At 45.3% G+C, this 115343-nt stretch carries 96 protein-coding genes, 7 tRNA genes and 2 rRNA genes; 19 read left to right on the top strand and 86 right to left on the bottom strand.

The features are described 5' to 3' along the window. Positions 1-19: 19 nt before the first annotated feature. Positions 20-262, top strand: coding sequence for a hypothetical protein (locus tag BQ9856_RS22180; RefSeq protein ID WP_235839284.1), 243 nt, complete (start codon positions 20-22; stop codon positions 260-262). 35 nt (positions 263-297) lie between these two features. On the opposite strand, the gene BQ9856_RS22175 is transcribed toward BQ9856_RS22180, so the two are convergent. From BQ9856_RS22175 to BQ9856_RS22140, 7 genes are all read right to left on the bottom strand, one after another. Further along, the gene (locus BQ9856_RS22175; RefSeq protein ID WP_077612947.1) at positions 298-705 is read right to left on the bottom strand and encodes a HEPN domain-containing protein; all 408 of its coding nucleotides are present in this window, start codon (positions 703-705) and stop codon (positions 298-300) included. After that, entirely contained in the window at positions 695-1033 is a 339-nt protein-coding gene (locus BQ9856_RS22170) for a nucleotidyltransferase domain-containing protein (RefSeq protein WP_077612946.1), read from the bottom strand. Before BQ9856_RS22170 ends, BQ9856_RS22175 begins: the two co-directional genes overlap by 11 nt. A gap of 353 nt (positions 1034-1386) precedes the next feature. Next, positions 1387-1623, bottom strand: coding sequence for a toxin-antitoxin system HicB family antitoxin (locus BQ9856_RS22165; protein WP_442855603.1), 237 nt, complete (start codon positions 1621-1623; stop codon positions 1387-1389). Positions 1624-1954: 331 nt separating this feature from the next. Then, positions 1955-3385 (bottom strand): MFS transporter, encoded by a 1431-nt coding sequence (locus tag BQ9856_RS22155; protein ID WP_235839283.1) that lies wholly within the window; start codon positions 3383-3385, stop codon positions 1955-1957. A 19-nt stretch (positions 3386-3404) separates the two neighbouring features. Then, positions 3405-4205 (bottom strand): alpha/beta hydrolase, encoded by an 801-nt coding sequence (locus BQ9856_RS22150; protein ID WP_077612945.1) that lies wholly within the window; start codon positions 4203-4205, stop codon positions 3405-3407. A gap of 86 nt (positions 4206-4291) precedes the next feature. Then, positions 4292-5296 (bottom strand): alpha/beta hydrolase, encoded by a 1005-nt coding sequence (locus tag BQ9856_RS22145; protein ID WP_077612944.1) that lies wholly within the window; start codon positions 5294-5296, stop codon positions 4292-4294. A gap of 12 nt (positions 5297-5308) precedes the next feature. Continuing rightward, on the bottom strand, positions 5309-7810 hold the full coding sequence (locus tag BQ9856_RS22140) for a glycoside hydrolase family 31 protein (protein WP_077612943.1): 2502 nt from the start codon (positions 7808-7810) through the stop codon (positions 5309-5311). Between the two features lie 263 nt (positions 7811-8073). Here BQ9856_RS22140 and BQ9856_RS22135 point away from each other — a divergent pair, with 263 nt between their 5' ends. From BQ9856_RS22135 to BQ9856_RS22120, 4 genes are all read left to right on the top strand, one after another. Continuing rightward, positions 8074-8886 carry a helix-turn-helix transcriptional regulator gene (locus tag BQ9856_RS22135; RefSeq protein ID WP_159442065.1) on the top strand — a complete coding sequence of 271 codons (813 nt, stop codon included), beginning with the start codon at positions 8074-8076 and terminating at the stop codon, positions 8884-8886. 21 nt (positions 8887-8907) lie between these two features. Continuing rightward, on the top strand, positions 8908-9597 hold the full coding sequence (locus tag BQ9856_RS22130; RefSeq protein WP_077612941.1) for a Crp/Fnr family transcriptional regulator: 690 nt from the start codon (positions 8908-8910) through the stop codon (positions 9595-9597). Positions 9598-9719: 122 nt separating this feature from the next. Next, entirely contained in the window at positions 9720-10418 is a 699-nt protein-coding gene (locus BQ9856_RS22125; RefSeq protein ID WP_077612940.1) for a DUF542 domain-containing protein, read from the top strand. A gap of 2 nt (positions 10419-10420) precedes the next feature. Continuing rightward, complete coding sequence (locus tag BQ9856_RS22120; RefSeq protein WP_077612939.1) at positions 10421-11608, top strand: MBL fold metallo-hydrolase; 1188 nt, start codon at positions 10421-10423, stop codon at positions 11606-11608. A 131-nt stretch (positions 11609-11739) separates the two neighbouring features. Here the strand turns inward: BQ9856_RS22120 and BQ9856_RS22115 are convergent, their stop codons facing one another. The 16 genes from BQ9856_RS22115 to BQ9856_RS22040 all read right to left on the bottom strand — a co-directional run bounded on the left by BQ9856_RS22115 (position 11740) and on the right by BQ9856_RS22040 (position 36719). Next, positions 11740-12546, bottom strand: coding sequence for a class I SAM-dependent methyltransferase (locus tag BQ9856_RS22115; protein WP_200801340.1), 807 nt, complete (start codon positions 12544-12546; stop codon positions 11740-11742). A 175-nt stretch (positions 12547-12721) separates the two neighbouring features. Further along, on the bottom strand, positions 12722-14395 hold the full coding sequence (locus tag BQ9856_RS22110) for an amino acid ABC transporter ATP-binding/permease protein (protein WP_077612938.1): 1674 nt from the start codon (positions 14393-14395) through the stop codon (positions 12722-12724). Then, positions 14388-16220 (bottom strand): ABC transporter ATP-binding protein/permease, encoded by a 1833-nt coding sequence (locus BQ9856_RS22105; protein WP_077612937.1) that lies wholly within the window; start codon positions 16218-16220, stop codon positions 14388-14390. The genes BQ9856_RS22110 and BQ9856_RS22105 overlap by 8 nt, the downstream gene beginning before the upstream one ends. Beyond that, entirely contained in the window at positions 16217-16627 is a 411-nt protein-coding gene (locus tag BQ9856_RS22100) for a YbaN family protein (RefSeq protein WP_200801339.1), read from the bottom strand. The genes BQ9856_RS22105 and BQ9856_RS22100 overlap by 4 nt, the downstream gene beginning before the upstream one ends. A gap of 56 nt (positions 16628-16683) precedes the next feature. Continuing rightward, positions 16684-24213: an NEAT domain-containing protein gene (locus BQ9856_RS22095; protein ID WP_077612935.1), complete on the bottom strand. Its 7530-nt coding sequence runs from the start codon at positions 24211-24213 to the stop codon at positions 16684-16686. A gap of 93 nt (positions 24214-24306) precedes the next feature. Beyond that, positions 24307-24723 carry a hypothetical protein gene (locus BQ9856_RS22090; RefSeq protein WP_077612934.1) on the bottom strand — a complete coding sequence of 139 codons (417 nt, stop codon included), beginning with the start codon at positions 24721-24723 and terminating at the stop codon, positions 24307-24309. 149 nt (positions 24724-24872) lie between these two features. After that, on the bottom strand, positions 24873-25763 hold the full coding sequence (locus tag BQ9856_RS22085; RefSeq protein ID WP_328587260.1) for an ABC transporter ATP-binding protein: 891 nt from the start codon (positions 25761-25763) through the stop codon (positions 24873-24875). Further along, complete coding sequence (locus BQ9856_RS22080) at positions 25753-26811, bottom strand: iron ABC transporter permease (RefSeq protein ID WP_077612933.1); 1059 nt, start codon at positions 26809-26811, stop codon at positions 25753-25755. The genes BQ9856_RS22085 and BQ9856_RS22080 overlap by 11 nt, the downstream gene beginning before the upstream one ends. Next, positions 26808-27716 (bottom strand): heme ABC transporter substrate-binding protein IsdE, encoded by a 909-nt coding sequence (gene isdE / locus BQ9856_RS22075; RefSeq protein WP_077612932.1) that lies wholly within the window; start codon positions 27714-27716, stop codon positions 26808-26810. Before isdE ends, BQ9856_RS22080 begins: the two co-directional genes overlap by 4 nt. Then, positions 27713-28855: a heme-binding Shp domain-containing protein gene (locus BQ9856_RS22070; RefSeq protein ID WP_077612931.1), complete on the bottom strand. Its 1143-nt coding sequence runs from the start codon at positions 28853-28855 to the stop codon at positions 27713-27715. Before BQ9856_RS22070 ends, isdE begins: the two co-directional genes overlap by 4 nt. Before the next feature lie 14 nt (positions 28856-28869). Further along, a complete protein-coding gene (gene srtB / locus BQ9856_RS22065) occupies positions 28870-29676 on the bottom strand; it encodes a class B sortase (RefSeq protein ID WP_235839282.1) in 807 nt (268 codons plus the stop codon). Positions 29677-30037: 361 nt separating this feature from the next. After that, positions 30038-30889 carry a hypothetical protein gene (locus BQ9856_RS22060; protein ID WP_077612930.1) on the bottom strand — a complete coding sequence of 284 codons (852 nt, stop codon included), beginning with the start codon at positions 30887-30889 and terminating at the stop codon, positions 30038-30040. Between the two features lie 128 nt (positions 30890-31017). After that, positions 31018-32895, bottom strand: coding sequence for a hypothetical protein (locus BQ9856_RS22055; protein ID WP_077612929.1), 1878 nt, complete (start codon positions 32893-32895; stop codon positions 31018-31020). Continuing rightward, positions 32896-35163, bottom strand: coding sequence for a glycosyltransferase family 2 protein (locus tag BQ9856_RS22050; RefSeq protein ID WP_077612928.1), 2268 nt, complete (start codon positions 35161-35163; stop codon positions 32896-32898). 12 nt (positions 35164-35175) lie between these two features. Next, complete coding sequence (locus BQ9856_RS22045) at positions 35176-36252, bottom strand: bifunctional glycosyltransferase family 2/GtrA family protein (protein ID WP_159442064.1); 1077 nt, start codon at positions 36250-36252, stop codon at positions 35176-35178. 248 nt (positions 36253-36500) lie between these two features. After that, on the bottom strand, positions 36501-36719 hold the full coding sequence (locus BQ9856_RS22040; RefSeq protein WP_077612926.1) for a helix-turn-helix domain-containing protein: 219 nt from the start codon (positions 36717-36719) through the stop codon (positions 36501-36503). Between the two features lie 278 nt (positions 36720-36997). Between BQ9856_RS22040 and BQ9856_RS22035 the strand changes: the two genes are divergently transcribed. The 3 genes from BQ9856_RS22035 to BQ9856_RS22025 all read left to right on the top strand — a co-directional run bounded on the left by BQ9856_RS22035 (position 36998) and on the right by BQ9856_RS22025 (position 41275). Continuing rightward, on the top strand, positions 36998-38680 hold the full coding sequence (locus BQ9856_RS22035; protein WP_077612925.1) for a methyl-accepting chemotaxis protein: 1683 nt from the start codon (positions 36998-37000) through the stop codon (positions 38678-38680). A gap of 109 nt (positions 38681-38789) precedes the next feature. Continuing rightward, positions 38790-39560 carry a response regulator transcription factor gene (locus BQ9856_RS22030; RefSeq protein WP_159442063.1) on the top strand — a complete coding sequence of 257 codons (771 nt, stop codon included), beginning with the start codon at positions 38790-38792 and terminating at the stop codon, positions 39558-39560. Between the two features lie 203 nt (positions 39561-39763). Continuing rightward, positions 39764-41275 (top strand): CoA-acylating methylmalonate-semialdehyde dehydrogenase, encoded by a 1512-nt coding sequence (locus BQ9856_RS22025; protein WP_077612923.1) that lies wholly within the window; start codon positions 39764-39766, stop codon positions 41273-41275. A 178-nt stretch (positions 41276-41453) separates the two neighbouring features. Here the strand turns inward: BQ9856_RS22025 and BQ9856_RS22020 are convergent, their stop codons facing one another. The 8 genes from BQ9856_RS22020 to BQ9856_RS21985 all read right to left on the bottom strand — a co-directional run bounded on the left by BQ9856_RS22020 (position 41454) and on the right by BQ9856_RS21985 (position 49234). Next, positions 41454-41981, bottom strand: coding sequence for a shikimate kinase (locus BQ9856_RS22020; protein ID WP_077612922.1), 528 nt, complete (start codon positions 41979-41981; stop codon positions 41454-41456). Continuing rightward, positions 41978-42616, bottom strand: coding sequence for a flavin reductase family protein (locus BQ9856_RS22015; protein ID WP_077612921.1), 639 nt, complete (start codon positions 42614-42616; stop codon positions 41978-41980). Before BQ9856_RS22015 ends, BQ9856_RS22020 begins: the two co-directional genes overlap by 4 nt. Before the next feature lie 15 nt (positions 42617-42631). After that, positions 42632-44302 (bottom strand): putative manganese-dependent inorganic diphosphatase, encoded by a 1671-nt coding sequence (locus BQ9856_RS22010; RefSeq protein ID WP_077612920.1) that lies wholly within the window; start codon positions 44300-44302, stop codon positions 42632-42634. A gap of 312 nt (positions 44303-44614) precedes the next feature. Further along, a complete protein-coding gene (locus BQ9856_RS25385; RefSeq protein WP_077612919.1) occupies positions 44615-46438 on the bottom strand; it encodes a methyl-accepting chemotaxis protein in 1824 nt (607 codons plus the stop codon). 95 nt (positions 46439-46533) lie between these two features. Further along, complete coding sequence (locus BQ9856_RS22000; RefSeq protein WP_077612918.1) at positions 46534-46917, bottom strand: prenylated flavin chaperone LpdD; 384 nt, start codon at positions 46915-46917, stop codon at positions 46534-46536. Between the two features lie 32 nt (positions 46918-46949). After that, positions 46950-47513, bottom strand: coding sequence for a UbiX family flavin prenyltransferase (locus BQ9856_RS21995; protein ID WP_077612917.1), 564 nt, complete (start codon positions 47511-47513; stop codon positions 46950-46952). Between the two features lie 47 nt (positions 47514-47560). Further along, the gene (locus tag BQ9856_RS21990; RefSeq protein ID WP_077612916.1) at positions 47561-47767 is read right to left on the bottom strand and encodes a non-oxidative hydroxyarylic acid decarboxylases subunit D; all 207 of its coding nucleotides are present in this window, start codon (positions 47765-47767) and stop codon (positions 47561-47563) included. Between the two features lie 27 nt (positions 47768-47794). Next, positions 47795-49234, bottom strand: coding sequence for a non-oxidative hydroxyarylic acid decarboxylases subunit C (locus tag BQ9856_RS21985; protein ID WP_077612915.1), 1440 nt, complete (start codon positions 49232-49234; stop codon positions 47795-47797). A gap of 492 nt (positions 49235-49726) precedes the next feature. On the opposite strand from BQ9856_RS21985, the gene BQ9856_RS21980 reads away from it, so the two are divergent. Beyond that, a complete protein-coding gene (locus BQ9856_RS21980; protein ID WP_159442062.1) occupies positions 49727-50623 on the top strand; it encodes a LysR family transcriptional regulator in 897 nt (298 codons plus the stop codon). A 103-nt stretch (positions 50624-50726) separates the two neighbouring features. Here the strand turns inward: BQ9856_RS21980 and BQ9856_RS21975 are convergent, their stop codons facing one another. From BQ9856_RS21975 to BQ9856_RS21950, 6 genes are all read right to left on the bottom strand, one after another. Further along, entirely contained in the window at positions 50727-51671 is a 945-nt protein-coding gene (locus tag BQ9856_RS21975; protein WP_077612913.1) for an ROK family glucokinase, read from the bottom strand. Between the two features lie 48 nt (positions 51672-51719). Further along, positions 51720-53699 (bottom strand): transketolase, encoded by a 1980-nt coding sequence (gene tkt, locus BQ9856_RS21970; protein ID WP_077612912.1) that lies wholly within the window; start codon positions 53697-53699, stop codon positions 51720-51722. Next, positions 53696-54970 carry a DUF5711 family protein gene (locus BQ9856_RS21965; RefSeq protein ID WP_077612911.1) on the bottom strand — a complete coding sequence of 425 codons (1275 nt, stop codon included), beginning with the start codon at positions 54968-54970 and terminating at the stop codon, positions 53696-53698. Before BQ9856_RS21965 ends, tkt begins: the two co-directional genes overlap by 4 nt. A gap of 73 nt (positions 54971-55043) precedes the next feature. After that, the gene (locus tag BQ9856_RS21960) at positions 55044-56294 is read right to left on the bottom strand and encodes a LysM peptidoglycan-binding domain-containing protein (RefSeq protein WP_077612910.1); all 1251 of its coding nucleotides are present in this window, start codon (positions 56292-56294) and stop codon (positions 55044-55046) included. 62 nt (positions 56295-56356) lie between these two features. Then, positions 56357-56956, bottom strand: coding sequence for a spore protease YyaC (gene yyaC / locus BQ9856_RS21955; RefSeq protein ID WP_077612909.1), 600 nt, complete (start codon positions 56954-56956; stop codon positions 56357-56359). 144 nt (positions 56957-57100) lie between these two features. Continuing rightward, a complete protein-coding gene (locus BQ9856_RS21950) occupies positions 57101-58192 on the bottom strand; it encodes a hypothetical protein (RefSeq protein WP_077612908.1) in 1092 nt (363 codons plus the stop codon). Between the two features lie 170 nt (positions 58193-58362). On the opposite strand from BQ9856_RS21950, the gene BQ9856_RS21945 reads away from it, so the two are divergent. Next, positions 58363-58629 carry a hypothetical protein gene (locus BQ9856_RS21945; RefSeq protein WP_077612907.1) on the top strand — a complete coding sequence of 89 codons (267 nt, stop codon included), beginning with the start codon at positions 58363-58365 and terminating at the stop codon, positions 58627-58629. Between the two features lie 107 nt (positions 58630-58736). On the opposite strand, the gene BQ9856_RS21940 is transcribed toward BQ9856_RS21945, so the two are convergent. The 3 genes from BQ9856_RS21940 to BQ9856_RS21930 all read right to left on the bottom strand — a co-directional run bounded on the left by BQ9856_RS21940 (position 58737) and on the right by BQ9856_RS21930 (position 61962). Then, positions 58737-60083 (bottom strand): glucose-6-phosphate isomerase, encoded by a 1347-nt coding sequence (locus BQ9856_RS21940; protein WP_077612906.1) that lies wholly within the window; start codon positions 60081-60083, stop codon positions 58737-58739. Positions 60084-60194: 111 nt separating this feature from the next. After that, a complete protein-coding gene (locus tag BQ9856_RS21935; protein ID WP_077612905.1) occupies positions 60195-61136 on the bottom strand; it encodes a hypothetical protein in 942 nt (313 codons plus the stop codon). Between the two features lie 127 nt (positions 61137-61263). Continuing rightward, positions 61264-61962 (bottom strand): 5'-methylthioadenosine/adenosylhomocysteine nucleosidase, encoded by a 699-nt coding sequence (locus BQ9856_RS21930; protein WP_077612904.1) that lies wholly within the window; start codon positions 61960-61962, stop codon positions 61264-61266. 145 nt (positions 61963-62107) lie between these two features. Between BQ9856_RS21930 and BQ9856_RS21925 the strand changes: the two genes are divergently transcribed. Beyond that, positions 62108-62356: a TIGR03905 family TSCPD domain-containing protein gene (locus tag BQ9856_RS21925; RefSeq protein WP_077612903.1), complete on the top strand. Its 249-nt coding sequence runs from the start codon at positions 62108-62110 to the stop codon at positions 62354-62356. A gap of 59 nt (positions 62357-62415) precedes the next feature. Here the strand turns inward: BQ9856_RS21925 and fsa are convergent, their stop codons facing one another. The 8 genes from fsa to BQ9856_RS21885 form a co-directional block, all read right to left on the bottom strand. Further along, the gene (fsa, locus tag BQ9856_RS21920; RefSeq protein WP_077612902.1) at positions 62416-63072 is read right to left on the bottom strand and encodes a fructose-6-phosphate aldolase; all 657 of its coding nucleotides are present in this window, start codon (positions 63070-63072) and stop codon (positions 62416-62418) included. A 17-nt stretch (positions 63073-63089) separates the two neighbouring features. Beyond that, a complete protein-coding gene (locus BQ9856_RS21915; RefSeq protein ID WP_077612901.1) occupies positions 63090-63485 on the bottom strand; it encodes a cupin in 396 nt (131 codons plus the stop codon). 19 nt (positions 63486-63504) lie between these two features. Continuing rightward, a complete protein-coding gene (locus BQ9856_RS21910) occupies positions 63505-64431 on the bottom strand; it encodes a transketolase family protein (RefSeq protein WP_077612900.1) in 927 nt (308 codons plus the stop codon). Next, the gene (locus tag BQ9856_RS21905) at positions 64432-65232 is read right to left on the bottom strand and encodes a transketolase (RefSeq protein ID WP_077612899.1); all 801 of its coding nucleotides are present in this window, start codon (positions 65230-65232) and stop codon (positions 64432-64434) included. Positions 65233-65257: 25 nt separating this feature from the next. Further along, positions 65258-66094, bottom strand: a complete 837-nt coding sequence (locus BQ9856_RS21900; protein ID WP_077612898.1) for a carbohydrate ABC transporter permease — start codon at positions 66092-66094, stop codon at positions 65258-65260. A 2-nt stretch (positions 66095-66096) separates the two neighbouring features. Beyond that, complete coding sequence (locus tag BQ9856_RS21895; protein WP_077612897.1) at positions 66097-66969, bottom strand: carbohydrate ABC transporter permease; 873 nt, start codon at positions 66967-66969, stop codon at positions 66097-66099. Between the two features lie 63 nt (positions 66970-67032). Next, positions 67033-68391, bottom strand: a complete 1359-nt coding sequence (locus BQ9856_RS21890; RefSeq protein WP_077612896.1) for an ABC transporter substrate-binding protein — start codon at positions 68389-68391, stop codon at positions 67033-67035. After that, positions 68388-69095 (bottom strand): FadR/GntR family transcriptional regulator, encoded by a 708-nt coding sequence (locus tag BQ9856_RS21885; RefSeq protein WP_077612895.1) that lies wholly within the window; start codon positions 69093-69095, stop codon positions 68388-68390. The genes BQ9856_RS21890 and BQ9856_RS21885 overlap by 4 nt, the downstream gene beginning before the upstream one ends. Before the next feature lie 566 nt (positions 69096-69661). Between BQ9856_RS21885 and BQ9856_RS21880 the strand changes: the two genes are divergently transcribed. Next, the gene (locus BQ9856_RS21880) at positions 69662-70681 is read left to right on the top strand and encodes a right-handed parallel beta-helix repeat-containing protein (RefSeq protein ID WP_139348747.1); all 1020 of its coding nucleotides are present in this window, start codon (positions 69662-69664) and stop codon (positions 70679-70681) included. Between the two features lie 90 nt (positions 70682-70771). Here the strand turns inward: BQ9856_RS21880 and BQ9856_RS21875 are convergent, their stop codons facing one another. From BQ9856_RS21875 to holB, 27 genes are all read right to left on the bottom strand, one after another. After that, the gene (locus BQ9856_RS21875; protein ID WP_077612893.1) at positions 70772-71389 is read right to left on the bottom strand and encodes a nucleoside recognition domain-containing protein; all 618 of its coding nucleotides are present in this window, start codon (positions 71387-71389) and stop codon (positions 70772-70774) included. A 354-nt stretch (positions 71390-71743) separates the two neighbouring features. Continuing rightward, positions 71744-72142 (bottom strand): HipA N-terminal domain-containing protein, encoded by a 399-nt coding sequence (locus BQ9856_RS21870; protein ID WP_077612892.1) that lies wholly within the window; start codon positions 72140-72142, stop codon positions 71744-71746. After that, the gene (locus tag BQ9856_RS21865; RefSeq protein WP_077612891.1) at positions 72132-72701 is read right to left on the bottom strand and encodes a HipA domain-containing protein; all 570 of its coding nucleotides are present in this window, start codon (positions 72699-72701) and stop codon (positions 72132-72134) included. Before BQ9856_RS21865 ends, BQ9856_RS21870 begins: the two co-directional genes overlap by 11 nt. Positions 72702-73156: 455 nt before the next feature. Further along, positions 73157-74278: an NAD(P)H-dependent flavin oxidoreductase gene (locus tag BQ9856_RS21860; RefSeq protein WP_077612890.1), complete on the bottom strand. Its 1122-nt coding sequence runs from the start codon at positions 74276-74278 to the stop codon at positions 73157-73159. Beyond that, on the bottom strand, positions 74278-76002 hold the full coding sequence (locus BQ9856_RS21855; RefSeq protein ID WP_077612889.1) for an acetyl-CoA carboxylase carboxyltransferase subunit alpha: 1725 nt from the start codon (positions 76000-76002) through the stop codon (positions 74278-74280). Before BQ9856_RS21855 ends, BQ9856_RS21860 begins: the two co-directional genes overlap by 1 nt. A 21-nt stretch (positions 76003-76023) precedes the next feature. Continuing rightward, on the bottom strand, positions 76024-77376 hold the full coding sequence (locus BQ9856_RS21850) for an acetyl-CoA carboxylase biotin carboxylase subunit (RefSeq protein ID WP_077612888.1): 1353 nt from the start codon (positions 77374-77376) through the stop codon (positions 76024-76026). Between the two features lie 10 nt (positions 77377-77386). After that, on the bottom strand, positions 77387-77809 hold the full coding sequence (gene fabZ, locus BQ9856_RS21845; RefSeq protein ID WP_077612887.1) for a 3-hydroxyacyl-ACP dehydratase FabZ: 423 nt from the start codon (positions 77807-77809) through the stop codon (positions 77387-77389). Between the two features lie 67 nt (positions 77810-77876). Then, positions 77877-78353: an acetyl-CoA carboxylase biotin carboxyl carrier protein gene (accB, locus tag BQ9856_RS21840; RefSeq protein WP_077612886.1), complete on the bottom strand. Its 477-nt coding sequence runs from the start codon at positions 78351-78353 to the stop codon at positions 77877-77879. A gap of 10 nt (positions 78354-78363) precedes the next feature. Then, positions 78364-79602, bottom strand: coding sequence for a beta-ketoacyl-ACP synthase II (gene fabF / locus BQ9856_RS21835; RefSeq protein ID WP_077612885.1), 1239 nt, complete (start codon positions 79600-79602; stop codon positions 78364-78366). Between the two features lie 11 nt (positions 79603-79613). Further along, a complete protein-coding gene (fabG, locus tag BQ9856_RS21830; protein ID WP_077612884.1) occupies positions 79614-80354 on the bottom strand; it encodes a 3-oxoacyl-[acyl-carrier-protein] reductase in 741 nt (246 codons plus the stop codon). Between the two features lie 97 nt (positions 80355-80451). Then, positions 80452-81366, bottom strand: a complete 915-nt coding sequence (fabD, locus tag BQ9856_RS21825) for an ACP S-malonyltransferase (protein WP_077612883.1) — start codon at positions 81364-81366, stop codon at positions 80452-80454. Positions 81367-81382: 16 nt separating this feature from the next. Further along, positions 81383-82306, bottom strand: coding sequence for an enoyl-[acyl-carrier-protein] reductase FabK (fabK, locus tag BQ9856_RS21820; RefSeq protein ID WP_077612882.1), 924 nt, complete (start codon positions 82304-82306; stop codon positions 81383-81385). Next, complete coding sequence (acpP, locus tag BQ9856_RS21815; RefSeq protein WP_077612881.1) at positions 82306-82539, bottom strand: acyl carrier protein; 234 nt, start codon at positions 82537-82539, stop codon at positions 82306-82308. The genes fabK and acpP overlap by 1 nt, the downstream gene beginning before the upstream one ends. Positions 82540-82618: 79 nt before the next feature. Beyond that, complete coding sequence (locus BQ9856_RS21810; protein WP_077613491.1) at positions 82619-83584, bottom strand: beta-ketoacyl-ACP synthase III; 966 nt, start codon at positions 83582-83584, stop codon at positions 82619-82621. Between the two features lie 185 nt (positions 83585-83769). Next, positions 83770-84786 (bottom strand): LacI family DNA-binding transcriptional regulator, encoded by a 1017-nt coding sequence (locus tag BQ9856_RS21805; protein WP_159442061.1) that lies wholly within the window; start codon positions 84784-84786, stop codon positions 83770-83772. A gap of 84 nt (positions 84787-84870) precedes the next feature. Then, positions 84871-86481, bottom strand: a complete 1611-nt coding sequence (locus BQ9856_RS21800) for an ABC transporter substrate-binding protein (protein ID WP_077612879.1) — start codon at positions 86479-86481, stop codon at positions 84871-84873. A gap of 170 nt (positions 86482-86651) precedes the next feature. Next, positions 86652-87950: a group II intron reverse transcriptase/maturase gene (gene ltrA / locus BQ9856_RS21795; protein ID WP_077609315.1), complete on the bottom strand. Its 1299-nt coding sequence runs from the start codon at positions 87948-87950 to the stop codon at positions 86652-86654. 267 nt (positions 87951-88217) lie between these two features. Then, entirely contained in the window at positions 88218-89516 is a 1299-nt protein-coding gene (gene ltrA, locus BQ9856_RS21790) for a group II intron reverse transcriptase/maturase (RefSeq protein ID WP_077609315.1), read from the bottom strand. Between the two features lie 499 nt (positions 89517-90015). Beyond that, complete coding sequence (locus tag BQ9856_RS21785) at positions 90016-90795, bottom strand: carbohydrate ABC transporter permease (RefSeq protein ID WP_328587259.1); 780 nt, start codon at positions 90793-90795, stop codon at positions 90016-90018. Positions 90796-90920: 125 nt separating this feature from the next. Continuing rightward, the gene (locus tag BQ9856_RS21780; RefSeq protein ID WP_077612877.1) at positions 90921-91832 is read right to left on the bottom strand and encodes an ABC transporter permease; all 912 of its coding nucleotides are present in this window, start codon (positions 91830-91832) and stop codon (positions 90921-90923) included. 39 nt (positions 91833-91871) lie between these two features. Beyond that, entirely contained in the window at positions 91872-93191 is a 1320-nt protein-coding gene (locus tag BQ9856_RS21775; RefSeq protein WP_077612876.1) for a glycoside hydrolase family 53 protein, read from the bottom strand. Between the two features lie 380 nt (positions 93192-93571). Further along, positions 93572-95305 (bottom strand): glycosyl hydrolase 53 family protein, encoded by a 1734-nt coding sequence (locus tag BQ9856_RS21770; RefSeq protein ID WP_077612875.1) that lies wholly within the window; start codon positions 95303-95305, stop codon positions 93572-93574. An 82-nt stretch (positions 95306-95387) separates the two neighbouring features. Continuing rightward, complete coding sequence (locus BQ9856_RS21765) at positions 95388-96389, bottom strand: Fic family protein (protein ID WP_077612874.1); 1002 nt, start codon at positions 96387-96389, stop codon at positions 95388-95390. Positions 96390-96592: 203 nt separating this feature from the next. After that, entirely contained in the window at positions 96593-97456 is an 864-nt protein-coding gene (gene rsmI, locus BQ9856_RS21760; protein WP_077612873.1) for a 16S rRNA (cytidine(1402)-2'-O)-methyltransferase, read from the bottom strand. An 81-nt stretch (positions 97457-97537) separates the two neighbouring features. Further along, positions 97538-98275: a tRNA1(Val) (adenine(37)-N6)-methyltransferase gene (locus BQ9856_RS21755; RefSeq protein ID WP_077612872.1), complete on the bottom strand. Its 738-nt coding sequence runs from the start codon at positions 98273-98275 to the stop codon at positions 97538-97540. Further along, positions 98265-99173: a PSP1 domain-containing protein gene (locus BQ9856_RS21750; protein ID WP_077612871.1), complete on the bottom strand. Its 909-nt coding sequence runs from the start codon at positions 99171-99173 to the stop codon at positions 98265-98267. Before BQ9856_RS21750 ends, BQ9856_RS21755 begins: the two co-directional genes overlap by 11 nt. Positions 99174-99176: 3 nt before the next feature. Next, the gene (gene holB / locus BQ9856_RS21745; RefSeq protein ID WP_077612870.1) at positions 99177-100166 is read right to left on the bottom strand and encodes a DNA polymerase III subunit delta'; all 990 of its coding nucleotides are present in this window, start codon (positions 100164-100166) and stop codon (positions 99177-99179) included. A gap of 240 nt (positions 100167-100406) precedes the next feature. On the opposite strand from holB, the gene BQ9856_RS21740 reads away from it, so the two are divergent. The 6 genes from BQ9856_RS21740 to BQ9856_RS21715 all read left to right on the top strand — a co-directional run bounded on the left by BQ9856_RS21740 (position 100407) and on the right by BQ9856_RS21715 (position 108267). After that, positions 100407-102056, top strand: coding sequence for a response regulator transcription factor (locus BQ9856_RS21740; RefSeq protein ID WP_077612869.1), 1650 nt, complete (start codon positions 100407-100409; stop codon positions 102054-102056). A gap of 17 nt (positions 102057-102073) precedes the next feature. Continuing rightward, positions 102074-103108, top strand: coding sequence for a sensor histidine kinase (locus tag BQ9856_RS21735; RefSeq protein WP_077612868.1), 1035 nt, complete (start codon positions 102074-102076; stop codon positions 103106-103108). Further along, complete coding sequence (locus BQ9856_RS21730) at positions 103105-104535, top strand: hypothetical protein (protein ID WP_077612867.1); 1431 nt, start codon at positions 103105-103107, stop codon at positions 104533-104535. Before BQ9856_RS21735 ends, BQ9856_RS21730 begins: the two co-directional genes overlap by 4 nt. Before the next feature lie 216 nt (positions 104536-104751). Next, complete coding sequence (locus BQ9856_RS21725; RefSeq protein WP_077612866.1) at positions 104752-105726, top strand: sugar ABC transporter substrate-binding protein; 975 nt, start codon at positions 104752-104754, stop codon at positions 105724-105726. 37 nt (positions 105727-105763) lie between these two features. Beyond that, on the top strand, positions 105764-107269 hold the full coding sequence (locus BQ9856_RS21720) for a sugar ABC transporter ATP-binding protein (protein WP_077612865.1): 1506 nt from the start codon (positions 105764-105766) through the stop codon (positions 107267-107269). Next, a complete protein-coding gene (locus BQ9856_RS21715) occupies positions 107266-108267 on the top strand; it encodes an ABC transporter permease (RefSeq protein ID WP_077612864.1) in 1002 nt (333 codons plus the stop codon). Before BQ9856_RS21720 ends, BQ9856_RS21715 begins: the two co-directional genes overlap by 4 nt. A gap of 82 nt (positions 108268-108349) precedes the next feature. On the opposite strand, the gene BQ9856_RS21710 is transcribed toward BQ9856_RS21715, so the two are convergent. Beyond that, positions 108350-108937, bottom strand: coding sequence for a guanylate kinase (locus BQ9856_RS21710; protein WP_077612863.1), 588 nt, complete (start codon positions 108935-108937; stop codon positions 108350-108352). Between the two features lie 37 nt (positions 108938-108974). Then, on the bottom strand, positions 108975-110432 hold the full coding sequence (locus BQ9856_RS21705) for an aminotransferase class I/II-fold pyridoxal phosphate-dependent enzyme (RefSeq protein WP_077612862.1): 1458 nt from the start codon (positions 110430-110432) through the stop codon (positions 108975-108977). Positions 110433-110616: 184 nt separating this feature from the next. Between BQ9856_RS21705 and BQ9856_RS21700 the strand changes: the two genes are divergently transcribed. After that, positions 110617-110847 carry a hypothetical protein gene (locus tag BQ9856_RS21700; RefSeq protein ID WP_077612861.1) on the top strand — a complete coding sequence of 77 codons (231 nt, stop codon included), beginning with the start codon at positions 110617-110619 and terminating at the stop codon, positions 110845-110847. Between the two features lie 67 nt (positions 110848-110914). On the opposite strand, the gene BQ9856_RS21695 is transcribed toward BQ9856_RS21700, so the two are convergent. The 9 genes from BQ9856_RS21695 to rrf all read right to left on the bottom strand — a co-directional run bounded on the left by BQ9856_RS21695 (position 110915) and on the right by rrf (position 115143). Beyond that, positions 110915-110987, bottom strand: a tRNA-Lys gene (locus tag BQ9856_RS21695). A 3-nt stretch (positions 110988-110990) separates the two neighbouring features. Further along, positions 110991-111063 (bottom strand) — tRNA-Phe (locus tag BQ9856_RS21690). Positions 111064-111108: 45 nt separating this feature from the next. Next, a tRNA-Met gene (locus BQ9856_RS21685) sits at positions 111109-111182 on the bottom strand. A 46-nt stretch (positions 111183-111228) separates the two neighbouring features. Next, a tRNA-Tyr gene (locus BQ9856_RS21680) sits at positions 111229-111310 on the bottom strand. A 22-nt stretch (positions 111311-111332) separates the two neighbouring features. Then, positions 111333-111405: transfer RNA gene (locus BQ9856_RS21675), tRNA-Thr, on the bottom strand. Between the two features lie 36 nt (positions 111406-111441). After that, positions 111442-111514 (bottom strand) — tRNA-Val (locus BQ9856_RS21670). A 22-nt stretch (positions 111515-111536) separates the two neighbouring features. Continuing rightward, positions 111537-111610, bottom strand: a tRNA-Asp gene (locus BQ9856_RS21665). Between the two features lie 88 nt (positions 111611-111698). Further along, a 23S ribosomal RNA gene (locus tag BQ9856_RS21660) occupies positions 111699-114585 on the bottom strand. A 440-nt stretch (positions 114586-115025) separates the two neighbouring features. Then, positions 115026-115143 (bottom strand): 5S ribosomal RNA (gene rrf, locus BQ9856_RS21655). Between the last annotated feature and the right edge of the window lie 200 nt (positions 115144-115343).

Here is a 115343-nt window from a genome sequence, read left to right as displayed (position 1 = left end):
TTATAAGGAGGTCACGAGCATGACCAAATACAGAGAAATCATTCGCCTTACTGGCTTAGGATTCTCACAACGCAATATCATGGCAAGCTGTGGTATCGCACAAAAAACTGTCATCAAGGTTCAGAAACGTGCAAGAGAATTAAAACTCTCATGGCCACCTGATGAATCCCATGACAGATGCCGAGCTTCAAAAGCTCATATGGTCATGTTCTTTGTCTGTTTTATAACCTCCTCCTTTGACGTAAAAATAGAGAGCACATAAGTTGTGCTCCCTGTTTAACATTATAACAATTTTATTTAACTTTTTATATATTGATTTACTGCATTCCATAGTGCTTCCGCCGTATCTATCTGCTCCTGCGCTTCTTCATTCGACGCAATATAAAACTCATCATAATCACTGGCATGACGGATTTCTTGCGCCCTGCTAATTTGTCGGCCAAGTATCCGGGGAAATTTCTCCGTTTTAATATATTCTTTATTAAAATATGTGATTGTATCTTTATGCCTTTTGAATGCGGCCTGTTCCAGCGCCAGCACAGCCGTAATTGTATGATATATCGCATAATATGCTCTGTTATTTGCAGCTCTGAAATGATCTCCGGAAAAGTCATCCTTTGCCGTTTCCAAATCTTCTCTTGCAACTTTAAGCCGATGTATGGCAAGACCCATCGGACTTCCAACGTTTCTTTCATTATGCAACATATAATTCAACTCCCTCATTCTTTACATTTCTATAAAAGGGATCTGCCTGCAGCCAATACTGAAAGTGGTTGATATCTTTCACAATCGGCATGATCATCATATCGTAATCCAGGTTAAAATCAAACGTTAAATCAGAAAGAATACGTCCTTTCTCCTTAATGGTCTCTTCTGTGGCATCTACCAGAATCATAATATCCACATCAGAGGAGGCGTTATAATCACCACGGGCATAGGAACCATATAAAATAACTGCTTTTAACTCATTGCCATATATTTCATGTACCTGATTCACATACTGTAAAAGTAAATTCCGTACCTGACCCAGCATAATACCACGTCCTCTCTAAGAATAATGAAAAACGACCGAATTGCATATATCCTTCCCATACCTGTTCTTATTATATTCTATCTCCAAACCTCTTACAACATTTTTACAGATTAAATTCTAAGAAACATCACTCCCCGGTGTTTATGGCGCATCATCCGACAGAGTTGACTGAATATGCCCACAATCTCCAATGATGATATGGTCAATGAATGGGATCAAATTAAGCCCTGAAAGAGATAAATCACAGTAAACTCATATAAATATTACGGGGGATACTATAGACTATTAAACCAGGAGTTTGTAATACCTCCCGGCTTCACGTCAGGTCATTTATAGCATGAACTATTATATATTCAATTTCGTGAACTATCATTCCGGGCAAGAAGATACAAACAATATTGGTTCATGCTAATCCCTTCCTGCTTAGAATGTTCTGCTAACCGGCGGTGTAACGATTTGGGTATTCTTAATTTAAACTGTCCGGAATATTTATCCAAATCATCTGGTTCTGGTATTTCACAACCTTCTTCCGTTGCGGCTTCCAACCACGCCCTTTTGGCATCCTTTACATTAGCAATGGCTTTTTCAATCGTATCTGCACAGGTTATGCAACCTCTTAAGTCCGGGAATGATACAACATACCCCCCTCGTCAGGGTCCTCTACAATTTCCATTCTATAGGGTAGATCCATGTATTCATCAACTGTTCTCATTTTCCTGCACCTCACTTTCCACAATCTCTCTTACCATTTGCACGTACACCTTTTTAATAGGCTCATGTTTTGGTATAGTAATTGGCATACAGCCTGACTTACGAAATGTATAATGACTGCTGCATAAAAGAAATATACCTGCCGAAAACTTAGCAGGTACATAACTTAAAATTTAAATATTTTATTGTCCTCTTGGCGGGGAATTCGTCTTACTTATGATCCTCTTTTTTCAACCTTAATGCCTCAACATTTTCCTGTACCTTCTTCTTAGATAACGGATACAGGAAAAGCAATGAAAGAGCCATCAGCGCAAAACCGATTGCAGGTACAATAGCTGTTACATCGTAAATGCCATTTACCACCTCTGTATCAAAAGCCGTTGACTCCGTATAACCAATTATGGTAAGAAGAAGACCTATCAGTCCTGAAGAACCTGCCTGTCCAAGCTTACGGGCAAAGGAATATACAGAGTAAACCGTGCCATCGGAGCGAACATTATTCTTCACCTGAATATCATCAATAACATCGACAATCATAGCCCAGCACATCAGGTTAAAAAATGCCAGCCCCATATATGCGATCGTATAGAGGATAATCCACACAACGACATTATCGGTATGAATAATATATGCAACAAACAAAGCCGCTGCACCGATGCATGCACCCACGCCTGAAAGTTCCTTTTTACCGATACGATCTGAAAGCTTCGTAACAAATGTTGAAAGAAGCAGAACGACCGCACACCCAAGGAATGAGCTGAGTGAAAGCATCGTTGTATTATTAAAATAATTTGGATATATATAATTTCCCATGCCGGTCAGAGTCAGCTGGACAAGAAGCAGAAGGAGCGCAGAAACTATGATACCGATGAACGCGCGGCTGGTAAACAGAATTTTAAACAATTGTCCAACATTCTTCTGATTCTTCTTGTCATTGACAAATTGCACGCGTTCCGTAGAAAGGCTGTAGCAGATCATATAAACAACGACAGCTAGAAGCGAGCATATTCCAGAAGCTATCATCAGCCGGTTACCGCCTAATACCCGGTGCCCTTCTGCATCAGTCACATATACGACCAGTGGCAGGATGACAGCAATTACGATCTGAGCTACCGTGGCTCCAATATTTCTCCATGTTGAAAGCATTTGCCTTTCTTCCGGCACATCGGACATTGCAGACACCATGGAACCATATGGGATATTTACACCTGTATAGCATACAGATCCCCATAGGAGATATGTAAAAAACATCCAGAATACTTTAAAGCCCATTGGCTTATCAGCAAAGTATGGTGCAAAAATCAAAAAGCTTGCAACGGCGACCGGACCAGCAAAACGGCGAATCCACGGAGCAAATTTCCCCTTCGCCCTATAGGGACTGCGGTCAACAATCTGTCCCATAGCAACATCCGTAAAGGCATCAACGACTTTCGCTACCATCATCAGAAGTCCCACCAGAGCAGCACTAACGCCCATGACATCCGTGTAAAATTTCATCATAAACAACGAAGCAATAACGAATGTCAGATCATTGGCAAAGTCACCGGCCGCATAACCGATCTTATCTCTCATCCCGAAAGGACGTTGTGCATTCTTCTCAAATTCAGCCATAATATTTATATTTTCTTTAGTATTACCCATAATTGTAACCCTCCAATTATTAGTTTAGCATCCAATCCAAGATGTGCTGTATATAAGTATCCCAAAATATCCAGTCGTGTCCGCCTTCTCCTTCTTCAAAGACCAAATCGGCCTCTCGTCTCTCCATTTGTTCTTTTACATGAATGTTAGACTTGTACAGGAAATCACTATACCCCACAGCCTGGTATAGCTTTGGAACCTGGCCTGCGGCTATATCTCTGTCATAAAGAGAAAACAGATCATACTCACTTCCCTCCAGCAGCTTAGGATCACCGAACGAATCTTCCCAGTTGAATGGATTATTATCAATTACACCGCCCTCAGCTGTACGATACAAGCTTGCAATGTCCAGTGCACCAGACAGACTGGCAGCCCTACTGTAGAGATCCGGTCTGGAAAGGCCGAGAAACCAGGCTCCGTATCCCCCCATAGAAAACCCGGCAATAAAGGTCTTTTCTCTATCCTTCGTTACCGGAAAAACGTTCTGGATAAAAGCCGGGAGTTCCTCTGTAAAAAATGTCTTGTATCTATTACCGCTCTTTAAATCCTGATAAAAGGAATTACCTGCTGACGCCATTACGACAGCAACTCCACGCTCCTGCGCATATCGGTCTATATTACTATATCGTATCCAGCTGAATGCGTCACCATAAGCACCATGCAGCAGATAGACGACCGGCAGCCCCGATTCATAGTCGTATTTCTCGCTGTGGTTTATCTCCACAATCTGCTCACTGCTGCCAGGCGTCGGAATAAATACGTTCAATGTGATATTGCTCCGCATTGAAAAGCTGTAATAATGAGTTTCCATCAAAGCCATTGCTTTTTTCTCCTCTTCTAATTATGACATTTTTACAAAGCTCAATTCATTGCGAATTTCACTCAATATATCATCTTCTTCAAATCTTACTCTCTGCCTGCACACTGTTTCCAAAAGGATACAGCTTCTTCAAGCCACCCTTCCACCTCCAGCCCAATGCCAAGTCCAAAGCTATGTCCTCCGGTACTTCCAATTCGTGATTTATATGGAATACCCAGTTTCTCACAGGTTTTGACCATAGTATGGCTGTTTTCCACAGGGACCGTCCCGTCATCCTCATTTGCAGTAATATATACTGGCGGATAGGAATCATCCATATAGTGCGTAAGATTGTATGGTTCAAGGTCTGCCGGCGTAAAATCCGGGCCGCCAACACGCCGCAGAAAAGGCGCAATGCCTTCGCGCAGAGGATGACCTTTGGCATAATCTGTATATATTCTATAAAACACATCCATTTGTATGGCAGTATATCCCAGAAAAATCATTTCCGGCTTCGGCACACCGGCGTTCTTCCACCCCAAATTACTGGAACCGATTTCTCCCGCAATTGTTGCTCCTGCGGAAAAGCCACCAATAAAATAATGCCCTGCCTGAACGCCGAATTCTTCCGCATGTTCCTCGATGTACCGGATACAGCCATACATATCCTCAAGCGGTTTTGGCATCAGTGGTTCCTGCTTGGTACGATAAAACAGCACAAAGGCTGTATATCCCAATTCGTTAAGTTTGGCCGCAATCGCAAGTCCTTCTATTAAACCCCACTGTCTGTTAAAACCACCGCCGGGAATTACAACTGCATACGGCCTATTGCTGAACGGACCTGGAAAATGTAAGAACTTTGCATATGCCTTGTCCCACTCACTCAATTTTGTTTCCTCAGAATAGATATCGTAAACATAACATCTCTCTGTTTTTTCCAGTTCTTCCATTCTATGAAGCGCCGGCAAAAATCCAACCTTTTCAAAACCATATTCCTTCAGTTTTAAATTCCAGTGATCCGGCGTCATATATGTGAATATATAGTCTGAAAACTGACCATATACGCCACTCTTCACCAAATCACCAATTGTCATATCTTCATTAACATCCATATCTCTGACCTCCTACATTCCAATCAGATCAAACTGCTCAAATGAGATTAATACTTCATGATTTTTCTTCGGATTCGGATATTTGATCTGTACAGATTTCAGCCGCTGGCTGTAATACCAGCCGCATTCTGCCTCCTCAAATTTTTTCCTGTGCAGAAAATGATGGATTTCCTTCTTATCAGCCAGAACATAGAACGGCGCCTTTTCGCGATGGATCACATCGAGAAAAATCGATTCTACATCTGTCTTATAACTCCCTTGATTCGTAAATTTAATCAATGTCTGTGTACCAGCCTCCACAGTAATCTGTGTCTTTAAATACAAACCCTGAAGATAATCATTTGAGATCCCATCATCTTCATATAATGTAAATTCACTGTTCACATCCGGAGCTAACAGAATATTCAGGCTGGTCGTCTTTTCAGTCATCAAATTCATCAGACGATTTCCTGACATCGGAATAATCGCGCCGCTCCGAACAAACATCGGAATACTGGAGATATCCACCGGAACCTCTATTTCCTGTCCGCCTTTATATGACTGACGCGTTTCGAAATCATAGAAAAATGCGCCTTCCGGCAAATAGACCTTGCGTACTGCGGCTCCCTTTTCAACAACATTCGCAACGAGTATGGAATCACCGAACATGAAGTCTACACCTTCATTATAGGTTTTTGAATCATTCTGGAAAGCTGATAATACAGGCTCCAAAATTGGCAGCCCGCTCTCATGAGCCCGTTCCATAAGAGAATACAGATAAGGAATCAGACTATAGCGCAGCCATATCGCATCCCTGATGTACTTCTTCATATTACTGTACATCCATGGCTCGGTGACCGTGTTATCCGTATTTGTAGAGTGTATTGAGAACCTTGGCATAAAAATGCCATTCTGTACCCACCGTACAAGCAATTCCGGTTCCGGAGCGATACCATAAAATCCTCCGACATCACAGCCCTGATTCGCTACGCCGGACAGGCTCATACCAAGCATCGTTGCAATATTGTACTTCAAAGCCTCCCAGCATGTAAGGTTGTCGCCTGCCCAGACCTGTGCATAACGCTGGATACCGGCATGTCCGGACCGGCAGACTGAAAAAGGCCGCACATGGCTGTCATATTCCACAATAGCCTCATTGGAAAGCTGGCACATCAGATTTGACATTACCGGTTTGAGGTTGCCAATTGTATCTCCCTTTCCTTCGAAATATACGCGCACGTCCTTATCCACTATACTGTCATATTCGCAGTTATCGTTCCAAATAGACTCACAGCCGTACTGCAGCAGATTCTCAGTAATATAGCTCTTCCAGTTCTGTCTTACGGATTCCTTAGTAAAATCGACAAATATGCCTTTGCCACCCCACCAGGTGCCAACTCCCGGTTCATCTGAATCAGATGCTTTGACAAACATGTCCTTTTCCTTCATCTCTTTCAGCATCGGGTGTACAAGCAGCATTCCAGGCTTTATATTCGGTGAAACAACAATGCCTCGCCTTTTCATTTCTGCAAACCACTGTTTAGGATTTTTAAAACGCTTTTTGTTCCATGTAAAAGTACATCGTTTTATTCCTTCTTCAGTCTCAACTGCACAGTATCCGGAAGAAAGCTGGAATCCGTCAATGGGGATTTCCTCTTCCTTCGTTGTATCGATGAACTCAAGTATGGAATCATCAGAGTCTGCAGGAAGTTCCGGATAATACATAGACGAACCAAGATATCCCAGCGCTGTTTTTGGCAGCATAACCGATTTTCCGGTAAGATCCGTATAACGTTCGATAATTTCCCTGATAGACGGACCTGCAATCAAGAACAGATCGATATCACCTGCATCCGTACAGTATGTTGAATGGCGATGCCAGTAATTCCTTTTTTCCCGGCCCATATTAAAAGAACATTCGGCCGTATTATGGTAAAAATATCCGACTGCTTCTCTGGATGTCCCTGAAAGCTTAATATAGAACGGAATATGCTTGTATAGTGAATCCGTCTCCTTCGGGTTATATCCCATAGCATCACCCGGAGCCATGTTCATGAATTTTTCCGCCTTATTGATTTCACCTGACTTCTCACCAAATCCATAAAAAAAGTCATCTGCCTCTATCCGGCTGGTATGCAGCCTTCTATGATTGGAATCCTCCCGATAGGCTAAATCAGGTATATCTTCATGCAATAAAGATCCATTTTTATCATAAACACGAATAAGGAATGGATCCTTCTGCACCTCAATGCGCAGCCTTCTTCCTTGAATCACCACCCTGTCACCGCTATCTCTCAGTTCCGCCGATGATGGTTCAATTTGCCTTCGACAATTCTTCATCAGCTCGTCCGTTCTGGATTTCCATGCTGTCATAACCAGACTGTAACTTGCTTCATCCCAGTCACCATCAAACCCGGCCCTGATCCGTATGATATCATCTGCCAGGAACATAATTCTGATTTCAATGCAGTTAGTCTGTACAGAGAAATAACCGTGACAACCAGTAACCATCTCGGCTTTGTGACACACCTTCATCTTGTTACCTCCATTTCTTTCCTCATTTCATATTTTATCTATTGAAGATATTAAGTTCTAGACGAATATTGCTGTAAATAACTTGAAATTTTACAAATCTTGATCTATTCTTATTAGGGCTTGAATGAAATCAGTGCAGTTAAAGTGGAAATGGTAAAGCCCAGTTACAACCATCTGACTGATATATAAATTTAAAGTAACACTATAATTTAAAAGTGAAATAATTACATCTCAATCAACAATTTATGGAGGTTAATACAAAAATGATTGATACCGCACAAGTTCAAATGGGGCAAGCAGCCGAAATCGCAGTGGAACAGATTACCGGTGTCAACGATAATATGTCAAAGTCACATTATCATGAATATTTTGAACTATATTTTCTCGAAAACGGTGAACGGTATCACATTATTGACGATAGCATTTATAAGACATTATCGGGGGACTTCATGCTTTTTACACCCCTGACACTACATAGATCTTACGGCGATACGGATGTATCTTTCTCCCGTACAGTTATCTATTTTACACCAGAGAAAGTCCTGTATCCTGATCTTAGTAATGTGCTTTTTAACAGCACTGGCATGTACCGGCCTGACAAACGTACACTTCATATAATGAGACGATACATCTTTGAAATGCTAGAGGAGCAGTCAGTTCCTGGCCAGCTACATGATAACTATATCCAGACTCTGCTTAACATGATGCTGTTTGAAATCACACGCATGAGCCAGGTAAAGCAGATTAACGATACATCTGACCGTATAAGCCGTATCATACGCTATATAAATGTTGCATATGCATCAGAAATAACTCTAAGGGATCTTGCATCACGATTCTATATAAACGAATACTATCTGTGCCATGAGTTCAAAAAGTATACGAACCGCTCAATCGGTACTTATATTAGTAATACACGCATCATCAATGCTCAGCGTCTATTCATGGAAACAAAACTTAACGTTACCCAAGTTGCCCAGCGTACCGGATTTACTAATCTGACAAACTTCAACCGGGTCTTCAAAAAAATTACTGGAATGACCCCCTCTGAATATCGAAAAAAAGTAAGACAATGAAACGTCCGAAAGGAGAACGGTATGGAACATCAATGCAATTGCTGCAGCAAATTATGTACTTCCAAAATCCCCCTTTTTCAGTCTCTCTCTTTAGAAGAACAAAAGGAACTGATATCAAAAACGCAGCATCTGGATTACAAAAAAGGAGAAACAGTTTTTCATGAGTATGACCCGGCGGATAAAATACTGGTTATCCGCTATGGAAAAATAAAGATTAACCACTATTCCTTTGAAGGAAAAGAGTATGTTCTCGATATACTGGGAGAAGGCGAAATCTATGGAGAGCAGAATATATTCGGAGGAAAAGCGTTTGAAGCAAATGCCATTGCCTTGGAGGAAAGCGGGGTATGTCTGATTTCTTTGGCAGACATCCAGAATCTGATTTTAAAAAGGCCTGAAATAGGAATTAAAATATTAAACGTAGTAGGGCAGAAACTGTCATTAGCCAATGAGCTGGTGCAATTATTATCCGTAAACGATGCCAAAGCAAGGGTCGCCGGTTTTCTTTTATTTAGAAGCAATAGAATTAAAAGTAAAACCATTGAATTGACCAGAGATGATATATCTGCATATATAAACGTCAGAAGGGAGACCATCAGCAGAAAGCTGGGGGAGCTTCGCATGGAGGGGGCCATTGGACTGGAGGGGAACCGAAAGGTCCTCATCCGGAACAAAGATATTTTAAGAGATGTTTTTGAAAACGGAAATTAATAAAAAACATTCAAATAATGATTTAAATCACATTTTTCTTTCTCTTTCCTGGTTATACTAGCCTTACAAAAAGAACATCTGGTTTCGAAAAAACGAAGAGCTCAGAGAAAGGGAGGTCAAATATGATTACAAATAAAATGAAGATAACCGATGTGATTAAGGCATATCCAAGAGCAGTTGATATTTTTAATGATTTTCACATTGATTATTGCTGCGGCGGAAAAGATATTTTAGAAGACGCGGTACGAGAACTTGGTATTGACTCAAAAAGCTTTATCGAACTGTTAAATAAAAAGCTTGTGAAAGCAGTTCACGAACCAGACAGCGGACAGGTACTGGCCATAGAACGGTTAACAGAGATGGCGGTTCCTGACCTTATTGATTATATCATTGCTACTCATCATGCAAAAGAGAGAATACTTCTTACGGAAATCGATGAATTGATCAATAAAGTCCTGCTTGCTCATTATGAGCACCATCATAAGCAGCTGGTTCCCCTCCATGGACTTTTTTCGGATCTGAGAAAAGAACTTCAGGAGCATTTTGCCAAGGAAGAAAAACTGATTTTCCCCTATATGAAAAAAAGTTTCTCCGGGAAAAGTGACGGCGGATATGTGAAAGAGCTGGAAGATGAACATGAAGCGGCCGGAAATCTGATAAAAGAAATCGCGTTCCGCACCAATGATTTTACAGTGCCGGAGGACGGCTGTGCCTCTTACCATCTGGTCTTTCAAAAGCTTCAGGAATTGATCAAGGACATTTATATTCACATATTTACAGAAAACTCATTGCTATTTCAAAAATATGAAGGAGGAATATAATTATGAAGAAACTTGTGAAAAATAATGTTTACTGGGTTGGAATTATGGATTGGGAACTGGAATCCTTCCATGGGGCAGACTATTCCATTAATCACGGTTCGAGCCAGAACGCTTATTTAATTAAAGAAGAAAAGACTGTCCTGATCGATACCGTCTGGAAGCCGCATTCCACAGAGTTTATAGACAATCTGGAAAAAGAAATCGACTTAAAAGAGATTGATTTTATTGTTGCAAATCATGGGGAGATCGACCATAGCGGTTCTCTTCCGGAACTGATGGAAAAAATACCCGATGCTCCTATCTATTGTACGGCAAACGGAGTAAAATCACTTACCGGACAATATCATCACCCGGAGTGGAATTATAAAGTTGTGAAAACAGGGGATTCCATTGATATCGGAAATGGCAAGAAGCTTATCTTTGTTGAGATGAAAATGCTTCACTGGCCGGACAGCATGGCTACTTATATGACGGGAGATAACATACTCTTTTCCAATGATGCTTTTGGACAGCATTTTGCTGTGGAAGAATTATTCAATGATAAAGCCGACCAGTGCCGGCTCTGGGAAGAGGCTTTGAAGTATTATGCCAATATATTAACTCCGTTTTCAACTCTTGTTAAAAAGAAAATTGAGGAAATAAAAGGACTGAACCTGCCCATTGACATCATCGCTACCAGCCACGGCTCAATCTGGAGAGATAATCCCCTGCAGATTGTGGAAAAATATTATGAATGGTCACAGAACTATCAGGAAGATCAGATCACCATTGTTTATGATACCATGTGGGAGGGGACAAAACAACTTGCTCACAAGATCAGTGCCGAAATCGCACAGATTTCACCAGATACAAGAGTGATGATCTATAATATTTCTAAAACAAATAAGAATGACATCATGACGGAGGTGTTTAAATCCAAGGCGATTGCTTTAGGCTCTCCGACCGTTGGAGGAAGCGTGCTTTCTTCCGTAGGGGGATGGCTTGATTTCTTAAAGGAACTGAGATTTAAGGGCAAGAGGGCTGCCGTATTCGGTTGCTATGGATGGAGCGGAGAGGGTACAAAGGTTCTTCGGGAAAGGCTGACCGATGCAGGATTTGCAGTGATTGAGGAGGAAGCTAAGTGCTTGTGGAATCCGGAAGAGGAAGATTTTAATAAGGCTGCAGAGATAGCAAAGGCGCTTTGTGAATAGTAAACAGGCCTATGAAACTCATGTTCCATAGGCCTGTTTTCCTGTTTATAACGGATCCCCAGCCCGGTACTGACCAGCCCCTTTTTGCAGTTAAGCCACAAAGCTGACCGTCAGATCTTTGTGTCTGCAGTTTAAAGAGGCTGCCGGCTGTTTCCCCATTCAAAGACTGCCAGACGGTCATTGCAGTCTTTTACGCCCGGAATTAAGGAAAATAACCGTCCCCGGAAAGTAAATGTTTTCATAACAACATTAAAGCTGTCTTCTTTAACCAATTTAAGACCCGGACACAGTTTCTCCAGCTCATGCCCGGTTTTGGTTCCCCACTTAAACGTAGCCTTTGTATTTTTCACCGTATCGTGATGCTTACTGCCTTTTGCCGCAAACGGATGCATTAACTCGGCGATTATCACAAAGTCCAGGAAATGTTCCGTTATAATGGAAAGCAGCTTTTTTACATCTTCCTGTTTAAAATACATCAGCAAACCTTCCGCAATAATAATCGCTTTTCTCCCCTTTTCCACCTGACCGGCCCAGCCAGGCTCCAAAACAGAACCGGCGATCATTGTCACCCTCTTATTATCTTCAAAAAAACGGCTGCGGACCTGAATGGAGTCCGGAAGATCGAGGTCATACCACAAAAGTTTTCCATTATCGACCCTGGAAAAACGATCATCCAGGCCGCATCCCAGATTAATGCATACGGCATACGGATACTGGTCCAGATATGACTTAACCTCCTTATCAAACATTATCGTTCTTGCCACAACGCCTTCGTGACTCATAAATTTATCATACTTTGAAGTATCAATGCCCAGAGACTTAATAATATGCAATGCTTTATCATCGTGGATCCTGGCATTGGGACGAAGCGTTTCATTCGCTTTGACAGCCAGCGGAATCAGCATGGTTTCCTGAACATCTCCCAGATTCATCATCATAACTTACCGCTCCCTTCTAACCTCACTTTTTGGTTAGTTTGTGCTAACTTTTTGCTGTTTTTATACTACTACTGCAATCCTCACAAGTCAATTGGGCCAAGAAAATATATAAGCTAATGAAAAATTTTATCACAAAGCGGCACATATCTGTCCGGGATTTTACTCCGGTCATCCCTCAGGATCCCCGGTCCCCAGTCATTTTCCAGACCTTTTCTGCGATACTCATTGTGGACCTCCTGTGGGATACCAAAACCACTGTCCGGTCTTTCCTTTCTTCCTTTAAGGATTTTAAAATAATTCCCTCATTGAGACTGTCCAGATTGCTGGTAGGCTCATCTAACAAAAGCAGGGGGGAATCGTGAAGGAACGCTCTTGCAAGCCCGATCCTCTGGCGTTCCCCTCCGGATAAGCGGTCTCCCAGCTCTCCCACTTCGGTATCATACCCGCCGGGCAAAGCCTCTATGAAATCATGGATGGAGGCTTTCTTTGCCGCTTCCATGATTTCCTCCCTGGAAGCCCCGGGTTTTCCAACTGCGATATTATTTGCAATGGTATCGTGAAACAATACCGTATCCTGGGTCACAAAGCTTTCCATTTTTCTTAAATCAACGGTGTTGATGTTCCGCACATCCCGTCCGGAGACGAGAACAGCTCCTTTCTGTACATCCCAGAATCTCATCAAAAGCTTTAACAGCGTGGATTTCCCGGAACCGCTTTTTCCGTGGATTCCGATGATCTGGTTCTCAGGGAGCTCCATGGAAATCCCCTTTAAAACCGTTTCAGCCCCGTAAGCAAAGGTCACATCTACAAAGGCTGCCCCGGAAAATGTGCTTTCCGCCTTCCCGTATACCTCCTTTACCTGAGGCTCCTCCTCCAAAACGGATAAGACCCGCTCCCCGCAGGCCAAAGTCTGGTTTAAATTGTTGGATAAGCTGGATAGAGCTGTTACCGGTCCGAAGGATCCCATCATGGCAACGGTCACCAGCACCGCGCCGTCAAACTCCAGGACATTGTTCTCATACAGCCACAGGGTCAAAAACAGCATAAAAAAGGAAAACAGGGTAATGCAGGCTCCTGTAACTGCCCCGGAGCTGCCTTCCAGTTCCTTTAACCGCTTTTGACGCTCAGACAGATGGTACGATCCCTCTTTAAGCTGAGACAGGCGTCTGCTTCCCTGGCCGTACTGTATGGTTTCCCCCAGTCCCCGGAGGCTGTCCAGAATAAAGCTGTTCATCCTTCCGAACTGATCCCGATACTCCATACCGGTCTTTGCCCCTTTCCGGGAATTCCAGACAGGAAGGATCACCCCAACCGTTACATAGCCCGCCAATGCCGCCAGGCCGCAGACAGGATGGAAGCTGCCCATAAAAATCACCATAATAAGGCTGGTAACAAATGCAATGCAGACCGGGGAAATGGTATGGGCGTAGAACACCTCTAAAAGCTCTATATCACTGGTAATAATGGAAATCAAATTTCCCCTGTCCCGCCCTTCCAGCTTTGCAGGGCAAAGTCTGCGCAGAGCCTCAAAGACCCGGTGGCGAAGGACCGCCAGCAGTTTGAATGCAATATAATGGTTGCACTCCTGCTCCCCATAGTGGAACGCGCCCCTGAGTACTGCCAGAACTGCCATCATCATAAAGATCTGCTTTAAGGAACCCGGAAATACGGGAGGCGGAGAAAATCCAAGAACTGTAAGGATTCCGGCAACGGCCGATATGGTCAGGAAGATGGCACATAAATATCCCAGGACTCCCAGGGTGACCGCCAGCCCAACGATCAGCAGAAGCGGCTTTACCAGCCTCATTAACTGCGCCATAATCCGGATCCCTGATCTTCGGCTATGCATACCGCACTCCCCCTTTTTCCGCAGGTTTCCGTGTTATTTTCCGTTCCCTGCCCTTTCGTCCGTCGGTCAAGCAATCCGGCTTCTCCTGCTCCAGATCAGTTCCCGAAGCATACTCCTCCAGCGCTTTCTGCCCCAGATAGAGTCCTGCATATACACCGTTTCTCTTAAGCAGCTCCTCATGATTCCCCTCTTCCGCAATCCTGCCTTCCTCTAAAACATATATCCTGCCGGAATCAACCACATTTGCAAGGCGGTGGGAAATCAGCAGAACATTCCGCCGGCCGGCCAGCTTTTTGATTACCGCCATGATCTGGTTTTCGCTTTCTGCGTCTATGTTTGAGGTGGCTTCATCAAATATGTATACCGGCGTATCGTGAAGCAGCGCCCTGGCCAGGGCAAGTCTCTGGCTCTGGCCTCCTGATAAGTTGGAGCCCCGTTCCCCAAGCTCTGTCTTAAGGCCCTTCTGCTCCATCAGAAAATCATAAAGCTTCACTTCCTTTAAAACCTCCTCCATCTCTTCTTTTCCCGCCTCCGGTGCCGCCATCCTTAAATTGTCCTCCACAGTTCCCTTAAAAATATAGCTGTTATGGCTGACCAGCGTCACATGGGACATGAGGCTTTCTTCTGAGATATCTGACAGCTCCAGGCCATTTAACCGGATCTCTCCCCGGTAATTCCTGTTCTTGCCTGTCAGCAGAGAAGCGACGGTGCTTTTTCCGCAGCCGGAAAGCCCCGCCAGAGATACCATGCCCTGCTCCGGAAGCTTCAGGGACACCTTATCTAAAACCTTTCGTTCCGGTACATAGGAAAATTCTACAGAACGCATGGTGATTTCCACCGGCCCGTTTTCCAGCTCCTTTTCCCCTCTTTTTTCAACCGGTATGTCCAATATCCCAAAGAGCTTGTCCGATGCAGCTATGCCGTTCATGGCAATATGGAAAAATGACCCCAGAAGGCGCATCGGGATAAAAAATTCGGAAGACAGCAGAATAATGGTCATAGCACCTCCCAGCCCCAGACTTCCTGCCAGATATTCCCGGACCGTGACTATCATGCCGATGGCCGCCCCGCCGTAGGCCACCACATCCATGACAATAATGGAATTAAGCTGCATCATCAGGACCTTCATGGTGATTTTCCGGAAATGCTCCGCCTCTTCATCCATCTTCGCTGCCTTATCCCCGTCTGCCTGATAAATCTTAAGCGTGGTAAGCCCCTGTAGATTCTCCAGAAAACTGTCTCCCAGTTCTGTGTAAATTCCCCAGTATTTGTTCAGCAGCTTCTTTGCAGCCTTTTGCACTGCTATGATCGTCAGAGGGATTAACGGAACACAGAGGAGCAGAACCAAACTGGCTTTAAAGCTAATAAAAGACAGGACAAAAAACAACGTGAGAGGGGCCAGTAGACTGTAAAAAAGCTGGGGAAGATACCTGCCAAAATAGACTTCCAGCTGCTCCACTCCCTCCACTGCCACCTGTACGGCCTCGGCCGTAGGGACCTTTTCGTGATAAGCAGCTCCCAAAACCATCAGTTTTTCATACAGCCGCTTTCTTAATTCCCGTTTTATGTCACTTCCCGCCAGATCAGAAGCCAGGGCCGCCCTCCGGCTGCAGACCATGCGCCCGAGGACCGCCAGCAGGATCACCCCTGCGGATACCGCCACGCTTCCTTCTGTCAGCTGTCCCCCGTAACCCTTCTCAAAAAGCCGTCCCGCTGCCGTCATGACGGCAATCGAGGCCCAAAGGGCCAGCCACTGCCACAGGACATTATGGACAATATACTTTTTGGAATCCGACATAAGGCAGATCAGGTTTTTTTTAATCATGACACTCCCCTTTTTCCTTCTCCCGGAATCATCTTTTTCTCCTCTGTGGTTTTTATGCCAAAGATGAAATATACGTAATGAAACGCTGCTACAATAACAATGATGACCTTTGCAAAAACCGGGGAAAACCAAAATCCGGCAGCAAGGAGCAAGGTCACAATAACAAGGACTCTGATTTTCATCCCTTTTGTCATGGACTTTGTTACAACAAAATCTTCCAGATACTTTTTATACAGTTTTGTAGACAGAAACCATCTGTGGAACCGGACAGAACCTTTGGCAAACAGTACCAGCGCCAGAAGCAGAAACGGAGTGGTCGGAAGAATGGGAAGCACGATCCCTATGCAGCCGACTCCTATGCACACAAATCCCATTGCCACACAAGCAGTATTCATTAGTTTTTTCAAGATAAGAATCCCCTTTCCTGGGGACGGCGGGAGAACCTCCCTGCCGCCCGTTTATATTATTTCCTTTTTTCCGGATCCTTTCCGGTAAATGCCATCCCAAAGCCCAGAAGCAAAGCCAGGGTTCCCACACCCATCAGTTCTTTAACAGGAGTCCTGTCTCCGGTGTAGGGGATCACACGTCCGGCTGCCATCTGTTCCGAAGATTTACCGGTGCCTCCCTGCACAGTTTCCGTATCTCTTCCGGTCTTTGGACCTGCCCCGGAGCCTGTTTTGCCTGTAGATCCTGCCTTTGATAAGGTTATTGTTTTTTTGTTTTCCAAGCTATCGGCGGTCTTTGCCAAAGCGTGGGCCTGATTGCTTTCCGCCAGTGCGTACAGGCTGAAATGGTTTACGTTTGCTTCAAAATAGCTTCCGTTCAGCCTGCCGCTTATTTCCTCTCTTTCTCCGTCATCATTGATCCGGTACAGGACCAGCCTGCCGGTATCATATCCGGCAGGAACCGGAATGCGGAGGGTCACGGATTCCCTGGGCTGTACATACTCCGTGCCTGATTTCAGCTTGATGTCGTAAAGAACGAACCGGCCGGCAGTACTGCTTAACGCATTGATGGCCTTGTCATAGTCTGCGCCGCTGTCTTTTTTGCTCACTTCCACAGTGACCCCTGGACCGCCTGCGTTTCCCTTGACCCGGATTCCGGTCTCAGAGCTGATAAGCTCTGCCGAACCGCTGCCGGAGCTGATAGTTGTGGTATCATCATCATCGTCGTCAACGTCCCCGGTCAGCTCATCCCAGTCATCCTCATCCACTTCCTTTAAGGAGCTCCAGTCCACCTTGAGCCTTGCCTTTACCGGGTCGTCTCCCATAACATCTACCTGCGGGTCCACCTTGCACTTATAATACTGGGAGCTGTCATTCGGCAGATTAAATTCAAAAATCCATTTGCTGTTTTCCGTAGATACCAGGTCTGCCGTTTCATAATCCCCGCCGTCGTAAATCCAGAAATCATGGAGATGTGCGGTGATACCGCTGACCGTCATCTTTTTGGTTACAAGGCGCATGGTCACATCGCCGTCTTCAATCTGGACATATGCCTTTTTTTCCACAGCACTGTCTCCCATGGATGCTTTGTTCATGGTTGCGTGCCAGAGACGTACATTTACCTTATAGCAGCCGTCATCCTCATCGCTCTTGCCGGAACCTCCGCTGCTGCCGCTGTCGGAATCCGTGACCAGATTATTGACGGCTGTCTGCAGGATTCCGGCCGCTGCCAATCTTTCGGCTGCAGATGCCGTGCTGCTTGCATAGACTTCTCTTGCGCTGGAAAGTGCCACGGCCAGTGTCTGATAAGAGGATGCCGTATAACCGTTGGAGCCGTAGCTGCCGGCCATCTGGATCCACGAAAGCAGAGTCTGGTTCGCCGTCTCCAGTCCTCCGGTCTGGCCGCCGCCATCCGCTGCCGAAAGCCCGTTGATGGCACGCTTGATTGCATTAGACGCTTCCCTGACTGTTGATGCAGTTGCTGTCTGGTCCTTATATACAAAGGTACCTGCCGCAACCGCGTTTACCAGTTCATCATAAGAAGCTTCCGTATAATCCGACTTGTTGTATTTTTTTGTTTTTTCCAAAAGTTCATACAATTCTGTTTTATCCACGATCCCTTCCAGCCTGCTGACCGCAGCTTTTATGGCAGAGGTCTGGTCATCCACTTCCTTCTGGGTGGCCTTTTCCTTTCCTGCGACCATCATGGCATCATATAAAACCTCCACTAACGCCGCCTTGCTGGCTGCGGTATACTCATCGGACTTTATATACTCTTTCGCCGTGGTGATCCACTGCTCCAGTTCTGATCTTTTCACATCATCCGATGTATCCTTGACCAGCTGTCTGATGGCCATATTTACCATTTTCATATCTCTGTTTACCATTCCGGGAGTTACGTCCGTACTGCTGACCGTTTTTTCGGCTGTAATAATGGCAGCGGTCAATACCTTATAGGATGCTTCCGTATAATCACTTATTTTATACTCTGCCTCAGCTTTTTCGATCAATGTCTTTAGTTCTGCCTTCTCCCCGCTGGCAGCCGCCGGGATCAGCGCATTCATGCCTGCCCGGATCGCAGCCGCCCGATTATCTGCCATTTCCTGAGAAACTCCGGGCTGATCCAGCAGTGTCTCTCCTGCTGCCACGCTCTTAAGAACCGCATAATAGGACTTGCTTATGAATTTGGATGAGTCTTTTGTCATAGTCTCAAACTCGGTGACCGCCTTTTTCAAATCTTCGGTATCAATCTCCTTCCCGCCCGGTTCCTCTGTCTGGCTATTCTCATAATCCGTCGAGGAATTTACATATGTAAGACTATCCCAATAGAGGCGCAGACGGGCAACCTGAGTCCTTCCCACCTCTCCCATAACAGGTACATCCACCTCTACAGGCGTGTATTCCTGGTACAGGGTCACAGGGAAGCCAGCCACAGACGGATAGCTTCCAGCCGGGCCATAATCATCCGATTCCTGTGAATATTTGATGTAAGACGGAGCCTGCGTGGTGTAATCCAGGCCGTCAGAGGTTTCTTTTATGTTTTTCATAAGATAAATGCTTTTAAGATGCCCATAAAGACCGCTGTAGTTCATTCCCTGCATCTTCATATAGATGGAGGCCTTCCCATCATCGATAATGAGCGTCCCTGGTTTAATAAAGGAAGGATTTCCCATAGAGGCTGCATTTAAATCATATTTCCACAAGGCATAATTAATGGAGTAAGTTCCATCCCGGGGAAGGGTGCTGACTGCTTTGCTTGCTGCCAAAGCAGCGCTTGCCTGCTTTTTCTTATCCTGCTTTGCACTGCTTGGTGTGGATGCAGATTCACCCAAACGGAACATGGACAACGTAGAACGGGATATGGAAAGCTGGGGAGTTCCATCTTTTTCTTTCTCCTCTTCCATATCGGACTCCGTCTCCTTCTCTGTTACCGGTTCCGTACTTTCCTCTGTTTCCGCTTCCGCGCTTTCCTCTGTTTCGGCCTCCGTGCTTTCCTTTGTTTCTGCTTCCGACTCTTCCTCTGTTTCCGCTATCGGCTCTTTCCCTGTTTCCGCTTCCGGCTCTTCCTCTATGTTCCCAACAGCCTTTGTTTCGGCTTTCTGTTCCTCCTGTAATTCCTCGTTTACCGCTTTTTCTTCGATCAATTCCTCTTCCGGTAATTCAGCGTCAAATAATTCATCAAAAAACATCACATTATAAGATTCCTCAAGCTCATTATTCCGGACCAAAGCATGGCTCTCTGCGTTCATCCAGTCAATCTGTGCCTGAATCTGATCTTTCGTAAGAGCATAAGAATTGCTGCTGTCCGCCATATTTACAGATGCCATATAAGCTGCATAGCTGGTGGGCTCCATCTCATCTGCCGAATCCTGCACTTCCCCGGTCATTTTGTCCGCCAGCTCCTGCAGTGTCAACAAAATTCCGGACAGATCCTCTGTTTCATCTTTCTCCTCAAGCGCCTGGATTGCCATGGTCAGGCGGGCGATTGCATCCTGACACTCCTCTTCCGACGTACTTTCTTCTTCCTCCAGATTCCGGGCTGTCTTGAGGGCCGCTTCCAGGGCTGCCCAGCTCTCTTCCGTATAATCTTCCTGTAAATAATTCTCACAGGAAAGTATCAATTCCTTTAATTCTTCCTTTAATTCAGGAATCCTGCTTTCTTCCAGCGCGCCGTATGCATCTTCTAGAAGCTCTTTCTGCCGGTCTACCTGCTCCTGATTCATATTATGGCTGTCTGCTTCCAGTTTTTCCTTAACACGGTCAAGAACCTCCTTAAGTGCCTGCACAGATTCGGCCGTATACTTCCCCTGGTCTTCTCCTGTTGCCAGCTCTGCTTTGGAGATAATTTCATTTACATAAGTAAGATCCCCCCTGGATTCCAGAGCATCGTAAGCTTCCTGAAGGGATTTGACACAATCATCAACTTCTGTCTGGGTGGCATTCTGATCCGAATTTACCACATTGGCACCGGAACGTGCCTCCTCAAGCTTCTCATAACTGTCTGTTGTATAAGGATCCTTTGAAATGCTTTCTGTTTCAGACAGGAGTGATTCCAGCTTTGATTTATCAGCCACCGGTACTTCTGGTTCCTGTTTTTTTACCGCTCCGGCAAAATCCAGTACCAGATCAGACTTTGTATCATAATAAGGCTTTGCTGTGCTTCTCGCATACAGCGTGATCCTCTCCTCCGTATAGGGCAGAGATAAACGGAAGGCTGTGATATTTCCTGCTTCATCCTTTTCCATATCCGTAACCTCGGTCTTAGTCTCCCCTCCGTCTGTGCTGTATTTCAGAACCGTTATCCAGCTTTCCCCGTTGGCCTGCATGTTCAGCTTCACGCCCATCTGGCTTCCCGCTTCACTGACTGTCAATTCTGCCGACCGGTAATACGGACTGTCCATATGGACATTTTCCGTTCCTGTATTGTATAAGCCCATGGGAATCTCATAGGTTCCATCCTTCAGACCCGATTCCCCCGGTTCTTCTCCTGCCGGAACGAGATCCTGAATCGCTTCCTGCAGCCTGCTGGTCCGGACGCTCACCTCTTCGCCGGACGCATCTGCCTTTACCAGGATATTTCTGGCATTTGCCAGCTCCAATGCAAGGGCCTGATAGCTTTCTTCCGTATAACCACTGCTCTTATATTCGGAAGCTTCTTTGATTTTGGCTTTTAAATCCACCAGAGAAACCAGATCATGAAAGGCCCCGGCCAGTGCAGTTGTCTGTCCGGATATGATATCATAGGAAGGTTCCTCCACCGTCAGGTAGGTTTCAGCCTTCTCAATTGCCCCCTTCAATGCCTCATAGGAATTCCGGGTATAGTCCTCTTCAAGTAATTTCCGGGCCTCCAGGACCTTATTGCTCAATGCATTTATTTCTTCCTCTGTTGCTTTCTTTCTGGCTGCTCCGGAAATATCCATGGTCAGGTAACAGACATAATCAAAAGCATTTTGGGTAACGGATCTCAGTTTGATCTCAATGGGGTCTTCCGTGTACGCTCTCGTAAATGCATAGGAGACCGGAAGCCCATCCTCTCCGTTTATGATCACTCCGTCCTCTGCTTCGGCTCCCCCATTGTCATATTGAAAAGAGGTCACATAATCCTCTCCCTGTTTTACGCCCTTAAGTGTCAGGGTCATCCGGCCATCCTGGATTTTAAGCTCCATTTTTGAAGTATCGAAATACTTCTGAAAATCCGACTGCCCCGATTGCGATGAATTTTGGATCTCAAATGGCAGTTCATAGGTTCCGTCGGACAGCTTAACTCCTTCTGAATCACCGCCGACAGCCTTTAAAGCCGCCTGCAGCTTTTCCGTTTCGCTGACAATGGTTTCTTCATCCGGACTGTTATTGCTTTCCCGGGCTGCATCAATGGCTTCCTTTAAGGTGTTATAGGCTTCGCTGCCCGATTCCAGGGTCTCCAGATAACGTCCGGCCCGGTCGATCACTGCCTGTAAAACCGATTTTTCATATCCTGCCAGCCGGTTTTCCCCTGTTTTTTGGGGATTCCGGACACGAAGGGCGGCATACTGGATCCCGCTTCCGTCTCCAAGCTCTGCATCCATGGCAGGAACAGCAAATTGAAGCAAATATGTGCCGTCTTCCTGCGGGGATTCCAGCGGGAAGGTCAGACGTTTTAAGTATTGGAAATGGAATTCTTCGGCCCAGGCATCATAGTCCAGATTTCCGTCTTCCTTTGCATAGTATTCCAGGACCGTAACAGGCGTGATGTCAGTTCTGCTGCTTCCCTTACAGTAGGCCTCTCCTGTCATGTAGCCTATAATAGGGCCGACATAAACAGGCTCCATCCCGTAGTAAAGCTGATAGGTTTTCTTCCCGTCTTCTCCGGCCCTGACCTCCAATACGCCCTTGTTATCCATAATAGAACTGTTGGCCATAGACGGACGGAACCGGTAAGTGGCATGGGCAATGGTTAAGTCTACTTCATATACGCCCTCCTCCAGCTGCTCCATTTCCAAGGGGTCCAAAACATTTCCCCGGTCAAAAAATACGTAGGTCGCATTGATCTCAGAACTCTGAGTCGTGGTATACCGAAAGGTTCGGGTTTCCTTATCTATGTACTGGTTCATCTGGTTTAGTAAGCTTCTGCCGTCACTGGTAAATGCTGCGACTGCAGTTGTATCCATATGAAACCCCTCGGGAAGAGCCACCTCCAGGGTCACATTGCCGTTCAATTTCTCTACACGGGTCCCCCCGCTTTCCAGAGAACCGTCATACACCAGACAGGAGTCCTCATCCTTAGAGAACCGCCTTAAGCCATCAACGGTATATTTGATCACATTCTCCGGGGTTTCCTCTGGGGAAAGCTGTCTGAAGATAAATTCACTGTCAGCCGGAACGGCATCGCTCCTGGCTTTCAGCCTGGCTGCCCCGCTTGTTAGGATTAAATCCTCCGTCTCCTCGCCCGGGGCAGACTCCAGCTTTAAGCAGGCATACCAGCCCTTTTGGTTTGTTTCTGTTTTATCCGCATTATATGCTTCTAATTCATTTGTCATAATGCGAAGATAATAACCGTCAAGTATATCGTTGAAGTCTAATTCAATGGTCTCCCCACCCGTATCACTGTTCCAAACCGTTTCATATTCAGCCGCAACAAATTCCTGTTGAAGTGAAGTTTTCTGAGTTGATGTCAATGTATTGAAATCCACGTTTTTCTTTGTGGCAATTTCTATCGTATGTATGTCACCGGAATCTTTTATTTTAAATTCCGCCTTGATCTTTCCATCCCCTTCAACGGAAACCGGAACAGTCTTTTCAAATAAATCACTTAATTTCTCATACATGGCAACGCTCTGTTCCGTATATTTCCGGGAATAGTCTGTGCTCTTTACTTCCCCATAATTATACCAGCCATATCCCAAACGATAGCTTCCTTCGTTATAAGTCAGGGGGATTTCCTTTTTTTCCTCCACAAATCTTACACATTGGGTCCCGATCGAGTTCGCCTTCCCAGGCGTATAACAATTTTTCACATAGACCCCGTCTGATAAACGGTCCATTGTAAAAACCATTTTTCCAATATCCATGTTTTTATCAACTAAAGCAAATGTTATATCTTTTCTATAATACGGATCCATTTCCGGATCTATTTTCCCTGTATTTTTCAGTGTTTCAACATATTCCGGATTCCGGTATTCCTCCGGTGCATTAAAAGTTCCCATGGGAACACGGTCAGGACTCTTATATAATTCCTTCAGTTCTGGCAGTCTGGAATTATCCATGATCTGAAGCATATCTTCAAAACTGGATCCATGGTAAAAAACGGTAACCTCATATTTCCCGTCTTCTGTCTTTTTTACAAGCGCATTATCCTGCATCTGGACCCGCATATTGGAAGCCACTCCCTTTAATACAGTTGAATCCCACTCATTGGATTGGTAGAATTCTATGGGAACGATATAGGTTACGCCTGTCTCATAATCCGCCCAGGCCCTGATGACCCATGTGTTAAAGAGCGCCAAAGACAGACAAAAAAACAGAAATATGACCGATTTTATTTTCCCCTTCATCAGGCACTTGCTTTTCATTTTCTCCTCCTCTGCTATAATAAGATACAGCCATCCTCAGCACACATATATCGGAAGGCTGTATCTTAAAATCACCTGACTTTTGTCACAGCATTACTGTTCTACATCCAGATAGATATCTGAAAGATCCACCGGATGACCGTCATTGGTTATTGTAACTGATGCATTTATTAAGCCTTTGGCGTTGATCAAATCGTTATCTACACCATAAAATGCAATCGAACTGCCATCGGAATACACGGTTTGTCCATCAATCGTAATGGACTGGATCTCTCCGACCACTCCGCTGTGCTCAATTTCCTGCACATAAATGACGATATCTGTAGTTCCTGCTTCGTCGCCATCCGCTGTTTCTATTCCCGTTACCGTAGTCTGTGCATGGGCCGGGGCCTTCTGTGTCTGTCCGGCATCAAAATAGAAATAAGTTCCCGAATAATTTGACGCAAATGCGGACATCGCCATCATTGCGGACATTGCCATAGCAGCAGCCATTGTTGCAATTTTTTTCATAAAAGATTCTCCTTTCAAAATGAGGTATTTTGTTGTTTCAGGACTTTTAAATCCCATCTACCTTAATCCGCATATTGTGTGCGATACAACAGAATTAAGAGTCTTGCTTTTTTGCAGCATGCCCCTTTCCCCTCAAGAAAGGGGCATGACTAAACGGTCAGCACGTACCTTCTCCCCTCTGTCTCCGCCACTGGAAGCCGGATGCCGTAAAGCTTATAAAGCACCTCCGCATCCACCACCTCTTTCGGATCGCCTTCCGTTACAATTTCGCCATCCTTCATACCGATGAACACATCTCCGTATTCCATGGCCTGGTTGATATCATGGAGTACCATGACAATGGTGATCCCGTATTCCCGGTTCAAACGCCTCACCAGCTTCAGTATCTCGATCTGATACCGGATATCCAGATAGGTGGTCGGCTCATCCAAAAACAGCACATCCGTCATCTGTGCAAGGCTCATGGCGATCCATACCCTCTGCCGCTGTCCCCCGGACAGCTCCGACACGTATTTATTCCGGATCGGATCAACGTGAGTCACTTCCATGGCCCATTCCACCGCTTTCTTATCTTCCATATCCCCTGCCGTCTGAAAGGGTGCCAGATAGGGGGTCCTGCCATAGCCGATCAGTGTTTCTACCGTGAGGTCCGGCGGAGCAGTATTGTTCTGATGGACGATCGCCACATTCCGGGCAAATTCCTTCCGATTCATATCATCGGCATTCCTGCCCCTTAAGAGGACGGTTCCTTCATCCGGATACAGGTTCCTTGTCATCAGATTGAACAGGGTGCTTTTTCCGCAGCCGTTTGCTCCCATGAGCACCGTTATCTTTCCCTTTTGTATTCCCAGATTGAAATTTTCCAGCACATTGGCGGTTCCGTCATAAGAAAAGGTAAGTCCTTCCGTCTTCATGACCGCCTCCGGCATTCTGTTTCCATTCCCGGCATCCTCATGCCTTTCTTGCCTCACTGTCCGTACCAGCTCAAGGCCCCTTACATTCTTCATGCGGGGAGTACGGCGGTTATTCTCATACGCCATAAGTCTTTTCACTCCTTCGAAGCAGGATGATCAGCATCGGTCCGCCTACAATGGACAGCAGGATGGAAGCTGAAATTTCATAAGGGGCCGCTATGGTCCGCCCCAGGGTATCCGCTAAGAGCATCAAAAAAGCTCCTCCGATCATGGAAAATGGGATCAGCGCCTTATGGCCGGAACCGATCAGTATCCGGGCAATATGAGGTACGATCAGGCCGATAAAGGATACTACCCCCACCTCTGCAGTTGATATGGAGGCAAGGACCACTGCAATTAGGGATACCCCGATCCTGACCGCAGTCACATTTACTCCCAGTCCCCTTGCGGTCCGGTCACTTAGGGAGAGCAGATCGCATTGATAAAATACCAGCCAGGCCAGCACAAGCCCCAGCACCGCATAGCCGGTAATGATAAACACATCATCCCAGGTCTTCTGTGCGATATTGGCATTGGCAATGGAAGCCACTCCGCTTAAATTCCCTCCGGTCATGGAGTTGAACGCCTGGGTAAGTCCCGTAAACACCGCGTTTACCGCCACCCCCACCAGAACCACCCTCAAAGGATTCAGCCCGTTCTGAAAGGCCAGCAGGTATACCATGACACACGCCAGGATTCCGCCTGCAAACGCCAGAAAGGGGGTAAGAAAATACAGCTCCGGAAACATTCCCGCGATCAGTACCGATACAAAACCGGCTCCGGAACTGACACCGATGATCCCGGGGTCTGCGATCGGATTCTTCATACAGGCCTGGAACAGCACTCCGGATACGGATAATGCCGCTCCGCCCAGAGAGGCAATCAAAATGCGGGGAAATCTCAAATCCCACACGGTGGCCACCTGCGCGTCATATTCCACAAACAAGCCCCGCAGCAGCTGGCTTACGGATAGTTCAATGCTTCCAGTGTTGACGGATATGTAAAACGTGATCAGAAAAAGCAGGATCACCGCAAGAAATGACATCCCGGCATGTTTTTTCCAGATCTCCCTGCTTCCGTTTCCTTCTTTTCCTGCCGGCTCTGCCGGATTTGCCTGCACATTCATCTCTGTCATTCCTCATCCTCCCCGTAAAGCATCGGCTGCAGTGTATCAAGGGCAGAAGGAAAATTGAACCTGGCACTCATGCCGAATTGATCATAGGGCAGGTCATATACCCTCTCATTCTCCACCGCTCTGAAATGCTTCCATATATCGTTGGTTTCAAACTCCTCACGGAACATGGAAACCACATCCTCCGGCAATGCATGGGCAGCCCTTAAGATAATATCCGGATCCCTGTCCTGCATATCCTCCGTATTGGCAGTGATAAAGTCTTTCTCCTCATCCTCGTACACATTGACCCCGCCTGCCAGCCTCACCAGGCTTCCTACATAGCTCTGTCCGGTTGCCACCACGTAGGAACCGGGCAGTCCCATAAGAACCAGTACAGTGGGCCCTTCCCTGTCTTCCGTTCCCTTGCTGTATTCATAATAAAATGCCGCGAACTCATCGGTCAGCGCATCTGCTTCCTTTTGCTTTCCAAACAGCTCTCCCAGCTGTTCCACGCTTTTATACAGCCCTTCCACGCTTTCCAGATTTAAAAATATCCCGGAAAGTCCGGCCGCTTCCAGCTTTGGTTCCATATCCGTCTGGAGGGAAGCCGGGCCTATGACATAATCGGGATTTAAGGTTTTGATGATCTCCATATCAGGTCCCATGGCTGTCCCCACTCTGACTGCATCTTCATATCTGGCCGGGATCACGGACAGCGTGGATGTTGGCACTCCCACCAGATCCATATCCAGTCTCGCCATGATATCCACCACTGCAGGAGAGGTTGCTACGACCCGAACCGGTCCGCCATCCGCCGCCTTCATACCAGTTATGCCCGCTTTACTCCGGACCCCGCATCCGGTAACTGCCAGGATGAGAAAAGCGGACAATATTCCCCATGTGACTCGTTTCAAATGTTTTCTCATGCTCTGCCTCCGCGCTCACTTTTTCCCACATTTTCCGGATACCGCCCCAGAGAAGCCTTTTTTCCTCCATCTCTTCTAAGAGCAGAGACTGCATACTGCAGAAGCAGGAGAAACGCTGCAGCAAGCAATGCGATCATAACCGTCCTGTTTCCATTGCTTCCTTCATCCTTTGTTCCCATAGAAGATGCGGATGTCCCGATATCACGCTTATAGGTACTTCCTGTAATACCGGTTGCTTTCTCAAGCATGGGGTCAACCAGTTTCCTGGCCTCCTTTACCGGAACCGCCGATAAGTCATATCTGGTATCCAGGCTGAAATCCTCCCCCTGACCGTCCGGCTCCTGTTCTGCCGGCAAGGATGATACGCCGGACGAAGTTTGGCCGGACGGTTTCTCGGGGATACCTGTTACCGGGTCATCTCTACGTCCGCTTCCGTTGCCGCCGGAAGCCTCTGCCTCCCGGCTTTCCCCTCCTTCTTCAGCTGCCGCCTCTGCATACGAAGCTTCATCCGGTTCTGCCGTTCCTCCCTGTGTCTCTGCCCCTTGTGTTTCAGGAGCCGCAGGATCCCATGTCCGGGATGCGCTTACTTTAAAATCCCCACTCCCCTGTACAGGATCGGAAAAGGTAAAGAAATAAACCACATCACGTCCCATTGCGTCAATGTACGCCTTTCCCCGGAATACGGAGTCCATGCTGTTTATGGGAATACGGTAATCTGTATAGCCGTATTTTTCCTCTAAATCCGATGCTCCTTCCACTGCTGCCCTGGTCTGCATTTCTTCATGGGGCAGAGCTGTAAACGAGCCCTGCATATCTTCCTCAAAGCTGACGTTTTTAATAAACTGGGACAGGTAATAACGGACCGTTAAGTGCATCCGCCCGGAATCATCCACCTCCAGCAGACCGGTGGAACCGCACATCCGCTCCGTCATCCCCTGGCCAATGGCCTCATTGTTTCCAGGATCATCTATGGCTCCGGTTGCCGGATTTCTATAACTGGGCTTTACTGTAACCAGATAAGTTCCTGTCTCCAATGCCATGGCAGTCATGGCCTGTCCGGCTGCCATCACAATCCCCAGCGCAACTGCCATAACTGCCGCAGGCAGCCTGTTTCCCGCCTTCCCGGCTTTTTTCTTCAAACCAAACAATCTCCTCACCTTTCCTGAACCCTCCGCGCCATCACTACCATTCTCCCGTTTTCTTCGCTATAATCACAGGTGGAAAGAGTCAGGAAGTCATCGCCATATTCCATATCCACCTCTGTTTCATAAAGCGCATTGGCCTTCATCCGTTCTATCGCCTTATATGCCTCTGTTTCGGAAGGCCGGGTAAATTCGTAAGGAAGCTGTTCAAAATCATTGGTCCTTACCACTGCCGCTACTTCATAAATGCGGGTCTCATAAAGCGTATCAAGCTGAATTGTCCTGTGCTTTTCCCAATAAGATTCCTTTTGATATTTAAGAAGATCGGCAAACATGGAACCGTTTTTCATGTTATGTCCATAAATGATTAAGTTCCCTCCGCTTTCATTGATGTTAGAAGCTCCGTCAAGGAAAAGCAGCCCATTCCTGCTTTCTTCTTTGTCAAACCCTCTCTGGCTGTAATATTCCGGATTCTCAGGAGTCCACATCACCGGATAATCTATCTTTGTGCCGTCAATGGTCAGCCAGCCGACCAGATCCGGATTCTGAAGAAACAGATCCTTATAGCCGCCAAGGACCTTCCTGTCTGACATGATAATGGCTTCGCTGTCATCCCCCGCCATATTCATTGCACTGATTTTCATATCCCTCAGACGGCTTATGTCTTCCTCCGCCTTTTTGCCCTGCATGTAATAGGAACCAAGCAATACGGTGCATACAGCGGCCACTCCGATGCAGATCCGTTTAACGGTACGCTTGTATTTCCCCCTGTTCCAATCTTTTATAAGTTTTCGAAGCTTTTGCTGATCCAGCATCATATCCTTTCCATTTCCCTCCTTTAAAGCTCCAGATATAATGGTTAGTTATAACTAACCCATTTCTTTATATATAACCACCGGATCAACTTTCATGGTGGTCTTTTATCGTTAAAATCTATTAACATTCTATGTAAATTGGTTAGACTTAACTTATCTGCATTATAATCATACTTAAAATCAATTGTCAAGCGCTCTGTTTTTTTAACATTGTGTGCATACTATCGTACGATTTCCGATTAATTGATCAATAACTCTCATTTGTTTTTCCATATTTTGGGCAAATGCCTTTTAATTCCAACATTTTCCTTCCCAAAAGCATTGTGTGCATACTGTCATACGACTTTGTCATTATCGGGAAATCTTATCGGTTTGAGCCCCCGGCAATCTGGTTAAACTGAACCCGAAGAAGAGCCGTACGCTTTGGCATATGGCAGATTCCGGCGGTACAGGTTACTAAGACCTGCAGCTGTCCCCACAAATCCAGTTCATTGTCTGAGCAATACCACTGAATATGGCGGCTGGGAATCCGAACTGTCTCGCCGTCGATCTGTGCCTTTTCCTTCTCCCCATTCACCACATAATCCATGGATTTCAGCTTTCCGCTTACCAGATCGGTTCCTTTATAGGATAGGCGGACGACCCTGATCCGCTTTAGCTCCACATAGCTGTCTTCCTCTGAAATAATCAGACGGGCCGGCTTCTCAAAGGCTTCATCCGCCATGGAATGCTCCCTGCCCGGAGTATCCGCTCCATCCTTAAAAAAGCTTACTCCCACCTCATATACGCCGGTTGGAATGTGCTCAGACAAATCAATATTCTTTAGTATCCTTTCCCTGGCTTCAGAAGCCGCCTTTTTGCAGATGCTGCAGATCAGGCAATTCTTTAGCAGCATATCGATAACCGGATCTTCTGTATCTGCAAGCCATGCATGAGCCGTAGACTTTGCCATGGAGGGCTCGATCTCATGCAGGCAGAGCCAGTTGACCAGTGACTGATGCCGAGGTACATACCAGGCCATATAACGCCTTCCCTCTTCTGTCAGCTTATATTCCTCTGTTAAGTATCCCCTGCCAACCAAAACGTTCATGGTCCTCTGGACCGTAGACTTGGCAACACCGTGCATCAGGGCAAGATGATAAAAAGACCGTTTCTTCCCTTCCTCCTGTATCCATGACATCAGATACTGCATCTGTACTTTTGTTAATCGTTCCATTCCAGCCGCACCTCCCGTAGTAATTTAAAAAAGGCATACTGTTTTGTTTCTGCCATATAATGGATATGGTCTTTGATTTCCATGTACTCATACAGGCAGTATAACATAGAAATTTACTTTTTGCGACCTTAACCCACGGGTGCATCCGGCTCAACGGCCAGCTCCCCGCCGGAATGAATGATTTTATAAATCCCTTCCTGCCCGGAAACGCCAAAATACTTTTTCATCAGATATTTTGCCTCTGCATCGCTTTCAACTATAACAAGGTAATCATAACTGATTAACAGATGAATCAGGTTATCCTCATAAAAAGCACAAATGCCGTCTACGTTCGGCGCATAAAGCATATATTTTCCAATGTACTGCAGATAATAATCCGTTACCTGGCCGTCAGCATCCGATGCGTAAAATAAGTACCTTGCTTCATCCACCCTGCCTCCGGAATACCACCGGTCCCCTGTAACCTTGAATACCTTGTAAGGCAGGGTCGTTTTATAGGAACGCTGAATGGTTTTCATACCGTTGTATTCTGACATCAGCAGAGTTACGGCCAGAGCAGTAAAAAGAATGATACCTTTTTGATATCTGCCTTTACTCTCTGCGGTCTTAAAAGCCCGATAAGAAGGAACCTCACCGGTCTTATAATAAAACGAGTTTTCAATATCCACCGTTGCACACAGGATGAGCCCTCCGGCAAACAAGACGACAATGCTGGACGCATAACGTTCAAATCCCGCTAACCGTGTAGCCTCATCAAGCGGCATGGAGAAAATATAAAGCCCAAGTATCCCAACATAGTAACCGATCAGGACGGTGTCCAAAGCGGCCAGAGCTTTCCATAAATTCCAGTTTTTCTTAAGCAGGACGGCCGCAAGAATGCCGGCTGTTATTGCAGCAATATGAAAGCCTGCCACTCCCATGGCAGGACGGCTGGTGATATCGAATACCGTTTTGACAAACAACGAGATGATCTGTCCTATCTCTTCCGGGCTTTTCCCGCCGTAAATGTTCCGGATGCTATCCGCTGAAATTTCAAACTTATTTTCTACTCCCTTAAATTCGGCCGCCACATGCAGCCCCCATAACAGGCAGGGAATAAAAGCAGCACCGATCGAGAGGAGGATTCCCAGTCCGTTTTTCCATAAGGGCTTATCTCTGTTCCTTAACCAGACATAAACCAGATAAATCAGCCCGATTCCCGCAAATATTGTTCCGGTATTTTTTATTATCATTAAAAATCCCGCTACCGGTATGATACTGATACAGGCCTTTTTTATCTCCCTTTGATATTTGTATATCATCACAAATAATACAAGGGTATATATGGGGAGCAGAAAGTCAACCAGCAGGTTGCTGATCCTTATGGTAATGTTAAATATGGACAGAACGGAACAGCCCGCAGCCAAAAAAGCATACAGCAGAAACCGTTTCTTTTCCGTAATTACGCCGAACATGGCATAAAAACAGGCAAAGATAAGAAATCCCTGGGCTGCCAGCATGACTGCCTGGGAATTTCCGGCAAAACGGCAGATAAAATAGATAAACGAGGAAGAACCCAGGGGATAATTTTTAAAATCAATCAGAGCAGAAGCCGCATCCGGAAACGCATTGGTACTGAGCATGTACTTGACAACAATGGCCCAATGGGAAAAATTATCATAATGTATCAGCCTGCTGACCAGGAGCTGGTGAAAAAAGAACAGGCTTCCGGTCCCGAATGCTGCTAAAAACAGGGAAATACGGAAATTTAAATACGCTCTCCGCCTGATCAAAGCAGCCAGATATAACACGAACAGTACGATACCCGCAGCAAACACGGCCACTGCCCCCGGTAACAGATACCCCGCCAGTCCGCAAAAGTACATTGCGCATCCAATGGAGGAACAGACAAAAACAGGAATGAATTCTGTCTGAAGCTTTAGCCTTGCCTTTGTAAACATCATATAGCCGGATATGGAGCACAGAAGCAGCACCGCCGTGATAACCTGGATTATAACGCTCATCATTTAACCCTCATCTTCATTTGCATTTGTTATATCAACCAAAATCTGATTGATTTGATTCCTTTTAATAAGGTCATTTAAATTCACAATTGACAGAAGCTCTTCCGATGAATGCCGTATGTACGTTCCCGTGCGTTTCAGGATTAACGGAATGCCGCTTTCCGTCGTATAAATGAACTTGTCATCCTGGCTTCCGTTTGTATCAAAATCAGAAACGGAAAAAAAACGGTAATTAAAATCAATCAGCCTGCAGGCAGCTCCGTTTGCAAATACAACCTGTTTGCCCAGCCGGATTCTCGGCATTTTTCTCCTGTCTGGAAATGGCCGCCTTAAGCGTTTTACTATATTTCTGAGCATATCGTCATAAGCGGTGATCCAGAGATCCATCTTCTTCGGCAGGGAATGCGTCCTGTCGTATATGACCTGCATATACTGGCGTCTGTTTTCATCATCTGCCGCCTGAACGGCTGCGGAATAACGCCAGCCCCCGCTCTGCTCTTTCACATAGACGATCCTGCCGAAAAGACTGGCTTTATAACAGGGTGTAGTGATCTCAAACTGTATGTTATTGCTGTCCGGAAGATAGACCGGTTTCCCGGACCAAAAGGCTAATCCATTCTCGGAAACATCTAAGGTCTTTGCTTCATAACTTAATTTCTTATACCGGATCCTGATGTCTTCCTCCGCCCTGATCCGCTCGTTGCTTCTGTATGTACGCCTTCCCAGCATGAAGAATATGGCATAGAACAATGCAACCATATTATAAGTGATCCAGAATATGATAATGCTGCTGTAAAACAATGCCCATCCGTATTTCCCGTTCACAAAACGTACCATAGCCGCAATGGACAGTGCCAGTAACACGGCATGAGGGATGGCAAAACCGAAACCAATACCGCCCGTTTCTTTCTTTTTATCCGTGACCTTAAATGTTCTCTGGTGTATATGAAAAGTCTCAAGGAGCACCGGGATGATCAAATATGGCATAAATATGGTGTCGATGATCTGACTCCATCTCTGGTTCCGGATATTGCCGGATAAAAAACGCATGGATATGCTGTAAAAAAAGTATGCCGGAAGCCAGAACACCACCACATCCCAGAAATGGCTGTTAACGATCTGAAAATCAAACAGCGCAAACAGGATCGGAGAAAGAATGAAGATCAGCCTGTTAAAAAAGGACCACCAGTACAAAAAACTGTTTAAGTATGTAATCCTTGCAAGCAGAGGAAGCTTTGGAGTATAAACCGCATGGGTATTCTGAAGACTCTGTATTACGCCCCGTGCCCAGCGCACTCTCTGTTTAAGCATGCTCTTTATGGTAGTTGTGGCAAGCCCGGCCGCCTGTATCTCATCCGTTGCATAGGTGATGTATCCGGCTTTTTGTATCCGGATGCTTGTCTCAAAATCCTCTGTAATGGTTTTTAACGGAAAACCACCTATTTTCTCCATGGCTTCCCTTGCAATAACCGTATTGCTGCCGGTATATGCAACTGCATTGGAGGCATTTCTCATGGTATTGACTTCTTTGGAAAAGAAATCCTGTTCATTCGGGATGTTTCCCTCTGCATACAGATTGAACTGGAACAGATCCGGATTATAAAAGCTTTGAGGCGTCTGAATCAATCCGATCTTTAACTTCTTATCAAGCTCTTCTTCCTTTCTTAACCTCCATTCCCCGTTTTCTTTCACGAACCTTGGAAGCAGAAAATAAGGAACCGTTTTCATGAGAAACGTATGCTGGGGGATCATGTCCGCATCAAAGGTCGCAATGAGCGGTGAAGATGTCCTGCTTAAAGCATTATTTAAATTACCTGATTTTGCATTCTTATTGTCTGCAAGCCCAAGATACCCGACTCCGAACTGCCTGGCCAATCCTGCGATCTCTTCCCGGTTGCCGTCATCGCAGATATAGATATGTACCTTTCTTTTGTCCGGATAGGTCATGAACGTACATGCATTTACTGTTTTATACAGGATGTCTGCCGGTTCGTTATGGGTCGCTATGAAAACATCCACATCAGGATAGCATTCATCCGGTATTTCCGGGCATTCAAGATGAAATTTATTCATCCGCATCTTTTGATAGAAAAGCTCAAAGGTAGTAAATACCGTAACTGTTTCGGCAACGATCAGCAATATGCCAAATACAAGATTCAGTACACCTTGATGAAAAGGCAGGGTAAATACCACACGCCAGCCCAGATACATTGTCATCAGTGCCATGGCAATGATAAAAACCACATTTCGTTTTTTCTCTTCGTTATTCATGAAACCAGCCCTCTACGCACGGAATACCCAGCGCTGTTGTATTTGATAACTAAAAATAAACAAACCTGTATCGCAGATCATTTTTGCCATTTTTTCGTTTGATCCCAATGCAGTATGCAAAATATACACGCCGGCCGCAGAAAGGAGTATATTGATCACGCACAGGATTAAATAACGAATAAGGCCACGGCCTTTGGCCTGCTTGTCCTGAAATACAAAATTCTTATTCAACAGATAATTTGCAGCAATCGAAACCCATCGTGCGGCCACAGTGGCAAAAATAATTCTAAGGAAGTCCTTTCCCTGCAATACGGACTTCAGTAAATCGAGCAGCGCCCAGGCTATACCCAGATCAATTGCAGAGCAAATGATGGAAGATGAAAAAAACTTGATAAAATCAGACGTGATAATACGTATAATCTTCAAGCTGTCTCCGACGGCATTAAAATGGGTGCTTCTATTTTCATTTTCATAAATTGTCTGAATCGGAATTGTAAGGATGGGGATCTTAGACCGGATACAGGTAATCAAAACCTGAGTTTCATACTCAAACCGGCTGCCCTTTATGGCAAGCATCTGATCCATGAGCATCGGACCAAAAGCCCTGAGTCCCGTCTGGGTATCAGAAAGGTATCTCCCATACAGCGCAGCAAATGCTGCCGATGTAATACGGTTACCAATAAGAGATTTAGCAGGAACTCCGGCCTCTTTAAAATCTCTTACCCCTAACAAAAGGGCATCCGGCCGGCATACGGCTTCTTTTATCAGCTTATATACATCCTTCGCGGCATGCTGACCGTCTGAATCCACCGTTACAATGCACGAATAACCGTTTAAGTTTTCCTTAATAAATTGAAAGCCGGTTTTAAGTGCAGTACCTTTGCCAAGATTCTCCCTATGCCGAAGCACGGTGCATCCGCCGTTTTCCAATGCATTAAAAATATTTTGGTAATTTCCTCCGGAACCGTCATCCACGATCACGATACGGGATAGTCCATATTTATTTAGCTCTTTTATGTAAACCGGAAGCTTTGCATCAGGCTCAAGAGAGGGGATAAGGATAATGCTGTGTTTTTCCGCTTGCTTCATTTCAATTCTCATTCCGCCATATTCATTTTAACTTATAAAACTAAAGATTCATTTTATAATATACACACAGCGCGAATTATGTCAACACTTGCCGCTTAAGTGAACCGCGGTTGGAAGCAATATACTAATTCTGGTAAAGTATTACATTTAACATTTTCATTGATTTAAGCATACAAATACCGGATTTCATCAAAAAAAGCCGGCCCCTGCCCGAAAAACGCAGGAAACAGCTCTTTATTCCCTTCCTCTTACAGCCTGGAATCCTCTTCCGACGGAACATATCTTGCTATATCCTCTAACCTGCAGTTTAAGATGCGGCACAGATCATTGAGCGTCGTAGTATTCATAGGCCTGTTTTTGCGAAGCTTATCAATCGTCGCGCTGGATATATGGTATTTATAGATCAGTGTATAGGTCGATTCTCTGGATTTCTCCAGTGTTTTCCAAAATGGGCTGTAATTAATCAAAATGCCGGACCTCCTATAGTTCTATAAATAGAATAGAGTATAGTCTTATTCTTGACTATAGTCAGAAAAATAACTATAATGTACCAATAATACCATATTTTGGAACAACACAAGAGGCTGCCATATTATATAATAATATGTAATTAATACCAGTTTTGAAGCCTGTCCAAAAGCATGATAGAAACAGCAACCTATCAAAAGGAGGAATTTTAAAGAACAGCTATTTGCTAAGAATGGATATAACAAATACCAAATAAAAGACCAGAGAGGAAAACTATATGCTGAAAAAGTTAAGCGTCGGAAAGAGATTGATTTTAACATTCCTTATCGTTGTATTATTTTCAGGTTTGGCAGGGATGATAGGCATTATGCTGATTCGCACCGTTAATCATGAATATAAAACCGAGTTACAGGATTACGGATTTGCCCAGGGAGACATCGGAAGCCTGGGACAGGCCTTTCAGGCCCACAGGGCCACAGTTTTATACATAATTTTTTCCGACAGCAAGGAAGAAACCGAGAAACAGAAAGAAAATTTAAATAATCAGATCGATACGATAAATCAAAAAATGCAGCAGGTACAGACCCGGATGAAAACAGCCTCCGAGAAGGAGCTTTACAACCAGCTGACAGAGAAGATGAAAGCATACGATGAAATACGCGATCAGTCAATCGAACTGGCGGATACGAAATCTCCAGAGGAATCAATGGCTTTTTTCCGCAGCAAGGCAGCCCCGCTGGCAGCTGAAATAGCTGATACCATCAATACCCTGCTTGCTGATAAATCAAATACCGGCAATATAAAATCAGCAGAATTATCCACCCAGACTTCTATATTCGTGGCTGTAATGGGGGCGATCATACTTGTTTCCATCGCAGTTTCCGTTATCATTGCGGCGTTCATAACAAGAGGGATCACCCGCCCGATCGACGAACTAAAAGAAGTTGCCGACCGAATGGCACAGGGTGATTTAAAATGCCGGCTGGATTTCCGCGCAGAGGATGAGCTGGGACATCTTGCCGACAGCATGAGAACTATGATGACACGGATCTCCTATTATATGGATTACATCTCCGCCACCACAAGCAGGATGGCTCACGGGGATTTTGATATCCCCCATGATTCCCAGGAATTTAAAGGGGAATTCCGCTCCGTACAGATTTCCATCCAGGACCTGACCCAATCCTTAAATGATGTCATGACCAGAATCACCCAGTCATCGGATCAGGTAGCCTCCGGTGCAGAGCAGGTAGCAAGCAGTGCGCAGGCCTTAAGCCAGGGTGCAACCGAACAGGCCTCCTCCATAGAAGAACTGGCTGCCACCATCAATGATATTTCCAACAATATAAACCAGAATGCAGAAAATGCCAAAGAGACAAACAATCAGGTGAACGATACCTCCGCGGAGCTTGAATTCGGGAAAACACGGATGCAGAATCTGACGGAGGCTATGGATACCATCAGCGATGCATCCGCTGAAATAGGAAAAGTAATAAAGACCATTGAAGACATCGCTTTTCAGACCAACATTCTGGCCCTGAATGCAGCTGTTGAGGCCGCAAGGGCAGGAGAAGCAGGCAAGGGCTTTGCCGTTGTTGCGGATGAAGTCAGAAATCTTGCCAATAAGAGTCAGGAAGCCTCCAAGAACACCGCAGTATTAATCGAACGGGCTTTGGATTCCATTGAAGCTGGAAACCACATTGCCAAAGAAACGGCGGAAACCATGGACCGCATCGTCCAGTCCTCCCGGATGGTCGCCGGTCTGGTACATCAAATATCAGCGGCATCAGAGGACCAGGCTTATGCCGTGGCCCAGGTAACACAGGGAATAGACCAGATCTCAAGCGTTGTTCAGACCAATTCCGCCACTTCAGAGGAAAGTGCTGCCGCAAGCCAGGAAATGGCCGGACAGGCTCAGATGCTGAAACACCTGATGGATCAATTCAAATTAAAAATATAAAAATAAAAGAATTCCAGTTCTATGGAATGTTGTGCATATCATTGACATTATGTTTACTTCCAGTTATAATAATATAAATATTAAACAATTTTTCAAGGGAGTTGATACTATGAGTATGTCTTTGTCTGTAGCCGATTGGTTAACTATAGTACAACTCATATACCGCATAAACTGTGTCGAAGATTATGATGACTTTCCAAAGCAGGTATTGGGATTTCTGAATTTGGTATTGGATTATTCCATTGGCATACTCTGCATTACCTATCCAAACGAAAGTGCGCTCACGGTTAAAGAAATACACACTGAAAACGTACCGGACGAAGACATTCAAATCCTAAAAGAACAGTTGGAAACCTGTCCATTCATAACAGGGCTTTGTCTGGATTTATCCGGTCCGGTTTCCCGGGGTCCGGTGCTGTCTCATTTCAAAAATCAGGAGCAAATGCGCAATATAGTAATTGATGATTTACAGCGGGCTCTTAGCATCGTGTTATACCATAAAGAATATTTATTGGGATACATTATATTGTGGCGTAAATCTGACATTGAGAATTTTAACACCAGAGATATGTGCGTCCTGGGGACCCTCAGAAACCATATATCATTGCAGCTGTACAAGCTGCTGCAAAAAAGCTCAAAAACCTTGGACGGAAAGTTTGAGTTGGAGAGGGCTTTGTTAAAGTATGAATTATCCAAACGAGAGCTTGAGGTACTGTACTATATCTGTGAGGGATACAGTGATACACAAATTTGCGAAACACTTTTTGTTTCAACCTCCACTTTTAAAAAGCATCTCAATCATATATACGAAAAAATGAAGGTAAACAACAGAATCAGGCTGATTAAGCTGGTAGAACACGAAAAAAAATCAGATAAATAAAGAACCTGCAGCAGTATATTGATACGATGCAGGTTCTTATCATTATATGGTAATTCCGGTAATTCCCAGGAACATATACAGGTATGTTCTACAGCTTTCAACAAAAAGTGGAACATAAATAGACCCTAAGTACAATTTACTTATTATTCCCCCATGCTGTATTCTATATTTACATGATAGTCTATAGATAGGAGGAATTCACAATGTCTGAAGTAAAGAAACTAAAGTTCTTTTCTGGCGGTTCCTTTATAGAATCGAAAACCCAGAATTATTTGGATGCATATGATCCCAGCACGGGCGCGGTCATCGCCAAGGTACCGTGCTGCACCGAGGCCGAGGTAGAGAGTACCATTGCAGCGGCAAAGTCCGCTTACCCGTTATGGTCTGCAACTCCAGTTGTAAAAAGAGTTCAAGTTCTATACAAACTGCGCGATCTTCTGCACGAACACCTCGACGAGCTCACCTACCTGGTGGCCCAGGAAAACGGAAAAGCATGGTCTGAGGCCCAGGGTGACGTGCTGAAAGCCATTGAAGGAACCGAAAACGCCATAACAGCCCCTGCAATTATGATGGGTGAGAGCCTTAAGGATACCTCCAAAGGCTTTGATACCGTGCTGTACCGGGAGTCATTAGGGGTATTTGCCGGCATCATTCCATTTAACTTCCCTGCAATGATCCCGATGGGCTGGATGGCTCCTATGTGCATTGCCACCGGAAATACAATCGTCATGAAGGCTGCAACGTTCACGCCCCAGAGCGCGCTGCGTATCGCCGAGCTCTACAAAGAGGCCGGCCTCCCTGACGGCGTACTGAACATTGTCACCTGCTCCCGCAAGGAGGCCGAGATATTCCTTAACCATCCGGATATCAAAGGCGTCAGCTTTGTTGGCTCCACAAAGGTGGGACTGCACATCTACTCAACAGCAGCCAAGAACGGCAAGCGGGTCCAGGCACTGTGCGAGGCTAAGAATCATGCATTGGTTCTGGAGGACGCGCCCATTAAGCGTACTGCAGCAGGCATTATCAATGCTGCCTTTGGCTGTGCCGGTGAACGCTGCATGGCACTGCCCGTGGTTGTTGTTCAGGAATCCATAGCTGACAATCTTGTGGCCGAGATTGTATCCCAGGCAAAGAACCTGCAGGTAGGCCCCGCTTATGACAAGTCCACAGCCCTGGGACCTGTCATAAATGCTGACCATCAAAAGTGGGTGGAGGATTGCATCCAAAAAGGAATCGATGAAGGTGCGAAGCTGGTACTTGATGGCCGCGGCTGCAAAGTCCCCGGCTATGAAAATGGCTTCTATGTAGGCCCTACCATATTTGATCATGTAACGCCGGACATGTCCATTGGAGATTTTGAAATATTCGGGCCGGTGCTGTGCATCAAGCGTGTCAAGAATTTCGAAGAAGGCATTACCTTGATGAATAAAAACAAATTTGCTAACGGATCTGTTATCTTTACAGGATCCGGCTATTATGCCAGAGAGTTCGCCCGGCGGACCGACGGCGGTATGGTGGGAGTCAATGTGGGGATTCCGGTACCTATCGGCTTTTTCCCATTTGCGGGACACAAAAACTCCTTCTTTGGCGATCTTCATTGCCTGGGCAAGGATGGCATGCGGTTCTACACCGAATCCAAGGTCGTTACCACACGGTGGTTTGATGAGGAGGAATCCCAAAAAGAGAAGGTTTCCACTTGGGATGGTACGATTTAAGTAAATAAAAGAAAGGGTAAACGGTACCCCTTGCCAAGAACGATAAAAATGAAAGAGCCGATCCGGGTTTTGCCTGAATCGGCTTTTTCAATATGGTTTATTCAATTACTTCACAGCAGCAATGGGTATAATACACGTTACCCGGACTTTTGAGTAAATATGCAGATATTTCCGTATCTTATGTAGTTAAACCGAACTTCTCCTCCATAAACGCTCTGAGCTGATCTACGGTCTCCCCTGCATCAAGCCCGGTTTCATCCATGGTTATGTCCGCATATTTCTTATAATAAGGGATCCGTTCGTCATACAAGTCCTTTAATGTCATACCATCTTTTAATACCACACCGCGGTCCACCAGGTTTCCCAGCCGCTCCTTCACATCTTCATAACTGAGCTTTAAATAAACCACAATGCTGATTTCTTTTAAATGCTCCATGGCCTCTTTTCCATATATCACACTTCCACCGGGAGCAATGACGCTGTGATGGACATCCAGACCGGCATTGATCCGGTTCTCCACCTTAAGAAATCCCTCCTGGCCCTCCTCTGCTATGATTTCCTTTAAAAGGCGCCCTTCCTGTTCCTGGATAATGATGTCCACGTCTACAAAAGAGTATCCCAGGCGTTTTGCTAACAGGACCCCCACCGTACTCTTACCGGAAGCCGGCATTCCGATCAGTGTAATGTTGTCAAGTTTATTCATCATTTGTTTTTCCTCCTGCCCGCCGGCTTCTTCTCTGTTTTTCTTACAGAATAGCCAAAGCTGCCAAGCTTTTTCCCCAGTTCAAAATATTCTCCATGGGAATAGGCTACCAGGCCTGCCTGATTTAAATGGAATTTTTCTTTCTCATCCATATACCGGCTGTCCACAGTCACCCCGATCACCTCAGCTAAAAACAGATCATGGCTTCCCAAGTGCTTTATTTCCAACACTCTGCAGGCTAAATTCACAGGACTTTCTTCTATACCAGGCGCTTTGATATGCTTCAATGCACAAGGTGTCAGATTCATTTCCGTAAATTTATCCACGTCCCTGCCAGACTTCACCCCGCAATAATCTGCAGCGCGCACCAGATCCTTTGTAACCAGATTCACCGCGAATTCTTCTGTTTCTTTTATGATATCGTAGGAATACCGTTCCGGGCGAATGGATATGGAAAGCATGGCCGGGGATGAGCATATGGTCCCGGCCCATGCAACGGTTATAATATTGGGTGTTTCCCCTTCTCTCCGGCAGCTCACCATTACTGCCGGAACCGGATAGAGCATATTTCCCGGCTTCCATGTGACCTTGCGTGCTGCCGCAGGCTTTTTATTCTCGTTGGACTCCTGCTTCTTCATCTTATCCGGCCTCCCCTATTCCTGAACCGCCAGCATGATACCAGGGATCAGCTGCTTCTTTCTAGACACCACGCCGGGCAGGCTTACGATATGATCTTTCGCATTGGGATCATCTTCCTCCGCGCGAAAGGCTCCTGCGATCATCTGTTTCGCTCCCTGGCCCTCACACAGCAGCTCTGTGGATTCCGTAAGAATGTTGGTAAGCATAAAGAACATCATGTCCACGCCATGCTCTTCCCTGGCTTTTTTCATGTAAGGAAGCATCCGGTCTTTTAATTCATCCAGCTCATCGGAATTAAGGGAACTGATCTGTCCGACACCAAAGGCTGCCTTTCCAACGGTAAACTTTTTGAAATCCTGATAAAAAATCTCTCCATCCGTCTTTCCCTTTAAGTTACTTCCTGCCGCAAACATGGAGGAGGCATATTTTTCCACCTGGATTCCCGCGATGTCGGCAAGGGTAAGGGCCGCCTGTTTATCCGACGCCGTACAGGTAGGCGAACGGAATAAAAGGGTATCGGAAATAATGGCGCTGCATAACAATCCGGCAATTTGCGGCTCTATCTTAATATTATTTTCCTGATACATCTGGTATACGATGGTTGCCGTACAGCCCACCGGCTGGTTTCGGAAAAACACCGGCGCAATGGTCTCCACGGTCCCAAGCCGGTGATGGTCAATGATTTCCAGTATCTCCGCACTTTCCATTCCTTCCACCGCCTGGGATCTTTCGTTGTGGTCCACCAGGATCAGGCGCTTTCCCTTTGCGCCTAATAAGTTCCGGCGGGAAATCATTCCTTTGTATTTTCCATTCTTATCAAGAACCGGGAAATCCCGGTGGCGCTTGCTCGCCATGACTTCTTTTATGTCATCGATGTAATCTTCCACTTCAAAGGTGATCAGTCCCTCGGTCTTCATGAAATAACTGATGGGCATGCTCTGGTTTACAAGACGGGCTGCCGTATAAGTATCGTAAGGGGTCGTCATAACCGTACAGCCCCGCTCCTGTGCCAGCTTTTTGATCGTCATGGATACCGCTGCTCCCTCGCAGACAATGATGCAGGCCGCTTCCATCTCAATGGCACAAAGCTGGGATTCATAACGGTTTCCCAATATCACCAGATCACCCTTTGAAATGTAATATTCCATCATATCCGGATTGGCCGCAGCTATGAGAACCTTACCGTTATTAAAATATTCGTTCTTGTCACCGACCACCATGCCCCCTTCCAGGGTCTCCGCGATATTGGCATACTGGGTATTTGCCTTTGATAAAATGCTGCTGTCATATACATTCATATAGGACTTTGCGATGTCACCTACCGTGATCAGCCCTTCCAGCATCCCATCCTCGGTAACAGCCGGTATGGTTACAACATTTGCTTCCTGCATAAGGTTCCAGGCCTTTTTCAAGGACAGGTTTTTCTTAACGCCCTTTGTCTCACGGATCTCAATATCACGAACCTGGGTTTTTACGTTCTCCACAAACTCCGGTGCTTCTATTCCGAAATAGTTGAGAACAAATTGTGTTTCCTCATTGACGTGGCCCGCCCGGCCCGGCTGATAATCGTCTCCTGTCAGTATCCTCTTTAAGTTCGCATAACAGACCGCTGAGCAGATGGAATCCGTATCCGGATTTTTGTGGCCTATTACTATGGTTTTTCTATTTATACTGTTCTGTCCCATGCCTTCCTCCCTTTTTTCATAATATGTTTACAGGTCGTTCATATTCTGTTCATATGTGTTTTTTATACTAAATGTATATAAAATCAATGAGTCAAATTGATTAAATCGTCAAATTGCACATAGATTTTTCATAATTGCCCCGGTTGCCCGTCAGCTGGGGTCTCCTCATTTAATAAGTTTTTTCCTTAGAGAAGTATCCCCATTATATCATAATTTAGTAAATTGTAAATAAGTGAAAATCGGAGGAACGGCCAGGAACCGTTCAGTTAAACCAAAAATCCGGTATGGGCATTCTGGAAAATTTTCTCTAATTTAGTATTTCCCAGGCACATCTCCTGCGTTCGGCGCAGACTTTTTTACCGGTTCCTGCTCCTGATCACTCCGGGAAGCAGCATTTATATAAGAAACCGCGTTTTTATCTGAAAGCTTAAACCTTGAAACCTCTTCCCGCAATGTCTGTGCCTGCGCCGCTAACTCCTCACTGGAAGCAGAGCTTTCTTCCGCTGTGGCTGCATTCGTCTGTACGACTGCAGATACCTGCGACAACCCCAGATTGATCTCCATGATTGCATCGGTCTGTTCTAGGGAAGCCGACTCTATTTCTTTGATTGCCTGGCCAACCATTGACGCCTTTTCCGCAACATCCTCTAAAAGCCGCAGGGTTTCATTCGCAAACTTTTCCCCTTCGGTCACAGTTGCGGTTGATTTTTCAATTAAGTCCGCTGTTTGTTTTGCAGCCTCAGCAGATTTGGCCGCCAGATTTCTTACTTCATCAGCAACCACAGCAAACCCCTTCCCTGCTTCTCCGGCACGGGCGGCCTCCACGGCAGCGTTTAATGCAAGGATATTTGTCTGGAAGGCGATGTCTTCCACAAGCTTCGTAACCTTGGAGATTTCTTCTGAGGACTGGCTGATTTCCTTCATTGCATGATTGAGACTCCTCATTCGCCCGTTACTCTCATTTACACCGGCTCCAGCCTTTTCCACATACTCTGTCGCCTGGCGTACGGCGGCAGTATTCCTTTCCGCCTTCTGAGTCACGCTCTGGACTGAAGAGGTTAATTCCTCTATGGTAGCAGCCTGCTCCGTCGCACCGGATGCAAGAGCCTGTGAAGCGTCGGAAACCTGTCCCGCACCGGAATTGACCTGCTCGGAGGCGGTGTGGATAACCAGCATTGTATTATTGAGTGCAGCTGCAGTATTGATTAATGCCTGCTTTATGGCAGCAAAATCCCCTGCATAATCTAAATCGACCATAATGCGCATATCTCCATGTGACAGCGAAGTGAGCTTGGCGCTTATATCTTCAATATAAGAAATAAGCCCTGCATTTGTAGTCCGGATGCTCTCTGCCATACTGCCCAGTTCATCCTGGCTCTCATAGAGGACGCGTGTATGTAAGTTCCCCTTTGCCATCTCTTTGTATACCGCTTCAATTTCTCTAACCGGAATAAGAATAGCTCTTGTGAGTACAAAAACGACACCAACGGTAAACAATACAGAGAAAGCCAGGGCTAAAAGCAATATGATCCATGCCTGTGAAATAATACTTCTGGCTGTTTCCTTTTGTTCCACCTCTTTCTGTCCGCCAAAGGCATTCATATCCTCCATAAGCGTTGCGATCTGGCTAAATGGCGGCAAAAACTCATTTTGAAATACATCAAAAGCAGCTTTTGTATCTTTATTCGATGGATCTTTAATCAGCTCAAGAATTTTATTGCGTGCATTTTCCGCTTCTGTCACATACTGCCTGACCTGTGCAATATTATTGTCATTTGCCTGACTGCGCTGGTGGGCGGCGAACTCCTCTAAATTCGTCATGAAATTCTCAGCACTCTTCCCCGATAAATCGAGAGAAGATTGATAGTCCTCCCCGGATTCTTTTTCAAGAATCACCATCAGCAAATAGCGCTGTACAGAAACCATTTCCCGCTGTGCCGTTAAATTGTAAGTGGTAAGAGGATAGGTATATTTAGAATACAATTCTACCTGGTTCTCAATGCTGGATATGCTCCAGGCTGATGTTCCCATGGATATCAGCAGCAGTATCAGCACAACTCCAAAACCGGCCGTCAGCTTCCATTGAACCGGCAGTCCTTTAAGTAAAACCCTTAAACCTTTTTTTCTTTCCATCATATGTATCTCCCATTTATGTTTTTATAATAAAACCATAGCATTATGTCACAGCAAAGAAAAATCCGGGGTTTTCGCCTTGGATACCCAATTTTGCTCTATTCATTCTTTTTCAAATATTCCTCTAAAAACATGTCTGACGCCGCTTCAACGTTATCACATAACATATTTATGTCATCTGCCGTTGCATTGTCCATATGAATACCAAGACTCACCGCTACCGGCTCCCCTGTGGCCTTACAAAGCTTTTTTGCAATCTTTTGGGCTAATTCCACATCTTTGTGGCCGGGCACTGTCATTGTCCACAAATCACAGCCCGACAATACCCGTCCATGCAGCTTCACGCCGGGTGATGCCAATGCCACGCCTCCGACATGGGGCCTGTCGCCTCCCTTTATAAATACGGCGAGCCCGGCACCATTTGTATCGTGCACACTGACATTAACAATGTGTCTTCCTGTTCCACAGGTCTTGCATATCATAATTAAATATCCTTTCTTAAACCTCCGGTCTGTCAATTAACACCGTTCCACGGAACAAAACTTTTATGATCAAGACCAAACTGCATCAGTATTTTCCCCACAACATGATTGATTTGGTCATCGAGAGATCGAGGCCCATTGTAAAACGTTAACATAGGCGGTATAATCGTACAGCCCAGATCAGCGGCTGCCAGCATATTGTGAAGGTGTACTTTGCTAAACGGCATTTCCCTGGCAGAAAGAACAACCTTTCGGTTTTCTTTGATGCAGACATCTGCGGCACGTACCAGCAGGTTATCCGTATATCCGCTCACAATCCCAGCCAGAGTCTTCATGCTGCACGGTAAGATTATCATACCGTCAGTCTTATAGGAACCGCTGGAAATTGCCGCTGCAAGGTTATGTACATCATAATATCTGTCTGCCTGGTCAAGCAGCAGCTGGTAAGGAAGATCCGTTTCCAGCTCCCAGTTCCTTTTCCCGCAGTCTGTCACCACCAGATGTGTTTCACAATCCTCAATATCCTTTAACGCTTTAAGCAAATAGTAGCTCATGATTACACCGGTAGCACCGGAAACTCCAACAATTATTCGCATCGTCAGCACCTCACCTATGATATAGTGACTACTTTTCCGGACAAAAATTATTTATCCAGCGGAGGAACAGGCGGAATCACCGGAAGATTGTCAATCTGCTCTTTTGTCAATTTAAATTTCTCATGAATATTAGGTGTTTCAGTGGAACGCCAGGAATAAAAACAATCCATGCATTCATAAACTTCCCAGACATTGCCTACCGGTGAAGTAGCAATAACTTCAATTTTATTACTGTCACAGCGAGGACATTTCATAATTTAAAACTCCTTTCGCAATAAATTTTACATTTCGGCCATCAGCTTACGAATCAGCGCCTCATATTTCTCATAGCCTGCAGGCGGCTCAAGCAGTTCGGCTTCACGGGGATTCGGCTCCGGATCCTTCGGGGTAGTTGCATCGATTATAAGCTTCGAATGGATTCCGGCAGGATAGGAAGACGGATCAAGGGGCATTCCGGGGCAATTGGGAATGACCACAACATCCTTGTCAGGACGCACACGGGTTGTCAGAGCCCACATCACCTGAGGCAGATTGAACGGATCAACAAATTCATCGACAATAATAATAATTTTACTGTAGGAACCGCCATGAGGGGTAGAAAGCAAACGGAACGCAACTTCCTTGCCGAAACCGCCAAAACGCACCTTTGTCGATATAATACAACCGATCCCATGTGTATACATGGCATTGACTGCCTGAACTTCCGGCAGATCGCGCTTAATCTGCTGATAAAGGGGAACAGAAGTATTCAGTGCTATTAAAAAATCGATTTCCGTCCATGGAATACCGAGGTACAGATTTTCAAAAATTGGATTGGTACGGTGTGTAATATGTGTAATTGTTATGACACACTGACGCCGGGACCCGGAATAGGAACCCGGAAACTCACCGAACGGCCCTTCCACTTCACGGACACGAGGCTCAATGTATCCTTCAAGAACAACTTCGGAACCTGCAGGAACATATAGATTATCAAACAGATCGGACTTTACAATCCGGGTTGGAACTCCATCCTGCAAAGCGCCGACAAACTCATATTCGTTCTGTGTGTACATGACCGGCGTAGATGCCATGTAAGTAACCAGCGGACTATTGCCGACGGTGATACAGATCGGAACTTTTTCATTTTTCCGTTCAGCAGCTTCAAGCTGAACCGCTATATCATGAAACGCGAGCGCCTGAATGCCGACACGGTTTCTGCCTTTGACCTGAATACGGTAAGTACCTACATTCAGCTTGTCAAAATTCTCCGGTTCGGTTGGATCAGCCGTAATAATGGAAGCCTTTGAGAGAAAGAAGCCGCCATCCTGCTCATTGATCCGGTAAAGAGGAAGAATGTCGAAAAGGTTGATCTCATCCGGATTATCGATGGTGTTTTCCTTACAGGGAGCCTGTTCTCTTGATAAAATTTCAGGCTTAACAGGATATTTATCCCAACGGCGGTTAATTTCATGAAATTGTTCTTTGGTAGATGCTGTTTTGGGCATGCCAAGCATCAGGGCATGATTCGCCCATGACCCATGTACGTTTGTTACGACGCTGTAAGGATATCCCTTGATGTTTTCAAATAATACCGCAGGTCCATTCTCCAGGTTTGCCGCTGCTCTTCCTGCCGCCGCAATATCGGGTTCAGGATCAACCTCATCCTTAATTCGAACTAACTGACCGTTTTCTTCCAGGGTGGTAAGGAAACTGCGCAAATCCTGATAAACTTTTGCCATAAATTTTCCTCCTGATCTTAATATTTTACTTGCGGTTGGTTCTTATTTTCTTTCCAACCTGCCTAGATTTTAAACATTTTAGATTATAAACAATTACAAAATTCGTGGCAATTCTAAATAGAACGGAATGCATATTCCAAAACAGAATTTCAAAAAAGTGCCTAATTAAGTTATTTTCCTATAATTATTTCAAAATTTTAATCAAAATCATTAATAAATGGATATTTTCAATATATTATAATGTAAGTATTTGTCATATTTTGTCGAATCTGATATTTTATATGTATTCTAAAACGTCAATGGTAAATAGTTAAAAATATATTCTACTTCAAATCATTCTGTATTATAATGGCTTTAATTATAAAAACTCCATTTCAAATGAAATATTTCGTATACCATCAATGATTTATTACAAAATAATTAAGAAAAAAAGATCAGAGGAACTTTTTTCATAATATAAATACACATAAGCAAAAAAGGGGGACAATGATCATGACCAAATGGATTGATGATTTTCTGGCTTTAGCAGAGTATAAGAATTTCTCTACTGCAGCCGACAGCATCTATATATCACAATCTGCTTTATCAAAACATATAAAGGCTATTGAATGCGAGCTTGGTGTGCCATTGTTTATCAGAACCAATACAAAAGCAGAACTCACTGATGCAGGAAATGTATACCTTGAATATGCACTGAACATTCGCAAATTCACCCACGAATTACGCTATAAATTGGACAAAGTCGGCATATCATCCTACATACTCCATTTATCTATAGGTACTATTCCATGTCTGGCAGAAAGCGGAATTATGAAATCTTTAATCCATTTTCAGGAAAAATGCAGTAATTATTCCATAGAAATCCTTGAATCTGATCAAAGTCAGCTGCTTAAACAGCTTTCCCAAAAAGAAATTGATGTTGCCATCTGCCGCCTGGATTTACTTTCCGATGCAGAGTATGAAACAGTCTCACTTGTAACAGATGAGATGGTTCTTATATGCAACAAGGATATGTTCCCCTTTGAACAAGGCAGTGAAATCGACTTGTCTGCCTTCCAATTGAAAGATATTTACACAATCGCAAAAGAATCCGATATTTTCAGGTTAACGAAAAAGCAATTAAATGACATTGGTTTTAAAGGTGATCTGGCAGGAACTTTCCCAAGACATATGATGATATACTCACTTTTAACGCAAAAAGGCGGCTGTGCCATCCTGCCCAAGCAGCTCGCAAATCTTCAGATGTTTCCTCAACTGACTTACTATCGCATAAGAAATGCCGTAAAAACACAAATTGGCCTTGTTAAACTTTCTCCAGGTAATGAAAATCCTCAATTATACGAAAAGGCCAATGTATTGTTTGACTTTTTAAGAAATCAGAGCACCTAATAAATGATAAATAAGTATTTACGGCATAAAAAATGAGCCTTGATTGGTCTTAAAGGCCATTTCAAAGCTCATTTTTATGCCGTAAATACTATTCTGCTCACAGCTAATCCAGGATCAACCTCGCAGCTCCGTAAATTCCCGCATCATTGCCTAAAGTTGCTAAGACAATTTTACTCTTATTCTTGGAAATCGGAGTAAATTTGTCGTAATGTTTATAAATTATATCAATAAGGAACTCACCGGCTTTTGAGACGCCGCCGCCGATGATGAAAACCTCCGGATCGGTTACCATGGAAATGTGGGCAAGTGCCAGGCCCAGATAATGGCCCACGGTCTCCATTACCATGCCGGCCAGTTCATCCCCTTCCTTGGCCGCATCCAGCACATCCTTTGCGGTCACGTTATCCCCAAATGTTCTGAGAACCGATGGCGTATCCATGGCAGCCATCTTTCTTCTGGCTTCTCTTGCGATGCCGGTGGCACTGGAGATCTGCTCCACACAGCCAACGCCGCCGCAATTACAGGTCTCAGTTTCGTCATCCCGGATATGGATGTGTCCGATCTCCCCAGCCAGTCCATGCTTTCCGGCAACGATCTTCTGGTCAATGATCACGCCTCCGCCTACGCCTGTGCCCAGGGTGACCATGACAATGTCGTCATAGCCTTTCCCGCCTCCCTGCCACATTTCGCCAAGAGCCGCTACGTTGGCATCATTGCCGCTTGTCACCGGCAGCCCGTGAAGCTTTTCACTCAGCTCCCTTTCCGGATACACGTCACGCCAGCCTAAATTCACACAGACCTCCACATACCCATTAGGCATAACCGGCCCTGGAACTCCCATGCCGACTCCCTGTATCTCCCCCAGCGGAATGTCAAGCTCCGCCATAGTTTTTATTATGGAAGCGGAAACATCGTCTATGATGTACTTCCCACCCTCTTCCTTTCTGGTGGGCACCTCCCATTTATGAAGGAGTTCCCCCGTCACTTCAAACAGGCCGATCTTTACGGATGTTCCGCCGACGTCAACGCCAACACATTTCATTCCCATTTCTGAATACGCTCCTTTTTACTTTTGTATCATGATGTCAGGCACAGATTATAAGGATCTCGCAACTTCTGCCACATGTTCCGCCGTAAATCCAAAATGCTTGAATAACTGATCAGCAGGACCGCTGGCACCAAAACCGGTCATGGTGACATAAGCCCCGTCAAGGCCTACATATTTACCCCAGCCAAAATCACTCAACGCTTCCACAGCCACACGCTTGCGGACTTCCTTTGGAAGTACTGTTTCCTTATATTCCTCTGTCTGCTCTTCAAACAAGTCCATACAGGGCATGGATACGATCCGTACCTTCCTGTCAGAAAGGAGCTTTTTCGCCTCTGCTGCCAGCTCAACCTCCGAACCGCTTGCAATGAGGATCAGATCCGGTGTGCCTTCACAGTCATCGATCACATAGCCGCCCTTTAATGCCTCCTTGCTGCTGCCCGGCATAGGAGTTAAATTCTGTCTTGTAAGAACAAGGGCAGTAGGAGTCTTCCTGGAAGTCAGTGCAGAATACCAGGCTGCTTCTGTCTCTGTCTCATCACAGGGACGGAACACATGGAAATTCGGCATTGCTCTTAACATGGCAAGCTGTTCAATGGGCTCATGAGTCGGCCCGTCTTCTCCAACACCGATGCTGTCATGCGTGAACACAAAGGTCAACGGAACTCCCATCAGAGCGGACAGACGTGCCATTGGCTTTGTATAATCACTGAATACGAAGAAGGTGGCTATATAGGTGCGAAGGCCGCCGTGAAGCATCATTCCGTTGCCGATCGCGGTCATTCCAAGCTCCCGGACGCCGAAGTGCATGTTGCGGCCCTTCCTGTTGTCCTTTGAAAAGTCACCCATATCGGACATATTGGTCTTATTGGAAGGAGCCAGGTCCGCAGAACCGCCGATCAGATTCGGCATATGATTTTTTATGCGGTTTAACACCTGTCCGGATAAATTTCTGGTCGCATCTGCCTTTTCGGGCTTTTTCCAGAAATCAGCGCATTTTTCAATGGCTTTTTCTCCTGCATCCGGATCATGGTATGCATTCCACAGCTCTTCCATCTCCGGATACTCCTGGCAGTATGCGGCAAACATCACATTCCATGCGGCCTCAGTCTCTGCCTTCTCCTCTGCGATCTTTCTGTAATGGCTGTATACCTCTTCCGGTACATAGAACGGCTCCATAGACGGCCAGCCAAGGTTTTCCTTTAATGCCGTGATATTGTCGGCTCCCAGAGGCTCCCCATGGGCACTGGCTTTTCCCTGCTTGGCAGGACAGCCGTAACCGATCTGGGTCCTGATGGTAATAAAGGATGGATGCACGGTATCGGCTTTTGCTTCCTCAATGGCATTGCCAATGGCTTCCAGATCGTTTCCGTCCTCAACGGTAATAATCTGGAAACCAAACGCTTCCATACGCTTCCGGACATTCTCTGTAAATGCGATATCCGTACTTCCTTCAATGGAAATCTGGTTGGAATCATATAAAACGATTAATTTGCCAAGACCAAGAGTCCCTGCCAGGGAAAATACCTCAGAAGAAATCCCCTCCATCATGCAGCCATCTCCGCCCAGTACATAGGTGTAATGGTCGACCACCGGATAGTTTTCCTTGTTGAATACGGAAGCCAGATGGCTCTCGGCAACGGCCATACCCACTGCCATACCCATACCCGCTCCCAGAGGGCCTGTGGTTGCCTCTATGCCGACGGTATGTCCATATTCCGGATGTCCCGGAGTTTTAGAACCAAACTGGCGGAAATTCATCAGATCCTCTTTTGATAAATCCCCATATCCAAATAAATGGAGCAGGGAATACAAAAGCATGGAGCCATGGCCTCCGGATAGGATAAAACGGTCCCGGTTTGCCCAGTTTGGATCTGCCGGATTGTGGTTCATATGGTTCGCCCATAATTCATAAGCGGCTGACGCACAGCCTAACGGAAGTCCCGGATGTCCGGAATTTGCCTTCTGGATGGCATCTGCAGAAAGGATGCGGATCGCGTTAATTGACATGGTATCGACATTGCTCATTGGTATTGTCCTCCTATTTGTAATCTTATTTCTTTCATGTTCTGGGGGCCGGTAACGATCAGAGTATTGGGAAATCTTCCGTTCCGGATCTTGGATATCGGGAAATCAAATGTCCCGGAAAACTTAAGTCTGCCGGACATATTATAGACTCTGCAGGAATCTTCATTATACAAAATAACGCGGTCTCCGTCAATATCGGCATGGGTATACTGGTATTGGAAACCCCTGGAAAATGCAAGCCTGCCGTCCGGCTTGTAGACATCAAGACGGTACGGATTTTCCCCTTCCGGATTGTCCACAATTAACCCGACATATTTATCGGAATGAAACACACTCTTTATTTCTTCCTCCACGGCAACCTGCTTGACCAGCTCCGGAGAAAGCGCATTCTTCGTGGAATAGAACGAAACACTGTTATCCGCAAAGGCACAGGAATAGGTATCGTCAAGAAACGCAACCTGCGCAACGAGAGAAGACTCATAAGGCTCATCAAACCCTCCTACCAGCCTGTCCGGAATGCTCTTACCGATTTCCGCAAAATTGTGGAACGCTACTCTGCCATTTAAAGCCCCGTTTTTCAAATACGCGTAAGCCCCGATTAACTGGGTCCCATCCGGGGATAAGCTGATATCCACAGGATAGCCGGAATCGCCGCCTAAAAGTGCTTTGATCTTCACATCCAGAGCGCTGCCATCCCGTTTAAAGAAGTAAACATAATTCGACGTGGAGTCCTCTAAAATCGCGGCAACCACACCGTGGGCGGATACCGTTGCCTTTACGATCGGAAGCACCGTAGTTGCAACACCTGTATTCCCCGACTTGTCAAAGATATAGATGGAATTCCCCTGCTGGTCCGCAATGGCTGCATAATCTCCGTTGACACTTGCTACAGGAGAGTTCATCTCATAGCTTTGTATCCATACCTCTTCGCCCTTGGAATCCAGATAGGAGGCGCCGTCTTTGCTGTATTTTAACACATTGGAACCAAAATCCTGATAGCCCACATAGCTGCCCTCATTCATTTCCTTTTCCCATACCACACCATATCCGGTATAATGATAGAGCTGAAAATACTCATATGCGCCAATGGCTCCTGCCACAAGTACCAAAAACAGCACCAGAAATATTTTAAACCGTTTATTCCTCACCTTGATGCGGGCCTTTTTTATGATTTCTTCGCTGTTTTCTTCCTTTTGCGGAGAGGCTGGGACGATCTGCCGCCGCAGCTGGTTTTTTTTAATCTCTCTGTTCATAGAGTTCATATCACTCATGCAGTTTTCTCCTAAAAATGCCCATATATAGTTGTAGTATACATCATTTTAGGAAGAAACGCATTACTTTTTTCTACGGAAGGCGTAATTTTTGGCCCGAAACGATCTTATTTTCATCCTCTAACCCGTTGAGTTCACAAATTTCCTTTAATTTATCCACATTTTGGTATTCCGCAATGCAGATACCATACAGAGTCTCTCCCTCCTGTACCACATGGATGCGGGGGCTCCCGCTTACGGCTTCCGCAGTCTCCTGACCGGCTGATTGGGATTCCTTGGGCGCTGCAGCAGCATTTTCGCCTGCCGGTTCCGTCTGAACGGCGGCCTGAGTCTCCTGGCTTTTTGCTGTTTCCCGGGCCGGCTCTGTTTCCGCCTGGGAAGAAGCCGCCACAGCCGTTGATTCCGGCATGGTCTCAGACATGGTCTCCTTATTCACTGCCGTCGTAGGATAAACGCCTCCCTCCGCTTCTTCCACAACTACCCTGGATTCGCCTTTGCCTTCTTTTTCCGGGTTCTGCTTTCCGATCAGGAGCTGCTCCGCCTTAGCCGGGATTACAGACGCAATCACGCTCTCCATATCCCGCATTTTTTCATAATTGCTGAACATAACAATTCCGCCAGCTAATATGACGACTGACATGGCCATACACAGGCCCCGGAGAAGCCCGGTCGTTTGATGCTTGTCCGTTGCTTCTTCCTTATTCTCGTCCATCCGCTTGCGGAATTCTTCGATTACCTTATCATTTGTATCGATTTCGGTACGTTTTACATCCTTTCGCAGAACCATATAGTCCTGCATCATCTGGTTGCGCTCATAATAAATGCTATATCCCCGAAGCTTATAAAATCCATCCTCTGACGTTATGTAAATCGTTTCATCTCCGTCTGCCCCATTGGTTAAATACATCAGCTTGTTGGGACCTGCAAAATACTGGATATGTTGTTTCCAGTAATTAAGGGGACTTAAGTCATCTCCCGGCCTGCCGCATAAAAACCAGCCCTGGACAGACCGCTTCGGAAAAAGCTGTTCCATATTCTGATAGGCTTTTTTCCAGTCCAGCTCCGAAAATGTAATCTTCCGGCCGGCCTCCGTCACGTTCTCCATTTCCAAAGCTCCGTCAATGAAGATATATGGCGTTCCGTCATTCAGTTCCAGACTTCCTAACAGAAGACCGACCCGCAGTTCCTGTCCACCTGCAGGATACAGACGTTTTAAATAAGTATTTACATAATCTTCCACATATAATTTTACGATCTGATCCCGCTCCCCGATCTGCCTGATATTCTTGGGCAGCTTCGGGAGCGGATTGTATAATTCATCCATTGGCTCACCCCGCTATTCTTTTTAATCCAATGAATCATAGCATACAACAGGTGCAAAACGTGTCAAAGCAGGGAAGTGTTTTCCCATAACTTTTCGACAAGATAAATACTGCGGCTGATGCAGTCTGCCATGCGCATGACGACGGAAAGCCGGATGCTCTGCAGCATCAGAGGATCGTAATTTCCGCAGCTTCCTACGATTCCTGTTATAAAGATATCTCCCACGGCCCGCAGCTCCTTGCTGACGCCAAGGCCAGGCTTTAACGCTCCCTTTCCCAGAGTTACATAGCCGATGTGTTCAATATTTCCAACCGATGCATCCACTGCCACTACCACATGATTTGGGTAGCGCAGCTTTAAAATCGTCTGGTAAGTCTCTAAGTTCATGGCGTGGACCGGCCGTTCCAGGGTTCCCAGGATTTCTATGTGTTCCAGGCTTTCCTCCTTTAGCTTGTATCCGATCAAGGGCCCAAGGCTGTCTCCTGTAGAACGGTCGGTCCCGATGCACAAAAACAATACCCCCGCTGCTTTTCCGTTCTCCTGCTCCGTACATATCATATCATAAAGTCTGGAAGCAAAGTCCTCTGCTTCAAAGGTCTGTTTCGTATCATAATAAAAAACGTCCCGGTTTCCGCGGATCGTAATTCTTTCCCATAATTTCATAATATCCTGCCTTGCTGTCCTTATTTTCTCTGTTCTATTATAAGCCGTGATTTATGGAATTATTCACCACACAGTCCGGGAAAATTACGAAAAAAACAGGTGCAGGATAAACGCACTTTCATGCCTTCTTCCTGCACCTTATTTTTATTCCTTAAGACTCTTATAAAGGATCTCTGCTTCACTGATGGTAGAAGCTCTGCCCATTCGGATCATATCAGCAAGTTCATCAAGCTTTTCCGGAATCATGAATTCCTTTCCCACATAAGACGCATAATTATCATTAATAAACAGGGTCTGTTCCTTTACCCGGATTTCCGCCTCCCTTACATTTGCCGCCGCTTCTTCATAATCTTCTTTCAGCCGGTCAAGCCTTTCCCTGCTGTTACCGGCAATCTCATCGGCTATGATAGTCTTTGTCACCTTGTCAAAGGTATTTAAGGCCTCCTTTTTCTGATCAGCGATGTCCGCTAAGTCCTGTTCGGTCCGGGCAATCTCATCATCATATTTTTCCAGGTTATAAACGGCTTCGTCACGGTCCCGCTTAATATTCCGGGTAATAACCCGGATCTTCCTCTTATTGGACTTCATAAGGTCTCTGATGGACCTCCCATTTTTCAATACGTTCTGATGCCTTACCTTGGTCCGGTTATTAATGAGGATATAAAGACTTCCAAAGAAAAGGATGGTTGCAAAATATATCCCAATGAGGTGGTATAAGGACTTTACCGGAAGCAGCAGATAGATTCCGCAGGGAATCGCAAGAAAACACAGGAGTATGGTCACAAACAGCAGGAAGAATTCACTGATCCCGCTCGGAAAATACAGTGCATAATACCAGCCGCTTTTACAAAATCCCGGTACCCGGTCCTGTTGGAATGCTGCCTTCATCTTAAGCTTCAGCTCCCGGTTACTGCTCTTAAGCTCCTCCGTCTCCTCTTCGATCCGTTCCCTGATTCCCTGGCTTTTTGCCTTCTCCCGCTTATTTCTCATCCGTTTTAAGCGGTCCTGTTCCCTGGCTATTTCCCTGTCATAAGTATTGTTAATTTCTTCGATCCGCTTCTTTACCGTAAGGCTGATGGCATCTGTCACAGCCCTTCTTTCTGCATCCAGTTCCTTTTCCAGACGTTTTTCTTCAAGACGGAACCTTTCCAACAAACTCTTGCTTACAGATAATTCCTGGACGGCTCTGCACGCCTCTCCAAGAAAACCAACCTGATCTGATATGGGTTGCGCCATCTAAAGTCTTCCTCCTTCGGTTTTTCCTACAACGATTCTATCATATTTTTCATAGTTTTACAATGTCCGCCATATTCCTGCTTGCCTTTTTCCATTCATTAATGTTATAATCGTTGCATTATTATAACAGCTTTATACATCCGTTTATTTTAAGAAGGGAAAATCCATTTATGTTTCGCATGTGGGGAAAAATAATCAAAGACACCAGAATCGAGAAAGATACGGTCATCTGCATCTCTGACTACAGCCTGTCCAGAACTTCCATGGTCTTTCAGGCGCTGGATGATATGTGTTACCAGTTTGATCTGGGAAAGCCCATGTGGCTGGATGCCACCATCCATGAGTTTCAAAGGCATTCCAAAGCACGTTTTACGCAGGATAATTTTATTGAACACATTGAATTTGATTTTCTTGAAATTCAGGTCATTGAAGAATAAAGGAAGCGGCCCGAAACTAATACGTTTCCAACCGCTTCCTGCTAATATTTCAGCATGTAACAACCATATGTTTGTCTGCCTGTTGATTCTGCACCATACCGGCACCACTATAATCTCTTTAACAATTCCTCTCTTTCCTTTTCATACCCCGGCTTTCCAAGCAATGCGAACATGTTCTTCTTATAACTTTCCACACCTGGCTGGTTAAACGGATTCACGCCCAGGATATATCCGCTGACGCCGCATGCGTATTCAAAGAAGTAGAACAGCTGACCCAGACTGTATTCATCCTGCTTCGGAATCTTTACCATGAGATTCGGCACATCTCCGTCGGTATGGGCCAGAATGGTTCCGTTCATGGCGCTCTTGTTGACAAAGTCAACACTCTTTCCTGCCAGATAATTCATACCGTCGGTATCAATTTCTTCCTCCTTAAGAAGAATTTCTGCCGGTGATTCCTCTACATTCAGCACGGTTTCAAACATAATCCGGGCCCCATCCTGAATAAACTGTCCCATAGAGTGCAAGTCTGTGGTCAAATCCACTGCTGCCGGAAAAATACCCCTTCGGTCCTTTCCTTCGCTCTCTCCGAATAACTGCTTCCACCATTCGGAAACATAATGAAGGCTTGGCTCATAATTTGCCACGATCTCAACCGTTTTTCCTTTTCGAAGCAGGATGCTGCGCACAGCCGCATACCGGAGGGCGCCGTTTGATTCGTAAGGAGCTTCCAATGCTTCCTTTCTGGCTGCCTCGGCACCTTCCATCAATTTATCAATATCAGCGCCGGACACCGCAATCGGAAGAAGGCCGACCGCCGTAAGCACTGAGAAACGTCCTCCTACATCATCCGGAACCACAAAGGATTGATATCCTTCCTCATCAGCCAGATTCTTCAGCGCGCCCCTTGCCTTGTCCGTAGTGGCATAAATCCTCTTATTTGCCTCCTCACGGCCATATTTCTCAATCAGCATATCCTTAAATACCCGGAAAGCGATGGCCGGCTCTGTGGTCGTACCGGATTTCGATATAATATTAACGGAGAAATCTTTTCCTTCCAGCACATCCTTTAAGTCCTGGATGTATTTGCTGCTGATGCTGTTTCCAACGAAATAGATCTCCGGAGTTTTACGTTTTCCTTTTGGCAATACATTATAAAAGCTGTGGGATAAAAATTCTATGGCTGCCCTGGCACCAAGATAAGAGCCGCCGATACCTACTACAAGCAGTACGTCAGAATCATTTTGAATCTTCTCTGCTGCCACCTTTATTCCCTGGAATTCTTCCTTATCATATTCCACCGGAAGGTCGATCCAACCCAAGAAATCATTGCCTGCCCCGGATTTGTTCATCAGCACATCCCTTGCGCACATCACTGTGGCCTTCATATTCTCCATTTCTTCTGCTGATACAAAACCTGCTGCCCTGGAATAATCAAAAATTACATTTCCCATTGCTAATATTCTCCTTTTCCTTTTGTTTCAGGTTCCTGACTGCCTGTTTAGGAAAATTATATCATAGAATTCTTCTAATTGCGACATGATTTTCTTCTGCCTTCCAAATGTTCATGTCAGATACTCCTGGAGTATTTCGCCAATAAGCTTTAACTCATCAGGGCTTAAGTCTTTAAGCCAGTCCTCTCCCTTTCTGCTTCCTCTTCCTTTTTCCCGGCTGGCCGCAATCTGTTCCAGACTGCGCTTTAAATAATCTACATCACGCCTGGAACCTTTCATCTCCCCGGGCCCTTCCCCTCTTCCGGATACTTCTTCTATATCATCGGAAAACTCTTCCAACGGCTGCTTTTGAGAATGGGCCCTTAACGGCTTTTCCATGTGCTCGGCCCTTAACCGCTGCCTTACACTTCTCCTGTCCGCCTTCTTGTCCGGCTCCGGCTCATTTTCAGCTCCGTTTCTTGCTGATGACGGATAAATCGTCCTGATATTTTCACGGGTCTCCAAATGGGGCCCCGGTATTGCCTGCATTTCCTCCCTATCCTGATCCAACCGGTAAATGAGCGTATTCTCCAGATAATTGTCCAGCGCCGCAAACAGCTGCTGCCGCTTCTCTGAAATTCCTGCTCCGTGATCCACCAGAATGGTAAACAGCCCAGCCATGATTCCCACCGAACCATACAACACGATGTAATAAGGGTCCGTGCGGAACCAGTAAGAGGCAAATGCCGCCGCGCCCCCGGCCAGGAAGCACCAGAGCGTCATTTGATTGGAAAACATGTTCCAGCCATGGAGTGTTATCCCCATATATTTAAAATCATACATCTGCCGTTCCAGGTACGGCCTGACCTTTGGGATTCCCTGGTTTATCTGATATGTAGTTTCCGTCTTCTGCTTAAAAGCCCGAAGACCCTTGTTCTTGGTCAGTGACATGTTATCGGATTCTTTGATCAATCTTTTGTAGAGGTTACGTGTCAGCCATCTGGTGATAACGCCGACACCGCATAGGACTGCCAGCACGTATAGCGCTTTGCCTGTCTGTAAAAATTCCAGCATAATAATAGCTCCCCTTTCTTCCCGGCATCTCCGGGTGATAGGTTTATTATAATCACCCGAACTGCCTTTGGGAAGATGAGAGAGCCTAGAATCGTTCGTCAAATCCTGCCAGGATTCGATTCTCAACTTAATATGAATACCGTTCGGCCATAGCTAAAATAAGGTTCACGGAGTGCTTCACCGCCTTAGCTTCAAACTCGCTGTAGTCCATATTTGCGCTGTCATCCGCCTTATCTGAAATGGCTCGGATGATCAGAAACGGGATATGGTTTAAGTATGCCGCCTGTGCGATAGCCGCTCCCTCCATCTCCGTACAAAAGCCCCCGAATGTTTCCGAAATCCACTTCTTTTTAACCTTATCAGAAATAAACTGGTCCCCGGATACTACCCTTCCGGTAAAAATTCCAATCTCAGGATTTACCTCTCTGCAGCATTCGAAGGCCAGTTCCCGAAGCGTTTCATCGGCCGGGAAGGAGAATTCCTTCATCTGCGGGATCTGTCCTGCCGGATAGCCAAAGCCGGTTGCATCCATATCGTGATGCACCGTATCCGTAGACAGAACCACATCGCCGATGTTTATTTCATTTTTCAGGGAACCGGCGATTCCGGTATTGATGACTGCGGTTACATGATAATGGTCTGCCAGTATCTGGGTACAGACCGCAGCATTCACCTTTCCGATGCCGGAACGGACCACTACCGCTTCCTTTCCTTTTAATATTCCTCTATAAAAATCCATTGCTGCTATGGTTTCTACCGTTACATCCTGCATGGCTTTTTTAACTTCTGCCACTTCCACATCCATAGCTCCGATAATTCCTAACATCGTGTTCCTCCTTTTTCATGGTATTTGCTTTCTATTATAACGGTTCCCGGCCGGTTTGCAAAGAACTATTGACATCCCCTTATGGATTTCGCTATAATTTTAAGGTTCATTGAAATGAAGGTTTTATGAAGCGGAGGAATCAATGATGAAATTTAAAACACATGGCGTTTGTTCGCAGGAAATCAATTTTGATGTGGAAGACAACAGGCTGTCCCACGTTCAGTTCGTAGGAGGCTGCTCCGGCAATACCCAGGGCGTAGCCCGCCTGGTGGAAGGAATGGAAGTCGATGAAGCCATCCGGCGCCTGGAGGGGATCCGTTGCGGTTACCGGCCTACCTCCTGTCCGGACCAGCTTGCGGAAGCATTAAAGAAATACAAAGAAGGACTACAGTAAACAGAGCGCTGCAGAATGACGGAATCATCAAGCCATCCTGCAACGCTCTTTTTATGATTTTACGCTTCCCCGAATACCGCCTTATAATCAGCCTGGAACTTGGCAATTCCCTGAGCGGTCAGCGGATGATTTACCATTTGTTCCAATACCTTATATGGGACAGTGGCAATATCGGCACCCGCTTTTGCACAATCGGTTACATGAATGGGATTGCGGATGCTGGCAGCTATTATTTCCGTTTTAATATGGTTTATTTTAAAAATCTCGGTTATTTCCCCGATCAGGACAATGCCTTTCATGGAAATATCGTCGAGGCGGCCCAGAAACGGCGATACATAGGAAGCTCCCGCGCGTACGGCCAAAAGAGCCTGCGCAGCGGAAAATACCAGAGTTACATTGGTCTTAATACCTTCCCCGTTCAGTACCTTGACCGCCTTTAAACCCTCTATTGTCATTGGAATTTTAACCACCATATTGGGATGAATGGCAGCGATCTCCCTTCCTTCCCGGATCATACCTTCCGCATCAACGGTTGTTGCCTTAACCTCTCCGTTTATAGGTCCGTCAACGATGGCTGTGATTTCCTTTATAACCTCTTTAAAATCCCTTCCTTCCATAGCGATCAGGGAAGGATTGGTGGTAACGCCGCAGATGATCCCCATATCATTGGCTTTTCTGATGTCTTCTACATTGGCTGTATCAACAAAAAATTTCATGTTTTCCTCTTCTTCCTTTATGCAAGACTTCTTATCTTTGCAATCTGCTCTTGATCAAGCTGTAATATATCACTGTTTTCCATAGAAGTATTGGAATCTTCTATTAAAATCATTTTTGTATCTTTCTGGGTGATGGTATTATGCCACAGGGATGCCGGTATGTTAAATACCTTTCCTGGCACCATTTTAACAGCGCCGAATTCCAGGCCTTTCTCCGTTTCATTGGCATAAATAAGGGTGCATGCACCTTCTGTCAGCACAAAGAGTTCATCCGTTTTATTATGCCTTTCCAGACAGTCAATTCCAGTGACGTCATTGGCCGGTTTCCAGTTTTTGATGCCAACAGTCCATTTCTCATTTTCGTATACTCTCTGCATGCCTTCACCGGCAAATTCATAATCCGCAATATTCATTTTTATTTTGACCCTCCCTTTATTTTAACAGCTCTCTGCAGGTTTTTACTACATGTCCGGCGGTCAGTCCGTAAGCTTCAAAAAGCTGGTCCGGTTTTCCCGACTTTCCAAATTTATCCTGTATGCCCATGATTGCAAATCTTGCTCCTGCATGACCGGCCAGGACTTCTGCAACCGCAGAGCCAAGACCCCCGATCACGGAATGCTCCTCCAGCGTTACAATGCCTTTACAGGTTTCATTCATTTTTAAAATGATGTCTTTATCAATCGGTTTGATGGTATGCATATTCACAACAGAAGCATGGATGCCTTCCTTCTCAAGTTCTTCAGCAGCCTTTAATGCCTCAGGGATCATCAGACCGCAGGATATGATACAGACGTCATTCCCTTCTCTCATCACATTGGCTTTGCCTGGTATAAATGGTGTTTCCCGGGTTGTTATATCCTCGCAAACCGGTCTTGCCACCCGAATGTACACCGGTCCGTTTATTTCAGCTGCGGCCATCACGGCTTTCTCCGTTTCCGCCGGATCACAGGGAACAAAGATGGTCATATGAGGCATTTCCCTCATAAGAGCAATGTCTTCGAAGGACTGGTGGCTTCCTCCATCCTCTCCTACGGAAAGGCCGGAATGGGAAAAGCCGAACTTCACATTTGCATTGGTGTAGCAGATGGAATTACGGATCTGCTCATAGGCCCGCCCAGCCCCGAATAATGCGAAAGTACTGGCAAATGGTATGTATCCGGTATTTGCAAAGCCTGCTGCCGCGCACATCATGTTTGCTTCCGCAATTCCCATATTAAAGAAACGGTCCGGATACTCCTCTTTAAACATACAGGTCTGGGTGGCATGTGCCAGATCCGCATCCAGCACCACTACTTTCTCATTTTCTGCCCCTAATTTTACAAGGGATTCTCCATAAGCAACTCTCAGCGACTTTCCCATTTATCCTACCTCCTGCTCTTTCATTGCCTGGTCAAATTCTTCTGCATTCATGGGCTTTCCATGCCAGCCGTACTGGTTCTCCATATAGGAAACCCCTTTTCCTTTTATGGTATTGCAGCAGATAAATTTCGGCTTGCCTGATACCGGAGCCTTTAAAGCCTTTGTTATGGCATTGATATCATGTCCGTCAGCTTCCATGCACGCAAACCCGAATGCCTCAAATTTCTTAATAATATCTCCAAGGCCCATTACTTCCTCATTGCTTCCGTCAATCTGAAGCCTGTTATAATCCAGCATGAATGTGAGATTATCCAGCTTGTAATGGGCGGCCGCCATAGCTGCTTCCCATACAAGCCCTTCCTGGCATTCCCCATCACCCAGGACCGCATAAACCTTATAGGACGCTCCCGCGTGCTTCGCGGCAAGTGCCAGGCCCATTGCAAGGGATGCACCCTGCCCTAAAGAACCGGTATTCATATCTACTCCAGGTGTCTTTGTACAGTCCGGATGGCCCTGTAAGTGGCTGTCAATCTGCCTGAGCCCTGCCAGATCCTCCTTTGGGAAATACCCCAGGTCTGCAAGGACCGCATATAAAGCAGGGCATGCATGTCCTTTGCTTAATACCAGGCGGTCCCTGTCCGGTTTATCCGGATTCTTAGGGTCCACGTTCATTACTTCATAATAGAGCGCCATAAGCATCTCCACACAGGATAAGGATCCTCCTGGATGTCCTGACTGGCAGGCAAATAACATCTTAAGGATCTCTGCCCGCAATTCTTTTGCCTTCAAATCGTACTGCATAATTATTTTCCTCCTTATTAACGGCTTAACCTTTGACTGCTCCTGCTGTCAAGCCTTCCACTAATCGCTTCTGAGCGAAGAAGAACATGATACATACCGGTATAATGGTTATGATACCACCCGCAGTAAGCAGATCCCATTGAACCCCAAGCTGTCCGATCAGGCTCTTTAATGCTACCGGAATGGTACGTGTTTCTGTATTGGTAAACATCACGGCAAATGTATATTCATTCCATGATGTCATAAAGATGTAAACACCGGTAGCAACCAGGCAGGGCCCCAGAATCGGAAGAATGATCTTTACAAAAGCAGTACCTCTGTTGCAGCCGTCTACCAGAGCCGCTTCCTCTAACGACATGGGAAGGTCATTTAAGAACCCCAACAGCAGCCATACGGAAAACGGAATGGTAAATGTGGTATAAGATAAAACCAGAGAGGCCGGTGTGTACAGCAGCCCCATCTTACGCATAATGGAATACAGCGGGATCAGCAGCAATACCGTTGGGAACATATTGTTGCAGAGGAAGGTACACATCAGAATCTTTCTTCCGGTAAACTGGTATCTGGAAAAAGCATATGCCGCAAGGGTCGATGCCGTTAAAGATACCAGGGTTGTCATTGCGGCCACGATGAAGCTGTTCTTGATCGCAGCAAGGAAATTGACCGTTGTTGTAAAAAGCTTCCGGTAGGACTCAAACGTAACAGATCTCGGCCAGTATGTAACAACCATGCCGTAAAGTTCATCCCCGGGCTTTACAGACGTAATGAGCGTCCAATAAAACGGAAATAAGATAAAGAGAAGAATTACAATCAAAGGAAGGTAAACACACATAATCTTTTTTATGTCAACTTGTTTTTTCATCCTTACACCTCCTCTTTAAAATTCATTCTCAGATACGGAACCGCCGCAAATAACAGAAGTACTGCCAGCAATAATGCCATTGCCGATGCATAACCCAGATTCAGCGCATTTCCCTTATTGAAAATATAAACGCTGAGCGTCTGGGTAGAATAGGCCGGTCCGCCTTCTGTCATGTTAAAGATCACATCCACGGAATTGGCAACCCAGATGACGCGGAGCAGCGCCGTCACAAAAATCGTATTTTTAATTGACGGAATGGTTATATAAAATAACTTCTGCCAGGGCGATGCCCCGTCAATGTCAGAAGCCTCGTAAATATCAGCCGGCACTCCCTGTAAGGCTGCCAGAAGCATGAGTGCGAAAAACGGTATCCCCTGCCATATAATCGTGACAATGACACTTGGAAACGCGGTCGTCACCTGGGACAAAAACGGAATCTTATCCGTAATCAAATGAAACTTTAACAATAGATCGTTCAGCACGCCGAAGTTCCCGTCATAGATCCATCTCCACATCAATCCGATCAAAACACCCGGCGTAACCCAGGGAATCATGCTGACCGCCCTGACCACTCCCCGCCCTGCAAACTCCTTGTTTAAAAGAAGAGCCAGAATAAAACCGAGCAGGAACTGAAAGCCAACACCGCATACCACCCAGACAACGGTCCGCCAGAGAGCCCCCCAGAAGAGCGGATCCCTGCATGCTGCCGCATAGTTGGAAATTCCGTTAAATGCAATCTCCTTCGGTCTTCTGAGATCATAGTTCTGAAAGCTCATAATGATTGCATTGATAACCGGTATGAACACCACGCACAGGATGATAAGCACTGCCGGAGCAACTAATACATACGGCCATATTGTCCGTTTCTTAACCATTGGTATTTTCCCTCCTAACTGGTTGGGGCTGCATATTTAAGCAGCCCCTGACATTTATATTACCTATTGATACAGCCCATCCTGTAAGGTCTTCATACACTGTTCGGCAGAAATGCTTCCGGTCAGCGCCTGAGAAACAGTATTCGGCCAAAGATTGGAGATCCACTCGGTTGTCGTATCAAGGATCGGAACGATACCTGCAAACTTCTGTCCGTCAATGGAGGCTTTCATAAAACGGTTATTCTGGAAGAAATCAGACTCCTGGACGCTCTTGCTTACCGGAACATTACCGGTTCCCTCACACCACATTTTCTGACCTTCTCCTGCTGCCAGATAGGATACCCACTCAAAGGCAGCCTCTTTGTTCTCACAGGATTCGAATATAACTGTTTCCGTATCACCCATTGATGTCCACTGACCCTTGCCTGCCGGGAATGGAAATGCAGATACATCATCCCCGAATATTTTTTCCATATCCTTGCTGGACCCTGTATGGTGAATGGTCATTGCAGTCAGTCCTGACTGGAAGTTGGCAATGATCTCACTGAATCCGTCACTGGTCGCTGTGGGAGGTACATAGCCTTTTTTATAAATATCAATGAAATCCTGCATGCCCTGTACCGCCTCAGGCGTTGTCAGATCATCAAAACTTCCACCCCGTCCATATACAAAGCTGCCCCATGGCTCCTGGCCGCCCTTTGCGCCTCTCATACCATAGCCGTATACGTCGGTCTTTCCGTCACCATTCGTATCCATGGTGCACTTTTCAATTGCCTGCAGGAATTCCTCATAGGTCTTCGGCACCTCGATCCCTGCCTTTTCAAAGATGGATGGTCTGTAATATACATACAGAACCTGGACATTCCATGGCATTACGTAGATCCGTTCCATGTCTCCGGCCTCTTTCATAATGCTGTAAATATTATCATCAATATCCGCTTTTTTATCCCAGGCATCAATCATCGGCGTTAAGTCAGCCAAAAGGTCGTTATTTACAAACAATGGCGTGGAAGTGAGTTTCCATGTGGCACAGTCGATATCCCCGCCGCCCATCTTGGCATTAAAGAGGTTCTCCGAGTATGCGCCTCCATCCCAGGGGCTCTCTTCTCCGACTACGGTTATCCCCTTCCCGTTTTCGTCATTGAATTTTTTGATAATATCCTGCATGAGCTGGGAATACTCCGTATTATCAGCCCAATAACGGAATTTTATGGTACACGGTTTTATATCCCCGGCAGGAGCCTGTCCTTCCTTTGCCGAGGTGGTCTGCGTACCTGCTGTTGTAGTGTTTGTACCTGCTGCTGTGGTCTCTGCTGCTGTGGTCTCTTTGCTGCCCGAAGAACAGCCTGCCATTGCTCCTGCAGCCATTAGAGCTGCCATCAGAGCTGCCATTGTTTTCTTTCCGAGTAATCGTTTCATCATTTTTGTTCCTCCCTTTCCCTTACATCATTTAGTGTTTCCCACACATGCCGTTCGGCCAGAAATTTAGCTTCCATATAGCTGCCGTCGGCAATTGCTTTATAAATACCCCTGTGGCTTCGCTTTGCCCGCTTGAAGCTCTCAAGGTCATTATGGGTTTCTACGTGGCTGCGCCTGATGGATTCATTGATTATGGGGACCACCCGAATGAGTACTTCATTATGGGTGCATTCCGCTACCGCAGTATGGAACTGCACGTCCATCTCTGCCGTGGAGGTACTGTTGATCTGAATCTGGTCCATCTCCGCTACCAGCCGCTCCAGATTCTTCATATCCTGAGGCGTAGCCCTTTGTACCGCCAGCCCCGCAATCTGAGGTTCAATTAACATCCGGGTTTCAAACAGATTCTGGATCAGATACTTCTGGTCCGTAAAATGCAGTCCCAGCGGATCTTCTCCAATCCCTGTTCCCGCACTGACAAAGGTTCCGCTTCCCTGGCGGATGACCACTACATTTTCTGCCCTTAAAAACTTCATGGCTTCTCTTAATGTAGAACGGCTTACCCCAAAAAACTCTGTCAGTTCCTTCTCCGTAGGCAGCCGGTCTCCCGGCTTCATCTCCCTCTGGATGATCATGGTCTTCACCTTTTGAGCCGTTGCCATGGGAAGAACATCCATATTCTGCATCTTATCTATATTTCTTCTCATAGCTCCTCCTTTTCGCAAATCCGCATGTGTAATTTGTATACAAATAAATTGTTTTGATGTTCCTATTTGGTTATTTTTGTTTTTCGTCTGTCCTAATACTAGCATAACATATGACGTATGTAAATATATTTTTTATATTTATTTAACTTTTTATTATAATATCACAATTACATCCCGGTAATTTTATTCATATTATACAAATATTCAAAATAATTCATCATACCTTTTATATTATCAACATACCAATTGGTATGTTGTTTTTGATTTTGTACATATTATTTGAAGAATTTAAAGGATTTAATCGCTGCCCTATTAAGTATTAACAGGATTTTACTGTAAGAAATTTTCTTAATAAAATATAGATAATGATTAAGATTATTTTAAAATACTTTACATCCTTCAAAACAATATGATATACTGATATTAACAAAATTTGATAAATATTCCATAAATAAGGCGTTGGTATGCTGAATATTCACACAGGCTGCATTCATTTACTTTTCGCTAGAAAAACCGAACCAAATAACTGGTACGGGATCTAGATAAATAAGAAAGGAGTTTTAATTATGAGAAAAGGGAAAAGAATCACCAGTATCATCATGACTTGTTTAATGATTGCTAGTTTATGTTACTTCAGTCAAATTCCGGCAAGCGCGGCTACCACCTATTATTATGTATCACCAAGCGGAAGTGATTCCAACGACGGAATGACAAAGGAAAAGCCTTTTAAAACATTAACAAAGGCTTTATCAAAGGCAAATGCAGGAACTACCATATTTTTAATGAACGGGACGCATAGCTATTCATCGACTTTCAAGCTGAGCGCAAACGGGACTTCCGGTGAACCAATTAAAATTATGAATTACAGCGGACATAAGCCAGTGGTCGATTTCTCCGGACAGCCCTACGCAGACAGCTCCAGAGGTTTCCAGATTTCCGGGAATTACTGGATCATCGCCGGCCTTACAATCAAAAATGCCGGTGATAACGGAATATATATCAGCGGAAATAATAACCGGGTTCAGGACTGTAACATTTCGGGCTGCGGCGATACCGGACTCCAGATGAGCAACGGTGCCTCAAACAACCGGATCACCAGAGTTACATCGACCGATAATTTTGATTCCAAAACCAACGGGGAGAACGCCGACGGCTTTGCCGCCAAATTAGACATTGGACCCGGAAACGTATTTGAAAACTGTACGGCTTTGAACAATTCTGATGACGGTTTTGATTTTTTTAGAGCCGGAAATGCCGTGAAAGTTTATAATTGCGAAGCATCTTACAATGGAAAGGGCGACGGAAACGGACAGGGATTCAAAGTAGGCGGCGATTATACTGCGGACAACCACTATCTGGAAGGATGTGTGGCAACCGGCAACAGAAAAAGAGGTTATGACCAGAATAATAATACCGGTTATATTACTCTTAAAAACTGTACCGGCACAAGCAACGGCGTTAATTTCTATTTCCCCAAGGCACCGTCTTCCGGCAAGCATCAATTTACAGGCTGTATCTCCGTAAGCGGTAAAAGCAAAGATGTGATCGTCGGTGCAAACGTTAAGGATTGTTCTTTTAATAATTAATCCGTTTCAATAATTTCAAATGAGTAAAAGTATCTAAAGAAGACGGGCGTGCTGAAAACACGCCCGTCTTTACTGCCCGGTATTGAAAGCCTAGCGATCCAGCAATTTACACGCAGCCACGCCTACGAGAGTTGATATCAGGGTCGCAACAAGAGCCGGCCCTACCACGGCCGTAGGATTCGGACTTCCGTACTGGCTTCTATAGGCGATCATATTGACCGGCAGTATTTGCAGAGAGGAAATATTAATGATAAGAAATGTGCACATCTCATTGTTTGCAGTCCCTTCAGAAACCGGTTTTACCGGACATTTTCCCGTGGGAGCCTCACTTCTGCGTTTTTCTTCCAGCTCTTTTAAAGCCTCCATCGCCTTAAGCCCTGCCGGCGTTGCCGCCCAGCCAAGCCCCAGTATATTTGCAATGATATTGGTAGAAATATACTCCAGCGCTTTATGTTCTTTCGGAATCCTGGGAAAAAGGAAACGGAGTACCGGGCCCATTCTCCGGGACATCCGTTCGATCAGGCCCGATTTCTGGCCGATTTCCATGATCCCGGTCCAGAACGACATGATTCCCAGCATGGTAATGCACAGCATAACCGCTTCCTTCGCCGAGGTTAAAGCCCCATCTGTCACCGCATTCAAATTCCCATGAAAGGCCCCCCACAGGACTCCTGCCAGCATCATAAATGCCCAAAGATAATTTAACATCGATCAATCCATCTTCTCTTTTCTTTGATTTATCTTATTCCCTGGCAGAGATAGTTATGTATCTTCGAGCTAAATAAATAAGGGCAGATACCGTAATAAATCGTATCTGCCCTTGTATACTATCAAAATATTTTAAAGAGTTTACTCAGAAGCAGAAACTCTCTCGACAACCATAAAATATATAATCACAATAATAATCAATAATACACCGGAATTTTTAAATATATCTTAAGGCAATCCTGACATTCTTTATCCTTATTGAACTCAATTATATAACAGTCATAGCCTAACTTTTTATTCAATATTTTAATAATATCCAGCTCAAAAAAAATTTACACTCTCTTCCTTTACAATCTATATAATACCGGGCTCTATTACCTCATCCTCTGATATTATCGGATTTACAAAAGAAAATGTATCAATGGGTAACTTTACTCCACTTCTCTTAAGTAATTCAAATTCATCATATTCCTGCATACCATATTTATTTAAAATCTCGTTAATTCCTCTTCTTTTCTTATCTGGAAGTCTTCCAGAAAATACCGGAAACATGTTTTTACTATGATAAACTTCATCTATACTGGGAAATGGAACTAACGGAGAAAATCCATTTTTTAATGCTTCTTTTACTTCATCGCAATATTTAAAACAATATGAATCTTTCTCGCGAATCAATTCACTTACAATATAGTTTGTTCTGGTTTGAGGAGATTTCCAAACCAATTTAATAAAATCCATCGAATTATTTTTCATTTTCTTGCTCCTTATGTCCAAGTAAATTATGCAATATATTTACTTTTCCCTGCAAAAATTTAAAAATCAGAGTTTTCCTTTCCAAAGTTATATAATCCTGAACATCTATCAGAATATTTTCTATACATCCATCAGTTAATACGTCTACCATTTTATTTGCTATATGAAAAGAAATTCCAGGACACTCTTTTAGTAGATATTCAATCACTTCTTTATGTGATGGATGTTTTTTTACTTTTGGATTCAATCTGACAAGTGATCTCGATTTTGTATCTATCAATGTTTTAAACCTATTCGTATCCTTTCCTAAAAGAAGGGATATATCTTCTTCCAGAACATAACAACACAAGGAAGAACCATTATCATATAATGGAGAACGTCTTACCCGGGAACCATTTGATGTTGTAAGCAACGCCCAATTATTTTGATGTCGGTCCGTATTACCTATTAAAAAATCGAAAAAAAGCATTTCAATCCACACACTGCTCGGTACATAATCTCGAGTTGAATCTAAAATATGATGTAAGCTATAATACTCTTGAGTCTGATTATCAAACATTGATTCGTCATCGTATCCTTGCCATAATTTATTAATATAACTAATTCCTTCTATTAATTCTTCGTGGCTTTCTTACACCTAATTTCCCTCGCAGCGAGAACATATGTTTTGTTTTACCGCATTTTTTAAATATATTAACAACCTTTATATTGAATTTAACATAGTAACCGTGTAAAAGCAATATAAATACTGCCACAAGGCTTAAAATCTGTACATCTTCCATGTCTGAACCCACATAACTTTATTGTACGATTCATAACCGGAAGAAACACGCTCTGCGAGTTTCTCCAGTTATCGCGGCAGTCGCCAAGTGAACATAAACAGGGGTAAGGTTCTTTTATTAAAGAGCCTTACCCCTGTTTCAATTTTTAAACCGGCAGTTTCATAACAATTTTCGTAAACTGATGTTTTTCTTCGATAAGAGACACTGGTATTCAAGACACCCTCTCTGACAATCAGTTCTCTCCAACCAGATCCTTCATAACCGCTTCCACGGTTTCCAGCCGTTCCGCCCGGTATGCGTTGCTCCCGCAGAATACCAGGCCCTCATCGGTCCGCCCCTCTGCTGAGTTAACCAGAGCCTTAGTTATGCAGTAAGGAATCGTCTCCCTGTCGCATTTATCCAGGCACTGATAACAATGCTCCAGCCGGAACGGATTCTTACCAACGCCTTTTAAGAACGGATTTTTGATCGCCCTGCCAGGCATTCCCACCGGGCTTTTGGTAATGACGATATCCTCTTTTTTCGCATGAATATAGGCCTGCTTAAACGCTTCCGGCGCATCGCATTCCACCGTGGTCACAAAGCGGGTCGCCACCTGAACGCCGTCGGCTCCCAGGGAAAGCTGACGCATGACATCTTCATGGGAATAAATACCGCCTGCGGTTACCACCGGGATCTCCTTATTGTATTTATCCGCATATTCCTTTACCAGGCGTATGATACCTCTTACCTCTTCATCATAATCGGCCTGTTTATAGGTGCGGTCCACATCTTCCGTATCCACGCCAAGCTCCGCAAGATGATCTCTGGAAAAACCCAGATGGCCTCCGGCCAGAGGCCCTTCAATCACAACCAGGTCCGGCGCGCGGTGGTACTTGCGGTCCCACATCTTACAGATGACCATAGCAGATTTCACCGTTGAAACAATGGGAGCTATCTTGGTTTTCAGCATGATTCCGGCTTCTTCCGCTGCCTCTGCCACATATTCCGGCAGGCTTACAGGCAGGCCGGCTCCGGATATGATTAAGTCCGCTCCGGCTTTCACCGCCTTTTTTACATAACTGGCATAATTTTTTGTCGCAACCATGATGTTAAAGCCAATAATTCCTTCCGGTGCGATTTCCCTTGCCTTTTTCATTTCCTGGCCAATGGCGCGCAAATTCGCTTCCAGAGGATTTTTCATAAAATCAGGTTCCCGAAAGCCGATCTGGGCAGTGGAAATGATCCCGATCCCTCCTGCCTTTGCCACCGCTCCGGCTAAGGATGAAAGGCTGATTCCAACCCCCATGCCTCCCTGGATCACCGGATTTTTTGCCACCAGGTCTCCTATTACCAATGGTTTTAATGTTCCCATTACATTCTCCTAAATCTTTCATATCTTTGATTTGCAAGTTCTTCCTTTGTCATGGCAAGGTATGTGGCAAAAAATTCTGCCATAGCCCGATCCATTTCGTCCGCGATAGCGGAAAGATTTTCTGCACAGGCCGGCTCTTCTTCCGGAATTATCCGCTCTATGAGACCTAACTCCATTAAATCCCTTGCCGTGATCCTCATGACCCGGGCTGCGTCATTTGCCTTTTTGCTGTCCTTATAAAGAATGGAAGCAAAGCCCTCGGGAGAAAGAATGGAATAGATGGCGTTTTCCATCATCCAGACTTCATTTCCCACCGCCATGGCAAGGGCTCCGCCGCTTCCTCCCTCTCCGATCACAATGGAAAGGACCGGCACGGTCAGATCCGACATTTCAAATAAGTTCCTGGCTATGGCTTCCCCCTGGCCCCTTTCCTCTGCCTCCAGGCCGCAAAAGGCTCCCGGTGTATCTACAAAGCAGATCACAGGGCGTCCAAAGGTTTCCGCCTGTTTCATCAAACGCAGGGCCTTCCGGTATCCATCCGGTGACGGCATTCCAAAATTACGTTTGATGTTATCCTTTATGTTCTTTCCTTTTTCCTGTCCGATAACGGTTACAGGCATTCCATGGAAGGAAGCGATGCCGCCTACGATGGCTCCGTCGTCTTTGAAATAACGGTCTCCGGCTAACTCCATAAAGTCATCAAAAATCGCATGAATATAATCCGTTGCCACAGGACGGTTTACACTTCTGGACAATAAAACCGTATCCCAGGCGCTTCTTTTATTCTTTCTTAAGCGGAACGGTTTCTTTTTTCCACCATCCGGTTCTGCTTTCGCAAGGTTATCCACACGGAAGGCCTTCCTGGTTTGTGGATTGTGGAGCTTTAAGATGGCGGATAAGGTTCCTTTCATCTCTTCTCTGGGTACAATCTTATCCAGGAAGCCATGTTCAAGCAAAAATTCCGCCCTCTGGAATCCTTCGGGAAGCTTCTGTCCGATGGTCTGCTCAATGACGCGGGGTCCCGCAAAGCCAATGAGCGCTCCGGGTTCCGCCAGAATAACGTCACCAAGCATGGCAAAGCTGGCTGTCACTCCTCCGGTCGTGGGGTCGGTAAGCACACTGATATAAAGCTGGCCTGCTTCGTGATGGCGCTTTAAAGCCGCCGAAGTCTTCGCCATCTGCATCAGGGATACGATCCCCTCCTGCATCCTGGCTCCGCCGGAGCAGGCAAAAAGGATCACCGGAAGCATTTCTTTCGTAGCCCGTTCCACTGCCCTTGCGATTTTCTCTCCCACCACATGGCCCATACTGCTCATGATAAACCGGGCGTCGCAGACTCCGATAACTGCCTTTTGACCGTTTATTTCACAGGATCCTGTCACAATGGCCTCGGAAAGCCCGGTCTTCTCCCTGGCTGCCGCAACCTTCTTTTCATAGCCCGGGAAATCCAGAGGATTGGCAAATTCCATCTCCTTATCCCATTCTTCAAAGGTTCCCTCATCCGCAGTCATCTCGATTCTCTGGTAAGCATGGATGCGAAAGTATCCTTTGCATTTGGGGCAGACGAAATGGTTGTTCCTTACATCCTCTGCATAAATGGGCTGGCTGCACTTGTTGCATTTTTTCCACAGCCCTGCCGGAATATTCGGTTCCTCTGTTTTATCTGGAGTCTTGTACTTGCTGTCTATCAGTGTATAGGTTTTCTTAAACATGGTTCTTAACATAAGATACACTCCTTTACCTGCTTACCGGACATAATCCGGGAAATATTTCGGGATAAAATCCGTATCCACATCTCCGTCACGGTAAGCCTCATGACTCAAGATATCAAACTGGAAATCTACATTCGTTTCGATTCCCTCAATGATCAGCTCCCCGAGGGCGCTTCTCATCTTTGCAATGGCTTCTTCCCGGTTCTTTCCATGGACGATCATCTTCATCAGCATAGAATCATAGTTGGCCGGAACCTTATAATCGTTGTAAATGTGTGTGTCAATGCGGACTCCGTTGCCTCCGGGTACATGGACATTTTTTATGAGGCCCGGACACGGCATAAAGTTTTTCGCCGGATTTTCCGCGTTGATCCTGCATTCGATGGCATGCCCCGTAATGGAAACGTTCTCCTGCTTAACACTTAAGGGCTCTCCCGCCGCGATCCGGATCTGTTCCTTGATCAAATCCAGGCCGGTTACCATTTCCGTCACCGGATGCTCCACCTGGATCCGGGTGTTCATTTCCATAAAGTAAAAATTCTTATGCTTATCCAGAAGGAATTCAATGGTTCCTGCATTTTCATATCCCACGGCCTTTGCCGCGCGGACAGCAACCTCTCCCATCCGGTACCGCAGCTCCTCAGAGATGGCAGCTGACGGCGATTCCTCCAACACCTTCTGATGGCGCCGTTGAATGGAACAGTCCCGTTCCCCCAGATGCACCACATTTCCAAATTTATCTGCCATGATCTGGAACTCAATGTGCCTTGGTTTTTCAATATATTTTTCAATATACATGGTATCATCGGAAAATCCCTTTACCGACTCCATCTGGGCATTTTTAAAATTGGCCTCGAAATCCTCCAGGCCCCTTGAAATTCTCATACCCTTTCCGCCGCCGCCGGAAGATGCCTTGATCATGACAGGAAAACCGATCCTTTCTGCCATGGCCTTTGCCTCTTCCACATGACGTACCGCTTCCTTTCCGCCCGGGACCACAGGAACGCCTGCCTCCATCATGGTCTTTCTGGCTTCGGATTTATTCCCCATCTTATGAATGATGTCTTTCGAAGGGCCGATAAATGTAATGTTACATTTTTCACAAAGTTCTGCAAACCTCGCATTTTCAGAAAGAAAGCCAAACCCCGGATGGATGGCATCCGCCTTCATGGCCACAGTCGCCGTGAGGATCCGCTCCATGTTTAAATAGCTCTGGGTCGAGGGCGCCGGACCAATACAGATGGCCTCATCCGCCAACAGGGTGTGAAGGCTTTCCCGGTCCGCTTCCGAATAAACGGCAACCGTCTTAATTCCCATTTCCCTGCAGGCCCTTATGATACGCACCGCAATCTCACCGCGGTTGGCAATTAAAATCTTATCAAACATAGACATGCACCTATCCAATCATAAATGTCAGTTCCGCGCTGGCTGCCAGCTTGCCGTCCACGGTTGCTACCGCTTTTCCCACTCCTACAGGGCCTTTGCGTTTTATGATCTCACATTCCAGCTTAAGCCTCTCGCCCGGAATGACCTTATGCTTGAATTTCGCCTTGTCAATACCGCCGAAGTAAGCGATTTTTCCCTTATTTTCTTCCAGGCTTAAGATGGCCACAGCGCCTACCTGAGCCAGCGCTTCTATAATCAGGACCCCCGGCATCACCGGTTCTTCCGGAAAATGCCCCCGAAAGAAGGACTCATCGTAAGTCACACATTTATATCCGGCCGCTTTTACACCCGGCTCAAACTCCTCGATGCAGTCCACCAGTAAAAACGGATGCCTGTGAGGAATGATTTCCTGAATTTCCTTTATACCTAACATCATGCTCTCTCCTTATGTTTGAAAAGAGAGGCCCAGCCTCTGGGCCTCTCTTAGGTTTTAAAACGGCTTACCGGATACGGAACAGAGGCTGACCGTACTCCACCACGTCTTCATTGCCTACCAGAATAGCTTCCACCACACCATCGTATTCACATTCAATCTCATTCATTAACTTCATGGCCTCGATGATTCCAAGGATCTGTCCCTTTTTCACCGTATCTCCAGCCTTAACAAACGGTTCACTGTCAGGGGAAGAAGCATTGTAAAATGTTCCGACCAGAGGAGAAGATACGATTCTTTCCGAGCAGATTCCATCCCCAGCCGTTTCCTCATCCGTCCCATCTGAAATGGTATGAACCTGGAGCTTCGGCTGTGCGAAAATACCTGCTGCCATCTCTGCCGGCATAACAGCATTCCCGGATACGGTCACAATCTCCTTTTCCTTCTTAATGGAAAGCTTTAAATCTCCCTCTTCCATCTTAAAGCCGGTCAGGCCATTTTCCGTAACAGCCTGCATCAGCCTGATAATATCATTTATTTCCATTGACTGCCTCCTACTGTTCAAACTTCTTCACAAGGATGCTTGCATTGTGTCCGCCAAATCCAAAAGAATTGCTGATAGCATATTTTACGTCACAGGCGATCCCCTCGCCCTTCGTATAATTTAAATCACAGCCTTCGCCTTCTTCCGTAAGACCCGCAGTGGCATGTACAAATCCGTCTTCAATGGATTTTACACACACAATAAATTCCACACCGCCGGCCCCGCCAAGCAGATGACCAACCATGGATTTGGTAGAACTTATTTTCACCTTTTTTGCATGATCGCCTAAAGCTGTTTTAATTGCCAGGGTTTCAAACAGATCATTATGGTGGGTGCTGGTGCCATGAGCATTGACATAATCCAGATCTTCCGGAGCAATTCCGGCATCCTTTATGGCTTCCGTCATGGCTCTTGCAGCACCGCTTCCGTCTTCTGCCGGAGAAGTGATATGGTATGCATCACAGGTAGCCCCATATCCCGCTACTTCGCCGTAAATAACTGCACCTCTGTTAATCGCATGTTCAAGTTCTTCCAAAACAACCACACCGGCACCCTCGCCCATTACAAAACCGCTTCTGTCCTTATCAAACGGAATGGAGGCACGAAGCGGATCATCTGCGGTAGAAAGTGCCGTAAGAGCCGTGAACCCAGCTACACCGATCGGCGTTATACTGGCTTCCGTACCTCCCGCCACCATCACATCCGCTTCCCCATACTGGATGGACCGGAAAGCCTCACCAATGGAATTGGTTCCTGTTGCACAGGCCGTTACCACATTGATGCATTTACCCTTTAACCCAAACTGGATGCTCACGTTACCTGCTGCCATATTGGAGATCATCAGCGGAACCAGAAGGGGATTGACTCTTCCCGGACCTTTCTCCAACAGCTTTTTATGTTCACGCTCCAGAGCCTGCAGGCTTCCGATTCCGGAACCTACGCTTACGCCCACCCGGTAAGGATCTTCTTTTTCCATATCAATGCCCGACATGGACAGCGCTTCTTTGGTCGCTGCCACCGCGAGCTGGACAAACCGCTCCATTCGTTTGGCTGCCTTTGGATCCATGTAATCCTTTGGATCAAAATCCTTCACTTCCGCCGCCAGCTTTGCCTTGTAATCCGTTGTATCAAACTGGGTGATCGGCCCTATTCCGACCTTTTTTTCCTTTAAGCCATTCCAGAAGCTTTCCACATCATTTCCTATCGGGGTAATGGCTCCCATACCGGTTACTACCACTCTTCTCTTCATACAATCTCTCCTTACATAGCCATGCCGCCATCCACACTGATCACCTGACCTGTGATGTATCCGGCTCCTTCTGATGCCAGAAATGCTACCGCATCGGCAATATCTTCCGTTGTTCCAAAACGCTTCATGGGGATCTGCTCTAAGGTGCCCGCCTTCACGGATTCCGGCAGCACATCAGTCATATCGGTCCGGATAAATCCCGGAGCCACTGCATTTACCGTGATCCCCCTGCTGGCGGCCTCTCTGGCAAATGATTTGGTAATTCCGATCACGCCCGCCTTGGCCGCACAGTAATTGGCCTGGCCTGCATTGCCCAATACGCCGGCCACAGAGGAAATATTAATGATCCTTCCGCTCTTCTGTTTGATCATCTGGCGCGATACATGCTTCATGCAGTTGAATACCCCTTTTAAGTTGGTGTTTATGACTGCATCGAACTCTTCCTCGGACATCTTCATCAGCAGATTATCCCTTGTGATACCTGCATTGTTAACAAGAATATCCAGTTTTCCGTATTTCCTGATCACACCTTCCAAAAAAGCTCCGGCACTCTCATAATCCGTTACATTACACTGAATGGCCTCCGCCTTGCCGCCCTTCTCTTCAATCTCCTTAACCACTTCCAGGGCCTTTGACTCAGAACCATTGTAATTTACAATCACCGTTGCACCCTGTCCTGCCAGCTTTACGGCGATCGCACGCCCGATTCCTCTGCCGGCTCCGGTCACGACTGCTACCCTGCCGTCTAACATGCTCATTTCCTCCTGCATCCATAATGAAGTTCGATTCACCTAAGGTTCATCGAACGGCTATTTTTCTAAATTCAAGCTGTGCTTACGCTTTCTTTCATTAAGAAAAATATGCCTCCATATCTTCCAGTTTCTCTATATTAAAGACTTTTGCATCTCTGGTAATCTTCTTTATAAATCCTGCCAGGGTCTTACCCGGCCCGATTTCAATAAAGGTATCCACTCCATCTGCCAGCATGGTTTCCACGCTCTGCTGCCAGCGCACGGAGGAAGACACCTGCTTTTCCAGTAAAGGCCTTACCATATCACCTTCGGTCACATACCCGGCGGTCACATTGGCCACATAAGGGATCCGGGGAGTTAAAATCTCCACGCCCTTTAATACCTCTCCCAGCTTTTCACCTGCACCGGCGAGCATGGAAGAATGGAACGGTCCGCTTACATTTAACATCAGGGCACGCTTTGCACCTGCTGCCAGGAGTTTTTCATTGGCCTCTTCCACCGCCTCTTTTTTACCCGATATCACAATCTGCCCCGGGCAGTTGTAGTTGGCGATCTGGACTCCCTCCATACCGCCTAATACCTCTTCAATTTTAGATGCATCCAGCGCCAGAATGGCAGCCATGGCTCCGATTCCCGCCGGGACTGCTTCCTGCATGAGGATTCCCCTCTGCCTTACTGTCAAAATAGCATCCGCATCGCTCATCACGCCTGCGGCCGCAAGTGCACAATATTCTCCCAGGCTTAAACCCGCAGCCACATCCGGTCTCACACCCTTTTCCGCTTCCATTACCCGCATCATGGCGATGCCGGTGGTTACCATGGCAGCCTGGGTATATTCCGTAATATCCAGCCGGTCATTCTTCTCAAAGCACAATTCCGGTACAGAAAATCCAAGCAGCCCGGAGGCCATGTCGTATATTTCTTTTCCAATCGCTGTCTGCTCATAAAAATCCTGGCCCATTCCGCAGTACTGCGCGCCCTGGCCTGGGAAAATAAATGCAATCTTGCTCATAATCATAAACTCCTCTTTAACGGCCAAGCAATCTCTCTGCCTGCTCCATCATCTCATCAATCATTTCTTTGCAGGACTGCTCTTTGTAAATCATACCTGCAATCTGGCCGGCCATAACCGTGCCGTTTGTGATGTCCCCCTCCTGAACTGCCTTTCTAAGGGTTCCAAGAGTCATATACTCCAGCTCTTCAAAGGACTTGCCTTCCTGTTCCAGTCTCACATACTCTCTCGTCATCTGGTTTCTTAAGCATCTGACCGGATGTCCATGAGTACGGCCGGTTACTGCGGAATCAATATCCTTTGCCTTAATGATCCGCTGTTTGTAGTTATCATGTACAATGGATTCCTTCGCCACCACAAATCTGGTACCGATCTGAACTGCCTCCGCGCCCAGCATAAATGCTGCTGCAATTCCGCGTCCATCCCCGATTCCGCCTGCAGCGATCACCGGAATGGATACCGCATCCACTACCTGGGGAACCAGAGTTATAGTCGTCTGTTCTCCGATATGTCCGCCTGATTCACAGCCTTCCGCCACCACTGCATCCGCTCCATAGCGCTCCATTCTCTTTGCCAGCGCCACAGAAGCCACTACCGGGATCACCTTGATACCGGCAGCCTTCCACATTTCCATATACTTTTCCGGGTTTCCGGCTCCGGTGGTCACCACCTTGATGCCTTCCTCCACAACAACCTTAGCCACATCCTCTGCATGAGGGCTTAACAGCATGACATTTACGCCAATCGGCTTATTGGTCAGCTCCTTTGCCTTGCGGATTTCCGCACGGACCGCCTCGCCGGGGGCATTTGCACCGCCGATCAGCCCAAGACCGCCTGCTTCCGATACGGCCGCGGCCAGGTGGTGCTCAGCCACCCAGGCCATGCCGCCCTGGATGATCGGCTGTTCCACTCCCAATAATTCGGTAACTCTGGTTTTCATTACGCTTCCACGCCCTTTGCTTTTAAATAGTCCATAACCTGCTGAACCGTAGTCAGCTTTTCCAGATCCTCAGACGGGATTTCAACGGAATACTCATCCTCAAGAGCCATAACAAGCTCAAACAGATCCAGAGAATCTGCTCCCAAGTCCTCTTTAAAGGAAGACGCAGCGGTAACTTTTTCAGCCTCCACATTTAACTGCTCCGCGATAATTTCCTGCATTTTCTCTAACATAATTCCAATCTCCTCTTTCATTTTCATCATTTTAATTTTTATACTATTACTTTGATTTTCAAAGTATTAGTTGAAATCATTACCACTCCATAAGAGTGGCTCCCCAGGTTAACCCTGCGCCAAAGCCAGCAAGTATGATCTTATCTCCCCGCTGTAATTTTCCTTCCCGGTTCATCTCATCCAACAAAATCGGTATGGTCGCTGCCGATGTGTTTCCAAACCGTTCTAAGTTGGTTGGAATTTTCTCCATGGGTATCTTTAACCGTTTCGCTATGGATTCAAAAATCCGGTAATTTGCCTGATGCAGAATAAAATATTTAATTTCATCTATATCGGTTCCGCTCTCTGAAAGCACCTTTTTAATGGATTCCGGCACCGTCTTGACCGCGAACTTGAACACTTCCTGGCCATCCATGGTCATATAGCCGAGCTCCGGCTTCTTTCCCGTCAGGAAATTTCCCGTGGTCCGCCCTCCGCATTCCAGAGCGCTTCCCCTGCTGCCATCCGCTCCCATGGTCATGGTAAGGACACCATTTTCTTCCGCCCGTACCACAGCCGCTCCGGCTCCGTCACCGAACAGGACACAGGTGCTTCTGTCACTCCAGTCAATAAGCTTACTCAATGTATCCGCTCCGATCACCAGCCCTGTCTTATAGATCCCTGCTTTAAAAAAACTTTGAACCGTATGAAGGGCATAAATAAACCCGGTGCACGCTGCGCTTAGATCAAAGGCTACCGCATTATAAGCTCCGATTGCCGCCTGCACCTCACAGGCACCGCTGGGAAAACAGCAGTCTGCAGAAGATGTCGCCAAAATAATAATATCCAGCTCTTCTGCCGATACACCGGCATTCTTAAGAGCCTCTTTCGCTGCCTCTGCTGCCAGATCCGAGGTCCCGGACTCGGACGATGCGATCCGCCTTTCCCTGATTCCGGTCCTGGTTCGTATCCATTCGTCGCTGGTGTCCACAAACTTTGCCAGATCATCATTGGTCACCACCTGGTCCGGGACAGCAGAACCTGTTCCAATAATTTTTGTTGTCATAAATTCCCCCATTCATGCCGCCGCCTCTCCTTTTCTTCCTGGAGCCGGCGGTCTGCATGCCGCGTTGGATTGTTTTATTATTAAATATTTTGAAACTCAAAATAATTTTATAAAAAGAACTGTCAATTGTCAAGAGAAATTTCTCTCCATCTTATTTCTCCGTATTTCCCAAAACTATTCCCTGGCTACATGGTAGAATCTTTGATTAAAACATTATAGCCAAGGATCAGTTTATTATAGTCTGCATTTTTATTTATGGCATCCAACAGTTTTCTGGAAGCAACACCACCTATTTCTTTTACATCAAATTCCAGACAGGTAACTGAAGGGTAGCAGCTTGCCAACAGCCTGCTGCCGTAGCAGGAAGCAACTTTTACCTCCTGCGGAATTTTTATCTGGTTTTTATAAAGTGCATTCAATACTCCCATACAGATGTTATCATCAAGGCAAAGAATACAATCCACTTTTTTACCCAAAAGCTCCATCACATCTTTTTCCACAATTGATGGATGAACTGCTCCGGTATAAAGCAGATCCTCATCCATAAAAACTCCCGCTTCACGATACGCAGCCCGGATTCCTTTCAGACGGTTCTGGGTTACAATATGCCCTTTATCACCGCAAAGACATGCAATTCTCTTAATATTCATTCGAAGCAGTACGGAGGCTAAATCCCTGCAGCCCCCTTCCTGGTCAAAATCAACCTGAATAACCTCTGTCTCCGGCCAGCTTCCAATTACCACAAAAGGAATCTCTTGTTTTTTTAAATAGCTTACAGCCAAATCTCCTGCCATTGTTCTGGTAAATACCACTCCATCCACTTTATGCTGTTCCACCAGTGTTTTTAAGGCCTGTATATCCGAGGAGGTTGTCTTTACCAGCAATACACCGTAATTCCATGATGAAAAACAGTCGTAAATACTTAATAAAATCTCTTGAAAATAAGGCAGTTGTGCATGTCCCTCTTCCCCCGGCAAAAGTACACAGATATTCTTAGACCTTTTCTCTGCTTTTTCATTAATATTTGGAATACAATGATTCTCCTCCAAAAAAGCAAATATCTTATCCTGTGTCTCCCGGCTGACCCGGCCCTTACCCGAAATCGCTCTTGACACAGTAGTAGAGGACAACTTCAGTTTCTCTGCTATTTCCTGTATTGTAATTCGCTCACGTCCATTCTCTTGTCCATACTGGAATTTCATAATACCTCCTGATAAATCCATGAATTCCTATTATTATACCTGATTTTCTCTGTAGAAGAAAGAAAATTCCGAACCTGCTTCCGTTTATTGAAGCCCATTTCGCTGCAAATAGGCATTATACTGAGATTTTAATTCCTCCGTAACTTTATCAATTCCTGCACTATTTAATTTCCTTTGAAAGTCTGCAAATTCTGCTCCGGTATTATCTCCATATATCCCAAGCGCAAAGCTCTGCTTATATTCATCTATAATGGATTTAACTACCGTATATTCTGTTTCTACATTTTTCGGGTCAAAAGTAAATCCTGCAATCTGTGGATGATATTCATTTGCATCCATATTTTCAGAAATTGCAATCTGCCTTTCGTCCAGCCCGTCTTCATCCGGTTCGTCCTGACGGTTGAGCGCCCATGCCCAGTTATTCCAGCCATAATTTTTTGCCTGGTCCAATGTCTCACGTGTTTCTTTATCTGTCAGCTTATAATGAGTTCCCTCTATTCCTCCAAGCAAAAGCCTGTTTAAGGAAACGTCACTCTTCATATAATCCAATACCAGCGCGGCTCTTTTCTGATCCCCTGATTTTGTTGTTATGGCAATCGCATCTGTTGCATAGCTTGCCCGGCTTCTGGGAGCTTTCGGTGTCAAATCATATACTGCATAAGTTCCAATCCCCGCTGACTCAAGATTTTTTCCTGCCTGAAATACACTGGTGTTCCACAGGAAAGAGCCAGAGGTCCCGTTTTCAAAATAAGCCTGTGCATCTGTCGTATCATTGATTGCATCAGCCGGCCATATTCCTTCCGAGGCAAGCTCTGCCATTTTCTCTGCATATTCCAGATTCAGATCAGATCCATAAAAGTAAAAGATATCGTCCGCATCAGGTGCCTGCTCTTTGCCGTTATGGTAATACATCCAGTCATATCCTTCCGTCACATTCTGAATGCCTTTGGTCTGGAGAAAAGCGGTAAGCAGCTGCTCGCGGTTTGCATTCGTATTCAAAGGTGTAACACCTGTCCCGGATTTCAACGCTGCCAATTCTTCAACATATTTCTGATAATTTTCCCAGCTGTCCGGCACTGTAAGATTGTACTGATCAATCAGATCCTGACGTACAATTGCAATGTTATACGCAGTAAATGCAGCCTTGGCTTTCGGTACTGCATAAATTTTACCGTTAATAGAAATTTGATCCCAGCTTTCCTGCGGCTGCTCCTCATAGGTATAAGGCATATTTTCTCTCAAAAAATCTTCTGTCAGCTCTAAAAACGCTCCTTTAGCCGCCTCTTCATTGTAATAACACCAAGCGGCTGTATAGATTAAATCTACCTGTTCCCCGCCCGAAAGCAAAAGCGAATATTTCGTGGCATAGTCACTCCAGTTCAAAAATTTAATTTCAACATTTGTATTTAAATTGGGTTCAAAATAATCTGCATTTGCCTTATCAACTACCTTTTGCATATCTGTAGGTTCATCTCCCAGTGCATACATAACAACCGTTTTCCGTTGAGATAAATCATATCCTTTTCCCGAATATGGACTGTCATTTGGTATCGTAAAAGCATCTAAACCGCTTGTGCTGCCGGATACATTCGCAGAATTCCCATTTGAGGCAGTACTCCCGCAAGCCGTTAACATAAAGGCAGTCATGCTTGCCAATGCCAGAGATACTGCCAGTCTTGTTTTCATTTTCATCATTTTTCCTCCTGTTTTGCCTGATTCTTTTCAGTTTTCCATCCGCTAAGCAATCCGCCCTTTTCCGGACGCGCGTTTAGTAAAATCGCACCTCACAATGCGAAGTCCTTTCCAGAACCGTACGTGCGGCTTTCCCGCATACGGCTCTTCATAATAACATTTACAGATTCCCGCTACGCATAGAGATTGTAATACCTCTTGGGATATGCCAGCGGATAATAATCCAGCATCTGCTTAAATTCCTCCCAATTGTAGCTTTTCTTCTGACTCCTTCGATTCATCCAGCGGTATAACAGGCGCGTTGTGTAATAGTGATACTTCATCAGCGATGGTATGTTATACGTCACACCGTAGTATCTGTAGTGTCCAACCAGCTTACGATTAAGGATCAGCATTATCTCTTTTAATGGCTTTGTTCGATTGTTCTTCAGCCACTGCTTCATCTCCTTCAGTTTTGTCCGCATTCGTTTCCCGTTGGTTTTCGGTATCACACAGAACTTTCCCTCCTGGTTTTCTCCGCAATAGAATGTAAATCCCAAGAAATCAAAGGTCTCGGGTTTTCCCTCCCCTTTTCGCTTTCTTCTTTCTTTCGCATATCTCCCGAATTCTACAAGTCTGCTTTTACTCGTCTCTAGTTCCAACCCATATTTACACAGCCGTATCTGCATCTCTTCGTAGTATCGTTTGGCTTCCCCCTTATGTTCAAAGCCTGCCAGGTAATCATCTGCATACACTACCAGAAAACTCATTCCCGTTCCGCGTTTCTCAAAGTATGCTTTGTACCACAACACCAGCACATGGTGCATGTAGATATTTGCCAATATCGGACTGATGATATTTCCTTGGGCGGATCCCCATTCATTCGTCTGATACCTCCCTTCTTCCAGCACTCCTGCTTTCAGATACTTCTTTATCAGCCAGAGTATGTTCGGGTCTTTGATGTAGTATTCAACGAACTTCATTGTCCATTCGTGACTCATATGGTCGAAGAAACCTTTGATATCTGCATCTACAACATAGTTGATACGCTTTCGCACGATACTGATACACATTTCTTTGATTGCCATATGACAGTCGCGTTTCGGCCGGAATCCGTACATGTTCTCCTGAAACTTTGGTTCATATACCGCTTCCAATATCTTCTTTAGTCCTAATTGCACAATTTTATCTTCATAGACTGCAATACCCAGTGGACGCTTCTTTCCATTTGCTTTCGGTATATACACCCGCAGGGTCGGTTTCGGCTTATATGCCTTGTTCCTAAGTCTTTTCACCAGATTTCTGATGTTTTCTCTTAAGTTTTGGCTGTATTCCTCTTTTGTTATTCCATCGACTCCTGTTGCTTTCTTTCCGTCTAATTCTTTATGGCATTGAAGCAATAGTTCCTCATTCAGCAAGTGATACAGTGATGTAAATACCGGTCGGCTTTCATGAGCCGATTTGTCTGCTATTCTTTCTAATTTCGTTTGCATTTATCCTCCCGCCCCTGAGTGCGGTAAATGTGCCCTCAGAAAGAGTGTTATTATGCACTCCCCTTCCCTCCGCCATCATTACTGGCTTCTTTGGTACTATGAGAGTGTCCGACTGCCTGTGACTCCTTTGATTTCCTCCTTGTCATCGTTGTACGTCATACCTGCATGCAGCAGTTATCTGCTTTGCAGGANTGCGAAGTCCTTTCCAGAACCGTACGTGCGGCTTTCCCGCATACGGCTCTTCATAATAACATTTACAGATTCCCGCTACGCATAGAGATTGTAATACCTCTTGGGATATGCCAGCGGATAATAATCCAGCATCTGCTTAAATTCCTCCCAATTGTAGCTTTTCTTCTGACTCCTTCGATTCATCCAGCGGTATAACAGGCGCGTTGTGTAATAGTGATACTTCATCAGCGATGGTATGTTATACGTCACACCGTAGTATCTGTAGTGTCCAACCAGCTTACGATTAAGGATCAGCATTATCTCTTTTAATGGCTTTGTTCGATTGTTCTTCAGCCACTGTTTCATCTCCTTCAGTTTTGTCCGCATTCGTTTCCCGTTGGTTTTCGGTATCACACAGAACTTTCCCTCCTGGTTTTCTCCGCAATAGAATGTAAATCCCAAGAAATCAAAGGTCTCGGGTTTTCCCTCCCCTTTTCGCTTTCTTCTTTCTTTCGCATATCTCCCGAATTCTACAAGTCTGCTTTTACTCGTCTCTAGTTCCAACCCATATTTACACAGCCGTATCTGCATCTCTTCGTAGTATCGTTTGGCTTCCCCCTTATGTTCAAAGCCTGCCAGGTAATCATCTGCATACACTACCAGAAAACTCATTCCCGTTCCGCGTTTCTCAAAGTATGCTTTGTACCACAACACCAGCACATGGTGCATGTAGATATTTGCCAATATCGGACTGATGATATTTCCTTGGGCGGATCCCCATTCATTCGTCTGATACCTCCCTTCTTCCAGCACTCCTGCTTTCAGATACTTCTTTATCAGCCAGAGTATGTTCGGGTCTTTGATGTAGTATTCAACGAACTTCATTGTCCATTCGTGACTCATATGGTCGAAGAAACCTTTGATATCTGCATCTACAACATAGTTGATACGCTTTCGCACGATACTGATACACATTTCTTTGATTGCCATATGACAGTCGCGTTTCGGCCGGAATCCGTACATGTTCTCCTGAAACTTTGGTTCATATACCGCTTCCAATATCTTCTTTAGTCCTAATTGCACAATTTTATCTTCATAGACTGCAATACCCAGTGGACGCTTCTTTCCATTTGCTTTCGGTATATACACCCGCAGGGTCGGTTTCGGCTTATATGCCTTGTTCCTAAGTCTTTTCACCAGATTTCTGATGTTTTCTCTTAAGTTTTGGCTGTATTCCTCTTTTGTTATTCCATCGACTCCTGTTGCTTTCTTTCCGTCTAATTCTTTATGGCATTGAAGCAATAGTTCCTCATTCAGCAAGTGATACAGTGATGTAAATACCGGTCGGCTTTCATGAGCCGATTTGTCTGCTATTCTTTCTAATTTCGTTTGCATTTATCCTCCCGCCCCTGAGTGCGGTAAATGTGCCCTCAGAAAGAGTGTTATTATGCACTCCCCTTCCCTCCGCCATCATTACTGGCTTCTTTGGTACTATGAGAGTGTCCGACTGCCTGTGACTCCTTTGATTTCCTCCTTGTCATCGTTGTACGTCATACCTGCATGCAGCAGTTATCTGCTTTGCAGGAAATCACAGGCTCTCTCCAGTTGACTGATTAGTCATTGTAAAACATGATTGGCCCTTGGACTCCGTCAAAGCCATAACAAACTCGCTTAACGCTTGTTATGATGTTGCCTTCCGCATGGATAAACTGCGTCGGCCTTTAAGACTTTGTAAAATTTCGAAGCTCGATAGCATTGCAACCCTGTTTCCTGACTGTCTACGCTTAGCCTTGCCTGTTACCAGACAACACCCAAGACTCGCTAACGGTGGCTCGCTACGCCTTGCCGTATGGGATTTCCACCCACTAAACCAATCGCCCTTTTCTGGACGCGCTTACCCTTTCACCGCCCCGATCGTAAGCCCCTTTACAAAATATTTCTGCAGAAACGGATAAAGAAGCACGATAGGACCAGTGGCGATTACAGTCATGGCAAGTTTTAATCCCTCTGATGGTAATTGGCCAACCTGCATTCCAGTCTGTGCAGCGACACGCTTCAATGCGGTTGTACTGTTCAAAATATTCTGTAGTGTATACTGTAAATTCCAATTTTCACTCGTACTCATAAACAGCATACAATTATACCAGTCATTCCAGTAAGCCAATGCAATAAACAAAGTGAGTGTCGCAACAAGCGGCTTTGCCATCGGCATAATCACCTTATAAAAAATCAGGAAATCTCCTGCTCCGTCTATTTTGGCAGCTTCGGTCATTTCGAACGGAATTCCTTTCATAAAGCTCTTTGCAATAATCATATTCCACACCGAAAACAAGCCTGGGATAATTAAAGAATAAATGCGGTTGCTGAAATTTAAATATTTTGTACAAAGCAAATACCATGGCACAAGACCGCCATTAAACAAAGTCGTAAAGAAAAAGAAAAATGAAAGTCCGTTTCTCCACGGAAAGTCCGGCCTTGCCAGAACATATCCAGTCATCGTCGTTAAAAAAATAGACAATATTGTCCCTGCTACGGTTACAAAAATTGTCACTCCATAGGCTCTCAGAATACTTTCAGGGTCTTTCAATGCCATCCGATATGCTTCCAGGGAAAATTCTTTAGCCGTAACAAAAAATTGATACCCCCCTGTAATAATAATATTTTCTTTTGTCACGGATCCTACTATAATCAAGTAAAATGGTATCATGCAGGCCAGAGCAAAAACCCCAACCAACATGTATGCCATAATATGAAACACGATAACGTCTTTCCCTTTTTTTATCTTCATTTTTCCGCCTCCTAAAACAAGGTATAGTCCGGATCAGCCTTTTTTACAATATAGTTTGCCGCACAAATAGTTACAAAACAAAGTACGGACTGGTATAAACCTGCGGCTGCCGACATTCCGATATTCGGTGTTGTAATCAAAGAACGGTAAACATAAGTATCGATGACATCTGAAGATTGCAAAAGCAACTGGTTAGAACCCACCAGCTGATAAAACATTCCAAAATCACCACGGAATATATTTCCAATTGCCAGCAGCGTCATAATGATAATAGTGGGTTTTATGCTGGGAATGGTAATATATCTTATTCTCTGCCATACAGAAGCCCCATCAATTTTTGCAGCTTCTATCATTTCCTGGCTGACCCCTGCAATCGCCGCCAGGTAAACTACAGTCCCATATCCCGTCTGTTTCCATAATTTCACCAAAACCATCACAACAGGCCATTGGGAACTCCGCTGATAAATACTGAATTTTTCTGCACCAAAGGCTGTCAAAACAGAATTCAGCACTCCGTTCTCTCCGAAAATATTCAGCATAATGGTTGAAACCACAACCCACGAAATAAAATACGGGAGAAAAATAAATCCCTGTGATACTTTTTTAAATATATTTCCGGTTATTTCACTTAATATGATTGCAAATCCCACTTCAAAAATAATTCCAAAGAAAATAAAAGAAATATTGTAGAGCAAGGTATTTCTGGTAAGAGCCCAAATCTTACCTGTCACAAATAAGTAACGAAAATTATCAAAACCTACCCAGGGACTTCTTAAAAAACCACTGGAATAATTGTAATTTTTAAATGCCACAACGATTCCAAGCATTGGGATATAACTAAAAATAATAACAAATACAAGCGGCGGCACCAACATGAGTAACAGTGTTTTGTTTTTTTTAATACTTCTGGTCAAGCTTCTCATCAATCTATCCTTTCTCTGCCGATGTTGTTCACTTTATATCTATGAATTGTTGGAAGAAGCATTCTTCAAAAGGTTGAATACTTGTAGGGAATCCAATGCCTTTCCATCTGAGTCAAACATCGCCATATTATCCCAGGAACTTCCTTTATCTTCTGTTGAATATTCGATTACGCTATTGTGAAACAGCAATTCATAATTTCCCGATACAGAGGTTGCAAAACCTGTGCCATATAATCCGCTGCTTACCGTATCCGTACCGATCCATGCAGGCTCCCAATAAAATCCTCCAAGTCCGCGTCCTTCTGTCCCAGCCTGGGTGTTCACAAACGCAACTGCCAGAAACACATCATAAATTGCTTTCTTTTGACCGGCAATACTTACATCGTACCCGGAATATGACATATCACGTTGAGAACCTACATTATTTTTTGTCGAATCTGCGTTTGCAAATGTATAGGGATAAGCAGTTTCAGCCACCATTACTTTTTTATTGTAGGTCTTTGCAATATTTTTTAAAGTGACCGCCAAATCATCAGGACTGCCATGCCAAAACGGATAGGCCGAAACCGCAAATACATCATAATCAATTCCTCTTGCAGCTGCCTGTTCGGCATACCAGGAGGCGGTTGTATTGGGATCTGTAAAATGCAATACCTTCAGAATAGCCTTTTCACCTTTTAAACCATATCTGCTATTGGCAGCGTTAACTGCCTCACAGCCTTTCTGCATTGCCGCTCCTACTCCGCTGGTAAGATTCCACACTCCATCATAAAGGCCTCCCATTCCTGCCATGGTCCCCATTGTCTCATTTCCAATCTGAACCATCCCCACTTCCACGCCAGAAGTCAAAAGCGTTGATAGGGAGTTGTAAGTAAAGTCATAAACTGCATTGGCTTTTTGTGCCGGAGTATAATTTTTCCATGCCTTCGGAGCGTATTGCTTGGCGGGATCTGCCCAGAAGTCCGAATAATGGAAATCCACCAGCAGTTTCATTCCATGCGCCTTAGCACGCTGTCCGATTGCAACTGCTTTGGAAATGTCATTATTTCCGCCTCCATAGCCTTTCTGAGTTTGTGTATCATAGGGATCATTCCACACGCGTACCCGTATATAATTAACACCTGCCTTCTTTAAAATATCAAAAATGTCTCCTTGAATCCCATTGGAATAGTAAAATTTCTGTCCCATTTGCTCAAATGCTATAATGCTCGAAATATCTACGCCCCTGATAAAGTCCTTTGTAATTCCCGTACCTGTTTGTGCCGCTTTTACATCATAGCCCGCCTCAGGTAAAGCTATAATCAGACTTACCGCCAGAGTTAAAGTGACCGCAAGGCGTCTCCATATTTTTTTATTCATTCATTACCCTCCCTTTCATTTTGCGCAATTTTATTAAAATTGCATCAATATTTTTGCGCTATACTTGTATTTTATGTTAATTTTTTCCATTTTGTAAATATATAATTTAAACAAATATTATAATTAAATCTTGTATATTTTTTTATTTAAAAAAAGCTGCGCAATATATCAATAATTGCGCAGCTTTTTCGCCAAATTGCTTATTAGTTCTTTTTTTACTTTTTATCTTATGAAGTTCTATCCCTTACTATGTCTTGTAAACCTCATTTTTACGTGCTTATTTTGTCTGTTGAACCTTTGCTCTGCTTGCTATGTCTGCTAAAAATAACAATATCATTTTAGTATCAAACCTGCTCAAAAATCAGCAAAACCTCCAGAACTCAGCACCATAATTTAAATTGCTTTACTTTTCCATAAACAGGAGGTGCATTTACACTTAACCCAACCTCTACGGCTTCATCTTGCTGTACCTGAATATCTTCGATTTTATAAGAAATCCATTCTTTATCCTGAGGAAAAATTGAGGTTTGATAGTACTTTCCTTTTGTTTTGGCAAAAAGACTGATTTCCACCCCCGTTGTATTATCTCCCATGTATTGGCACGAAAAACTGTACGTTCCTCTATTTAACGGTTCTGACTTCGTCCCAAGCACCCATTTGCAAATACTCTCAGAACGAAATGAAAAAATGCTCTCATCAGGCAATTCATTGCTTTGTTTTCCGTCTATGTAAATTTCTGCACGGAAACTTTCCTTACCTTCTTCTATCTCCAGCTTCCATCCTTCCATTCCTTTTGCAAAGGCAGCATTATGAAGAAAGTTATGTTGTCCTGCCTGTTGTTTTTCCACTTTTACCCTGACTTTAACCAGTTCTTCATATCCCTCTACTTTACCTGTAATTTCATAGGTTTTACTATCGGCTCTGGTTGTATCCTGCCATAAGATTTCTTTTTCTGCCAATTCTCCATTCATCTTAAGCGCCTTAACCTTAGCCGGAAGCACTCCCTCCTTCACAGGATCCGCATTTGGAAGAATCTTGACCTCTAAGGGCAAATATACCTTGACTATCTTTTCTTTATCCTTCTTAAAAGCATCGTAGGCAATTGCACGAAGTCCTTCTGTTGCTTTTCCACCTTCATCTGTTAAAGCCATACAGCTTCCCCAGCCCTCACTTCCCTTTGGCATACGCATAAACGGCTCCCAGTAAAAAAATCCCAAACCTCTTTCTTCCCTTACATTGGCTATAATATTTTCAATCAGCTCCAGTACCTTTCTTTGATTTTCCGGTGTTGCCGAAAATCCTGCTGCCTGCTCCTGGGCTTTTCTAAAAAAGGTATCACCGCTTCTTTGAAAGGCATATGCCGTTTCTGCAACAAGCAGATCTTTTCCATATTCTTCTGCCAGATTTTCCACTGTATTTTTAAATTCATAAAAGGTACCGTGCCAAAAGGGATAATAGGAAAGAGCAATAATGTCAAAGTCCTTTACTCCATTTTGCAGTGCCGCATCAAACCATTCCTTATAATAGGCATAACGGCCGCCCTGGTCTAAATGAAGCACCAGCTTCGTCTTTTCCTTTGGCAATACTTCACGTACCGCACGGATTCCACTGTTGATGAGTCCCGCCAGCCCCGGCCAGTTTTGTACGGCTCCGTCAGGAAACAGCATTCCTGTGCGAATTTCATTTCCAATCTGAACCATATCAGGAGCGGCTCCTGCCTGCTCTAAGGTGAGCAGGACTTCTTTTGTGTAATGATAAAGTGCTTCTTTTAACTCGGGATACCCCAAATGTTCCCATGCATGTGGCTTCTTTTGATGCCCTGGGTCCGCCCACCAATCTGAATAATGAAAATCGAGAAAAAATCCATAGTCATATTCTTTTATGAGCCTTGCCATATATAACGTTTTCTCCAAATCACAATACCCGCCGGTCTCTTCTATGAAAGATGGGTCATTCCAGATACGAAGCCTGACATAATTAAAGCCCTGTTTTTTTGCAAAATCCAGCAGCTCAACCGGATTTTTGTCATAATCATAATATTGATATCCTTTGTCCTTCATTTCCAGATATGACGAAATATCCATTCCTCTGATAAATTTTCTTTTTTCCTGCATTCATTGCCCCGCTTTCTTTTGTATCTACCCTATTTGGATGATAAAACTGAGTCCAAATAACCGTACTGCTCTCATGTTTTTTCTATCTGATGATATGCTCCACTTTTTTATATTTCTGTTTACTGCTATTGGGCTTATCTGGAATTGTCATTTCAATATACCCCAGTTCCAATGCAGGCAGCAAATAGTTATCACGAAATGACGGTCTATGCTTTAATCCTAAAAGCTCCATTAATTCCCTTGTTGAATATTCCTTATCATCCATAGCTTCAAGTAATTTTTTAACTTGTTCGGTAACTTGCGCGGTAACTTGTTCGGTATCTGCTATTTCACATAATGCATCATAAACAGCTGTTAATAAAAACTCCACAAATTTCCCTGAATCGGCACAATGATCACACTCCCCCAACACATTATAATATTCTTCCTGGCGTTCCCTGATTAGTGTTTCAATCGGTAACCATCCGAACAACGGCTTCCACTTGTAAAGTAACAAAGTCTGCCACATTCGTCCCATTCTACCGTTACCATCTGCAAATGGATGAATAAATTCAAATTCATAATGAAAAACACAGCTTTTAATAAGTGGATGGACCTCCTCTTTTTTTGCCCAATCTACCAAATCTTTTATCAAATGCGGCACTTGATTTGCCGGAGGCGCCATGTGAACCAGTTGCTCTCCTGCAAATACACCTCCCCCGCCACTTCGAAAAGTTCCCGCTTCCTTTGTCAGTTCATTCATTAAAACTTTATGGGCTAATAACATATCTTTGATAGAATACGGATTCATCTCTAAAAGTTTGTTATATGCCTCAAATGCATTTTTAACTTCACATATTTCATCTGGTGCTCCAAGAATCCTCTTTCCATTAATAATGTCTGTTACCTGATCCAGAGATAAAGAATTATTTTCAATAGCTAAAGACGCATGAATTGTACGAATACGGTTATCTCTGCGCAGCCTTGGATTGTTACTCATATGATCATTTATTGATATTCTGGTTATAATTTCAGTAATAGATGAAATCAAATTTACTGTTTTATCGGTTATAGTATATGGTGGAATATAACCTTTTTCACTCATATTTTTCCTCACTTATGTGTTAAATTTTATACTTATATATGCAAATTATTTTATCATCACTTGTACTTAATTATACCGTACAAGAATTAATAATGCCACTACTTTTTTCCTTTTTCTTACCCCCCTCATATCAAAAAACAAAACGCTACACCTCACATAAATATCAGGCATAGCGTTGTCACTGGTTACTCAAACTCAATATTCTATAGTCTATAATCTGTTTTCAGCAAATACTGATAAACCTCTCTTTTGCTGATTCCTCTGTCCCTCGCCACCATGCGCATGGCTTCCTTCCGGTCCATCCCCTGGCCTACGTAAAGCTCCATGTGTTCCTCCATGGACATCTCCCTGGCAGCCCTGGATTTCTCTTCCTTTCTCTCCTGTATGCTCTTCCCCTCTACGACGATGACGCACTCTCCCTTGGGGGCTTCATCCTCATAAGTCTTTAAGGCATCTTCAAAGGTTGTCCGAAACGCCGTCTCAAACTTTTTCGTAAGCTCCCTGCAGATGGTAATTCTCCGGTTTCCCAAAGCACCGGAAAGCTCTTCTAAGGTCCGGACAAGGCGGTGGGGCGCTTCATAAATAACGATGGTTCTGGTCTCATCCTTAAGCTCTTCCAGTATCCACTGTTTCTCCTTCTTATCCGCCGGTAAAAACGCCTCAAAACAGAAGCGCCTGGTAGCAAGGCCGGAAAGGGTCAGAGCCGTGATGCAGGCCGCCGGTCCGGGAAGGGAGGTCAGTTCAATTCCGGCCTCATAACACTGTTTCACCAGCTCCTCACCCGGATCCGAGATGCCCGGAGTTCCCGCATCTGTAATTAAGGCAACATTTATTCCCTCCTGCATCTGCTCCACCAGATACCGGGCCTTTTCCACCTTATTGAACTCATGATAGCTTGTCATGGGTGTTTTTATATCAAAATGATTCAGAAGCTTGATGCTGTGGCGGGTGTCCTCCGCTGCGATTAAATCCACTTCTTTTAAGGTATTTAAAACCCTCAGGGTAATATCGTCAAGATTACCTATGGGCGTTGCACATAAAAATAATTTTCCCTTTTTCTCTTCCACTTTTCTTGCTCCTGGCTGTTCCTGGTTTCCTACTAATTGCCCACGTTTTTTTGGTATAGAGGTATAACCCGATAATGGGGGTTAATACCCGTAAATGGTATAAATCTCGTCCGTATAGACACCCGGTTCCTGATACACAATGACCGGGGCCTCCACCTTTATCATGGACTTTCCTCCCCGCACCGCTTCGATCAGAACCATATTGGCTTCCTTGTCCACAAATGGATGTACCATCTTCATCCGCTTGGGCTCCAGCCGGCAGCTCTTTAAAGCTGTTATGATCTCGGTCAGCCGGTGAGGCCGGTGTACCAGGTAAAACCGTCCGCCGGGCCGCAAAAGCCTTGCCGCCTCCCTTACCACATCATCCAGGGTGCACAACACCTCATGACGGGCAACGGCCTTTGGCAGATCCGGATTCTTAAGGCCATGGGCATCATTCATATACGGAGGATTCGAGGTCACTACGTCAAAGGAAGCCGCGCCAAATAAACGGCTGGCTTCCTTTATGTCTCCTGTTACAATGGTGATTTTATCTTCCAGATGGTTTAAGGCCACGCTCCGTCTGGCCATATCCGCCATCTCTTTTTGAATCTCCAGTCCGGTATAATGAAGTCCCTGGTACTTGGCCTCCAGAAGAATCGGGATGATTCCCGTGCCTGTCCCAAGATCCACCGCCTTTTCCCCCGGCTTCACCGATGCAAAACCGGAAAGAAGGACTGCATCCATACCGAAACAAAATCCATCCCGGTTCTGAATGATCTGGTATCCGTTCCTCTGAAGGTCGTCAATACGCTCATTTTCTTTCAGATCAATTGTCATCTAACTTGGACTTTCCTTCCTTCTTTTCAAGGGCTTCCAACGCCTTTAACTCCGCATCCGTCACCTGGGCCTTCTCCCTCCGGCGCCGCGGCTTAAATTTAAGCTGTTCCACCTTATATTCCCGGATTTCCTTTTCATCCTTAATAGTAACGATCACCTTTACCAGCTGTCTTAAAACGCTTACGGAATGAACCTCTCCCTTAAGGCCGTCATCAGTCGTGACAAGATCCCCTACATTGGGAAGCTTGCTGTTAAGCTCCTCATAGGTCTCCTCTTCATTTTTAAGGCAGCACATAAGCCGGCCGCACACACCGGATATCTTTGTCGGGTTTAAGGAAAGATTCTGTTCCTTCGCCATCTTTATGGAAACCGGTATGAATTCAGAAAGATAGGAATGGCAGCATAAGGTCCTCCCGCAAATGCCGATTCCTCCTACAATCTTGGTCTCATCCCGTACGCCCACCTGGCGAAGCTCGATCCTGGTCTTGAAAACAGAAGCCAGATCCTTTACCAGCTCCCTGAAGTCAATTCTTCCGTCTGCCGTAAAATAAAACAGCACCTTATTATTATCAAAGGTATATTCGGCGTCTATGAGCTTCATCTGAAGGCCGTGCTTGCGGATCTTTTCCTTGCATATCTTAAACGCTTCCTTTTCCTTTTCGTGGTTTCTTTTCTCCACTTCATCATCCGCCCTGGTCGCCATGCGGATGACCGGCTTTAAGGGCTGGACCACCTTGTCCTCTTCTACGTCCCGGCATCCCAAAACTACATAACCATATTCAATTCCTCTTGCAGTCTCCACAATTACGTGATCCCCTGTGCGCACTTCCAGATTTACGGGATCAAAGTAATAAATTTTTCCTGCATTGCGGAACCGAACGCCAATTACTTTTATCATCGATTAATTCTCCTTCATAACAAGCAGCATGAGCTCCATAGCCAGCTCCATATTGACATTGGCATTCAGACGGATCCTTGCCTTATCAATGGCCTGTAAGATCATCTCAATGCCATCATAAGCACTGGCAGCGCTCATCTCCCTGATCGTATTATATTCTTCCTTAAAAACCAGAAGATTGATATCCTGTGTCACCTTATACATTAAGACATCCCGGTACCAGAGCTGCATAAAATCAAGACAGTCATCAATATCCAGGTTCTCATCCTTCATCTTCTTAATGTAAAAAAGAAGTTCTGTGATATCCATATCCTTTAAGTGCTTCAGCATATGAAGCAGCTCCGTATACATCAGCTGAAAATCCTCAGAAGAGGCCAGATGAATGGCCTTTCCTAAATTTCCTCTGGCAAAAGCCGCATAAATATCAGCCCTGCTTTCCCCAATGCCCAAAGAACCCATCAGATAGGATTTTACCACCGAATCCTGCAAAGGCTTCAGCTTTAACTGCACGCACCTGGAAAGAATGGTGGGCAGGAAAGCCTCCTGATTGGTAGTAAGCAGCATAATGACTGCATAAGAAGGCGGTTCTTCTATGGTTTTTAACAGCGCATTCTGCGCCTGGGCCGTCATCTTTTCCGCCTCATCCACGATGTAAATTTTATAATAACTGCTATAGGGGCGTATCATAATGGTATCATGGATCTGCTCCCTGATATCGTCAACACCAATGCTTCCCGGTTTCTCATGGGTCACATAAACCAGATCCGGATGGTTTTCGCTCATCACCTGCCTGCAGGCGTGGCACTGCATACAGGGCTCACTCTTTCCCTTTTCACAGAGAAGTGTCATGGCAAATGCATTGGCCAGTGATTTACGCCCCATCCCCGCCTCACCTGTGAGAATATACGCATGGGAGACGTGATTTGATAAAATGGCCTTTTGTAAATGTTCTTTTATTCTCTCATGGCCGATGATATCCTGAAACCCTGGCATAAAGACACCTCCCTGCCGCTGTTGTCTGACCCGTCTTCCTGATCGGCACGAAAAAGAAAACGAATTACCCTAATTATAGCATAGAACTTTTACCACCACAAGAAAGAAGTATTGGCAAATACCTTATCATTTCGCTTTATTATGCGCATTTTCAATCAATATTTTTTACCGTATGAAACTTTTTGAGTTGATATGACAGACTCGGTGAAGTATACTGAAAAAAGAAGGTAATACTCTTATATGGATTATAACAAACAGGGGATGATTTCAATATTAGGAATAGTGATCGCAGACGATGAAAAGAAAATATGCAGGCTCATAGAATATTTAATTGATTGGGATGGAATTGGAGTGGAGCTTTTAGGAGTTGCTTATGACGGCATATCCGCCTATCAATTGATTCAGGAAAAGAATCCCGATTTCCTGCTTACGGATATCAGGATGCCGGGTATGGACGGCCTCCGGTTAATTGAAGAAGCAAAAAAACGGAATGATTCCTTGAAATGCATAATTATAAGCGGATATAAGGACTTTCAATACGCTCAGCAGGGAATGAGGTACGGAGTACGGGATTATTTATTAAAACCCATCAACCAGGATGATCTGACCCGCACATTAAAAAAGCTCGTAAAAGAAACCTTGGAGCAAAAAAGCAGTCAGGCTGCCCAGACGCATATGGCAGAAACAATAAGGAATTATTCCGGTGAATTGAAACGTGTATTTTTAAAAATAGTCCTGGAACAAAAGCCAGAGGAACGGCCGGAAAAGGTTTTAAAAGAAGTTCAAAAGATCCATGCCCAGGAAATCATTAACAGCACCGGACGCCTCATCATCATCAAGCCGGACATTGAATACAAAGAATTTACAAAAGAAGGCTATCAGCTCTTAATTGATAAAACCATAGAGATCCTTTATCTGGAATTTGCTTCCGAAAGCGGGGATTTAACCGTCGAAGCAACCGATGAAGGCATCTTTTTATTGCTTTTTCATGAGCAGCCGGACAGAGAGGAGCTGTTAAAAGCATTAAATCATGTAAGAGACCGGGTCATGGGACTTCAGGATTTATTTCCAAAGATTTATATTACAGCCATAATCAGCGAAACAGCGCGCACGGCCGGGGAGCTTATCCTTCATATCCAAAGAAGCAGGATTTCCATGTACGACCGGCTGCTTACCGGTACTAATATGATCGTAGAAGAAAAGCCCCCTGTCTTGGAACCAGATAAAAACCAATCCTTAAACCACCAGCTTTCAAGACTGCTTGAAAGCAGGCCGGAGGCCTTTGAACCGGACGAAATAAAAAAATGCTTAGGCGATGCAAAACGAATCATTCAGACAGCAAAAGAAATCTCCGGCCTGGATATCAAAATGGGATTGATCCGGCTGGCCCATTATTATATGGACTTATTTGGGCAGCTGGATGCTTCCTTTGACCCCGATCCGAAAATCAGCTGCTTTTCGGAAATGTATGAACACTGCATTTTCATTGACCAGGCATTTGAGCTTTTGGAGGAGACTCTTTTAAAAGCCCTGCATGAAGTCATGGATCATCTGAAAAACAGGGAAATAAAGCCGGTCGCCTATGCAAAACAATATATTGAAGAAAACAAAGGGATCAATATCAAGCTGGAGGAGCTGGCAAAAAACGCAGGATTCAGTTATGCCTATTTTTCCTCCCTTTTTAAAAAGGAAACCGGTAAAACACTGACCGAATACACACAGATGGTAAGAATTGAAACCGCCAGGAAACTTCTGCTTGAGAAAGAACTCAGTATAAGCCAGATTGCAGAACTGTCCGGTTACAGCGATATTAAATTTTTTACCAAGCAGTTTAAGAAAACCCTTGGCGTTTCCCCCAATGAATATCGCAAAATGTTTCTGGAACGCTGAACCAAGGAGGAGATTCTTTGAAAAAACATTGGTTAAAAAGAAGGATTCTGATCTGGATAGGAGCCATGATCTTATGGGGCTGGTTTTCTGTTATCCTGTTCTTTGCAATTCTGCTTCGGCCAGACTTAACGGAATCGTTTCTTTATGCATTTTCGGCATGGGGAATGCTTTTTGCCTTTCTCCTGCTGCTGATTGTCGGTAAAATCCGGATCTTAGAGCCCCTGCGGACCATCCGTAATAAAATAGAGCTCTTTAACGAGGGGATCATCTTCACCGAAATATTTAAAACCCTGGAAGGATTCTCACCGGACATGGACCTTCTGCTGCTAAGAATTCATACCATTCTGGATAAAGATAAAATCATTGAAAATGCAAAACAACAGGCAAGATACTTAGCCCTTCAGAACCAGATCAACCCTCATTTTCTCTATAATGTACTGGAATCCATCCGTTCCGATGCGATTATGGCGGGAGTCCCGGAAATCGGAAAGATCGCGGAAGCCCTGGCCGTATTCTTCCGTTATACGACCTCAAAAATGGAGAATCTCAGCACCCTTCAGGAAGAACTGGCCAACGTAGAAAATTATTTTTTAATCCAGAAATACCGTTTTGACGATAAGCTGGAGCTGAGGATCAAACTGCCTCCTGACGACAGGGACATTTTAAAAACCCCCATACCCAAGCTCACCCTGCAGCCAATCGTGGAAAACGCCATTAAGCATGGATTAGAACCCAAGGTGGCGGGAGGGACCGTAGTCATTGACTTGGAACACAGCGATACCGTCCTTTATATTTCCGTTGTTGATGACGGCATCGGCATCGGGGAAACCGAACTTGAACGATTAAATGAAAAGCTGGCCCGCATGGATGCCGGTGACGGTTCCGCCAATGAGGGCGGAAAAGGCGGAATCGCCCTCATGAATGTCAATTCCAGGATCCGCCTTCTCATGGGGGAGGAATATGGGATCCATATCTTAAGCACACCGGAAATTGGGACTGAAGTCTGCCTGACGCTTCCGTATATGTTCGAACGGACAGAAGGGATCGGATGATGAAAAAAGAAGTTCTCCGCTATGAAAACATACATTGTTCCCAGGATGGCCAGACTTATATAAACGGCCTTTTCTTCCGCGCATTTGAAGGGCAGATCTGCTGTGTCATTGTCAATAATATCATTGAAAAAGAATATTTCCTGCAGCTTCTTTACGGAAACTTGAAGCCGGGCTATGGATGGACCTATTTTGACGGTAAAAAAATAGTTTCTTCCAGAATGCAGGAACAGATGGTAAAACAGATCGCATTCATTGGCCGTAACAAAGGCACCTTTTCCGAATTAAGCGTAGCTGAAAATATTTTTGCAGCAAGCGGCCGGGTGCCATATTGGAAACGGGTAAAGCCTCTTTGCAGACATGCCCCGGAGCTTTTAAAAGATTTGGATATTTCCATTCCAATGCTTGAAAAAGCACATATGCTGGATTCCTGCATGCAAAAGCAGGTGGAATTATTGCGTGCTTACGTGTCCGGTTACCATTTAGCCGTCATAACGGATATCGAAATGATCATGACGGAAGAACAGCTTAAAAATTTTTTTACCCTTGCAGCAACGTTAAAGGCCCGGGGAATGACTTTTATCTATGTTGTGAACAGTTCTACAAAACTCTACGAATATGCGGATGAAATTACCATCATTAAAAAAGGCAGAACCATCGGTCACATGAACCGTGAAAACTTTTTCAAATCCCAGACCTATATGGAATTGTTTGAAAAGACGAAAAAAAACACCTTAAGGAAAAACACCCTGTCAGAAAAAGAAATTGATAAGAAGACCGTCCTGGAATTTAAAAATGTAAAGCTTACCGGCCTTCCCGTATTAAATCTGTCCTTAAATGCGGGCGAATTATTAAACATACTGGACCTGGATTCTACGGAATGCAGAAACCTCCTTCCCATATTGCAGGGCGAATGCGGATTTGAATCCGGCAGGATTTTATTAAATGGAACCGAATACTCCTTCCATTCCGTTCACCGTTCCATCCGGGATGGAATCGCATTCATTGAAGCAAGGCCAATGGAAGAAATGCTGTTTACGGATATGACCATCCTGGACAACCTGGTTTTTATGATCCGGCAAAAAAAATCTGGTATCTTTATGAAAAAGAAATACAAGAAAATGATGCGCCACCTGTTAGAAGGGATATTCAGCGAAGAGGAATTAGCAGAAAAAACAGATACCGCAAATGATGAGTGCAAATTAAAGCTTTTATATTACCGCTGGATTTTTGTCCACCCAAAGGTCCTTGTATGTATCAGGCCTTTTTCATCCGTTGATTTCCAGATGCGCCAGATCACCGTCAATCTGCTGAAAGAAGTGCTGAAATCAGGCATTGCCGTGATTATCATCACAAACCAGATCGCAGAAGCTTATACAATGGAAGGAAAGAATATCACCTTCCATAACGGAACCATTTCGATCGACTAAGTGTTTCCAATATTTTTTGTATACTTTAACCACAAATAGCTCTATTTATTTTTATTAATAGGGCTATTTTATCACTTCTTTAAATATTTTCGAAAAACATACCCCCATTTAGCACAAAATATACCATTGTTTCAACCCTTTTTTACTGTTAAAATAACAAATACATAACATTCATTCTATCTGAAAGATAGGCAGTAAGAAGGGAGATTAAGAACAATGAAAAGAAGATTTTTATCCATGCTGTTAATATCCGCCATGATGGCTGCAATGACAGGCTGTGGAGAAAAAAATGCGGCTTCAGAGCCCGGCACCACAGAACAAGCGGCTTCCGGAGATATTACGGTGGGCGTCATTCTAAAAACACTGTCCAGCGAATATTGGGGATACGTTGCTGCGGGCGTAAATGCAGCATCAAAGGATCTGGGAGTTAAAGTTGATCTGCAGGGTCCGGCTTCCGAAACAGCCTATGACGAACAGAACAATATGATTGAAACCATGCTTTCCGGCGGAGTCGATGCATTTGTTATTTCCCCCTTACAATCCGAATCCGTTGCAAGCGTGATCGGCGATGTCAATATCCCCGTCATAACCGTTGACACCGATGCGGAAATCCCGGGAAAAATATCCTTTGTAGGTACAGGCAATGAAAATGCCGCCTATCAGGGCGGTTTATTTGCAGCCCAGAAAGCCGGTAAAGGAGCAAAGGCCGTAATCATCGGCGGAGTGGAAGGAAACGCCACCAGTGATGCCCGCCAGGCAGGATTTACCAAAGCTCTGGAAGAAAACGGAGTGGAAGTTGTCTCGGTACAATATGCCCAGTCCAACCCGGATACGGCAGCAAATGTAATGGAAAACATGATCACGGCCCAGAGCGGAGACATTCAGATCGTCTGCTGCCACAACGATGATACCGCAGCCGGTGCCTCCAATGCCTTAAAGCAGCTTGGTCTAAATGATATCATCATCGTCGGTTTTGACGGCAACCAAAGCGGAGTTCAGAACATCATTGACGGTAACATAACCGCTACCTGCGCCCAGGCCGCTTACTCCATGGGCTATCAGGCCGTTGAAACAGCCGTAAAGGCCGTAAAAGGGGAACCCGTTGAGAAATTCGTGGATACAGGCTGTGAAGTCATTTCAGCCGATAATGCAAAAGCATACTTAGAAAAACTGAAAGGCTACCTAAAATAACTTGATTTGACCAAAATAGGAGAGGTTTGGCGACATTATGAGTCAATATTTAGTTGAGCTGAAAAATGTGACAAAACGCTTCCCCGGCGTAGTCGCAATGCATAACATGTCCCTGCAGATAAGGCCCGGGGAAATCCATGGCCTGATCGGTGAAAACGGTGCGGGTAAATCGTCCCTGATCAAGGTATTGACCGGTGTATACATTCCGGAAGAAGGCACGATCTGCATAGAAGGAAATAAAGTTTCCTTTAAAAATCCAAACGAAGCCGCCGCTGCCGGAATTGCCTGCGTATATCAGGAGCTGAACATTGTTAAGCTTCTTTCCGTCACAGACAACATTTTTATCAACAAAGCCCTGAAAAAGAAAGGCGGCCCGTTTTTAGATTATCCGAAAATGCATGAAACCGCACATGAAGTCATGCTTTCCCTGGGCCAGGACATTGACGTAAAAAAAGAATGCGGTTCCTTTGGAATGGGAATCCAGCAGATGGTGGAAATCGCAAAAGCGGTCTTAATTGATGCAAAGCTCATCATCATGGATGAACCAACATCCAGCCTGGGAGAAAAAGAGGTAGAACAATTAATGAAAACGGTCCGTTCCTTAAAGGATAAAGGAATCGCAATCCTGTTCGTTTCCCACAAGCTGGAAGAACTCTTTGAATTATGCGACCGGGTAACGGTAATGCGGGATGGGGAACACATCCTGACCAAAAATACTTCCGAGCTGAGTAACGACTCCCTGATCACCGCCATGGTAGGAAGAACGCTGGATAACCAGTACCCGAAAATTGATGTGGAAGCCGGTACGGAGGCACTCCGGGTGGAACATTTAAATTCCGCAGGCATTTTAAGGGATGTCAGTTTCCACGCAAACCATGGAGAGATCCTGGGCTTTGCAGGCCTGGTAGGCGCCGGCAGAACCGAAACGTTCCGGGCCCTGTTCGGCGCTGACCCTCATGACAGCGGTGACATTTATATTAACGGAGAAAAAGTAAATATAAAATCACCCAAAGATGGGATCCGCCACGGAATGGCCTTTTTAACAGAAGACCGCAAAGGCCAGGGGCTGGTCCTGTCCCAATCAGTCCGTACAAACCTCATACTCAGTAATATGAAAAACTGCACCAATGGTCTTTTCTTTGATGAAAAACAGATCGACCGGATCGCCGAAGATAATATTAACGACTTAAAGATCAAAACTCCCACCGCCAACGAGGTGGCAGGCCAGTTATCCGGAGGCAACCAGCAAAAGGTCGTCATTGGAAAATGGATCAATACAAACGCAGATATTTACATCTTTGACGAACCTACAAGAGGAATCGACGTAGGGGCCAAGGTTGAAGTTTACAATATCATGAACCGCCTGGTACGCGCAGGAAAATGCGTTATCATGATCTCCTCCGAATTACCGGAGATCATCGGTATGAGTGACAGGGTCATCGTCATGAGAGAAGGTAAAATCATGGGAGAAATATCGAGAAAAACAGATGTCCTGAATCAGGAAATAATCATGAAAGCTGCTTGGGGAGGCGAAATTCGATGAAAACAAAAAAAATGAAAGACATAATTGGAAAGGTAGCTCCTTTGCTGGCCTTGGTACTTCTGTTCATTATTTTATCATTGGCAACGGATAAATTTTTTACACTCAATAATATGATGAATATCCTAAGGCAGACCGCAGTAAATGGGCTCATATCCGCAGCCATGCTGGTGGTGCTGATTACGGCAGGCATTGATCTGTCCGTCGGTGCAAATGCAATTCTGTGCGCATGCATGATGGGTATGTTAAAAACCTCCTTTGGCATAACAAACCCATTTATATTAATCCTGGTATGCATTGCAACCGGTGTTCTGGTCGGTTTCCTAAATGGCATCCTGCTTACGAAAATGCATCTGCCCCATCCCTTCGTATCAACTCTGGGCATGAAAAATGTACTTTGCGGCCTTGCGCTTTTAGTCGTTTCAACAAAAACAATATCCGACTTCCCGGCTGCCGTTACATTTTTAGGCTCCAGTAACTTATTCAAGGCATCCGGCGGATTTTCCGGCATTCCGCTTTGCTTTGTCATTTTACTGTTGATTTACACCGTATACCATTTCTTTTTAAATAAAACCGCTCTGGGGAGAATGATTTACTGCGTAGGCGGCAACCCGGAAGCCGCCCGTTTATCCGGAATCAATTCCGATAATATATTGATCTTCGTTTACAGCTTATCCGGTTTTATGTGTTCCATTGCCGGACTCGTCATTGTCGGGCGTTCCGCAGTTGCCAACCCTTCTGCGGCGATCTCACCGTATGATACGGATGCCATTGCCGCATGCATCATCGGCGGAGCCTCCTTTATGGGAGGAAAAGGAACCATCTGGGGAACCTTAATCGGCGCTCTGATGATCTCCACCATCCGGAATGGTTTAACACTGTTAAATACATCAAGTTCTGTACAATATGTTGTCATCGGTCTGGTGATCATTGCCGTTGTGTTTATCGATGTTACGAGAACCCGGATGGAAGCAAAAGCAAAAAGACTTGCTGCCAAATAAGAAAGAATAAATCGGAATCTTCAAAAGAAGCATGAAAGAACACCGGAATAAAGCGGTTTCTTTCATGCTTCTTCCATCCTGCTTAAAGTTCCAATTCCACCGCCTTTGCAATCTCATCTAAGCACACTTCCAGATCATCGTTGCAAAACCGTTTTTTAATCCCGCATCTTCTTAAATTTTCCTCTTTAAAGTCCTCTTCATCTGCCAGGAACCTTCTGCAGAGTTCTTTATACTTTGGAATTTTCTGAGCCCTCTCTCTTTCAATCGCCCTTAAAAGCCGGTCTCCATCTTCAACTTCAATGTAAATCGGAAACAACTTGTCTTCTCCAAAATAGCCCCTGGTTTTCTCATATGATTCCAGCGTCCCGATCATCAGATAACCATTCTGCCCCGCCAGATCGATCTGCCCGTCATCCACTGTAAAATAACTCCATGGTCCATAAACAGTCTCATATGTCCTCTCCTCAATGAGCTTATCCGCACGCCGGAATTCCTCCAGCTTTTCTTTTGTCGTAAAGTAATATTCCACCCCATCCGTTTCCCCGTCCCGAATCGGTCTGGTTGTATATAAAACAACTTTCTTTAACTGAGGAAGTCTTTCCAAAAGCCTTTTGTAAATGGTATCCTTTCCGGATGAACTCTTCCCCATTACATAAAATATTTTACCCATCTTATCAGCTCCATCGTATCATTCTATCTTCCGTTCCCTATCCATTGACCACATAGAGGGTTTCCGCAGTTTCATCCTCCATCCCCTGTACCGGAAGGCCCAATTTCTTATATCTCATGATCAGATCAATAACATCCTTCTTAAGAACCTCTCCCGGTGCAACAATGGGGATCCCCGGCGGATACACATATATGAACTCCGCCGTTATCATACCCTCTCCATTTGAAATGGAAACCTTATGCCTGGGGGCATCCATGGCCCGGGCAATGGTCAACCGGCAATCCGGAGCCCTGTCCATACCCGGAAACAAATTGCCCTTACTCTCATACCGTTCTCCCTTACCCAGTCCGGAATCAATCTCCAGCAAGGCACTGCAAAGCCGTTTAAGCCCCTCTTCTGTATCCGCCAGAGTGATTATTGCGGTCACATAATCCGAACCGCACATTTCCATCTCCAAATGGTATTCCTTTCTCAGCCTGCTGTCAAGCTCAGCTCCGGTTATTCCGGTTCCTCTTGTAGAAATAATGATCTTGGAACAATCCATATCATATACACCATACGTTCCCTTGACCCGGTCCGTGAGGAGCCTCAGCCGTCCCATGCCGGACAACCTATTACGGACTCCTTTAAGCCTTTCATAAAAAAGTTCCATCTCTCCGAGACCTTCCCCAGACATATACCGTATGCAATTTTCAATCCCGGCCATCATCACATAGGATGGGCTGCTGGTCTGGTACATATGCACATAGCGGTCCAGCCTGTGCATGTCCACATATCCCTTCCTGACGTGCATAAGAGCCGTCTGGGTAAAGGATGGAAGGGTCTTATGAAGGCTCTGGATCACCACATCCGCTCCAAGTTCCAATGCCGAAACCGGAAAACCGGCCCTCTTCCCATAAAGAAAATGTGCCCCATGGGCTTCATCCACAATAAGAGGCAGGTGAAACCGATGTACAATCCCTGCAATAGCTTCAATATCCGAAACAATTCCATCATAGGTCGGAGATACCACAAGCACAGCCTGAATCTCAGGATGGTCCGTCAACATTTCTTCTACTTTTCCCGGCATTAATCCACCCTGAAGGCCAAACTCCGGTATCAATTGTGGATAAATATATTCTGCTTCCAGTTGGTTGAGGAAAACTCCATGATAAGCTGATTTATGGCAGTTTCTGCTCATAAGAATGGTCCCGCCGTTTAATACGGTCCCGCTTATGGCGCTCAGTATTCCACAGCTGCTTCCATTCACGAGATAATATGTCTTATGGCTTCCGTAAATCCTGGAAGCCCATTCCATGGATTCTTTTAAAATTCCCTCTGGATGGTGCAGATTATCAAAGCCATCAATTTCCGTAATATCTATGGAAAACGGATTTGGGAAATTCTCAGCAAACGAATTTCCATACTGTCTTTTATGTCCTGGCATATGAAACGGATAAAAATCTGAATTCCCATATTCCATTAATCTCTTTAACAAATCCGGTGCTTCATTCATAGTATGAACCGCCTTTCTTAACATAAACCGCCGCTTCAGAACAGTTCTCTATCTGAACCGTTTTTATAAATCCGCCTTTTCAGTATAGCATCCTAATCCATGCTTTACAACTCGTCCTTACTTTACAATTTTTTACCACAGCGCTATAATAATGATTTGGAAATAAAAAAGGAGATGGATGATTATGAGACTCATAGAATTTAAAATGGAGCGCCCTGGTCTGGTAAAAGCCGGAGACGAAGTTCAAATCATTGAACGGGAAGGAACCAGCAGCTACAGTTATATCATTGATCCTGCCGTAGCCATGTCCGGCTGTTACATGGGTCGCGACCGGATCAAATCCGATCATGGCATTGTAAAAGAAGTGAAACACAATGACCGGGGATATTACGTTATCGTAGAATTCGATGAATAGTTTTCTGTTTCATCGAATTCATTGCAAAATAAAAAGCCCTGAAACATCTCTGTTTCAAGGCTTGTCCTGAGACACCGGGGATTCGAACCCCGGACAACTTGATTAAAAGTCAAGTGCTCTACCACCTGAGCTAGTATCCCATATGCCCAAAGCCGGAATCGAACCAGCGACACGAGGATTTTCAGTCCTCTGCTCTACCAACTGAGCTATCTGGGCGCATGTACTTACAAGCACATCATTCGCTAAAATTACTCACAAAAATTGCGGGGGCAGGATTTGAACCTGCGACCTTCGGGTTATGAGCCCGACGAGCTTCCAGACTGCTCCACCCCGCGTCATTCAATTATATTATATGCAGTGATCATTATTTTAATCACCGAATGGATGGAGATGGATTCGAACCATCGAAGCGTGTCGCAACAGATTTACAGTCTGCCCCCTTTGGCCACTCGGGAACCCATCCATAATTTTATTTTCATGATGCAAGCCGATGATCGGACTCGAACCGATAACCTGCTGATTACAAATCAGCTGCTCTGCCAATTGAGCCACATCGGCACGACTCTTCTCACGTATGTTACTCTGCATACTGAATGGGACCTATAGGGCTCGAACCTATGACCCTCTGCTTGTAAGGCAGATGCTCTCCCAGCTGAGCTAAGATCCCATAAACAAAATTTAGTTTTAAACGACCCGGATGGGATTCGAACCCACGACCTCCGCCGTGACAGGGCGGCGCTCTAACCAGCTGAGCCACCAGGCCAAACCTTTTTGAAGGTTCTCACACATACCCTCAAAACCACACATTGTTACATATCTTTCATCCGTTCTTTCCTCTTACCTAAACCAACTTGGTTAAGCCCTCGACCTATTAGTGACAGTCAGCTCCACATGTTGCCATGCTTCCACCTCTGCCCTATCTACCTCGTCGTCTTCAAGGGGTCTTACTCTTGCGATGGGATATCTCATCTTGAGGGGGGCTTCACGCTTAGATGCCTTCAGCGTTTATCCCTTCCCGACTTGGCTACTCTGCCATGGCTTTGATCGCCAACAGATACACCAGAGGTCAGTCCATCCCGGTCCTCTCGTACTAAGGACAGCTCCTCTCAAATATCCTACGCCCACGCCGGATAGGGACCGAACTGTCTCACGACGTTCTGAACCCAGCTCGCGTACCGCTTTAATGGGCGAACAGCCCAACCCTTGGGACCTACTACAGCCCCAGGATGCGATGAGCCGACATCGAGGTGCCAAACCACTCCGTCGATGTGAACTCTTGGGAGTGATAAGCCTGTTATCCCCAGGGTAGCTTTTATCCGTTGAGCGATGGCAATCCCACTTTATACCACCGGATCACTAAGTCCTAGTTTCCTACCTGCTCCACCCGTCGGTGTCGCAGTCAAGCTCCCTTATGCCTTTGCACTCTTCGAATGGTTTCCGTCCATTCTGAGGGAACCTTTGAGCGCCTCCGATACCCTTTCGGAGGCGACCGCCCCAGTCAAACTCCCCGCCTGACATTGTCCCCCAGCCAGGTCATGGCTGCAGGTTAGAAATCCAATACCGCAAGGGTGGTATCCCAACATCGGCTCCACAAAGACTGGCGTCCTTGTTTCATAGCCTCCCACCTATCCTGTACATGCAGTACCGAATCCCAGTATCAAGCTGGAGTAAAGCTCCATGGGGTCTTTCCGTCCTGGCGCAGGTAACCAGCATCTTCACTGGTATTTCAATTTCACCGGGTGCATTGTCGAGACAGCGCTCAAATCATTACGCCTTTCGTGCGGGTCGGAACTTACCCGACAAGGAATTTCGCTACCTTAGGACCGTTATAGTTACGGCCGCCGTTTACTGGGGCTTAAATTCAGAGCTTCGCCTTTCTGCTAACCCCTCCTCGTAACCTTCCAGCACCGGGCAGGCGTCAGCCCATATACCTCACCTTTCGGTTTTGCATAGACCTGTGTTTTTGCTAAACAGTTGCTTGAGCCTATTCTCTGCGGCCTGGTTTCCCAGGCACCCTTTATCCCGAAGTTACAGGGTCATTTTGCCGAGTTCCTTAACAATGCTTCTCCCGCCGGCCTTAGGATTCTCTCCTCATCCACCTGTGTCGGTTTACGGTACGGGCACATATCACACAATAGCGGCTTTTCTTGACAGCCCCTACAGAGACTTCCCTACTTTTGTTCGGTACGCATCACACCTTCCTGTTGCTAAGCGGATTTTCCAGCTTAACCAGTCCAATGCTTGCCCCGGTCTTTTCATTCCCGGGTTCTCCCTCGGTTCTGTGTCCCCACAGTTCTGATGATATGCGGTACAGGAATTTCAACCTGTTGTCCATCGGCTACGTCTTTCGACCTCGCCTTAGGCCCCGACTTACCCAGAGCAGATCAGCTTTACTCTGGAAACCTTAGATATTCGGCCTGGAGGATTCCCACCTCCATCTCGCTACTCATTCCGGCATTCTCTCTTCTTAACACTCCACATCTCCTTACGGTAATGCTTCTGTGCGTTAAGAATGCTCCTCTACCAATCATTTCTGATTCCACAGCTTCGGTGTCGTGTTTCAGCCCCGGACATTTTCGGCGCAGGACCTCTCGACTAGTGAGCTATTACGCACTCTTTGAATGTGTGGCTGCTTCTAAGCCAACATCCTAGTTGTCTCTGAAATCCCACATCCTTTTCCACTTAACACGCACTTTGGGACCTTAGCTGGTGGTCTGGGCTCTTTCCCTTTTGACTGCCCAACTTATCTCGTGCAGTCTGACTCCCGTACATCATCTGGCCGGCATTCGGAGTTTGATATTCTTTGGTAAGCTTTGACGCCCCCTAGGAAATTCAGTGCTCTACCTCCGGCAGACTAATACGAGGCTAGCCCTAAAGCTATTTCGAGGAGAACCAGCTATCTCCGGGTTCGATTGGAATTTCTCCCCTACCCACACCTCATCGCCACCCTTTTCAACGGATGTGCGTTCGGTCCTCCACCGCCTTTTACGGCAGCTTCAACCTGGACATGGGTAGATCACCCGGTTTCGGGTCTACCTTTACTGACTCATTCGCCCTATTAAGACTTGGTTTCCCTTCGGCTCCGCACCTTGAGTGCTTAACCTTGCCAGTAACGGTAACTCGCCGGACCGTTCTACAAAAAGTACGCGGTTCCACTTATAATGTGGTTCCACAGCTTGTAAACACAGGGTTTCAGGTTCTCTTTCACTCCCCTCCCGGGGTCCTTTTCACCTTTCCTTCACAGTACTATGCGCTATCGGTCACTAAGTAGTATTTAGCCTTGGAGGGTGGTCCCTCCGACTTCCCACAAGGTTTCTCGTGTCTCGTGGTACTTTGGATCCTGCTCGCTGACTATTGCTTTCCCATACAAGGCTTTCACTTTCTATGGCCGGTCTTTCCAGGACCGTTCTGGTAACAAATCGTCTCACTTATTGCAGTCCATAACCCCGCCATGCACGCATGACGGTTTAGGCTCCTTCCATTTCGCTCGCCGCTACTTTGGAAATCGAGTTTTCTTTCTTTTCCTCCGGGTACTTAGATGTTTCAGTTCCCCGGGTTCCCGACGTATGGCTATGGATTCACCATACGACAGCTGAGGTTTGCTCAGCTGGGTTTCCCCATTCAGATATCTCCGGATCAAAGGATATTTGCTCCTCCCCGAAGCTTTTCGCAGCTTATCACGTCTTTCATCGGCTCTTAGTGCCAAGGCATCCACCTTGTGCTCTTTATAGCTTAACCAATCGATCTTCGCCTGCGGGTGCGGGCTTGGATCTAAGATACATAGCGTTGTATCTCTGGTCTTAGGTTGTTATTTCACCGTACGTTACGGTTACTTTAACGAGTTATTGTTTGGTTACATCTTTCGATGTAACACCTCGGATGTCTTGATTTTGTCTTTATATATAAAGACTCTATCTAGATATATTTCAATATGTGGTTTTCAAGGTACGTGCGCGGTGCCGCTTCTAACAGCACCACTGTGACTGAAGTTTATCAGTCATTCGAAAGCTCAATCTGTTTGAACCCACGAATCACTGGTAAAAACCAGCTATATAAAACAGCATTTCCCTGCTGGATCAGGTTAACACATTCTTTCACACAGGCTTCGCCTTTTTCTCCACCCATTGGAACGTGTCCGTTCTATATAAAACACTCCTGAGAGTGATTTTTTTAATGTAATCTGGCACCCACCTGCTCTCCCATGCCGTCTCCAGCATAGTACCATCGGCCGCTTAAGTCTTAACCATCGTGTTCGGGATGGGAACGGGTGTCTCCCCTAAGCGCATCGGCACCAGAAAGATTTTGTCTTCTTGGTGTTCTTTATTTAGTTAGCCTGGTCCATGATTGCACCTCCAAAACCTACGGTTTTCTCGGTCGCATCTGCGATGCTTATGGAGTAAGTCACAGCCTTCCGTCCGTAAAAGTAAACTTTCCCGTACTCCATTCTGTACCTTTCTCCGCAATCATTCCTCACTTTGCGAACATAAGACTCAACA

This window comes from Clostridium sp. Marseille-P2415 (assembly GCF_900155545.1).
GTDB lineage: Bacteria > Bacillota > Clostridia > Lachnospirales > Lachnospiraceae > Lacrimispora.
The sequence above is the reverse complement of the archived record's forward strand: the minus strand, read 5'-3'. Positions and strand labels throughout refer to the sequence as shown.

Coding starts and splice junctions, on each gene's coding strand:
- BQ9856_RS22180 (WP_235839284.1), top strand. CDS start 20: ATGACCAAATACAGAGAAATCATTCGCCTTACTGGCTTAGGATTCTCA.
- BQ9856_RS22175 (WP_077612947.1), bottom strand. CDS start 705: ATGTTGCATAATGAAAGAAACGTTGGAAGTCCGATGGGTCTTGCCATA.
- BQ9856_RS22170 (WP_077612946.1), bottom strand. CDS start 1,033: ATGCTGGGTCAGGTACGGAATTTACTTTTACAGTATGTGAATCAGGTA.
- BQ9856_RS22155 (WP_235839283.1), bottom strand. CDS start 3,385: ATGGGTAATACTAAAGAAAATATAAATATTATGGCTGAATTTGAGAAG.
- BQ9856_RS22150 (WP_077612945.1), bottom strand. CDS start 4,205: ATGGCTTTGATGGAAACTCATTATTACAGCTTTTCAATGCGGAGCAAT.
- BQ9856_RS22145 (WP_077612944.1), bottom strand. CDS start 5,296: ATGGATGTTAATGAAGATATGACAATTGGTGATTTGGTGAAGAGTGGC.
- BQ9856_RS22140 (WP_077612943.1), bottom strand. CDS start 7,810: ATGAAGGTGTGTCACAAAGCCGAGATGGTTACTGGTTGTCACGGTTAT.
- BQ9856_RS22135 (WP_159442065.1), top strand. CDS start 8,074: ATGATTGATACCGCACAAGTTCAAATGGGGCAAGCAGCCGAAATCGCA.
- BQ9856_RS22130 (WP_077612941.1), top strand. CDS start 8,908: ATGGAACATCAATGCAATTGCTGCAGCAAATTATGTACTTCCAAAATC.
- BQ9856_RS22125 (WP_077612940.1), top strand. CDS start 9,720: ATGATTACAAATAAAATGAAGATAACCGATGTGATTAAGGCATATCCA.
- BQ9856_RS22120 (WP_077612939.1), top strand. CDS start 10,421: ATGAAGAAACTTGTGAAAAATAATGTTTACTGGGTTGGAATTATGGAT.
- BQ9856_RS22115 (WP_200801340.1), bottom strand. CDS start 12,546: ATGATGATGAATCTGGGAGATGTTCAGGAAACCATGCTGATTCCGCTG.
- BQ9856_RS22110 (WP_077612938.1), bottom strand. CDS start 14,395: ATGCATAGCCGAAGATCAGGGATCCGGATTATGGCGCAGTTAATGAGG.
- BQ9856_RS22105 (WP_077612937.1), bottom strand. CDS start 16,220: ATGATTAAAAAAAACCTGATCTGCCTTATGTCGGATTCCAAAAAGTAT.
- BQ9856_RS22095 (WP_077612935.1), bottom strand. CDS start 24,213: ATGAAAAGCAAGTGCCTGATGAAGGGGAAAATAAAATCGGTCATATTT.
- BQ9856_RS22090 (WP_077612934.1), bottom strand. CDS start 24,723: ATGAAAAAAATTGCAACAATGGCTGCTGCTATGGCAATGTCCGCAATG.
- BQ9856_RS22085 (WP_328587260.1), bottom strand. CDS start 25,763: ATGGCGTATGAGAATAACCGCCGTACTCCCCGCATGAAGAATGTAAGG.
- BQ9856_RS22080 (WP_077612933.1), bottom strand. CDS start 26,811: ATGACAGAGATGAATGTGCAGGCAAATCCGGCAGAGCCGGCAGGAAAA.
- isdE (WP_077612932.1), bottom strand. CDS start 27,716: ATGAGAAAACATTTGAAACGAGTCACATGGGGAATATTGTCCGCTTTT.
- srtB (WP_235839282.1), bottom strand. CDS start 29,676: ATGATGCTGGATCAGCAAAAGCTTCGAAAACTTATAAAAGATTGGAAC.
- BQ9856_RS22060 (WP_077612930.1), bottom strand. CDS start 30,889: ATGGAACGATTAACAAAAGTACAGATGCAGTATCTGATGTCATGGATA.
- BQ9856_RS22055 (WP_077612929.1), bottom strand. CDS start 32,895: ATGATGAGCGTTATAATCCAGGTTATCACGGCGGTGCTGCTTCTGTGC.
- BQ9856_RS22050 (WP_077612928.1), bottom strand. CDS start 35,163: ATGAATAACGAAGAGAAAAAACGAAATGTGGTTTTTATCATTGCCATG.
- BQ9856_RS22045 (WP_159442064.1), bottom strand. CDS start 36,252: ATGAAGCAAGCGGAAAAACACAGCATTATCCTTATCCCCTCTCTTGAG.
- BQ9856_RS22035 (WP_077612925.1), top strand. CDS start 36,998: ATGCTGAAAAAGTTAAGCGTCGGAAAGAGATTGATTTTAACATTCCTT.
- BQ9856_RS22030 (WP_159442063.1), top strand. CDS start 38,790: ATGAGTATGTCTTTGTCTGTAGCCGATTGGTTAACTATAGTACAACTC.
- BQ9856_RS22025 (WP_077612923.1), top strand. CDS start 39,764: ATGTCTGAAGTAAAGAAACTAAAGTTCTTTTCTGGCGGTTCCTTTATA.
- BQ9856_RS22020 (WP_077612922.1), bottom strand. CDS start 41,981: ATGATGAATAAACTTGACAACATTACACTGATCGGAATGCCGGCTTCC.
- BQ9856_RS22015 (WP_077612921.1), bottom strand. CDS start 42,616: ATGAAGAAGCAGGAGTCCAACGAGAATAAAAAGCCTGCGGCAGCACGC.
- BQ9856_RS22010 (WP_077612920.1), bottom strand. CDS start 44,302: ATGGGACAGAACAGTATAAATAGAAAAACCATAGTAATAGGCCACAAA.
- BQ9856_RS25385 (WP_077612919.1), bottom strand. CDS start 46,438: ATGATGGAAAGAAAAAAAGGTTTAAGGGTTTTACTTAAAGGACTGCCG.
- BQ9856_RS22000 (WP_077612918.1), bottom strand. CDS start 46,917: ATGATATGCAAGACCTGTGGAACAGGAAGACACATTGTTAATGTCAGT.
- BQ9856_RS21995 (WP_077612917.1), bottom strand. CDS start 47,513: ATGCGAATAATTGTTGGAGTTTCCGGTGCTACCGGTGTAATCATGAGC.
- BQ9856_RS21990 (WP_077612916.1), bottom strand. CDS start 47,767: ATGAAATGTCCTCGCTGTGACAGTAATAAAATTGAAGTTATTGCTACT.
- BQ9856_RS21985 (WP_077612915.1), bottom strand. CDS start 49,234: ATGGCAAAAGTTTATCAGGATTTGCGCAGTTTCCTTACCACCCTGGAA.
- BQ9856_RS21980 (WP_159442062.1), top strand. CDS start 49,727: ATGACCAAATGGATTGATGATTTTCTGGCTTTAGCAGAGTATAAGAAT.
- BQ9856_RS21975 (WP_077612913.1), bottom strand. CDS start 51,671: ATGGGAATGAAATGTGTTGGCGTTGACGTCGGCGGAACATCCGTAAAG.
- tkt (WP_077612912.1), bottom strand. CDS start 53,699: ATGAGCAATGTCGATACCATGTCAATTAACGCGATCCGCATCCTTTCT.
- BQ9856_RS21965 (WP_077612911.1), bottom strand. CDS start 54,970: ATGAGTGATATGAACTCTATGAACAGAGAGATTAAAAAAAACCAGCTG.
- BQ9856_RS21960 (WP_077612910.1), bottom strand. CDS start 56,294: ATGGATGAATTATACAATCCGCTCCCGAAGCTGCCCAAGAATATCAGG.
- yyaC (WP_077612909.1), bottom strand. CDS start 56,956: ATGAAATTATGGGAAAGAATTACGATCCGCGGAAACCGGGACGTTTTT.
- BQ9856_RS21950 (WP_077612908.1), bottom strand. CDS start 58,192: ATGGCGCAACCCATATCAGATCAGGTTGGTTTTCTTGGAGAGGCGTGC.
- BQ9856_RS21945 (WP_077612907.1), top strand. CDS start 58,363: ATGTTTCGCATGTGGGGAAAAATAATCAAAGACACCAGAATCGAGAAA.
- BQ9856_RS21940 (WP_077612906.1), bottom strand. CDS start 60,083: ATGGGAAATGTAATTTTTGATTATTCCAGGGCAGCAGGTTTTGTATCA.
- BQ9856_RS21935 (WP_077612905.1), bottom strand. CDS start 61,136: ATGCTGGAATTTTTACAGACAGGCAAAGCGCTATACGTGCTGGCAGTC.
- BQ9856_RS21930 (WP_077612904.1), bottom strand. CDS start 61,962: ATGTTAGGAATTATCGGAGCTATGGATGTGGAAGTGGCAGAAGTTAAA.
- BQ9856_RS21925 (WP_077612903.1), top strand. CDS start 62,108: ATGAAATTTAAAACACATGGCGTTTGTTCGCAGGAAATCAATTTTGAT.
- fsa (WP_077612902.1), bottom strand. CDS start 63,072: ATGAAATTTTTTGTTGATACAGCCAATGTAGAAGACATCAGAAAAGCC.
- BQ9856_RS21915 (WP_077612901.1), bottom strand. CDS start 63,485: ATGAATATTGCGGATTATGAATTTGCCGGTGAAGGCATGCAGAGAGTA.
- BQ9856_RS21910 (WP_077612900.1), bottom strand. CDS start 64,431: ATGGGAAAGTCGCTGAGAGTTGCTTATGGAGAATCCCTTGTAAAATTA.
- BQ9856_RS21905 (WP_077612899.1), bottom strand. CDS start 65,232: ATGCAGTACGATTTGAAGGCAAAAGAATTGCGGGCAGAGATCCTTAAG.
- BQ9856_RS21900 (WP_077612898.1), bottom strand. CDS start 66,094: ATGAAAAAACAAGTTGACATAAAAAAGATTATGTGTGTTTACCTTCCT.
- BQ9856_RS21895 (WP_077612897.1), bottom strand. CDS start 66,969: ATGGTTAAGAAACGGACAATATGGCCGTATGTATTAGTTGCTCCGGCA.
- BQ9856_RS21890 (WP_077612896.1), bottom strand. CDS start 68,391: ATGATGAAACGATTACTCGGAAAGAAAACAATGGCAGCTCTGATGGCA.
- BQ9856_RS21885 (WP_077612895.1), bottom strand. CDS start 69,095: ATGAGAAGAAATATAGATAAGATGCAGAATATGGATGTTCTTCCCATG.
- BQ9856_RS21880 (WP_139348747.1), top strand. CDS start 69,662: ATGAGAAAAGGGAAAAGAATCACCAGTATCATCATGACTTGTTTAATG.
- BQ9856_RS21875 (WP_077612893.1), bottom strand. CDS start 71,389: ATGTTAAATTATCTTTGGGCATTTATGATGCTGGCAGGAGTCCTGTGG.
- BQ9856_RS21870 (WP_077612892.1), bottom strand. CDS start 72,142: ATGAAAAATAATTCGATGGATTTTATTAAATTGGTTTGGAAATCTCCT.
- BQ9856_RS21865 (WP_077612891.1), bottom strand. CDS start 72,701: ATGTTTGATAATCAGACTCAAGAGTATTATAGCTTACATCATATTTTA.
- BQ9856_RS21860 (WP_077612890.1), bottom strand. CDS start 74,278: ATGGGAACATTAAAACCATTGGTAATAGGAGACCTGGTGGCAAAAAAT.
- BQ9856_RS21855 (WP_077612889.1), bottom strand. CDS start 76,002: ATGTTAAGAACCATGTTTAAGAAAACCTATACACTGATAGACAGCAAG.
- BQ9856_RS21850 (WP_077612888.1), bottom strand. CDS start 77,376: ATGTTTGATAAGATTTTAATTGCCAACCGCGGTGAGATTGCGGTGCGT.
- fabZ (WP_077612887.1), bottom strand. CDS start 77,809: ATGTTAGGTATAAAGGAAATTCAGGAAATCATTCCTCACAGGCATCCG.
- accB (WP_077612886.1), bottom strand. CDS start 78,353: ATGGAAATAAATGATATTATCAGGCTGATGCAGGCTGTTACGGAAAAT.
- fabF (WP_077612885.1), bottom strand. CDS start 79,602: ATGAAGAGAAGAGTGGTAGTAACCGGTATGGGAGCCATTACCCCGATA.
- fabG (WP_077612884.1), bottom strand. CDS start 80,354: ATGTTAGACGGCAGGGTAGCAGTCGTGACCGGAGCCGGCAGAGGAATC.
- fabD (WP_077612883.1), bottom strand. CDS start 81,366: ATGAGCAAGATTGCATTTATTTTCCCAGGCCAGGGCGCGCAGTACTGC.
- fabK (WP_077612882.1), bottom strand. CDS start 82,306: ATGAAAACCAGAGTTACCGAATTATTGGGAGTGGAACAGCCGATCATC.
- acpP (WP_077612881.1), bottom strand. CDS start 82,539: ATGTTAGAGAAAATGCAGGAAATTATCGCGGAGCAGTTAAATGTGGAG.
- BQ9856_RS21810 (WP_077613491.1), bottom strand. CDS start 83,584: ATGACAACAAAAATTATTGGAACAGGTTCTGCTGTCCCGGACCAGGTG.
- BQ9856_RS21805 (WP_159442061.1), bottom strand. CDS start 84,786: ATGAAATTCCAGTATGGACAAGAGAATGGACGTGAGCGAATTACAATA.
- BQ9856_RS21800 (WP_077612879.1), bottom strand. CDS start 86,481: ATGATGAAAATGAAAACAAGACTGGCAGTATCTCTGGCATTGGCAAGC.
- ltrA (WP_077609315.1), bottom strand. CDS start 87,950: ATGCAAACGAAATTAGAAAGAATAGCAGACAAATCGGCTCATGAAAGC.
- ltrA (WP_077609315.1), bottom strand. CDS start 89,516: ATGCAAACGAAATTAGAAAGAATAGCAGACAAATCGGCTCATGAAAGC.
- BQ9856_RS21780 (WP_077612877.1), bottom strand. CDS start 91,832: ATGAGAAGCTTGACCAGAAGTATTAAAAAAAACAAAACACTGTTACTC.
- BQ9856_RS21775 (WP_077612876.1), bottom strand. CDS start 93,191: ATGAATAAAAAAATATGGAGACGCCTTGCGGTCACTTTAACTCTGGCG.
- BQ9856_RS21770 (WP_077612875.1), bottom strand. CDS start 95,305: ATGCAGGAAAAAAGAAAATTTATCAGAGGAATGGATATTTCGTCATAT.
- BQ9856_RS21765 (WP_077612874.1), bottom strand. CDS start 96,389: ATGAGTGAAAAAGGTTATATTCCACCATATACTATAACCGATAAAACA.
- BQ9856_RS21755 (WP_077612872.1), bottom strand. CDS start 98,275: ATGACAATTGATCTGAAAGAAAATGAGCGTATTGACGACCTTCAGAGG.
- BQ9856_RS21750 (WP_077612871.1), bottom strand. CDS start 99,173: ATGATAAAAGTAATTGGCGTTCGGTTCCGCAATGCAGGAAAAATTTAT.
- holB (WP_077612870.1), bottom strand. CDS start 100,166: ATGCCAGGGTTTCAGGATATCATCGGCCATGAGAGAATAAAAGAACAT.
- BQ9856_RS21740 (WP_077612869.1), top strand. CDS start 100,407: ATGGATTATAACAAACAGGGGATGATTTCAATATTAGGAATAGTGATC.
- BQ9856_RS21730 (WP_077612867.1), top strand. CDS start 103,105: ATGATGAAAAAAGAAGTTCTCCGCTATGAAAACATACATTGTTCCCAG.
- BQ9856_RS21725 (WP_077612866.1), top strand. CDS start 104,752: ATGAAAAGAAGATTTTTATCCATGCTGTTAATATCCGCCATGATGGCT.
- BQ9856_RS21720 (WP_077612865.1), top strand. CDS start 105,764: ATGAGTCAATATTTAGTTGAGCTGAAAAATGTGACAAAACGCTTCCCC.
- BQ9856_RS21715 (WP_077612864.1), top strand. CDS start 107,266: ATGAAAACAAAAAAAATGAAAGACATAATTGGAAAGGTAGCTCCTTTG.
- BQ9856_RS21710 (WP_077612863.1), bottom strand. CDS start 108,937: ATGGGTAAAATATTTTATGTAATGGGGAAGAGTTCATCCGGAAAGGAT.
- BQ9856_RS21705 (WP_077612862.1), bottom strand. CDS start 110,432: ATGAATGAAGCACCGGATTTGTTAAAGAGATTAATGGAATATGGGAAT.
- BQ9856_RS21700 (WP_077612861.1), top strand. CDS start 110,617: ATGAGACTCATAGAATTTAAAATGGAGCGCCCTGGTCTGGTAAAAGCC.